The following is a 110,113-nucleotide window of genomic DNA, read 5'->3' as shown; positions in this document are numbered from 1 at the left end:
TGGCCGTGCTCGGCGTACTGGTGGGCGCGAGCCGGGCCCTGGGCGTGCGCGGGTTGCGGGTGGAGATCGGCGCGCCCGAAGCCGCAGGCCAACACGTGAACCTGCGGATGGAAGCCCCAGCCACCACCCCGGCCGAACTGCACGCCCAACTGGCACCGCTGGCCGGGCAAAGGTTGCTGGGCCATTGGACCTTGCACTGGGAACCTCACGACAGCAAGGCGCCCACAACCCCCACCTTGCAGCCCCAACCCGCCACCCACCTGTGCGACGCCCTGCCCTGGCCGCCCCTGGCGCACCAGCTGGCGCGCCATGTGCTGCACGACCCGGCAGCGCAGCACACGGTGAGCGCCCTGGCCCAACACACGGGCCTGGCCCGCCGCAGCCTGCAGCGGGCACTGACCGACAGTGGCCTGAGCTGCCGCCACATCGTGACCGAGGCTCGCGCGCGCGTGGCGGCGCAATGGCTGCTGGAGAGCCCGCATGGCCTCGCAGAAATCGGGTTTGCCTGCGGTTTTTCAGACCAGTCCCACTTCACGCGCGAGTTTGCGCGCCATGTGGGCCTGACCCCGGCGCGCTACCGGCAGGCGTTTGCAGCTGAAGGCATGTCGGGGTCGCAACAACTATCAATTTAATAGCAAAAAGTCGCTACCCATCGCGCGGAAACCGCTATTTTTATTCAATATTTTCGGCTTTGGACGGCAGCCCGGCCACGGGTGCGCGCCTGCGCGTGGCGCCGCCGCTCTGGGGCATTGCCACGGTGGGCAGCAGGCCACGTGCGGCCGCCCCACCCGCAGCGGCCGGGGCCATCAGGTCGGCCAGCGTCACGCTGTCCAGCACCGCCAGATAGGCCTGCATGGCCTGCCACAACACGCCCTTGAGGCGACAGTGGCTGCTCAGGCGGCACTGGTTGGTGCCGGGGTCAAAACACTCCACCAGGTTGAAGTCGGTCTCGGTAGCGCGCACCACGGCGCCGATGTTGATGGCCGACGCAGGCACCCTCAGCCGCATACCACCGCCACGGCCGCGCGTGGTCTCCAGCAGCCCCTGGGCGGCCAGCTGCTGCACGATTTTCATCAGGTGGCTGCGCGAGATGCCGTAGCCCTCGGCCACCTCGGTGATGGTCGCCGGCTGCTCGCGGCCTTCGGTGGCTGCACAGTACATGAGCACGCGCAGCGTGTAGTCGGTCCATTGGGTCAGGCGCATGGGTTTTGCCGCAGGTCAATTCAAAGAGGTATGCAGGACGAATTTTATTGAATAAAATATTCACATCATATGAATCTTTAAAAGGACCCACCATGAACGCCCGAGTTGACCATCTGGATGCAGCCCCCGCCCACCCCGCCCCACTCAGTGCCGACCAGCAGATCGGCCAGATCGCGGTGCAACTGCCCGGCGCCACGGCGGTGTTCCGGCGACTCAAGCTCGACTTTTGCTGCGGCGGGCAGGTGAGCCTGGCCAAGGCGGCAGCCGACAAGGGGCTGGACGCCAACGCCGTGCTGGCAGAACTGGCGGCCCTGCAGCGCAACGACTCCGTGCCCGAGGCCGCGTCGCCCAGTGCGCTCATCGACCACATCCTGGTGCGCTACCACGAGGTGCACCGCCAGCAGTTGCCCGAATTGATCCGCATGGCCCGCCGCGTGGAAGCCGTGCACCGCGACAACCCCCATGTGCCAGTCGGACTGGCCGACCACCTCGAAACCATGCACGAAGAGCTGCTGTCGCACATGCTCAAGGAAGAGCAAGTGCTGTTCCCCATGCTCAAAAACGGCGGCAACCCGTTTGTAGGCCAACCCATCGGCATGATGCGCGCCGAGCATGTGGACCATGGCGAGGCGCTGGACAAGCTCAACGCCCTGACCAACGACGCCACGCCCCCGCAAGGCGCCTGCAACACCTGGCGTGCGCTGTATGCAGGCATTGCCCAGCTGGGCGATGACCTCATCAATCACATCCATCTGGAAAACAACGTGCTGTTTCCTCAGTTCGAGGCCAGCGCCGCACCAGCGTCGCAGGGTTGCGGTCCATCAGGCTGCGCCTGCAGCGGCGGAGGCACACTGCAGGCATGACCCTGCCAACCACCTCAATCGAGGGACCCGGAGCCGACACACCTCCCAGCGTGGAAAGCATCACGCTGCTGGTGCACGGTTTTTATGGAGATGTGCGCCGCGACCCGCTGCTGGGTCCGGTGTTTGAAAAGGCCCTGCACGGGCAGTGGGACGCCCACCTGCAACGGCTGGTGGACTTCTGGAGCACGGTGGCCCTGGGCACGCGCAGCTTCAAGGGGGATGTGTTTGGCAAACACATGGCGCTGGAGGGCGTCACGCCCGCCCACTTTGCGGCCTGGGTGGGGCTGTGGCAGCAACACACCAACCGCCTGTTTGCCCCCGATGTAGCGCATGACCTCCAGGTGGCGGCACATGGCATTGCGCGCAACCTGTTCCGGGGTTACTTCAGCAAAGACCCGGCGTTTGCACAGCCCCGCGAGGAACACGATGGACACGGCCCCCAACACCACGGAGGCGGAGAGACCCAGCAGGGCTGACAAGGGACGACGCGGTCGCCAGTGCCGCCTGCCCCTGGCTTATTTGCCCTTGTTACCCGGCGTGAAGAACAGCGCCACGCCCACCGCGATCAGTGCCACCGGCCACCACACCCGCAACAGCTCGCGCAAGCTGATGCTGATCAATCCCAGGTTGGTCAGCAGAAAAAACACGCCCAACACGACCAGAACGATCGCAGCGATATTGCCCTTCATGTACATTCCCTCGGTGTGGTTGTGGGTCTAGGTGACCGTTGACGAGCTCGCAAAAGTTCGCGAGGGAGATCGTCAACACGGTCTACAAGCGTTCATTATGGTGGACGCTCGCAGGAAGTTAAGGCACTCACCCGGCCTCCGGCACACCCTGGTCAGCGCCCACGCAAGGGCATGAGCAGGTCAGACAGCCCGTTGTGGTCAATCTCGTGCATCAGCGCAAGCAGCTTGCCCAATTCGCCTTTGGGAAACCCCTCGCGTGCGAACCAGTTCAGGTAGTTGCCAGGCAGATCGGCCAACAACGTACCCTTGTATTTGCCGTACGGCATCTCGGTGGTGACCAAGCGCTGCAGTTTCTCTGTGTCCATTGCCCTAGCCTCCTCAGCCGCCAGCGCGCTTGACCTTGTGGCCCAGCTTTTGTAGCGCGACCATCACGCGGTCCACATGGTCGCCCTGCACTTCGATCACACCATCCTTCACCGTGCCGCCGCTGCCGCAGGCGGCCTTGAGCTGCTTGCCCAGCTGCTCCAGTGCGGTTTCGTCCACTAACACGCCCTTGACCAGGGTGACGGCCTTGCCGCCGCGCCCTTTGGTCTCGCGCGACACGCGCACGATGCCGTCGCCCGTGGGCACAGGCTTGTTCTGCTTGCACACGCATTGCGCCACCGGCTGCCGACAGACCGGGCACATGCGGCCCGCCTCGGTGGAATACACCAGACCGCCCAGGTCAGCCAACGATTTCATGGCTTCTTCCCCTCGACCTCTTGCTGCAGCATGTGAAAGTCAAGCAACCGCGTGGCCAGCATCGTCTCGGTCAAAAAACACACCAACGCCAGCAAAAAGCACGCGACTCCCGCGAGAAACCCCGCCACCGCCAACCGGCTGGACTGGAAATCGGTGGTCTCGCCCAAGAACAGCAGGATGATGGTCGTGCCAATCAGGAACGCACAGAACGTGAGCAGCGCGATGCAGCCGTTGGCCAGCCGCCCGCGCAGGCGCAAGTCGGCCAGCTCGTTGTAGGCGCGGGCCAGAAATTCGGGTTCGGCATCGACGCGCGCACGGTCTTCCACCACGCGAGCCCGGTCGATGATGCGGGCCAGCCGCCCCGCCACGGCGCCGATCATGCCGGACACAGCGGTGAGCAAAAACACGGGCGCCACCGCCAGCTGGATGCCGTGGGTGATGGCAGAGGTATCGAGGGGCAAAGCCATGGGGAGCAGGTCCGAAAACAGTCAACAAAACAGAGCGGCCTGATTATCGGTTGCCACACGCTGGTATGGGGCGCTCGCATTCCCTGCAGCACGGGGGACGCGCAAGGCGCAGGTTGCGGGCCCCAGCGGATGCACCGGACAAGAGTGAATCTGACAACTGCGGCGACAATGCACACCATTACCGATCCATCCGCGCTGCCTTGCGTGTCCCCTTCAACGCCTCCTCAGCGCCCTTCCATGCCTTTTGTTTCCCTCGGTCTGTCTCCCGCCCTCGTTCACGCCGCCGACAAAGCGGGCTTTGTGACGCCCACGCCCATTCAGGCGGGCGCCATTCCGGCCATCCTGCAAGGGGCAGACCTGCTGGGCGCGGCGCAAACGGGGTCGGGCAAGACCGCAGCCTTTGCCCTGCCCTTGCTGCAACAACTGCAGCTCAGTGCTACCGGTGGACCGCGCCGGGTGCGCGCCCTGGTGCTGGTGCCCACCCGCGAACTGGCTGCACAGGTGGGCGAAGTGCTGCGCAGCCTGGCCCAGCACCTGCAGCAGCCACTCAAGATAGCCATTGTGTTTGGGGGCGTGTCGATCAACCCGCAGATGCTGGGTTTGCGCGGCGGCGCCGACATTGTGGTGGCCACGCCAGGGCGCCTGCTGGACCTGGTAGACCACAACGCCCTGCGCCTGTCGGCCGTGGCGCACCTGGTGCTGGACGAAGCCGACCGCCTGCTGGACCTGGGCTTTGCCGAAGAACTGCAGCGTGTGCTGGCGCTGTTGCCCGCCCGGCGGCAGAACCTGTTCTTCTCGGCCACCTTCCCCGCAGCAGTGCAGGCGCTGGCCGATGGCCTGCTAAACCAACCGGTGCGCGTGGAGGTGCCCCACACGCCAGGCAACGAACCCGCCATCGAACAACGCGCCATTGCGGTGGACGCCAGCCGCCGCACCCAGCTGCTGCGCCACCTGGTCAAGGAGCACAACTGGTCACGTGTGCTGGTGTTTGTGGCGACGCAATATGCCGCCGAGCATGTCGCCGAAAAGCTCTACAAGGCCGGCATCTATGCGACTCCCTTTCACGGAGGCCTGAGCCAGGGTGCACGCAACCAGGTGCTGCAGGAATTCAAGGACGAACGCTGGCAGGTGGTAGTCACCACCGACCTGGCTGCGCGCGGCATCGACATTGCCCAGTTGCCTGCCGTGGTGAACTACGACCTGCCCCGATCGGCCGTGGACTATGTGCACCGCATCGGTCGCACTGGCCGCGCTGGCGAGAGCGGCATGGCAGTGAGCTTTGTGACGGCCGATGCCGAGGCGCATTTCCGGCTGATCGAAAAACGCCAGCACCTCACCATTCCGCGCGAGCAGATCGCGGGCTTTGAGCCCACAGACGCCCCGGCACCCGCATCACCCACCGACCCCCAGGGCACCGGCGGCATCAAGGGCAAACGCCCCAGTAAAAAGGACAAGCTGCGCGCGGCGGCATCCGCAGTACAGGTAGCTCAAGCCCCGACCGCCCACAAAAAAGGCCCCTGAAAGGGGCCTGCAGCAGTGTTTGCCTGAACGGCAGGCCTGGGTGGCAGCCACCCAAAACCCAAGGTTCAAGCGCCTTCTTCGTCGTCCTCATCCAAACCATCCGCCTCGTTGCGCGGTGCCTCGCCAGCGGGCCGAGGGGCGCGCTTGCCGGGTTTGGCCAGAATTTCGACATAAAACTGGGCGCCGCCCTCGGCAGCCACGCCGTTGATCAGCCCAGTCAAGGCCGACAGATGCGCCACGACGGCGTCTTCTTTGGTGCGCCCAAACTGGCAGTCAAAGTCCCAGAAATCAGCGCCTTCGGGCAGGTCGCGGCGCCGCTCGCGCTTGATGTATTTGCGGATTTCGTGCTTGACGGCATCCAGAACGCGGTCGCGGTTCTTGCCTTCAACGTGGAGTTGGAAAGTTTTTCTCATGGGCGATAGTACCGCCTGTGACAGGTGCCGTTTCACACCTCCGCGTCCAGGTGCCACAATGGTGTATTACTTTTGGTTACCACCAAGCCCATGAACCCAGACCTGCGCCTGCTGCAACTGCTGCCAGCGGCCGTGCTTGTCACACAACAGGGTGCCATCCGCTTTGCCAACACGGCCAGCATGGAGTTGCTGGAGGCGCCCAGTATCGACAGCCTGATCGGGCGGCTGTCCGGCGACTTTGTGCACCCCCTGGACCAGGTGCGCTCCACCAACCGCATCCAGCAAGTGGCGGTACCCGAACAAGCCGGGCGGCCCAACAAGTCGTCCGAGTTCCGCATCCGCACCGAGCGTGGCAACCTGCGCATGGTGTTGATCAGCAGCGTGGCCATTGAATGGGACGGCGCACCGGCCGTTCTGATGTGCGGCATAGACATGACGCACCAGAGCGAAATCGAGGCCCAGTTGCGCGAGAGCGAGCAGAACTTCCGGCGCCTGTTCGAGAACATGCAGGACGTGTACTACCGCACCGATGCGCAGGGCATCGTGCAGCATGTGGGCCCCGGCGTGCGCCGGGTGCTGGGCTACGAGCCCCATGAGATCGAGGGACGCACGGCAGAGTCGTATTACCCCCAAAGCTCCGATCGAGACGCCTTCAAGGCCGCCATCATGGAGCACGGCGAGGTATCGGACTTTCCGGGCCAGATGGTGCGGCGCGACGGCACCGTGATCGACATCTCCATCAGCAGCCATTTGCTGTACGACCATGCGGGCCAATTCGCGGGTATCGAAGGCATCTACCGTGACGTGACGCAGCGCAAGAACCTGGAGCGCGAACTGCAGCGCCTGGCCACCACCGACATGCTGACGGGCATCGCCAACCGCCGCGCATTTTTGGAGTGCGCCGAGTCGGCCTATACCCATTCGCGCAGCAACGGCGAGCCGCTGACCTTGCTGATGCTGGACCTGGACCACTTCAAGACCATCAACGACCGTTTTGGCCACCTGGAGGGCGACCGTGCGCTGATGGCGTTTGCTCAGGCCATCAAGGGCCAGCTGCGCGCCAGCGATGCCGTGGGGCGCCTGGGCGGCGAAGAGTTTGGCGTGCTGTTGCCGCTGACCACACTGGCCGAGGGCCTGGAGGTGGCCACGCGCATGCTGCATGGCATCCGTGAGCTACAGCTCACTGACGATGCGGGCCACAGCTACCGCATCACCACCAGCCTGGGCGTGGGCACCTTCCGCCAAAGCGACCGCAGCCTGCGCGACATGCTCGACCGCGCCGACCAGGCGCTGTACCTGGCAAAACACCGAGGGCGCGACCAAGTGGCTTCACTCGAAACGATGGGCGAGTGACCGCTGCTGCCGCCCCGATCAGCGCCGTATCGGGGTGCTGAGGGCGAAGCACCTGTTCTAAAGCCGCATCCGCTCCTGCTGCAAATTCCACAGGCAGGCCGCGATGCGCAGCAGCATCTCCATCACCTGCTCCGAGCCGCTGCTGGACAGCTCCAAATCGTCAATGATCATGGCCAGTTGGGAGATGGCGTCTTCCGGCGCGGCAGCGCCGCCGCTGCGAGCGACCTCGGCAATCGCGATCAACACGTCGGTGCGGTTCATGGCACGGGGCTTGGCGTGGTCTGTGGCGAGGGCAACGGCGGGTTAAGCAACCCTATGCGGACCACGCAGCAGCGGGCTAGCGGGCCGAGATGGCCCATTGCGCCCGGCTGCCCGTCCTACTATCCAGAGCAACCGCCGGGGGCACGCTTGTCACCGACAGCAAAGGAGTGTCTGCTGAGGGCAACTGTGCGTCGGGCGTCAGGCGGAATTGGTGAATCACCTCCAGCAGGCGCCGCACCTGGTTCTTCATGCCGGTCGAGGCCGACGAACTGTCATCCACCAGCGCGGCGTTCTGCTGCGTGGCCGCGTCCAGCTGGCGCACGGCTTCGCCGATCTGGGCAATGCCCCGGGCCTGCTCTTGCCCCGCGTCCTTGATGGCCGTGATGAGCGACACCACCTGGTTCACGTGGTGCACGGTGTTGGCCACACGCTCGCCCGCCTGGCCCACCAGGGCGGACCCACGCTCCACGCCCTGCACGCTGGCCGAGATCAGCCCGCGAATCTCGCGCGCCGCCATGCTGCTGCGCTGCGACAGCCCCCGCACCTCGCCCGCCACCACAGCAAAGCCCCGGCCCTGTTCACCGGCACGGGCGGCCTCCACCGCGGCATTCAGCGCCAGCAGGTTGGTCTGGAACGCGATGTCGTCGATCACCTTGATGATGTCCGTGACCTTCTGCGACTGGGTCTTGATCTCCTGCATGGTGGCAATCACGTCCCGCATCACACTGCCGCCTTCGTTGGCCACGTTGCTCGCCTCCTGCGCCAGAGCGGTGGCGCGCTGGGCGTTGTCGGTGTTGTGCTGCACCGTGATGGTCAATTGCTCCATCGACGCCGCCGTCTCCTGCAGATTGGACGCCTGCACCTCAGTGCGGCGCGCCAGATCTTCGGTGCCACCCGCCATCACCACGGCCTCTTGGGCGACGGTTTCGGTGCTGGCGCGCACCTCGGTGATCACACGCACCAACTGGTGGTTCATTTCGCGCAGGGCACCCAGCAGCTCGGCGGTCTCGTCGTTGCCACGCACATCGATCTGTGCGGTCAGATCCCCCCCCGCCACGGTGCGCGCCAGCACCACGGCCTGGCGCAGCGGCCGCGAGATGGACCGGGTGATGACCCAGGCCATCGCAGCGCCCGCCAGCAGTGCCAGGGCGGTGGCGGCCAGCATCCACCAGTGGATGGTGTCGCTCATGGCACGGGCCCCGGCAAACTCTTCTGCCGCCACGTTGATCTGCAGCGCCACCAGGCGTTCGATGGCGTCCTGCACCTTGAGCGCGTTGGGACGGATCTGGGTGATGTACAGCTCCGAGCCATCGTCGTACTTGCCCGCCACCAATGCGGCAGACGCCGGAATCAGGCCTTTGTCCAGGTAGGTGGCATTGGCGTCGGCAAAAGCCTGCGCCAAGGCCTGCTCCTCGGTACCCAGTGGCTTGGCGGCATAGTCCGTCCACAAGGTCTGGATGCGCTCGACATTGGTGGTCAAGGCCGCGTGGCTGGCCTCCAGGTTGCTGGTGCCAGGGTCCATCAACATGTCCATCACCAGCACACGGTTGCGCTGCGTCAGGTGGCTGATCTCGGCCAGCACGCCCATGGGCACGGTGCGGTCGCCATACAGGGCGGCACTGCGCTCGGTCAACCGCTTTGCGCCGCTGATGCCGCCCGCTGCCAAGGCAGAGATCAGCAGCAACAGCACGGCAAATGCCAGGGCCAGGCGGGTACCAATTTTCATTTTTTGAAGCATCTGAATCTTTCGTAAAGGTCCACCAGGGTGTCGCCACCTTGTGGGGGCAAACGCGTGTTGCCGCAGGGGAAAGCCCACCGCCCCACCGTGCGCCCACCCCCGACGGGATGCAAAAGATACTAATTGTTTCAAATGACAAATTAATGACGAAAGGAGAAACCTTACCCATTCCAGACCTTGAGTAAAATCGGCGTCATTTTGTTAGCATCGGCACAAAAGCGCTCGATCCGCTCAATGGTCGTGCATAAATTTCAATCACACCAGAAATCGGCTCGGCATATCTTTATTCATAAAAACCATTACACAAAAAACATGAAATATATTTACTTTGTCTTGCTGATGACCATGGCCCTGTTGCAGGCAGTGCCCGCCAGCGCGCAAACCGTGACGGGCGCTGGCTCATCGGCGGCTGCGCCCATTTACCGCAGCTGGGCCAAGGCCTATGCCAAGGCCACTGGAAGCGCGGTGGACTACGACCCGGTGGGTTCCAGCGCGGGCATGAAGAAAATCCAGCAGCAGGCCGTCGGCTTTGGCGCGACAGACGTGTACCCTGCGGAGAAGGACCTGATGGAGCATGGCCTGCTGGCGCTGCCCGTGGCCATCACCGGCATCAGCCCCATCGTCAACCTGCCCAAGGTGCAAAACACCCAGCTGCGCCTGACGGGCGATGTCCTCAGCCGCATCTTCATGGGTGAAATTGCCCGCTGGAACGCAGCAGAGATCACCGCCCTGAACCCCGACGTGCCCCTGCCCGACCTGCCGATCAAGGTGGTAGTGCGCGCCGACGGCTCAGGCACCACCTACAACTTTGCGGACTACCTGGGCAAGGTGAGCCCGAAATGGAAAACCTCGTACGGCGCCAAGACCAGCATCGCCTGGCCCACAGGGGTGCTGGCCTTCAAGGGCAGCGACGGCGTGGCCAAGGGTGTGCGCGACACGGTGGGTGCCATTGGGTATGTGGACCACGGCTATGTGGCTGAATACGGGCTGACCGCCGTGCAGATGAAAAATGCCGATGGCAGTTATGTCAAACCCTCCATCGATGCCTTCAAGGCGGCGCTGGCCAACAGCGATTGGTCTGCCACCGGGGTTTTCAACAGCACATTGACACAGCGGCCCGGTAAATCGGTGTGGCCCATCACCATGGGCACCTTTGTGGTGTTCCCCAAGGTCACGCAGAACCCCGACCAGACGGCCCAGGCGCTCCGGTTCATTCTCTGGTCGTTTCTCAATGGCGACACCCTGGTGCAAGAGAATAATTTTGTCCGCCTGCCAGACCGGGTTCAAGCCTCGGCATTCAAAATCATCACCTCCATTCGTGATAACCAGGGCAAGCCACTGGGCATGAGTTTGATATCTTCATTCAATCATTCACCGCAATAAACCAGCCTTTCACCAAATAATTGATTTTCTATTATTTCTGGATGACTGCTGCCTACCCTTAATCCGGCACGGCCTTGCGGCGGGGATACCACGGGATAATGCCGTCCACCATGGAAATCGAATTCAAGTTCTGTATCCCGCCCGAACGCCTGGCCGCTGTGCAGGCGGCCGTGCGCCGGGGCCGGTGTGTGGCCATCCGCATGGAGGCACGCTACTTCGACACGCCCGATGGCGCGCTGGCCTCCCGAGGCATTGCGTTTCGCCTGCGGCGTGAGGGCGACCAGTGGGTGCAAACCGTCAAGGCGCTGGGCGATGGCCCGCTGGACAGGCAAGAGCACAACGTCGCACGCGGGCCTGCCACTCCAGGCGCCGCACCTGATCCCCTGCCCCAGTTGCACACCGGCACCCGGGCAGGCACGCAGCTGCTGCAGGCCCTGCAAGCCGCCAGCGGCCCGCTGGCCGAAACCTACGGCACCGAGATGGACCGACTCACCCGTGACGTCACCCGGCAAGGAGCGGTGGTCGAGCTGGCACTGGACACCGGGCGGGTGGTGGCCCACCGGGGCACGCCCCAGCAGGCAGAGGCTCCCATTTGCGAGCTGGAGCTGGAACTCAAGTCCGGGCCGGTAGTAGGCCTCGCCGCGCTCGCCAAGCAATGGGCCACGCGCCACGGGCTGTTTCTGAGCACGGTGTCCAAGGCCGAGCGGGGCGAGCGCCTGCTGGCCGCGCTGGACAGCCGCTCGCCCCGCAAGGTCAGAGCCCTTTCCGCCATTTACCAACAACTGCCCACCGGGCATGCACTGCAGCGCGCCGTGGTGGCGCATTGTCTGCAACAGATCCTGGGCCCTGCTAGCGACATGGCCGAGGGTGCCAACGACGAGGAGCAACTGCACCAGTTGCGCATCGGCATCCGCCGCCTGCGCACCGCCCTGCGCGAACTGGCACCGCTGGCCCCGGGCAACTTTGACCCCGCCTGGGAGCCTGCCCTGGTCGATGTATTCCAGCAACTCGGCCACCTGCGCGACCGCAGCCAGGTGATGCAACACATCGGTGCCGAGCTGCGCGCTGCCGGAGGGCCGCCCATACCATCGCACAGGGACGACGACGCCGGGCTGGGCGCAGCCGCCCACATCGTGCGCCATGCAGCCTTCCAGGTCGCGCTGGTGGGCCTGATGGCCTTTACCACCCAGGGCCTGGATGACACTGGGTGCGACCTTGCAGGCCTGGATGCCCGGACCACGCGCCGCCTGCTGCAGCAGCGCCTGCGTGCACTGCATGCTCAGGTGCAAAAAGGCGCGCGGGGCTTTGCCACCCGCTCGCCGCAGGCGCAACACCGCCTGCGCAAACGCCTCAAACGCTTGCGCTACCTCACAGAGTTCGTGGCGCCAGCACTGGATACACACAGCACCCGGTTTCTGGACAGTCTGCAGCCCGCGCTATCGGCACTGGGCCGCCTCAACGACGAGCGTGTGGCCGCTGCGCTGTACCGCGAGGTTGCCGAGTCGGGCGAACCCAACGCCTGGTTTGGCGTGGGCTGGCTGGCAGGGCGCGAGGCGCTTGCCGTGGCAGCTTGTGAGCAGGCCTTGGCGCACATAGAGAAAGCCCCGCGCCTGCGCAAAACCGGCAAACGCTGACTGCAGCAAAGGCTGCTGCGGTATCACACGGCGCCAAGGCGAACATGCGGGTCCACCCGCACGGCACAATGGCCCGCATGACGGCCTCTCCTCCCTCCCGGCGCCAGCCACCTGCCACACCCCACCCACCGTCTGCGCGCACCGCACAACACCCCACGCCAGACAAAGACCAGATCGCCCTGCTGGAGCCCTTTGAGCGCCTGGGCACGGACCGCATCGCGCTGGTCTCCACGCCCGCACAGGCCGACCAGGCTTGCAACGCATTGGCCAGCGCAAGCGCCTGGGGGTTTGACACCGAGTCCAAGCCCACGTTTGTGCGCGATGAGCGGTCGGACGGCCCGCACATCGTGCAGCTGGCCACGCTGGAGCGGGCCTGGGTGTTCCAGCTGCACGACCCCGGCTGCCGCGCCCGCGTGGCCGAGCTGCTGGCCCTGCAGGGTGTGACCAAGGCAGGCTTTGGCCTGGGGGACGACACCAAACGCATCCAGCACAAGCTGGGCGTGCAACCGGCCGATGTGCTGGAGCTGAACACCGTGTTCCGCCAGCGTGGTTACCGCAAGGACATGGGCGTGAAAGGCGCGGTGGCGGTGCTGTTCAACAAGCGCTTCATCAAGTCCAAAAAGGCCGCCACGTCTAACTGGGCCAACGCCCGGTTGACCGAAGCCCAACTGGTCTACGCAGCCAACGATGCGTGGGCTGCGCTGCGGGTATTCAACGCCTTGAGCCTGCCCGACTGAGTGACTGTACGGACATTGCCGCAGTGCCCGAACACCACAGCGATCACAGCGCGACCACTATCAAAAAAATAGCTACTCAGGCATATTCCTCTAGCGCCACCGGCCAAAAAGACCTCAACAACACGCCTTTCAGGGCCTGTGGGCCCTGAAAGGCGATACGCGCACCAACCTACAGCCGGGCCGCCAGCCGCGCCGCCTGATCAATGGCGCGCTTGGCGTCCAGTTCGCCCGCCTCCAGCGCACCACCGATCAAGTGGGGCTTGCGGCCCTGGGCCTCCAAGTCCTGTGCCAGGCTGCGCAACGGCACCTGGCCCGCGCACAGCACCACGGTGTCGCAGGGAATCCAGGTCGGGTCTTCGCGCTTCTCCCCGTACGACACCAGCAGCCCTTCGTCTGCAATGCGCTCGTAGTTCACGCCGCCCACCATCTCCACCGCTTTCATCTTGAGTACGGTGCGGTGAATCCAGCCCGTGGTCTTGCCCAGGCCGCCGCCCAGCTTGCCCTTCTTGCGCTGCAGCAACGTGACCTGCCGTGCGGCGGCCGTCACGCGCGGGCCGCTAGCGGCCAGGCCACCGCGCGCCTCGGCGGGATCGGTGATGCCCCACTCGGCCTTCCAGGCGGGCAAATCGAGCGTGGTGGAAGGGTGGTCGCCGTGCGTCAAAAATTCGGCCACATCAAAGCCAATGCCACCCGCGCCGATGATGGCCACGCGCTCGCCCACTGGCTTGCCGTGGCGCAGCACGTCGATGTAGCTCAGCACCTTGGGGTGGTCCTGGCCGGGGATCTTGGGGTCGCGTGGCTCCACGCCAGTCGCGACGATGACCTCGTCGTAACCCGCCAGGTCGGCGGCCAACACGCGCTGGTTCAGGTGCAATTGCACGCCCGTGTCCTCTACCCGTGTGGCCAGGTAGCGCAGCATTTCGTGGAACTCCTCCTTGCCCGGCACCACCTTGGCCATGTTGAGCTGGCCGCCGATGGCCGGGGCGGCGTCGAACAGGTGCACCTCGTGCCCGCGCTCGGCGGCCACGGTGGCGGCCGTCAGGCCTGCGGGCCCGGCGCCGACCACGGCCACACGCTTGCGCGACGACACCGGGCGGTACACCAGCTCGGTCTCATGGCAGGCGCGGGGGTTGACCAGGCAACTGCTGGTCTTGTTCTGGAACACATGGTCCAGGCAGGCCTGGTTGCAGGCGATGCAGGTGTTGATGCGGTCGGCCCGGCCTTGCGCAGCCTTCTTCACAAACGCGGCATCGGCCAGCAGCGGACGCGCCATTGACACCATGTCGGCGCAGCCATCGGCCAGCACCTGCTCGGCCACCTCGGGCGTGTTGATGCGGTTGGAGGTGACCAAGGGCGTGGCAATGCCCGCCGCCGCAAACTCGCCCTTCATCTTCTGCGTGACCCAGGCGAACGCTGCGCGCGGCACGCTGGTGGCAATGGTGGGCACCCGCGCCTCGTGCCAGCCAATGCCGGTGTTGACGATGTTGGCGCCGCCTGTGGCGACGGCCTTGCCCAGGGTGACGATCTCGTCCCAGGCGCTGCCGCCGGGCACCAGGTCGATCATCGACAGGCGGTAGATGATGATGAAGTCCGGCCCCACGGCCTCGCGCATGCGGGCCAGGATCTCCACCGGCAGGCGCATGCGGTGGCTGTAGTCGCCGCCCCAGGCATCGCGCCGCAGGTTGGTGGCTTGCGAGAGGAACTGGTTGATGAAATAGCCCTCCGAGCCCATCACCTCCACGCCGTCGTAACCGGCCTCGCGCGCCTTCACTGCACAGCGCACGAAGGCGCGGATCTGTCGCTCCACCCCGCTCGCCGACAGCGCGAACGGCGTGAACGGTGAAATCGGCGACTGCAGCCGCGACGGCGCAACGGCCAGCGGGTGGTAGGCATAGCGGCCGGTGTGCAGGATCTGCAGCGCGATCTTGCCGCCCGCGCCGTGCACCGCGTCGGTCACCACCCGGTGGCGCCTGGCCGCGCCCGAGGTCGCCAGCGTGCCCGCAAACGGCTTGGCCCAGCCCGCGATGTTGGGCGCAAAGCCGCCCGTCACGATCAGGCCCACATCTCCCTCGGCCCGCTCGCGGAAGTACGCCGCCATGCGTGTGAGGTCGCGCCCGTCCTCCAGCCCTGTGTGCATGGAGCCCATCAGCACGCGGTTCTTGATCGTGGTGAAACCCAGGTCGAGCGGCGCGAGCAGGTGCGGATACAGGGCGGCGCCGGGTGCGGGCGGTGTGGAGCCAGAAGGTGCGGCGGCGGTATTGGCAGAGGAATACATAGCGTTGCGTGGGGAGTAGAAAGTTTTTCTAGAACTTTATTCTAGAATCTACTTCTATGGCAAGCCGAATCCCCACCAGCCCTTCCACAGCCCCTGTCGAGGCCACCACCGACCGCCGCCAGGACATCCTGAACGCCGCCCTCGCCTGCGCAGCCGAAGGCGGCGTGGATGCGGTCACCATCGACGGTGTGCGCGCCCGCTGCGGGGCCAGCGTGGGCAGCATCTACCACCACTTTGGCAACCGCGACGGCATTGTGGCGGCGTTGTTTTTCGAGATCTTTCACGACCAGTCGCGCAGCGTGCAGGCGCAACTGGATGCCGCCCAGGGCGTGGAGACGGGCGTGTTGGCCCTGGTCACGGGCTACCTGGATTGGGTGGTGGCGCATCCCGAGCGGGCGCGGTTCATGTTCCAGGCGCGCAGCGCAGTAGCAGCGGGCCCGCGCACGCCCGACCTCGCCGAGGCCGCACGGCGCCGCAACCAGGCGCTGGTGGCCTGGTTTGAGCCGCATCGCCGGTCCGGCGCGCTGCGCGACCTGCCGTGCGAGCTGATGCCATCGCTGGTGATGGGGCCGGTGCAGAGCTATTGCAGGGCCTGGCTGTCGGGCAACGCTGCCCAGGGCGGCCTGCCCTCGCCCACCACCTACCGCGCAGAGCTGGCGGACGCGGCCTGGCGGGCTGTGAAGGCCTAGATCGGAAAATCAGGTCAGTAATGCGGCGGCAGCTCGTCCCGCAGATTGCGCGGGCCGTTGGAGCCGCCTTCCGGCGCCTGTTGGCGCAACTGGATGACCTCGTGCGTCAACCGGTCGATCAGTTGCTGCTGCTGGTAGATGGTCATGTTCAGCTGGTCCAGCAGGTCTTCGGTAAAGCTGGCCTTGATCTCCAGGCTTTCGAGGCGCTGGAGAACGTTGGCGAGATCGTTGGCGTCCGACATCGACGCTTCAGATCGCCTGGCCCAGGCGCGCCACGCCTTCGCGGATCTTGTCCACATCGGCCGTGGCGAACGACAGGCGGAAGGTCGCGTGGTCCGGGTTGGCGCAGAAGAACGGCGTGCCGGGCACGAAGGCCACGCCCTTTTCGATGGCGCGCTTTGCCAGCACGTTGCCGTCCACCACCTTGCCGCCCGCGCCGGTCAGGCGCGCCCACACAAACAGGCCACCCTGGGGCTGCACGAACTCGATGGCGTCGCCCAGCTCCTTGCGCAGCGCGTCACCCATGGCCTGGGCACGTTCGGCATACACCTTGCGCACGTTGGCCAGCGTAGCGGGCATGCGGCCAGCCTTGAGGTACTGCGCGGCCGTGGCTTGTGCGAAGGTGCTGGTGTGTGCGTCGCTGAACTGCTTGCACATGGTGGCCTTGCCCAGCAGCTCGGCCGGGGCAATCATCCAGCCCACGCGCAGGCCGGGCGACAGCACCTTGCTCAAGCTGCCGCAGTGCACCAGCAGCTCGCGGCTGCCGGGCACAGTGGCCGACAGGTTGAGCAGGCTGGGGGGGGGCGCGTCGCCAAAGTACAGGTCGCCGTAAGGGTCGTCCTCGACGATCAGCGTGTTGTGCTTTACCGCCATCTCCAGCACGGCCTTGCGGCGCTCCAGGCTCAGCATGGCGCCGCTGGGGTTACCGAAGGTGGGGATCAGGTAGACGAACTTGGGCTTGTGTTCGGCGATGAGCTTTTCCAGCTCATCCGTCTTCACGCCGTTGCCATCAATGGGGGCGCTGATGAGTTCGGCGCCATACAGGCGAAAACACTGGATGGTGGCCAGGAAGGTCGGGCCCTCCACGATGACCTTGTCGCCGGGGCTGATGAGCGTCTTGCCCAGCAGGTCCAGCGCCTGCTGGCTGCCGGTGGTCACGATGAGGTTGTCGGCCGCCACATCCTTGGCGCCCTTGCTCGTCATGAAGGCGGCCAGTTGCTCGCGCAGCGGGTTGTAGCCTTCGGTGGCGCCGTACTGCAGCGCCGCGCCGGGTTCTTCGGCCAGGGCAGCATTGCTGGCGGCCCGGATGCCTTCCACGTCGAACATCGCGCTGTCCGGGAAGCCGCCCGCAAAGCTGATGATGCCGGGCTTGCCCAGCAGCTTGAAAAGCTCACGGATGGCGGAGGTTTCTACGTTGTTCAGGCGGTCGGCGAATTGCATGGCGTGGACAGAAGTGGTTGGCAACAAATCGTGCATTGTCGTCAATTGCGACGCAGGATTCATGCGGTGTCATTAAACTGGACTAGCCGCCCACCACAAGCCCCCACACACCATGCCACTGACCATCCGCACCCTGCCCCGCATGCGCCTTGCCTCCATGCGCCACACCGGCGCCTACGGCCATCCCGGTCTGACTGAGCTGTGGGAGCGCTTTGGCGCCTGGTGCGCGGCCAACCGGCTGAACGAGCCAAGCCCCAAGTTCTACGGCTTCAGCCATGATGACCCGGCCTGCACGCCGCCTGAACAATGCCGCTATGACGCCTGCGTGCAGATCGGCGTAGGCCTGCGCACCGGGCCCGATGTGCAGGTGATGGACTATGAAGGCGGCGACTACGCCTGCATGCATTTCGTGGGTACAGGGCCCGAGATCGCCGCCGCCTGGGCGCAGCTGAAGGCGCCGGGCCAGATCCCCGAAGGCTGGGAATGGGAGCCCCGCGCCGCGCTGGAGATTTACGACGAGGACTTTGTGGTGGACCCGGCCACGGGGCGGTTTCCGTGCTGGCTGTGTATTCCAGTCAAGCGGTCTCGCTGAAAACTGTCTGGCGGCGCTGACAGGCTGAACAGCCAGGGTCCAGCGCCGACCATCAGTCCACCCGGATATCCGCCCGCGCCGCCACGGCACGCATCAGCGGCAGCTCGCGCTCGATGCGGGCCCGCAGCGCGTCGCCGTTGCCCCAGGCCGGGGTCATGCCGATGTCCACCAGCTTCTTCTTGAATTCGGCGGACGCCATGGTGTCGGCCAGAGCCTTTTCCAGCTTTTTCTGCACCGGTGCGGGCAGGCCCGCGGGCCCCACAAAAGCAAACCACGAACCCATGTCGAAGCCGGGGTAGCCGCTTTCGGCCACCGTGGGCACGTTGGGCAACAACGCCAGGCGCTGCGGGCTCAGCACGGCGATGGGCTTGATCTTGCCAGCCTTGATGAGCGGGGTGGAGGCCACCACCGTGTCCACCGCCAGCTGCACCTGCCCGCCCATCAGCGCAGTCAGGTTGGGCGAGCTGCCGTTGAAGGGCACGTGCAGCATCGGAAAGCCCGCGGTGGCCTTGAGCATCTCGGCGCCGAAGTGCACCGACGAGCCCGTGCCGTAGGACCCGTACGAGAACTTGTCCGGCGCGGCCTTGGCCTGCGCCACGATGTCCCTGAGCGTACCGCCCTGCACATCGTTGTGGGCCACCAGCAGCAGCCCCATGTCGGCCACCATGCCGATGGGCGTGAAGCTGCGCACCGGGTCATACGGCAGGTTGGCGCGGATGGCGGGGTTCATGGTGAGCGTGGTGTTGGCGCCCAGCAGCAGGGTGTAGCCGTCGGCCGGGGCCTTGGCCACCAGCGATGCTGCCACTACCGTGCCCGCGCCCGGCCTGTTTTCAACCACCATCGGCTGGCCCAGCCGCTCGCCCATCGCCGTGGCCAGCAGGCGCCCCAGGATGTCCGTGGCGCCGCCGGGCGCAAACGGGATGACCAGTTTCACAGGCCGGTCGGGATAGGTCTGCTGCGCCCACGACACGGCGGGCGCTGCCAGCACGAATGCGCTGGCCAGGAGACACGATACGAAGCGGGAGCGCGGCAGGGACATGGGGAGTTCTCCAGTCAAAAAAAGCGGAAAAGGCGGTAAGGGCGGGATGGCAAAACGATGGGGAAAACAGCGCGCATCAACCCAGCAACGGGCTCGGCACACGGGCATAGCCGCTGGCCTGGTCGTAGGCGTGGCCTATCTGCAGCACGGCGGCATCAGACTGCGCCGGGCCGATGATCTGCAGCCCCGCAGGCAGGCCGCCGGACCCAAAGCCCGCAGGCGCAGCCAGTGCAGGCAGGCCGGCCATGGTGGCGGGCACAACGGTCTCCATCCAGCGGTGGTAGGTATCCATGGTGCGGCCACCGACCTCGTGGGGCCAGTCCAGCCCGGCATCGAACGGGAAGACCTGTGCAGCGGGCAGCACCAGAAAGTCGAACTGCTCGAACAGGCCCCGCAACACCTGGTACCACGCGCTGCGCACACGGGCCGCGTCGTACACCTGCAGGGCCGTCAGGCGCATGCCACGCTCGATCTCCCACACGGCTTCGGACTTGAGCAGCGCATGCGTGGCGGGGTTGCGATACAAGGCCGCGTTGGCCCCCGCCACGCTGAAGCTGCGCAGGTCGATCCAGGCGTTCCACAGCTGCGCCATGTCGAACGCGGGCACCACGGGCTCCACCGTGCAGCCCACCGTGCGAAAGTGCGCAAGAGCCTGTTCGCAGGTCGCCAGCACACCGGGCTCGGTGGGCAGATGACCGCCCAGGTCGCCCAGCCAGCCAATGCGTGCACCGCGCCAGTCGCGCTCCAGCGGCTGGCCCAGCAGGGCCACGTCCTCGTGCCGGCGCGTGAGCGGCAGGCGTGCATCAAAGCCTGCCTGCACCGACAGCAGCAGCGCTAGGTCCGGGATGTTGCGAGCCATAGGCCCCGCCACGCTGAACTGCTGAAAGAACACTTCTTCTGTCGGCCCGTGTGGCACCAGGCCGAACGAGGTGCGCAGGCCGTACACGTTGTTGAAGGCCGCTGGCGTGCGCAGCGATCCCATCATGTCCGAGCCATCGGCCACAGGCAGCATGTGCAGGGCCACCGCCACCGCAGCCCCGCCGCTGCTGCCGCCCGCCGACACGGCCGGGTTGTGGGCATTGCGCGTGGTGCCGTACACCGGGTTGTAGGTGTGGCCGCCCAGGCCAAACTCGGGCGAATTGCTGCGGCCGATGAACAGCGCGCCGCCTGCGCGCATGCGCTCGAACACCACGGCGTCGGTGGCCGAGACCTGGCCCGCAAAGATGGGCGAGCCGCGTGTGGTGACCATGCCCGCTGCGGGCATGATGTCCTTGGGCGTCTGCGGAAACCCATGCAGCGGACCCAGGCTCTCGCCGCGCGCCAGTAGCGCATCGCGCTCTGACGCCTGCGCGCGCAGGGTGTTGCGGTCCACCATCGCCACCAGGGCATTCACCACGGGGTTGAGTCGATCCACCTGGGCCAGATAGGCATCCAGCACCTCGGCGCACGAGACCTCACGCGCATGGATGGCGCGCGACAGGCCGGTGGCCGTGTGGTCCACGATGCGGCTGGGGGTGTCGCTGAGGGCGATGTTGGCGGTGGAAGACATGGATGTTGGGGCCGGTGAATATGTCATTTGCAAGTCAGCATAAGCAGCCTGCTGCGTTTCGACAATCAACGTTTTCTGAGGTTATCTTTGCGTTTTCCGCAATTCATACCCCCGAAAGGCCTCCGATGCTTTCCAGCCGCTTGCAGGACACCGCTCTGCGCTACTTTCTGGAGGTGGTGCGCAGCGGCTCCGTCAGCGAGGCCGCCACGCGCCTCAATGTGTCGCCCTCGGCCGTGAGCCGCCAAGTGGCTGCGCTCGAAGACCTGCTGGGCGTGCCGCTGTTTGACCGGCGCCCACGGGGCATGGCGCCCAGCGCGGCGGGCGAGCTGCTGGCCGCCCATGCGCGGCGTGGTGCGCTGGAAGCCGACCGCGTGGTCTCCGACATCCAGGCGCTACAGGGCCTGCGCACGGGGCTGGTGCGCATCTGCAGCTCTGCGGGCTTTGCCATCGAGTTCCTGCCGCGTGTGATGGCGCAGTTCCGCCTGCAGTACCCCGGCATCCAGTTCCACCTGCGCGTGGCCAGCCCGGCAGCCGTGACCGTGGCCGTGCTCAACGGCGATGCAGACATTGGCGTGACCTACAGCCGCTCCGCGGAGCGGGATATCACGGTGCAGCACCGCCAGGCCGCCCCCGTCATCGCCATCATGCGGCCCGACCATGCGCTGGCGCGCTCCCACTCCATCACCCTGGCGCAAATGCACGCCCATCCCATCGCGCTGCCCGAGCGCGACAACACAGTGCGCCAGCTGTTCGACATTGGCTGCAGCCAGCGCGGCCTGGTGTTCGAGCCCGTGCTGGTGTGTAACCACTTCGAGACACTGATGCACTTTGTGCTGCATGGCGGCGGCCTGTCCATCTCGGGCGAAGTGACGGTGCGCGACCGGGTGCAGCGCGGCGAGCTGCATGCCGCCCAGATCCGCGAGCCCGGCATGAGCGCCCGCGCCGCCGAACTGCAGACCCTGAGTGGCCGCACCCTGCCCGCTGCCGTGCGCATGTTCCTTCAACTCCTGCAGGCGCAGCTGCGGGACAATGCGGCACCGCCCGTGCCACCCCGAAGAACCAAGGCGCCCACAGCACCCCACCCATGACCATGAAAACCGCCCAGATCGAGCCCTTCTTCGCCACCCTGAAGACGGCCAACCCCATGCCCAATACGGAGCTGGAATACACCACTCCGTTCGAGCTGCTGGCCGCCGTGCTGCTGTCGGCCCAGGCCACCGATGTGGGCGTGAACAAGGCCACACGCAAGCTGTTCCCAGTGGCAGGCACGCCCCAGGCCATCCTGGACCTAGGCCTGGAGGGGCTGGAGAGCTACATCAAGACCATCGGCCTGTACCGCACCAAGGCCAAGAACCTAATGGAGACCTGCCGCATCCTGGTGGAGCAGCACGGCAGCCAGGTGCCCCGCACCCGCGAAGCGCTGGAGGCCCTGCCCGGCGTGGGCCGCAAGACCGCCAATGTGGTACTGAACGTGGCCTTTGGCCAGCCCACCATGGCGGTGGACACGCACATCTTTCGCGTGAGCAACCGCACCGGCCTCGCGCCGGGCAAGAACCCGCTGGCGGTGGAGCTGCAGCTGATGAAGCGCGTGCCTGCCGCCTACGCGGTGGACTCACACCACTGGCTCATCTTGCTGGGCCGCTATGTGTGCCAGGCGCGCAAGCCGCGCTGCTGGGAATGTGTGGTGAGCGAATATTGCGACTACCAGCCGAAGACTCTGGCGCCCTGAATCAGCAGGCGCGGTACAAAGCTATCATTTTTATAGCTTACAGCGCTTACTGGATAGGCGGTAGGGCCCAAAAAAGCTTCAAATTTCACTCAACGGACTACGGCGTGCTCCCGCAGCCAGGCGGCAAACGCCTCTTCGGAGATATCGCCTGCGGCGACGGCGAACATAGTCAATGTGGCGCCTGTCTGGGTGGCCTGTAAACGCAAGCCATTGAGGTACAGGAACAAGCCCACGGCCAAAAAGGCAGCCCGCTTGTTCCCGTCCACGAAGGGATGGTTCTTGGCGAGGCCCACCCCATAGCTCGCGGCCAGGGCCGCTGCATCCGGGGGATTGTCGGCATCCGCATAAGCAACGATGTTCTGCGGCCGCATCAGGGCAGAGTCCAGCAAACCCTCATCGCGCATGCCTTCGCGCCCGCCGTGTCTGGCAAGGCTTTCACCGTGGAGCAGAACCAGCGCCTGCTTGCTCACCCAGCGCCAGCTCATTTGGCCAACTGGTGAAAGGTGTCACGAAAGTCGTGCATGAACTCACGGCCAGCCTTGATCTCTTCCTCAAGGGTGGGGTCGTACGGTGTCAGCGCATAGCCATCGGGCGTTTCCGTGAGGAAGATGGATTCGCCTTTGCCTAGCTTCAAACGCGCCAGGGCTTCTTTCGGCAGAACAACACCAACAGAATTTCCGATCTGGGTCAGCTTGAGCATGTGCATGGGAAAAGCTCCAAGTAATTACAAACGTAATACTAAACTTCCCCTTGGGTGCAGTCAAACCACCCCTGCCAGCCCCAAAGTCGCCATCTCTCTCGACACCCCCGCCCACGCCACATCAAACCCCGCCACCTTGCGCTCCGGCAGCACGGGGTGCGCACGCAGCGCCCAGGTGGCGCCGGCCACCACGCTGTCAATCACGGGCACCGACACTTGAGGCTGCACGGCGGCAGCCATACCGGCCAGCCCGGCGCCGCCCAGGATGACGGCCTGCACGCCCATCTGGCGCACCACATCGCGGCAGGCCTGGGCCAGCAATGCGCGGGCCGCTTCCGGATCGGCCGCCAGTTGCGCGCCGGTGGGGGCCACAGTGTGGATGCCTGCCAGTGCGTGGGCGTGGCCCAGCGCCTGGGCCAGGCGCTGCAGCATGGGGCCCCAGCGCTCGCCGCCCGTCACGATGGCAAAGCGGCCGTGGCGCGCGGCCTCGATGAATGACGCCTCGGCCAGGCCCGTGACGGGGGCTGGGCTGCTCTCGCGCAGGGCCATCAGGCCGGGGTCGCCAAAGCAGCCGATCAGCACCGCGTCGGGCGGGTTCTGAGGCTGCGCGATCTCATGCGCCCACACATCAAGCGCTGCGTGGGCCGCCACGGCATAGCTGGCCTCGCAGGCGATGTAGGGGGCGCCAAAACGTGCCGTGGCCGTGCGCACCGCCACATGCGAGCCTGCGGTTGCCTGCACATGCCGCTGCAGCAAGGCGCTGACGCTGGCCGAGGTGTTGGGATTGAGGACGAGCAGTTGGCGCATGGCAAGGTGTCGGGATTCAGGCGCCCAGCAGTTGCGCAAGGTCGGGCACATCGCTGGCTGGCGGAGTGAACTCCAGCTGCGTTTCGATGCGTGCCAGGTGCGTCAACATGAGGCGCGCGGCCTCGCGCGCGTCGCGCAGGCGGATGGCATCAATCAACGCCCGGTGCTCGCGGCAACCACAGGCCGTGGCCTCCTCGCGCTCGCGCGCATGGCTGGGGCTGTAGGTCATCAGGATGAGCGAGGTGCGCGAGACCAGCTCGCGCAGGATGCGGCCCAGCGTCTGGTGCCCTGCGGCCTGCGCGATGTGCAAATGGAAATCGCCCGACAGGCGGATGGCGCGGCGCATGTCGCCGCTGGCGCGGGCGGCCTCTTCGTCGTCGATGCAGGTGCGCAGCGCGGCAATGTCGGCATCGGTGGCGTTGGCAATGAACAGCGCCACCAGGCGCGGCTCCAGCAGGCGGCGGGCCTCGAACACCTCCAGCGCCTCTTGTGGCGTGGGCTGGGCGATGGATGCGCCCCGGTTGGGTGTGAGCGTGACGACCTGCTCGTTGGCCAGCCGCACCAGCACAGGCCGCACGCGTGTGCGCGACACGCCGAAGGCCGCCGCCAGCTTGTCCTCCACCAGTTTGGTGCCGGGGGGCAGGCGGTGGTCGAGGATGGCCGAGACCATGCGGTCGTACATATCGTTGTCGCTGAGCTGGCCTGGGACCTCGGGCTGAGCGTGCGGTTCGGTGGCTGCAGCGCGTGCGCGCCGGGGCCTGGGAATAGTGGTCGTCATAAGGGTGCCGTTTTTAACCCGCGCGGCCCTGGCCACGGCGCCCTAAGGCCCACACCAGCGCCAGCGTGATGCCCATGACCACGAAAGACACCACCGTGGTCAGCGTGCCCAGCGCGTAGATCGACGGCGTAGTCACCGTGCTGGTCAGGCCCTGCAGTTCCAAGGGCAGCGTGTTCACATCGCCAATGGCCTGCGAGGTGCGGGCGATCTCGTCCCAACTGAGCGTGAAGCCGAACATGCCAATGCCCACGACCGACGGCGCGATCAGCGGCAGCACCACATGCGCAAAGCCCTGCCAGGGCGTGGCGCCCAGGTCGCGTGCGGCTTCTTCATACGCGGGGTTGAAGCGGTTGAACACCGCGAACATGATGAGCAGGCCAAACGGCAGCGTCCACGTCAGGTGCGCACCCAGGGCCGAGGTGAACAGGCCGAGCGACGTGCCGTAGCCCTCCAGCGCGCTCTCCATGCCCAGCCACTCCAGCGCCGCCTTGATGCCGTTGTCGATGAGCCTGAACTCCAGTCCGATGCCCAGCGAGACGATGATGGACGGCATGATGAGGCTGGCCACCACGATGAAGAACAGCGTGTTGCCGCCCGCCAGCCGCTTGCGAAACGCCAGGCCCGCCAGCACCGACAGCACCACCGTGCACAGCATCACCGCCACCCCCAGGCCCAGCGAGCGCCACAGCGCCGCACCAATGTCCACCACGCCCAGCCCTTCGGTCAGCTTGTAAAACCAATGCAGCGACACACCGCGCATCGGAAAGGTGAGCCCCCCTTCCGGCCCCTGAAAGCTCAGGATGAAGATGACGAACATGGGCCCGTACATGAACAGCACGAACAGCGCAAAAAAGATGGCCAGGAGCCAGAAGCTGGCGGGGCGAGATTCACGGACTTTCATCTCACAGCTCCTTGCGGATATCGACGAGGCGCGTGAGGCCCCAGATGACCATCAGCACCACGGCCAGCAAAATCACGGCATTGGCCGCCGCCAGCGGGAACTGCAGGTACGACGTCTGCACCTGGATGATCTTGCCCACGGACGCAATCTGCTGCCCGCCCATCACGCCAATCGTCACGAAGTCACCCATGACGATGGTGATGACAAAAATCGAGCCAATGATGATGCCGGTGCGCGAGAGCGGAACAATCACGTTCCACAGCGTCTGCCAACCACTCGCGCCACTGTCGCTGGCCGCCTCAATGAGGCTGCGGTCGATGCGCATCATGCTGTTGAAGATGGGCACGATCATGAACATGGTGTAGAGGTGCACGAAGGCCAGCACCACCGAGAAGTCCGAGAACAACAGCCACTCAATGGGCGTCTCGATGAGGTTCATACCCACCAAGGTTTGGTTCACCAAACCGTTGCGCCCCAACAGCGGCACCCACGAGATCATGCGGATGACGTTCGACGTCCAGAACGGAATGGTGCACAGCACGAACAGCAGCGTCTGTATGCCCGAAGAGCGCACATGAAAGGCCAAAAAATAGGCCACGGTGAAGCCGATCACCAGCGTGATCAGCCACACCAAAAAACTAAACTTGAGCGTGGAGTAGTAGGTCTTGAGCGTGACGCACAACCCCTCTGACGCATCACCACAGCCCGCGAAGATCGACACGTAGTTCTTGAGCGTGAAGCCCGGCAACAGCTCGTACTCGTTGAAGTCCCAGAAGCTGACCATCACGATCAGCGCCAGCGGAATCAGGAAAAACAGCGCGAACACCAGCGTGAACGGCGCAGCCTGCCACCAGGCGGCAATGCTGCGGCCGGGGACGGCAGCAGCAGGCAAGGTCGGTGTGTGGGTTGTACTCATGGTGTTTGCAAACAATCGGTATCAGATATCCGCAGCTCGGCGTTTCGTCTCAATCCTTGAAACTGGCGCGGCCAAAGGCCAGTGCCCCCGTGCAAGGGCCGCCCCGCCGCACCGGGAGCGTCCCCCTCCCGAACCGCGCAGCGGTTTGAGAGAGGGGTGAAGGCGCGCAGCGCCTCAGGGGGTGCACTCCTTACGCCGCCACGAATTCATTCCATTTTTGGACCATGTAGTTGTTCTCGTCCATCAACGCGTTCCAGCAGGCAATACCGCCCATGCGCGACTCATAACTGCCGCCATCGCGCACTGCACCGGCCTTGGCCAGCACGTCGCCATTGGGGCTCTTGATGTCTTGCGTGGCGGGCTTGCCTTCCATCCAGTAGGCCCACTCGTAGGCTTCCATCTTTGACTTGGCGGTCTCCAGCACGGCGCTGTAGTAGCCCTGGCGGTTGAGGTAAGCACCGGCCCAGCCATCCAGGAACCAGTTGATGAACTCGTACGCGCCATCGAGCTTGCGGCCGCTCAGCGTGGCGGGCAGGCCAAAGCCCGCAGCCCAGGCACGGTAGCCTTCCTTGAGCGGCTGGAAGTTGCAGGCGATGCCCTTGGTGCGCACGGCCGTCACAGCCGGGCTCCACATCGACTGGATCACCACCTCGCCCGATGCCATCAGGTTCACCGACTCGTTGAAGTCCTTCCACAGCGCGCGAAACTGGCCCTGCTTCTTGGCCTCGATCAGGGTCTTGATCGTGAGATCAATCTCCTTCTTGGTCATGTTGCCCTTGTCGGGGTACTTGTAGATGCCCATGGCCTCGACCACCATGGCGGCGTCCATGATGCCGATGCTGGGGATGTTCAGGATCGCGGTCTTGCCCTTGAACTCGGGGTTGAGCAGCTCGGCCCAGGAGTTGATGGGGCGCTTGATCAAATCGGGGCGGATGCCCAGCGTGTCGGCGTTGTACACGGTGGGGATCAGGCTCATGAACTGCGTGGGTGCGGTCGCGAACTTCTTGGACTTCTCGCCCTCCAGGTAGATCACCTTCTTGGGCGCCGTGCCCTGGTCGCCCACGGCCTTGCCAGCGACCATACCGGTGGTGAACAGCGTGGTGATCTTGTCGGCGTTCTTGATCTTCTTGGTATCGATGCCCTTGAGGTTGCCGGTGGGCACGATCTTCTTGAGCGAGAAGTATTCGGTGTCGATCAAATCGAAGCTGTTGGGCGCGGTGACGGCGCGCTTGGTCACGTCGTCCGTGGTCACGGCCACGTACTGGATCTCGATGCCGGTGTCGGCCTTGAACTTCTCGGCAATGGCCTTGTCCTGGTTCACCGCCGTGCCCAGGTAGCGCAGCACGATCTTTTCCTGCGAGTGCACGGCCGGGAACATGCCAGCGGCCAGGATGCCCGCCGTGCCCTTGAGCAGCGAGCGGCGAGCCACACCAGTGGCTTCACGGACAACGCCAGTGGCATCGGAGACAACAACAGGGGAATCAGCACGGGAAGCATCGGACATGGGAAAACTCCTTGGGTTGCGGAAGGGGATGGGTGAAAAAGAGAAGGCGTAGCGAAGTGATCAGGCGGCTTGAGCCATGGCAGGAGCAGGCACAGAGAGCGGATGCGCCTGGTCGGGCGTCCAGTGCAGTTGCACGCCCTGCCCCACTTGGTAGGGCAGCGCGGCAAACGCGGCCTCAGACACCATCACCGAATAGGCCGCCGTGGCGTTGGCCGACAGGGCCACGCCCTGCTTTTGCAGGCCCAGCAGCACGTAGGTGCCCTGGTACTCCACATCGGTCACCACGGCCTGCATGCGCTGGGCGCCCCAGGGCAGCTCGGCGTGGGCGGGGGCGATCTGCAGGTGATCGGTGCGCACACCCACCTTGCCTTCGGGCGTGTCGATCACGTTGTGGCCACCCATAAAGCGGGCCACGAATTCGCTGGCGGGCCGGTTGTAGACCTCGTGGGGCGAGCCCACCTGCTCGATCACGCCGTGGTTCATCACCACCATGGTGTCGGCCAGGGCCATGGCTTCTTCCTGGCTGTGGGTCACATGGATGAACGTCAGGCCCAGTTCCTTCTGCCAGCGGCGCAGCTCGGCGCGCATCTGGATGCGAAGGAAAGGGTCCAGCGCCGACAAGGGTTCATCCAGCAGCAGCACGCGCGGCTGAGTGATGAGCGCGCGCGCCAGCGCCACACGCTGCTGCTGCCCGCCCGAGAGTTCTGCGGGCTTGCGCTCAGCCAGGTGGCCCAGGGCCACACGCTCCAGCAGATCACGCGCCTTGGCCTGCCGCTCGGCCTTGGCCACGCCCTTCATCTTCAGGCTGAAGGCCACATTGTCCAGCGCCGACAGGTGCGGAAACAGCGCAAAGCTCTGGAACATCATGGCCGTGCCGCGTGCGGCAGCGGGCAGGTCGGTGATGTTGCGGTTCTCCAGCAGGATGTCGCCGCTGGTGACTGACTCGTGCCCCGCAATCATGCGCAAGGTGGTGCTCTTGCCGCAGCCCGAGGGGCCCAGCAGGCAGCAGTAACTACCGCTGGCGATGCGCAGGTTGATGGCATCGACCGCCGGTTTGCCCTGGGCGTAGCGTTTGGTCAACGCCACGATTTCAATGGCGGCAGGGGTGGGCGCTGAGAGGGGGCTTTGCATGGGGTATGCCCTACGCAAGGCCTATGCCAACTTTGTACACAATGTTTTATGCACTTTGCATACAAAGTGCACCAACACGGCGCGTACCCCCGCCCCAACCCGGCGAGTGCCTGCGCGGCTCCTGGCTCCACCTCGGGCGCAACACGCACCGAAACAGCGCAAACGCTGCAATGCGATGCAGGGCCTGGCTATACTGGCCTACGCTGCTGAAACAATTTTTTACGCAAGCGCTGCCCCTCCCTCTTGCCCTCCGAATGACGAACCTCGACCCGCGCTCCATGATTGCCCTCGCGGGCTTCATGTCCGCCGTGATGGCCATGGTGCTGCTGTTCATGCGGCGGCATTACCCGGCCAGCATCCGGGGCGTGGGTGGCTGGGCAGCGGCGCCGCTACTCTGGCTCGTCTCCACCGTGTTGTTTGGCGCACGCGGCGTCATCCCCGACTGGCTTGGCCTGGTGCTGGCCAACCAGCTGCTGGTGCTGGGCTCGGTCACCTATTACATGGGCACCCGGCAGTTCATGGGCCAGCCCGCCACGTGGCGCACCTGGAACTGGGTGATGGTTGGCACCACGGTCGTGTTTATCTGGCTGACCTACTGGTGGCCCAACTACGCCATGCGGGTGGGTTTCTTCACCATGGTGATGGGGGTGCTGTACGCCATACAACTGCACTTCATGCTGCGCCACGGTGGCCGCAATTTTCCGGTGCGGCTGGTGGAGGTGGTGCTGGGGCTGCACATGCTGGTGCTGGCCATGCGCCTGGGCTCCATCCCGTCCGGGCACGCGGGCAGCGACCTGATGGAGGCATCGCTGCTCCAGACCCTGTACATCGGCGCCTACGTACTCACTGTGTTGATGCTGTCGATTGGCGCGGTGCTGATGGCCACGGACCGCTTGCGCACCGAGCTGGAACACCTGGCCACCTATGACTCGCTGACCCAGACCCTCAACCGCCGCGCGTTGCTGCAGCGCTGCGAAGACGAACTGGAGCGCGCACAGCGCTACGGCAACGGGCCGTCCATCATGATGGTGGACCTGGACAACTTCAAGGCGGTGAACGACACACGCGGCCACCAGCATGGCGATGCGGTGCTGGTGCACTTTGCCGAGCGCACCCGTCAGGTGCTGCGCCGCGCAGATCGCCTGGGCCGCTACGGGGGCGAGGAGTTTCTGGTGCTGCTACCCGGCGCCGATGCGCAAGCCGCCCAGGTCGTGGCCCAGCGCATCCACGCCACGCTGGCCGCAGGCCACCCGCTCGACTGCGAGGTGAGCATCGGGCTGACCAGCTGGTCCGGGTCGCACGAGACACTGGACGCCATGCTGTCCCGCGCCGACGCCGCGCTGTACCGAGCCAAGGCAGAAGGCCGCAACCGGACCATGGTGGGCTGAGAGCCAAAGACCTGCAGTTCAGGCCGTCTGAGTGGCCACACCGGCCGATTCAAAACTCGCCATCTCTGCCAGCACCAAGCAGGCGGACTGCAGCAACGGCCAAGCCAGCGCCGCGCCCGACCCCTCGCCCAAGCGCAGGCCCAGGTCCAGCAGGGGTTCGGCCTGCATCTGCGCCAGCATCAGGCTGTGGCCCCGTTCGCCCGAACGGTGGGCGAACACGCAGCGCTGCAGCACATGCGGTGCAATGCGGCTGGCCACCAGCACGGCAGCGCTGGTGATGAAGCCATCCACCACAATCACGCGCCGCTCGGCCGCTGCCTGCAGCACCGCCCCCACCAGGGTGGCGACCTCGTAGCCGCCCAAGGCAGCCAGAGCATCCAGCGGGTTGGTGGCACTGGCGTTGGCATCCAGCGCCTGCTGCAGCACGGCGCGTTTGCGCTCGATGCCCGCAGCATCCAGCCCCGTGCCCGCGCCCGTCACCTCGGCCAGCGGCAGGCCCGCCAGGCGCGCCAGCAGCAGCGATGCCACCGAGGTGTTGGCAATCCCCATCTCGCCCAGCAAAAGCGCGTTGCCCGGCAGCCCACGCACCACCTCTACACCGTTGGCCAGCGCCTGTGCACATTGCTCCACACTCATCGCCGGGCCGACCGACGCATCCTGCGTGCCAGGCGCCACCTTGCGCAGCAACAGGCGTGGCTGACCGGGCGCGGCGTCGCGCGCCGCGATGGGCTTGGCCACACCGCAGTCCACCACCGTGAGGCCCAGGCCATGCTGGCGCGCGAGCACACTCACGGCTGCGCCGCCGGCCAGAAAGTTCTCTACCATCTGCCAGGTCACATCACTCGGAAACGCCGAGACACCCCGCGCGGCCAGGCCATGGTCTCCCGCACACACCAGCATCTGGGGGGCGTTCAGCACGGGGGCTTCTGTGCCCAGGATCACACCCAGGCGCAGCGCCAGGCGCTCCAACAGGCCCAGCGAACCCAGGGGCTTGGTCTTGTGGTCAATGATGTGCTGCAGGCGGCTGGCCAACGCGGCATCATGCAGGTCAGCAACGGATGGAAGTACGAAAGGTGATGTCATGGTGATGGAGAACACAAAGAACGCCGTGCACAAAGCGGCACAGCAGGGTTTTGAAAAAGAAGCACAGGCCTATGCGCGCGGCAGGCCGGACTACCCGGCGGCGCTGTCGGCCTGGCTGGCGCAGACCTTGGGCCTGGGCCTCGGCCGCCAGGTGGCGGATGTGGGCGCGGGCACCGGCAAGTTCACCGCGCTGCTGGCAACCACCGGGGCCACGGTGGTGGGCGTGGAGCCCGTGGACGCCATGCGCGCCAAGATCGAAGCGTTGCAACTGCCCACGGTGCGTGCCGTGGCGGGCACGGCGCAGGCCATCCCGCTGCCGCCCGGCACACTCGATGCCGTGGTCTGTGCGCAGGCCTTCCACTGGTTTGCCACCAACGAGGCGCTGGACGAGTTCCACCGCGTGCTGCGCCCGGGTGGCAAGCTGGGCCTGGTGTGGAACGTGCGCGATGAATCGGTGGACTGGGTGGCCGAGCTCACGGCCATCATCACACCCTATGAAGGCGATGCCCCGCGCTTCTACAAAGGCGACTGGCGCAAGCCCTTTCCGCACCCCGGCTTCAGTCCATTGGCCGAGACCCGGCTGCCGCACGAACATGTGGGGCCGCCACAGCAGGTCATCGTGGACCGCTTCATGTCGGTGAGCTTTATCGCCGCCCTGCCCGATGCCGAACGGGCCCAGGTGCGCGCGCAAATCGAGGCTTTGATAGCCCGGCACCCCGCGCTGCGCGGACAAGACACCGTGCGCTTTCCGTACACCACCCTCGCCTGCCACTGCGAACGGGTGTGAGGGTCTGCGGCGTACCACGGTAGCCGGTTTCCTACCGCGCCACCAGCGCATCCAGCACGCCTGGTGTGAAGCTGGTGCCCAGAAAACCCGCCAGGCCGTCAAACACGCTGTCCAGCGTAGGCACCTGGGCCCCAAACAGCGCGTGCAGCACGGCGGCATCCTCGAACAGACCGTGCAGGTACACGCCCAACACGTTGCCCGCCGGGTTCTGCCACGCAATGCCCGGGATAACCTCGCGCGCCACATCGCCCTTGGCGGCCATGGCCGGGTGCTGGGCCGTCTGGCCGTGGTGGATTTCGTAGCCCGTAGCCGGTACACCAGCCAGCGTAGCCCAGGCGCCCAACACCGCGCCAAACTGCGTCTGTGTGCGTTGCACGGTTTTGGCAACATCGAAGGTGGTGACCAAAGGCAACAGGCCCAGGCCCGGAGCATTGCCATCGATGCCCGCCGTGTCGATCAGCGCCTCGCCCAGCATCTGCAACCCGCCGCACACGCCCAGCACGGTGCCACCCTGCCCAGCGTGGTGAGCAATGGCCTGGTCCAGCCCTTGCGCGCGCAGCCAGGCCAGGTCGGCGGCGGTGGACTTGGAGCCGGGCAGCACCACCCAGTCGGTGGGCTTAAGGCCTGCCAGGTCGGCCGGACTGCGCGCCCACAGCAGGCGCACGCCGGGCACGTTCTTGAGCGGCTGGAACTCGTCCAGGTTGCTGATGCGCGGGTAGGCCACCACGGCCACCGTGGTGTGCACGGCACCTGCGGACAAGGTGCGGTCATCGAACACACCATCTTCTTCGGGCAGACCGTGGCGCCATTGCATGGGGATCGTGGCCACGGTGGGAACGCCGGTCTGCTGATGCAGCATCTGCGGCGCAGGCGCCAGCAGGCTGGCGTCGCCGCGAAACTTGTTGAGCACAAAGCCGTGGATCAGCGCGCGCTCGTCCTCGGGTAGCAGCGCCCAGGTGCCGTACAGGTGGGCAAAGGCACCGCCCCGGTCAATGTCCGTCACCAGCAGGCAACGTGCATCGGCATGGCGGGCTACGCGCATGTTGACGATGTCGCTGGCGTGCAGGTTGATCTCGGCGGGCGAGCCCGCGCCTTCGATGACGACCACGTCATTCTCGGCGCGCAGTGTGTCAAGCGCCGCCGCTATCTGTGGCCACACCTTTTCGCTGCGGCCGCGCCAGGGCATGGCCGTCAGCTCTGCACTCACCTGGCCCATCAGCACCACCTGGCTGTGCGTGTCGGCCTCGGGCTTGAGCAGCAGGGGGTTCATGCGCACCTCGGGCTTGGCGCGGGCCGCGAGGGCCTGGAAATACTGGGCTGAACCGATCTCTCCCAGGCAGCCATCAGGACCAGAAACAACGCGGGCGTTGTTGCTCATGTTCTGCGCCTTGAACGGCGCCACCTTGAGGCCCTGGTTGCTGTAGTAGCGGCACAGCGCGGTCGTGAGCCAGCTTTTGCCCGCGCCACTGGTGGTGCCCAGCACCATCACGCAGCGGGCCAATTGGGAAGAGGGGGTGGAAGTCAAGGCAGTGGGCGGACCATGCGGCCCATGATGTGTTCGAGTGCTGCCGCCGCATCGATGCAGCGGCCGGTGTGCACGGGCGAGGTCTGGATGATGGCGCTGCGCCGGGCGGTGAGCCAGTGAAAGCGTTGGCGGTACGGCAGGCGCGCAATCGGCCCACAGCCTTCTTCGCCCGCACAGATGGCCACGATGGCGGCCAAGTGGCGGCGCACGGTGTCGATGTCGGCCTGCGGGTCCATAGCCAGCAGGCGTGTTTCGTCGAGCGCGATGGCCGCCTGCAGAAAGCCGGTGCGCTGGCACGACAGGATCACGCCCGCGTTGATGAATTCCTCGCGCTCCACGCGAGGCACCACGCGCACGATCGCGTAGTCGTACACCTCAGGTGCGTGCATCGACCGCCTCCTTCAACGCATTCACCCAGGTGGCGCGTGCGGCCAGGCGCTCGCAGAAATAGTCCACATACGCCTGGCGGTGGGTGGTGGTGGCGGTCAGCGGGCCTTCTTCGTGGTCTGCACCGGCCAGTTGCAAAAACTCATCGGGCACCTCGGCCAGAATGCCGCCCACCACATCGGGCGTGAGACGTGCGGCCAGCTCGGCATCCACCTGCACCAGCGCCGTGGCCTGGGCCAGCAGCACATGGTCGGCAATCGGCGCAAAGGGCTTGTCAGGCTGGGCCACAACACCGTTCCAGGCATGGTGAAACGTCAGCGCCGCACCATGGTCGATGAGCCAGGGCTGGCGGTGCCACATGAGCAGATTGGTGTTGCGCGCCGTGCGGTCCACATTGCCCACCAGGGCATCGAACCACACCAGGCGCGAGGCGAAGTCATCGGACACTCGATCCACCGCCGGGTCGAAATTGAGCGCGCCCGACAGGTAGTCCAGCCCCACGTTCAGGCCGCCACTGGCGCGCACCAGGTCCTGGATCTCGGGGTCGGGCTCGGTTTGCGCCAGCGCGGGGTCGAGCTGGGCCAGCACGATCTCGGGCACGGGCAGACCCAGCGCGCGGGCGATGCCACCTGCGATCATCTCGGCCAGCAGCGCGCGCACGCCCTGCCCTGCGCCACGGAACTTGAGCACGTAAGTGCCCAGGTCGTCGCCCTCGACGATGGCGGGCATGGAGCCACCTTCACGCAGCGGCGTGACGTAGCGATTGATGGTGATGGTTCTCACAAGGTCTCCCCTGAACCGGTTGAAACTCTGTGCGGGATGGTACGGCCCGGCAGCGCCTGCCATGCGGCCTGCAGCGCATCTTGTGCAGCGGGCGCCAGCACACCCAGGCGCACGGTGCCGGGGAGGCCGAACGATGTCGCATCGCGCAGCTTGATGCCGCTGGCACGCAACGCTGCCAGATCGCTTTGCAGTGTGGCTGTGGCGGGCCGCGCGCAGAAATAGTTGGCCAGGCTGCCTGCGTGCACGGCCCAGCCCAGGTCGGTGCACAAAGCCAGCTGGCGCGCCTTCCAGTCGCGCAGGGTGTGCAGGCTGTGCAACAGCCATTGCTGCACGGTGGCTTGCGTCCACGCCTGCAGCAAGGCCACGCCGTGGGCGCCCACGGGCCAGGAAGGTGCCAGGGCTGTCAGCGCCTGCGCCTGCACATCGCAACCCTCCGGTGAAATTGCATACGCCGCGCGCACACCCGTGAGCCCCAGGGCCTTGTTGGGGGTCCAGAGCTGCCAGCAGGCCGATGGCAGGCGCGGCGACGGTGCACCCGTCCACGCGGACTCGGCATCGAGCCTCAAGGGCACATACGCGCAGTCGATCACCCGCAAGGCACCGGCAGCGTCGCCCTCTTCGCCTTTTCGCCACCCGCGCACGGAGGGATCTTCCACACCCAAAGGGCTGGATGGCTCACACGCCCATTGCAAACCCACCGCAGTGCCCCCCCTGCGCAGCACATCCAGACCACGCACTTGTGCAGCCTGGGCGTAGTCGCCATAGCTGTGCGGCGGCACGGCCGCCTGCACCACGCCCTGCTGCGCGGCCAGCGCGGTGATGCGGTGGATGAACTCGCTGGCACTGGCCGCCAGCACGATGCGCCCTGGCGATACGCTATGGAAGGCGCCCAGGGCCTCGCGCAGGGCTGTGTAGGCCGGGTCGGGGTAGCGCGTGGCGTCGGCCGCCTGCACGGCGTGCAGCGCCTCGGGGCATGGCCCGCAGGCATTGCTGTTGGTCGAAAAATCAAACAACGGAATGCCCGCAGCGTCTGGCCCCCCGTGCAGAGATGCAGGCAAGGAAAAAGAGCCTGGAGATGTCATGCGTGTACCCAGGCAAAGGCCACCAGCACGCCTAGCTGCAGGGCGGCGGCTACCGGCGCCATGGCCAGCACCACCTGCGTGCCCAGGCGCGCGGCACGCCGCGTATCGAGCGGCCCGGCCCGGCGGCCCTTGCTGTGCAGCGTGTACACACCGGGCTTGGCCAGCCGCACGTTCAACGCCAGCGCCATGGCCGCCATGGGCCAGCCGCTGTTGGGCGACGGCGTCTTGCGCGCCTGTCGTGCCAGCGTGGACAACGGCAAGCCCTTGGCCACCACAACCATCAACAAGGCGGTGATGCGCGCGGGCACCCAAGACAGCACATCGTCGGCCCGCGCCGCCCATTTGCCCGCCCATTGCCAGTAGCGCCCGCCGCGCATTCCGGGGTAGCCCCACATGGCATCGGCCGTGTTAGCAAAGCGGTACAGCGCCGCCCCAGGCAGGCCCAGCAGTGCAAACCAGAACAGCGGCGCCACCACCGAGTCGTTGAGGTTTTCGGCCAGCGATTCGATGGCGGACTCGCGCACCTGCACGACGGTGAGCGCGCTCACATCACGACTCACCAGCCGCGACAACTGCGCACGCCCGGCGGGCAGCGACTGGCCCAGCGCCACCTCCACCGCCAGCACCTCGTCGTGCAACATGCGCCAGGCCAGCAGGGGCTTGAGCAGCAGTGCCAGCAACGCCGCCGCCACAAAGCCGTGCAGCATCAGTACCAGCTGCTGCGCCGCCCACCCCACTATAAAAACAATAGCTGCCAGCACACACCACACAAGCGCCGCAAGCCAAAAAAGCTTCAAATCCCTGGCGACAGGGACCGCTGGCGCCAAGCGCTCACCCCACCACTGCAGCGCCCGCCCCATCCAGACCACCGGGTGCCAGGCAGCGGGCGGCTCGCCCAGCCACCAGTCCACCGCCAGCGCCAGCAGCGGCACGCCGATCCACACCGCCACCATGGGCCAGCCCCCGGCGGGTGTGAGCAACAAAAGCCAGTGGTCGGACACGGCAGCCTGACTAGTCTTCGATGCCGCGCTGCGCGGGAATGCCCGCCTTGAACGCGTGCTTGATCAGCTGCATCTCGGTCACTGTGTCTGCCAGCTCGATGATCTCGGGCGGGCAGCGGCGGCCCGTCAGGCACACATGCACCTCCTTCGGCCGCTCGCGCAGGGTCTGCAACACGCCGTCGAGCGGCAGCCAGCCATAGATCAGCGGGTAAGTGATCTCGTCCAACACCACCAGAAAATGCTCGCCCGACAGGATGGCGGCGCGCGCCTTTTCCCAGCCGTCGCGCGCGAGCTGGGCCGAGTGCTCCAGGTCCTTGCTCTTCCAGCTGAAGCCATCGCCCAGACCCTCGATGGGCAGGCCGATCTGCTCGAACATGCGGTGCTCGCCAAAGCGCGCGGTGGGCACTTTCATGAACTGGAAAATCTTCACGGCCTTGCCCCGGCCATGCGCGCGCAGCGCCAGGCCAAAAGCGGCCGTGCTCTTGCCCTTGCCATCGCCGGTGTTGACGATGACAAGGCCACGGCGTTCGCCCTCGGGCTTTTCGTAGCGTTTTTCGGTGGGCGGGGTTTCGATCTGCATGGTGTCGATTCTTTCAGAGAGGCCGGTCATCACAGGCCGGCCGGTTGCAACGGGGAAGACAGCGAGGACGGACGGCGCGCCTGCCACGCGGCGCCCGCCATCGCCACCAGGGCCATGACCAGCAGGGCCACGATGCCCACCATGCGCTCCACGGGGCTGGATTCTTTGGCGGTGTCGAGGGCTTCGCGCTCGGGCTGCCGCTCCAGCAACACGCCCATGGTAGGCACGGCGGGCGCAGAGGGTGGTGCTTCTGCCTGGGCGGGCGGCGCGGGCAGGTCAGCGGCGGGGGGCGCAAGCTGTGGCGCTGCAAGGGCTGGCGACTGCGGCGCGGCAATGGCCATGCCTGCAGGCGGGGTCTGCTCTACGGACTCACCACGAGCCGCCCGCTCCACCCAGCGGCGCACGCTGGGCAGCTCGGCGGCCAGCGGGGCCGCGCGCGTCAGCTCCTGGTACATCTGCGCGAGTTGCTTTTGCGTGTCGGCATCGGCCTGCCAATAGCCCTGGCGCTGTGCCTGCACCAGGCGCTCCAGCGACTGGGCATAGGCCTGCGGGTGTTCCTTGAGCCAATCGGGCAGGCCCAGCTGGTGCTTGTCGCGCACCAGCACGTCATAAAAGCTTTGCCAATGGTCGCTGCGCACCGTGTCGGGCGCGACGGCCTGCCAGCCCCAGGCAAACTGCACGGCCTTGAGCACCTGCAGCGTGCCCGAGTAGCCCTCGGCCTTCTGCGCCTGTAGCCAGCCGGGGTGCAGGTAGCGCGACTGCATCTCCAGCGCAATGGCGCGCTGCGCGGTTTCGGTGGTGGGCTCGCTAGCGTCCTGCAGCTGGGCCACATGCAACTCCAGCCCCTGCGGGCGCCCGGCCACACGGGCTGCGGCCGACAGGCCGCCCAGGTACTGGAACGGGTCGTCCGAGCTGACCATGGCATACAGGTGCGAGCTGCGCGACAGGATGGCGGCATCGGTGCGGCGCAGGTGCGCTCCCAGCGCCTTCGCCGCCGTGCCGCCCGCAACCCCCGTCACCGGCTCGCCATCCAGATAAGGCTGGCTCATGCGTTCTAGGAACATCTGGCCCAGGCGCGCATCGTTGGTTTGCAGGCCGTCGCTCTGCACCGCGTCCGACAGGCCGGTGCCATAGTCGCCCACCGCATTGCCGAACGAGCGCACGCGCGCCAGTTGCTCGGCCTGCGCGCGGGGCACGCCTTGCTTGCGCAGCTCCTGGCCGATCTGCTCGGTATTGCGCGCGATCACATTGCCGGGCTCTGCCGTGGCGGCCTGGGCCACCGCGCGGTCCAGCAGTGCCATCAGCGCGGGGAACTGGTCGCGGTACGAGCCGGTGATGCTCATGAGCACATCGACGCGCGGGCGTTTCAGCTCATCGGCGGCAATGGTTTCGACGCGCACCGGGCGGCCCGAGTCATCCCACACCGGGCGCATGCCCAGCGCCACCAGGGCCTGGGCTTCCATGATGCCCTGGTGGCGCAATGTTTCACCCGCCCACAGCGACAGCGCCATGCGCTCTGGCGCCTGGCCGCCATGGCGCGCCTGGTAGTCCTTGAACCAGTCGTTGAACAGCGTCTGCGCCACGGCATAGGCCTGGCGTGTGGGCAGGCGGCTCGGGTCCAGCCCCGTAAGGTTGCGGCCCGTGGGCAGGCTCTCGGGGTTGCGGATGGGGTCGCCCCCGTAGGCAGCAGGCAGGTAGCGCCCTTCCAGCGCAGCCAGCAGGCCGGGCAGCTCGCCCTCGGTGGCGAGCAGGCGCTCCAGCTCTTGCGCTCGTTGTGCGAGCTGCAGCAGCGCGGGCGTGTCGATGGGCTTGCGTGCGGCGCGGTTGGGCACATGGTCTTCGGCGCGCACCACATCGGATGCACCCGTCGCACCCGGTGTTGCAGCTTGCGCTGGCAGCACGGGGCGCAGGTCCAGCACGCTGGCGGCCTGCGCATCCTTCAATGCCACTTCCAGCCAGCGCGCAGGGCGCGCGGCCAGCACCGCGTCGTGTTTGATGAGGAAGGCTTCGTCGATGTCTTCGCCCAGCGCCTCGATCAGCGGCTTGCGCAGCGCCTGCAGGATGGTCTCGCGCCGCTGCTCCGGCGCAGGCACGCGGCCGAACACGGCCAAGCCCTTGGGCTGCGAGCTTTGCGCGAGCTGGTCCAGGTAGGGGTGCAGGATTTCGAGGAAGCCGCTAAAGTCGGCCGCGATGCGGTCAGCGCTCCAGCCCAGGTCACGGTGTAGCTGGTGCTCCACAAACTGCGCGACCAATTGCTTTTCGAGCGCGCGGCGCGTGGGGCCTTCGTCCACAGTTTCCCACTCGTGCATCACCTCGTGCATGTGGGCCATGCGTGCCTCGAAGCCCGCCGGGGCGAACACGGGCGTGCGGTGGCTCACCAGCACGGCGCGGCCCCGGCGCTTGGCCGTGAGGGCCTCGCCCAGGTTGTCCACGATGTAGGGGTAGACCACCGGCAGGTCGCCCAGCGGCAGCAGCGCGTCGTCGTGCACATCGAGCGCACGCGCCTTGCCACCGGCCCATTCCTGCGTGCCATGGGTGCCGAAGTGGATGAGCGCGTCGGCCTCCAGCTGCGCCCACAGGTACACGGCCAGGTAATGGTGCGACAGCGGCGCCTTGGACTTGTGCATGAACGGGTTCTGGCCCAGGCGCAGGGTTTCCTCGCGCGGGGGCTGGGGCAGCACGGACAAATTGCCCACCTGCAGGCGCGGGATGGCGAACACTTTTTCGCCCTGCCACTCGACCACGTAGCGGCTCTTTTCGGGAGTGCCCCAGTGCGCGTTCATGCGCTCGCGCACGGCCTTGGGCAGCGTGGCCAGGTGCTGCTCGTAGCGCGCCAGCGGCAGCGCGGCGGCCTGCCCGCTTTGCAGCAGCGCGCGCACATCGGCGCCGGGGTAGTAGGCGGCCAGCAGCGGCTTGAGCCCGTCGATCCAGCCCTGCTCGGGCACCTGCTGCGTGCGGTAGCCCGCCTGCGCCAGGCCGCCGGACACCTGCTCCAGGCTGCGCGGCACGTTGAGGAACGAGGCGCCGAAATTGGTGCCGCCCGGCGGGTAGTTGTAGACCATGGCCACCAGGCGCTTGTCGGCGGCGGGTTTGGTTTGCAGTGTGATCAGCCGCCGCGCCTTGGCCGCCACGGCCTGGGCCTGGCGCTCGATGAGGCGAAAGTCCTTGCCCTCCGCACCGTGGGCGGCCACCAGCACCGGGTCGATGGCGCCAGCGGCTTCGGGCTGCGCCAGATAGAACGGCACGTCGGACAGCGACAACCCCGTGTCGCTGGCCTCCCAGGCGACCGCATCACCGGCGCGGTAAGGCTGTGTGCCCAGCAGCGGCACGCCCCAGCGGACCAGCAGCGGCTGCAGCGCAGCGGCCTGGGGCACGAGCTGGTGCAGCACGAGAGCAGAGGCATGCAGGCGGCCGGGGCCGGTGCCGCTCTCGGGCGGCAGCTCCAGCACCTCGGCCAGCGTTTGCGCCGTGACCTGCTGGCCAAAGGCCGCATAGGCGAACAGGCCTTGCTGGCGGAAGGTGCGCAGCCAGGCATCGAGCCATTCGGTGCTGCCATCGACAAAATGGTGGCGGTGCACCAGCACGGCCACGGCGGGCAGGCCCCGCAGCGCGGGCTGGCCTTGGCGCCAGGCCTCCAGCGCTGCGGCGTGGGGCAGCAGGCGGGGCGCGTCGGGGTGGTAGATGCCCCGGGGGGGCAGGATGTCGGGCGCGGGCAAGTCGGGCATGGCCGTGCCTCGTACCGTGGCCTGTGCCAGGGCAATGGCGCTCTTCAGGTTGCGCGGGCCACCGGCTTGCAGATAGGCCACCATGCGGGCAGGGACATCCAGCGCCGCGATATTTTTAGACCCATCGGCCACCGGGGCGCCCGCAGGCACCCACACCACGCGGCCGGGTACACGTGTCGCGCGGGCATCAAGCTGCGCCCCCGCCATGCGGCGCAAACGCGCCTCTACGCTGGCATGCGGCGCATCCACCCACACCAGCGCAGCGCCCGCCAGCGCGCGCTCCAGCTTCTGAGCCTGCGCTGCGTCGAGCACCGCTGGGCCCGCGAGCGGGTAGTCGATGTGCGCAAAGCCCAGGCCCGCCTCGGTGGCCAGGCGCTGCACCATGGCCGTGCGTGGGGCCGTGGTGATGTCGGAGGTGAGCCACAGCAGCACGGGCGCGGTCTTGTTGGAACCCTCTGCGCCCTGGGCCTTGCCCGCCTGTACGGCATGCACCAGCGGCGCAGCCAGCAGCAGGCAGCACAGCGCCGCGCGCAGGATCAGCGCCTTCATGGCTTGATGGGTACCGGCGTGACGGTGCCACCCGCGCCACCAGCCGAGGCACTGGCAGGGGCCGCGCCCGTTTCAGGGATGTAGACGATGTTGCCGTCTTCGAGCTTGTAGGCCACGCCCGCGCGCACGCCCTGCCCTTGCGCGGCACTGCCAGCACCCTTGAAGCGCACTTCCTTGCCCTGCTCGCGCACGACCACTTCCATGTCGGGCTGGCCGGGGTTGCGGATGATGGTGACGCTCTCGTTGGCGCTGGTCTGGGTCTGCACGGCCACGGCCGTGAGCAGCGCCACCACGAGCACCAGGAACACGTCCACCAGGTTCACGGCCGACAGCATCGGGTCGTCGTCGTCCTCGGCCAGCACATTCAGGTGCTTCAAAGTCATTGCGCCACCCCGCGCTCCTTGCGCACCACCAGCAGTTCGGCCAGCAGCCAGCGGCGGCGCACCGAGTACACCACCAGCCCCACCGACGCAGCCGCCAGCGCCAGCACCACGCCCGCAAAGGCGCCGCTGAACACCGCCAGCGCCTGCTGGCCGTTGCCCGCCGCCACGCTTTGCAGCGCGGGACCCAGCGGAATCATCGTGGCGATCAGCCCCAGCATGGGCGACAGGCGGCTGAGCAGGCGCACGGGCTCCACCTGGCGCACCAGTTGCAGCTCCAGCTCTTCCATCGACAAACCCGGAGCCACGCGCAGCGAGCGGTACTGCGGCTGGCGCCAGCGCTGCCAGGCTTCCATGAGCGTGGCACCGCCAGTCCACAGCGCGTAGACAAACGCCAGCCCCACCAGCACCAGCACGGGCCAGAGCAACGACTGCGCGACCTGCGAAAAACCCGATTCGATGTTCATGCTTCTACTCCCTAAGTTCATTGGTTTTTCTTGCGTTGCAGAGAGGGCAGCGCCATCCACATGCCATCCAGGTGCCGCACATGGATGCGGTGGTCAAACACCTGCTCCAGCGCGGCATGGGTGGCGGGCGCATCGCAGGCGCCCTGGTGCAGCACGCGGCCACCGGCCATCACCACCATGTCATCGGCCTGCAGCGCCAGCGACACCTCGTGCAGCACGCTAACCACCGTGCCTCCCGCATCGATCAGCGCGCGCATGGTGTGCAGCCAATCGGTCTGGTGCGGTGGGTCGAGGTTGGCCAGGGGTTCATCCATCAGCAGCACCTGCGCCTGCACCGCCAGGGCGCGGGCCAGCAGCACTCGCTGGCGTTCGCCACCCGACAGTTGCGACAGCGGGCGGTGGCGCCAGTCCCAGGCCTGCGTGGTGCGCAGCGCCTGCTCCACGGCCGCGTGGTCGGCCGCGCCCGGCGGGGCCAGCCAGGCCTGGTGCGGCAGGCGGCCCAGCATGGCCACGTCGTAGCTCGTCAGGTCGTCGGCCGAGCCTTCGTTCTGGCCCAGCCAGGCGAGTTGCCGGGCACGTTCGCGTGCGGGGATTTGCGCGAGCGGGCGGCCCAGCAGCAACACTTCGCCCTGCACCGTAGCGCGCGGCAACAGGCCCGCCAGCACCTTGAGCAGGGTGGACTTGCCCGCGCCGTTGGGGCCGACGATGCTGGTCCAGCGCCCGGTGGGCAATTGCAGGTCAATGCCCTGCAATATCAAGCGATTTCCGATGCTGGCGCTTATTCCATTTGCGCTGATAGCTATTGATTTCATAGTGCGCCCCCTTGCGAGGTGCGCCGGTGCATGAGCCATAGCAGATAGGTGCCGCCCAGCGCCGCCGTGAGCACGCCCACGGGCAGCTCCTGCGGCGCCAGCACCCAGCGCGCCATGATGTCAGCCGCCATAAGCAGCACCGCGCCCATCAGGCTGGAGAGCACGATGTGCCGCTCGTGCGTCACGCGCACGATGGAGCGCACCAAGTGCGGCGCGGCCAGCCCCACAAAGGCGATGAGCCCCGTCTGCGCCACCGCCGTGCCCGTGGCCAGCGCCATGGCGGCCACCAGCCCTGCGCGCATGGGCATCAGCGGCAGACCCAGGCTGGCGGCCGTGGCCTCGCCCAGCGTGAGGCCGTCGAGCGCGCGCGCCAGCATCCAGGCGACCACAGAGCACAGCGCCCAGGCCACAGCCATCAGCACGCAGGCCATCCAGCCCACAAAGGCCGTGCTGCCCAGGATGAAGGCCTGCATGGCCTGCAGGATGTCGGGCGAGGCCAGCTCCACCAGGTCGCGCATCGCGCCCAGCACCACGCCCACAATCACCCCCGCCAGCAACAGGCGCAGCGTGTGCTGCACCCCCTGGGCCAACAGCAGGGTGAGCACCACCGCCCCCGCCGCGCCCAAAAACGCCATGCCCGTGATGCCGATGCGCGCCAGCCACTGCGCCGCTACCGGTGACACACCGAACATCGCCATCGCCACGGCCCCGCCCAACGCCGCGCCCGAGGCGCTGCCCAGCAGGTATGGGTCAGCCAGCGGGTTACGAAACAACCCCTGCGCCACAGCGCCCGACAGGCCCAGCAGCGCACCCGCCAGCCACGCACCCAGCGTGCGCGGCAGGCGGATATCCCACACGATCTGCCAGGCCACGGGGTCGCCGTGCATGCGCAGCACGCTGTCAAAACCGGTGCTGCCCACGCTGGCACCGCACAGGGCCAGCACGGCGCTGGCCAGCAGCAGCCAGGCGGCGCACCATGCGGCGCGGCGGCTGGCGGAGCCGGTGGGCAAATCAACAGCCACGCTGGTCATGGAGCTTTCTCCACCAGACAGCGCGCCATGATGCGGGCGGCCTCGGCCATGCGCGGGCCGGGGCGCACCACCACGTCGGAGTCGCCGGGGCCGAACACACACAGCCGGTTCTCGCGGATAGCGCGCATGGTGGCCCAGCCGGGGTACGGCACCATGGCCTGCATGCTGCGGTTGCCGATCATGATGATGTCTGGGTTGGCGCGCACCACGAACTCGGGGTTCAGGCGCGGAAAAGGCCCCAGCGACGCTGGCACCACGTTGCGCACGCCCAGGCGGGTGAGCGACTCGCCAATGAACGACGATTCGCCCGCCGCATAGGGCCCCCGGCTCACCTCGAAGTACACGCGCGCATTTTTGGCCTGGGGCGGCAGGGACTGTGCAGCCGCCAGCACGCCCGCGTCGATCACGCGCCAGAGGCGGTCGGCGCCCTGCGCACGGGGCACGCCCAGCAGGTCGCTCACGGTGCCCAGCACGCGGCGCACATCGGCATGGGTCTTGGGCTCCAGCTGCACCACGGTAACGCCCAGCGCCTCCAGCCGGTCGCTGGCACGCGAGCTGACGGACATCAGCACCACGTCGGGCTTGAGTGCCACGATGGCCTCGATGCTCGGGTCCAGCCCGCCGCCCACCTTGGGCAGCTTGCCGACCACGGCTTCGGGCCAGTTGGAATAGCGGTCCACCCCCACGAGCCGGTGGCATTGCTCCAGCTCGCACACGCTTTCGGTCAGCGAGGGCAGCAGGCTCACGATGCGCTCGGGCGGGCGGGGCAACGCGATCTTGCGGCCCTTGTCGTCGGTGATCTGCACAGGCTGCGCCCGCGCCAGCCCGGCCATGAGCAGGCCCAGCAACAACAGGATGGCGATCACCCACAGGATGCGGCGCACGGGGGTGGGTTTCATCAGCGAGGTTCTTTCAAAGTGAGGGGCAGCCCGGCGGCCATCAGCGTGACGCGGGGGCACGCCTGGGCCACCTGCTGGTTCAGTGTGCCCAGCGCATCCACGAAGGCGCGCACCTCGCGCCCCATCGGGATGACCCCCAGGCCAATTTCGTTGCCCACCAGAACAACGGGCCCAGGGGATTTCCGAACCGCTACCCAAAACATAGCTGCCTGCGCTTTCCAATCAAGCGCTAGAGCCTGTTTTTGTTCAAAATTCATGGTTTCCACACCCAGGGGCATGGTCCAGTGGGTGAGCCAGAGCGTGAGGCAGTCCACCACCAGCAGGGTCTGCGGCGCGCTGTGCAACGCCAGGGCAGCGGCCACATCGTGCGGCTCTTCCACCGTCTGCAGACCCGGCACCCGTTCGGCGCGGTCGCGCTGGTGGCGGGCGATGCGCTCGCGCATCTCTTCGTCCCAGGCTTGCCCCGTGGCGATCAGCACGGCACGGTGGTCGCCGGATTGCGCCAGCCAGTCGCGCGCCAGCAGCTCGGCGCGGCGCGACTTGCCGCTTTTCTGGCCACCCAGGATGAGTTCGGTGGTGATGGGGTGCAAGGCGGGTGTCATGCCGGGACGCCTCCAAGGAGATGCGCCACGGCCTCGGGGCTGGACGGGAACCACGCATGGAAGTAGCTGGCGTGGATGCTGCCCTGCTGGTACAGCGCTTCACCCGCATCCGGCGCAACGGCCTCGTTCGGGCGGGCCGTGCGGGCCACCACGGGGGCGCTGCTGTCGCTGGTCGAATAATGGAAGGTGTGGCCGCGCAGGGTGTGCCCCGCCACGGTCAGTTGCTGCGGCCCGAGTGCGGCCAGGCGCTTTTGCATGGTCACACGGCCGGGCAGCAGGCCCCACAGCGGGGCCGTGCTGCCGTCTGCCAGGGTGATGGATTCGAACAGCGCCATCATGCCGCCGCACTCAGCCCACAGAGCTTTGCCTGCGGCCACATGGGCGCGCAGGCTGGCTTGCATGCCGGCGTTGGCAGCGATCTGCGCAGTGTGCAGCTCAGGGTACCCACCCGGCAGCCACACTGCGTCGCAAGCGGGCAGCGCGGCATCGTGCAGGGGTGAAAAGAACACCACACGTGCGCCCATCTGCTCCAAGCATTGCAGGTTGGCAGCGTAGGTGAAACAGAACGCCGCGTCGCGCCCCACGGCCACGGTGCGTCCCGCCAGCAGCGCAGGCATGGCGACTTTTGAGGCGGGCTCTGGAAAGTCCACCGCCCAGCGCTGCAGGTCCTCCAGCGTCATCTGGCCCAGGGGTGTAGCCGACAGCGCGTCGGCCGCAGCGTCTAGCCGCTGTAGGCTGTCGTCCAGCTCATGCGCGGCCACCAGGCCCAGGTGGCGTTCGGGTAACAGCGCCGCACCGGCCTTGCCTGCAGCGGGAGCCGCACCGGACTGCACTCGCATCAGCGCACCCATCCAGTCATCCGCATCGTGCAAGCCCCCCTGCAGCATGTCGGCGTGGCGTGCGCTGCCCACACGGTTGGCCAGCACACCGGCCCAGGGCAAGCCCGGACGATAGTGGCGCAGGCCAAACGCCAGCGCGCCAAACGTGCCCGCCATGGCAGAAGCATCGACCACCGCCAGCACCGGCACACTAAAGTGCCGTGCCAGGTCAGCCGCGCTGGGGCTACCGTCAAACAGCCCCATCACACCTTCGATGAGGACCAGGTCCGACTCGCGCGCAGCGTCGTACAGGCGCTGCGCGCAGTCCGCCTCGCCATTCATCCACAGGTCAAGCTGGTGCACCGGCGCGCCGCTGGCCAACTGGTGCCAGTGCGGGTCCAGAAAGTCCGGCCCGCACTTGAACACCCGCACCCGCCGACCCTGGCGCGCATGCAGGCGCGCCAGGGCGGCAGTAACGGTGGTCTTGCCCTGCCCGGAGGCCGGGGCTGCAATCAGCAGCGCCGGGCAGCGGGCGGCGGCGGCAGTCGCCAGGGTCACTGCGGTGCCCACTTCACACCAAGGTACACCGTGCGACCGGCCGTGGCGTAGGTACGCGCCAGCTGGTAGTCCTTGTCGGCCAGGTTGTCGATGCGGGCCAGCAGCGTGTAGTCGCGCGCAATGCGGGTGCTGGCGTACAGGTTGACCAGCGTGTAGCCACCCAGCACGTTGGTGTTGGCCACGGTGTCGAAACGGCGGCCTGATGCCTGCACTTCGGCGCCCACGGTCCAACCCGCCAGACGGGTGTCCGCGCCGAAGGTGGCGTGCTGCTTGGCGCGGCGTGCCAACTGCTTGCCGGTGTCCAGGTCACGCGGGCGCTGCAGGTCGATGGAGCCATGCAGCTGCACATCGCCCATGCGATGCGAGCCAGCAAACGTCACGCCCTTGTATTCGGCCCGGGCCGTGTTGGCGTAGCAGCCAAAGTCCGACAGGCAGGTGCCGGGGCCGGAGAACGAGATCAGGTTGCTCACGCGGTTGCGAAACAGCGTGGCCGAGAAGGTGCTGTTGCCCTGGGCGTAGCGCAGCGCCACTTCGGCATTGCGGCTGCTTTCGGGGCGCAGCGTGGCCACGCCGTATTCGCTGAAGCGGTGGTACAGCGTGGGCGCACGGAAGGCCGTGCCCACCGACGCCGTGGCACGCCACTGCGGGGTGATGGCATAGCCATAAGCGACGCTGCCGGTACTCTTGCCGCCAAACTCGCTGTCGGAATCGTGGCGCAGATTGAGCTGCACAGTGTGGCCTGCGGCGTTGTAGCCATAGCCCAGCGCCAGCGCGTCTTGCGAGCGTTTGGCGTCGATGGGTGCGTTTTCCAGGCGGTCTTCGCGGCGCTCCAACGCGGCCGTGACCAGGTGCGCACCCTGGCGCCATTCGTTCTGGAAGTAGTAGCCGCGCAGGCGCGTGTCGCTCAGATAAGGCGAGGGGCGCGTTTCATATTCGTCGCGCGAGTCGGTGATGGACAGGCGTGTCTTGTAGGCGCTGCTCCACTGGGCGATCCAGTTAAGGCCCAGGGCATGCATGGTGTGCAGGTTGCGGTCGTCCTTGCCCAGCCCGCTGTCATAGCCACTGTTGGAATCATTGACCATGAGCGTGCCTTCCAGCCGGTGCGCTGCATCGACCTGCAAGCCCACGCGGGCATGGCCTGCCGTGGTGCGGTAGCCGTCACGGTCGGGGTTTTGGGTGGCCAGCGTGCGGGCGTTGAAGCCTTTGCTGTCATCGCGTGCAAAACCCAGCGCGTAGTCCACCGTGCCGCTGGCACCACTGATGCCGGCTTCTACCTTGGTGGTGTTGTGGTTGCCAACGCCTACGCCCACATAGGGTGCCGTGCCGTTCTCACCGCGCTTGGTGAAGATCTGCACAACGCCCCCCATGGCATCCGATCCATACACGGCGCCAGCCGGGCCGCGCAGCACTTCGATGCGGTCGATGAGGCCCAGCGGAATGCTTTCCCAGGGAGCGCCACCGGTGGATTGCGAGTCGATGCGCACCCCATCGATGTACACCGCCGTGAAGCGCGACTCGGCGCCCCGCAGGAACACGCCGGTGGTGGTGCCTGGGCCGCCATTGCGCGAGAACTCCACGCCGGGCAGACGGGCCAGCAGGTCGGCCAGGCCGGTGGCGCCACTGCCTTCGATGGTTTCGCGGTCCACGATGGAAATGTCGGCCACCAGGTCGGCCAGGGGCTGCGGGGTGCGCGTGGCGGCCACCACGGTTTCAGACAACGACGGCGCGCGCAGGTTTTGCGCCAGCAGCTCGCCGGAGGCTGGGGCGGTCTGGGCGAAAGCGCCGCAGGCACTGCCAGCCAGCAATGACAGCAGTGCCAGGCGTGGGGCGGGCAGGCGCAACGACGCAACAGGGCGCGCACGAAGGGTACGGATTTTCATGGGGATCAAGGTCAACAAACAACCCGGGCCGGCCTCCCGCCAGCATGTGGGTGATACAGCCGCGCAGCACCACAAAAGCGGGCGCACGCAGCCACCGTGTTGGCCGGTATCCGGGCTGGCAGAACACCCCCCCAATGCCTTCCCAGACGCTTGTTCAAGGCGCCCAGTGGCTTATGGATGGAGAGAGAATCAGTTGATTCGTCCGCTGACCGTTGCGGGGGCAGCGCAGGCTGGGCGTGTACCGGTGGTACGGCGCCTCCCTGCTTCCCGTTGAACTGCGGCATGTGAACCACACCGCGAGCACCAACAGCGGGATTTTACGACCGTTTACAAGCTGCCCCCAGTGCGCCAGACCACGCGATCGGATCAGCATGGCCCCCGCGTGGCCAAGCACCGCAGGCAGCGCCCCGGCGTATGTTGCACATTGCGCAACACAGCGGCCTGCTGCCAGGGCCCGGCCCGTGTCACACAGCCTACAATCCGAGGCTGTATGGCAATACCGTCCCCCACCGACCAGATCGCCGAGCGCGTGGAGCGCCTGCTGCTGCGACATGCGGAGCTGCAGCGCACCAATGCCCTGCTCGCTGATCAAGTTGCGGCACTGACGCAGGAGCGCGATTCGCTCAAATCCCGCTTGAGCGCAGCACGCGCCCGGGTGGATGCCCTGCTCGAACGTCTGCCCGCTGCCGCGCCGCTCACGAAAGAAGCCGAATGAAGCAAATCGAGGTGCAGATCCTGCAGCAAAGCTATCTGCTGACCTGCCCCGAGGGCCACGAAAGCCGCCTGCTGGATGCTGTGGAGCGCGTGGACACCGCCATGACGCGCATCCGCGATGCGGGCAAGGTCCGGGCGCGGGAACGCATCGCCGTGCTGGCCGCCCTGAACCTGGCCTTCGAGATCGCCGACCGCGAAGCGGCAGACCTTGCGGCCGCAGCCCAACCAGTGGCAAGCCCATCTGCCAGTGCCAGCGCACCGGCGGCGGGGCACCAGGAAAGCCTGCTGCCCGATACCGACCAGCAGCGCCTGCAAAGCCTGGTCCAGCGCCTGGACAGTGCTTTGGGTGACGACGGGCGCCTGCTTTAGTCCTTGGCGTGCTGTGGCACACCGTTCTCTTACCCGTCCGTCACAGCTGCTTGCGGGCTTTACATGACCCCGAGTGCGCAGCGCCCGCTGGCAGCACCTACAATTGACGGGTCTGCGAAGCTGTCGGGCTTTATATTTCCTTGAACCAATGCTCATTGAGCTCGGGCTTGGTACATCGTCCGGTGAGCGTGATCATCTCGCGTCAGATGAACCCAACGCCAGGCTGCCCTCGCCCACCTGAACCCCCGGTTCAGGATGAGAGTTCGGTGGCATTCGCAGACACCCTCTTCCCCATGCCCTGTCATTGCAAGCACCTGCTGCTGCGTCCGTGACAGGGCATTTTTCGCGGCTCTCCGCGCGCTCTGTTGTCCTTTGTTGCCTGATATCCCGCCATGCTCGATCCCTTGCTGATTGTTGAACTCGGTGTGCTCGGCTTGGCCACTGGTTTTCTGGCGGGTCTGCTGGGCATTGGTGGCGGCATGCTGCTGGTGCCGTTCCTGACCTACATCCTGGGCGCGCGGCAGGTGGGGCCCGACCTGGCGGTGAAGATGGCGATTGCCACGTCGATGGCCACCATCATGTTCACCTCCATCTCCAGCGTGCGAGCCCATCACCGGCGCGGCGCCGTGCGGTGGGACATCGTCAAGCGCCTGGCGCCCGGCATTGTGCTGGGTGGGTTTATCGCCAGTCTGGGTGTGTTTGCGCTGCTCAAGGGCTCGTTCCTGGCGATCTTCTTCGCGCTGTTCGTGAGTTTCTCGGCCACGCAGATGTTCCTGGACAAGAAGCCTGCGCCCACGCGCCAGATGCCGGGCGGCGCAGGCCAGGTGGCGGCAGGCGGCGCGATCGGCTTTCTGTCCGGCCTGGTTGGTGCGGGCGGCGGTTTTGTCAGCGTGCCCTTCATGACCTGGTGCAATGTGCCTATCCACAATGCAGTGGCCACCAGTGCCGCGTTGGGGTTTCCCATTGCGCTAGCGAACGTAATTGGCTACGCCATTGGCGGGCAGAACGTGAGCGGCTTGCCGTCAGCGTCTCTGGGCTACATCTGGCTGCCGGCACTGGGGGTGATAGCCAGTTGCAGCGTGCTGACAGCGCCGCTGGGCGCCAAGGCGGCACACAACCTTCCCGTCAAGCAGCTCAAGCGCGTGTTTGCATCGCTGCTGTTTGGCCTTGCGGCCTATATGCTGTGGAAAGGCATTTCGGCCGCATAAGGCCGACACGAGGGCGGGCTGGTCGGCCCGGCACCGGCCGCAATCCTTGATCCCTGCGCGCCGGTCCTTCAGGTGCTCAGGGGTCGATGACGCCCTTGGGCCTTCAGCGGCAGCGGTTTGCTCAGCATGGCGCGAAACTGGTCCGCAGGCAACCCGGGCGCGCACAGAAAACCCTGATAGTGCTCACACTGCATTTGCTGCAGCACGGCCTGCTGGGTTTCGGTTTCCACGCCTTCGGCCACCACTTCAATGTGCATGGCGCGGCCCATGCTGATGATGGCGCTGACGATGGCCCGGTCGCCGTCATCGTCGGGCAAGCCACGCACAAAAGATTGGTCAATCTTGAGCTTGTGAATGGGAAGTTTCTTGAGATAGGCCAGGCTCGAATAGCCTGTGCCGAAATCGTCGATCGCCAGGCCAATGCCCAGATCAGCCAGCTCCCGCAAACGCTGCTCCATCTCCTGCGCGTCCTGCAGCAAGATGGTTTCCGTCAGCTCAAGCTCCAGCAAGGTGGGGGGCAACTGGTGCACCGCCAGCAGGCGCGTGATGCGATCCACAAAGTCGGGCTGGCGAAACTCCAGCGCCGACACGTTCACTGAAATCATGATGGGCGTGCCGCTGTGCATCCACAGCGCGGCCTCTCGCACCGCCTGCTCCATCACCCAGGCGCCCAGGGTCACGATGTAACCCGATTCTTCGGCCAGGGGAATAAACACGGCGGGCGACACCGCGCCAAACTCCGCATCCGTCCAGCGCAACAGCGCTTCGGCACCGGTGATGCGCCCGGTCGCCATGTTGACCTGGGGCTGGTAGTACACCGCCATGCGCTGCAAGCCCAGCGCCTGGCGCATGGCGTGCTCCATCTGCATGCGTGCGAGCAGGTTGGCGTTCATCTGTGGCTGATAGAAGCCATAACTGCCGCGCCCACGCTCCTTGACCCGGTACATCGCGGTATCAGACTGCTTGATGAGGTCGTCCAGCGTAGTGCCATCTTGCGGGTACAGCGCAATGCCGATACTGCACTGGATCGAAAAGCCCATGCTGTCGAGCATGAAGGGCTTGAGCATGTCGTCCAGAATCCGGCGCGCCACGCTTTCGGCCACCGAAGCATCGCCGCCGTGCAGGTAGATGACAAATTCATCTCCTCCCAAACGGCACAGCATGTCGGTCTGCCGCAAACAGGTCTGCAGCCGCTCGGCCACGAGCTGCAGCACCCGGTCCCCAAAGGGATGCCCCAGGGAATCATTGATGATCTTGAAGCGGTCCATGTCAAGGAACAGGATCGCAAAGCCGGTATCGCTCTGGCGTGCCCCTTGAATGGCGGTGTCCACGCGCTGCGAAAGCAGCAAGCGGTTGGGCAGACCGGTGAGGGCGTCGCTGTAGGCCAGTTCTTCGATCCGCTTTTGTGCGGCATGCTGCAGTGTGAGGTCGCGCATGAAGCCGATGCTCTGCACCAACCGTCCTTCGTCATCACGCAAGGCCACCCACGACAACTGGACCGCACAGTACGCACCGTTATCACGGGGCAACCACAACTCGCCTTCCCAAAAGCCATCCTGGGCCCAGCCTCGCAGCACCTGCTCCATGAACGAAGCATCCGAGCCACCGCCAAAGAGCGAGGCAGCCACACAGCCTTCAAAACCCTTGGCGGCGGGCCCCACCAGGCGCTCACACCCGGGGTTCATACGCATGATGCGGTGTTGACTGTCTGCGATAAAAATCGCATCCAGGCTGGACTCGAACACGCGCGCCGCCAAGCGCAGGCTCGCCTGGGTCTCCGTCTGGCGGGTGATGTCTCGGAACGAATACACCCGTCCCACCGCGCGGCCCTGACTGAACTGCGGCACCGTACGCATCTCTAGCACCACGCCGTTGCGCAGTTCGACGATATCGGTGCTCTCCTGCATGGGCTCGCGGTCGATAGCGGCCAAGCGCTCTGCATACAAGCGGGCGTCTGCCACCTGGCCCGCCATGAAGGCGTAAACCACCGCATCGTCACGCTCCAGCAGCAGTTGGCGCGGCAGGCTCCACAGTTGCGCTAGACGCTGGTTGAAAGCACGCACCCTGCGGTCCAGCCCACACACCAGCATGCCATCGGCAGCAGAATCCAGGGTAGCTCGCAGCTCAGAAAGCAGCGTCTCCAGCTCGCGTTCAGTCGCCTCTTGACTGCTGCGGTCCAACATGGTCAGCAGCAGCGCACTGCCACCATCATCCCCCCAGGGTACGCGCCTGACACAACGCTGCACCGGCACCAAGGTGCCATCGGCACGCAGCAAGCTGGTGTGGGCGGGAACCCCCTGGGCAATCACATCGGCCGGCTCAGACCAAAAGGCCAGTTCTTGGGGCGTATTGGCCAGATCAAGTACAGACTGCCCCCGCATGGCGGCAGCCGGACGTTCTGTGAGTCGCTCTGCGCCTGCATTGGCTTGCAAAATGCGCTGACTCGCTTCATCCAGCACCCACACGGCCTCCTGCAGGCCATCCAGCCATCCGAGCGATTGCAGATCGTTCACGCCGCAGCCTCGTCAGGGCCGGGACTGACCGCTCGCTCAAAAAAGTAACAGATCCGCTGCCGGGGCGACAAATAGTCCAGCGCGTCACGCGGCAACTGAGCGGGCTTGAGGCTGCGCCGTATGCCCAGTTCCGGCACGGTTTCCAGATCCAGAATCGGTGCCTCGTCCTTAGGAACGCGCGGGTCGTGCACGATGACCTTGGGCCGCAGAGGCCGTGACGAATTGACAGACGCCACGATGGCATACCGGTCGTTGACCAACTGCACGATGGAGCCGGGCGGGTACACACCCATCATACGAATGAAAGCCCCCAGAACCACCGAGTCAAACCGCGCCTTGAGCTGAGCAAAGATCACGGAGAGCGCTTCATGCGGCGTGAGCGCCGTCACTCCCATGGCCGGGTTGCACATCCGGTCGTACTGGTTGACCAGGGCCAGGACCTGGCTCATGCGCCCCAGATCAGGCCCCTTCAGGCGCTGGGGGAAACCGCTGCCGTCACACATCTCGTGGTGCCGGGCCACCGCAGTCAGTACCGCGTCGGGGAACCCCATGCGTTTGGCCAAGGCCACGGACTCCGCCACGTGGGTCTCGTAACGCGTACGCTCCATGGGGATCATGGAAGGAGTGGGCTGGCGCAAGTTGGGCGGTAGCTTGAGCTTGCCAATATCGTGAATCAGCGCAGCCACGCCCAGGTCGTGCAGCTCCTCGCTCTTCATGCCCAGGGAACGCCCCAGCAACAACGAGATCACCATCACGTTGATGGGGTGCAAACCGTTACGCTCACCCACACCTTCGGACAGCAGCCGGATGACGGAGTCACCGTTTTCCAGCAGTTCAGTGACACACCCGGAGACTAGCGCCTCGCCCTTTTCCCTGGCTTGGTCCGGGTGCTCGGACACCGTGCGCTCCATGGCCTGGTATTGCCGGGTTGCCTCTGAAAACCGCTGATTGCAAGCGGCCAAGGCTCGGTTTTGCGCCTCCAGCAGTTCGCGGCGCCTCTGCGCTTCCAGGTCCACGACAACGCCACTCCCCGGTCTGGGTGAATCAAGACCATTGGGGGGAAGGTCTGTCATCTCGGGCACGCTCCAGGCAGCTGGCACCAGCTCCTGTAGTTCAGGATCGCTCTTTTTGGGGACGTAACGCACCTCGGTCAGCCCCAACTCTCGCAGAGTGGCGATCTGCTCTGCCGACGCCACCCTGAAACTGCTGGTCGGGAACGGATGGTGCATCCAGCCCACATCGAGCTGGATGTACATGCCGACACGCAATTGGCTGATGTCGATGAGGATGGATGAGTTCACTTCAGGCGCACGATACATGGCGACATCAATGCCACCAATAGTTACGCAGATTATCACCAGTTCCAGCAGCACGGCGAAGAACCAACGGGCCGCGCGGCGATCCGGCAACACTCCGGCAACATTTCGTCGTAGCCGGGCCCACACTGGCGGCTTAGGCAGTCCCCAGAAAGGATGCCGCCTCGCCTCAGTCGGCCTCGCCGAAAAAAGGAACCACTCGAACCTAAAACTGCGGGCTCAACGTGCCGATCAACGGCACCAGAGCGACGGCTTGTAAATCAGATCCATCCACAGCGCCCAGGCGGCTACCGCACACAGCATGCCTCCCGCAACTCGGGTGCCCCACTGCGCCCGCGCCAGGTTCAGACGGCTGCGAAGCCTGCTCCATGCCCAGGGGCCGCTCACCAGCCACACACCACTGCCCACGGCAAACAATGCCATGGTCAGAGCCCCCTCAAGCGCTCCGCCACTGAGCGCCGCCACCAACAAGGCCGAATACAACAGTCCACAAGGCATCAGCGCCCACAAGACTCCAGCTGCCATCACCCCGCCTGGGGCGCCCACCAACGGACGAACACGAGCCCACACCGAACGGCCAGCCTGCTCGACCCAGACAGGCTGGCGCGACTGCACCATCATCATGAGCCCCCAGGCCATCACCGCCACATGCATGAGTGTCCAGACGGGTCGCAGCGCGGTGGTCTGCTGGGTCAGCCATGCGAGACTGTCCATAGCCAAGGCAGCCATCGCTCCAGCGCTCGCATATCCCACCAAGCGCCCAATGTGGAAGGCCACCGTCCGCTGTACCACACCACCACGCGGCGTCCAATGCACTACCTGCTCAGTACCTTCCGCCCGCTGGTCAGCACCCGGGCTGCCACCACCCTGCCCCACCAGTGCACCACAGGGCGCGGAGCACATGGCCAAGCAGTGGGACCCGCCAGCAAGCCCCATGAGCAAAGCAGTCCAGCCAACCGTTGCGAGCATAGGTGTCAGATGATGCGCGAAAACCGGGCGCGGTTGCGGTCTGCCTGCAGATACCGGTCAAAGACCATGGCGATACCGCGTACGAAGAACCATCCGGTGGCGGTCACTTCAATGCCCTCCGGCCCCACCTGTACCAACCCCTGCTCCTGCATGCCTTCCAGCTGAGCCAACTCGGCCGCGAAATACTGGCGAAAATCGATCAGCCACGCCTGCTCCATCGGCTCGAACAGCAACTCACCCTGGCACATCAGGGCCATGATGGCCGCACGGCGCACCAGGTCGTCCCGCGTCAGGGCCAGCCCGCGCACCACGGGCAGTCGCCCCTGGTCGAGGAAGTCGTAGTATTCGTCCAGCGTCTTGGAGTTCTGGCTGTAAGTGGCCCCCACCCGACCGATGGCCGACACGCCCAGGCCAATCAGGTCGCAATCTGGCTGCGTGCTGTAGCCCTGGAAGTTGCGGTGCAAGCGCCCCTGGCGCTTGGCCACCGCCAGTGCGTCGCTAGGCAGCGCAAAGTGGTCCATGCCCACGTAGACATACCCTGCGTTCATGAACGCATCGAGAGAGCGCGACAACATGGACAACTTGCTGGCGCCCGTGGGCAGTTCGGCCGAGATGATGCGACGCTGGGGCTTGAAGCGCTCTGGCAAGTGGGCATAGGCATATAGGGCAATGCGGTCTGGCCGCAACTGGGCCACTTGTGCCAGCGTGCGATCAAAAGACTCTGGCGTCTGGCGCGGCAAGCCGTAGATCAGATCCACATTCACCGAATCAAAGCCCAGCGAGCGGGCGGACTCCACCAGCGCAAAGACCTGTTCGGCCGGCTGGATGCGGTGCACAGCCTTCTGCACCTCGGCATCAAAGTCCTGCACACCAAAACTCAAGCGGTTAAAGCCCAGTTCCGCCAGCAGCGCCAAGCGCTCGGGATTGACCGTACGCGGATCCACTTCGATCGAGTATTCACCCCCAGGCGCCAGCGTGAAGCTGCGCTTGAGCATGGCCATCAGTTCTCGCAAACCAGCGTCCGAGAGAAAGGTCGGCGTACCGCCCCCCAGGTGCAGCTGACTCACTACCTGCCCCACGCCACAGTGGGCAGTATGCAGGTCGATCTCCCGACTCAGGTAGCGCAAGTAGACCTCAGCGCGGTCGTGGTGCTTGGTGATAATCTTGTTGCAGGCGCAGTAGTAGCACAGCGACTCGCAAAACGGAATGTGCACGTACAAGGACAACGGCATGGCCTTGGCCACCGTACCGGAACGGCGTTGCTGGAGCGCCAGCACATAGTCTTCCTGACCAAACGCCTCCACAAAGCGGTCGGCCGTTGGATACGAGGTATAACGGGGGCCTGGCACGTCAAAGCGGCGCAGAAGGTCTGGCGAAACAGCAGTCATGGGGAAATTTCCTTGCGTACACCTTGACTGTGCCGTAGGCTCTGGAACACGTCCTTGACCTGCATCAAGTGAACCCACAAGCGATACGGCGACAATTTGATGAAGGTCAGCCGCTCGCCCGCACAGTGCTTTCAGGTTCATGCGCGGCAAGCGCGATATGCTCGGCCACCAACCCAAGTCCAAGTGTCTATGAATCCGCTCTCCATCAAAGTCGCCTGCTCCAACTGCAATCTTCGGGAGTTGTGCATGCCCGTGGGCTTGAACGAAGAGCAATTACAGCGCATCGACGAGGTGGTTGCCGTCCGTCGCAAGATCAAGCGCGGCGGCACGCTGTTTCGCAATGGCGAGTCCTTCACCTCGCTCTATGCGATCCGCACCGGATTCTTCAAGACTTGCGTGGCCACCGAAGACGGTCGCGATCAGGTCACCGGGTTTCAGATGGCGGGCGAGATCATCGGGCTCGATGGCATCGTCAATGACCACCATACCTGCGATGCGGTGGCCCTTGAGGACGCGGAGGTCTGCGTCATGCCGTTTGACCGTATCGAAGAGCTGTCACGCGAAGTCACAGCCTTGCAGCACCATGTGCACAAGATCATGAGCCGTGAGATCGTGCGCGAGCATGGTGTGATGCTTCTGCTGGGCAGCATGCGCGCCGAAGAGCGTCTGGCAGCCTTCTTGCTCAACTTGGTACAGCGCCTGCATGCACGGGGCTTCTCTCAGTCAGAACTGGTGCTGCGGATGACGCGTGAAGAAATTGGTAGCTACCTGGGCCTCAAACTCGAAACGGTCAGCCGCACGTTTTCCAAGTTTGTGGAGGAAGGTATCGTGGAGGTCAAGCAGCGCCACGTTCGCATCCTCGATACCGATGCGTTGCGGCGGATTGTGAACAGCCAGCAGACCTGCCACTGAGCACTGAACACGGAGCCCCCACGTCAAGAGAAGGGGCGACGTCAGGTTCGCGCCACCCCACAGGGCATGCAGCGCGCGCCCTGAATTAGTGAAAAAACTCAGGGGCAGGACGATGTCTTGCGGCAATCGTCGGGCCGTTCTCCATCGGGCACCGGACACCGGTTGACCTCAAACGGCGACATGGACAGCAGCGTCGTCAACGCGCTGGTGGCCATCGTGATAACCCAGAACACAAAAAATGCGAGGGTGTACACGCCCTGTCGCGACAACGCCAGAGGTTGCCCAAACCAATGCAGGTCTTGGGGGTCCACCATGGCAAAAACCAGCATCTCCAGCACGCCTGCCATCAAGAAGGCGGGCCATGCAATCCACATCAGACGTTGCGTCCACATATCAGTTTTGTCTCCTGGTGCTGCCTGGGGTCGATCACGGGTGCGACCGCAAGATTGTCAGCGTGGTTGATCTTGCACAGGGGTCGCGGCATGGTTGCGGGCCTTGAGGGCCGGTGCCAGGCTTTTTTCCGGCGCAACCAGGGTCTTGTTGATCTCGATACCCTGGCGGTAGTAATCCTCGGCCACCACCGGGTCGGGCCGCGAAATCGCCAGCCACAGCGTCACAAAGCCAGCCACGATCACGATCGCAGGACCGGCAATCACCAGCCACACATGGCCGAACTTCCACCAAGGTGCGGAAGCTGCCGGTGCAGCGATGGCAGGGTTTAAAGACATGGCGCTCAACTCCTCAACAATATCGATCAAAGTGCAGCCCTGACAGACCACACCGGGATGCCGCTCAACGCGGCACAAGGAACACGGATTTTTCCGTTACGTGGGCAGCGGCCCCCACGGCCTGCACGTCAAACTGAACCGCATGCGAGCCCGGCGTGGCGGAGCCGTACGGAACTTGCAAACGCACGGCCACCCAGCGCGACTCTGCGGCGCCAATATCCACTTCAGCCTCAGAGGCCACTTCCAGCCCCTCCAGACCACGCGCACTGATGCGGTAGCGCTGCCCGCCCTCGGTGGCATTCATGATCTGCAGTCGGTAAATGTTCTCCAGCTTGCCGCCCGCCACAATGCGCGAGAGCGCAGCGCGATCACGCACCACGTCCACCTTCAGCGGCGTACGCACCACCAGACTGGCCAGCATGGCCACGCACAGACCCACCAACACAGCGCTGTAGATCAGCACCCGGGGACGCAACACACGGCGCAACATCTGAGACTGCGTCCAGCGCTTGGCCACGCCGTTCTGGGTGGAATAGCGGATCAGCCCGCGCGGATACTGCATCTTGTCCATCACCGTGTTGCACGCATCCACGCACAGACCACAACCGATGCATTCGTACTGCAGCCCCTTGCGAATATCGATACCCACCGGACAGACCTGCACGCACAGCGAGCAGTCAATGCAGTCGCCCAACCCCTGGGCCTTGTAGTCGATGTTCTTCTTGCGCGGGCCGCGCTGCTCGCCCCGTTCGGGGTCGTAGGTGACGATCAGCGTGTCCTTGTCAAACATCGCACTCTGAAAGCGCGCATAGGGGCACATGTACTTGCAGACCTGCTCACGCATGAAGCCTGCGTTGCCATAAGTGGCGAAACCGTAGAACAGCACCCAGAAAATCTGCCAGCCGCCCTGGAACGCCAGCAACTCACTACCCAGCTCGCGGATGGGCACGAAGTAGCCCACAAAGGTGAACCCGGTCCACAGGGCCACCACAATCCATACCACCTGCTTGAAAAACTTCTTGCGAATCTTCTCAAACGTCCAGGGACCATTGTCCAGACGAAGGCGGGCACTGCGATCCCCTTCGATCTTGTGCTCGATCCACATGAACATTTCGGTGTATACCGTTTGCGGGCAGGCAAAGCCGCACCACAAGCGCCCCGCCACAGCGGTGAACAGGAACAGCGACAGCGCCGAAATGATCAAGAGACCGGTGAGGTAGATGAAATCCTGCGGGTACAGCACCAGACCGAAGATGTAGAACCTGCGGGCGCCCAGGTCAAACAGCACCATCTGGCGCTGCCCCCACTCAAACCATGGCAATCCATAAAACACCAGTTGGGTAAGAAACACCATGCCCCAACGCCAGCGCGCAAACAGACCGCTGATGGAGCGCGGATAGATCTTCTTTTGCGCTTCGTACAACGAGATGATTTCCCCCGATGAAGATGCATCAGAGGCGACTGGCGTGATCGGGATGACCTTGCGAGCGGGCTCGCTGGGTGTACTCATGGTGTCGCTTTATGGATGTAGACGTAGGATGTGCCGCTCAGAACCAAACCGGAAGGTACGTCAGGCACCTTCCGGCAGCCAGGTCAGCGTGCTGCCACCGGCTTGTTCGACAAACCCCACACATAGGCAGAGAGTACGCCGATCTGTGCTTCGGTCAACTTTTCTGCCTGCGCAGGCATCTGGTTGACCTTGCCATTGTTGATCATGGCAGTGATAGCCGCTTCGCCCCAGCCATGCAGCCAGATGTCATCGGTCAGATTGGGCGCCCCCAGCGCCTGGTTGCCCTTGCCGTCCATGCCGTGGCAGGCGGCGCAAGCTGCAAACTTGGACTTGCCCAGCGAAGCACGCAGAGAGTCGTGGGGGCTGCCCGACAGGCTCAGCACGTAGTGCGACAGATTGCGCACATCCTCGGGGGTGCCCACGGCGGCTGCCATGGGAGGCATATTGCCAATGCGCCCCTTCTCCAGCGTCTCGCGAATCTTCTCGGGTGCGCCGCCATGCAGCCAGTCGTTGTCCGCCAGGTTCGGGAAGCCCTTGCTGCCGCGTGCATCCGAGCCGTGGCACTGCGCGCAGTTGTTCATGAACAAGCGCTCGCCAATGGCATGGGCCTGCGGGTCCTTCGCCACGTCTTCGGGCTTCATGGATGCAAAGCGGGCGTACAGCGGCTCCAGTTCCGTCTTGGCCTTGGCCATTTCGGCTTCGTACTCGCCCTTTTGCGTCCAATTGAGTTTGCCGGTGAAGGTACCCAGACCAGGGTACGCAGCCAGGTAGCCCAAGCCAAAGACGATGGTGATGACAAACAGCCACACCCACCAGCGCGGCAGGGGGTTGTTCATCTCGACCAGGTCCTCGTCCCAGACGTGGCCGGTGGTGTTGTCGGAGGTGGCTGCGACCTTCTTGCGGCCGGCCATCCAAAGCAGGATGGCGCAGGCGATGATGCCGACCAAGGTCAGCGTGGTCACAAAGACCGACCAGAAATTGCTGGTGAAGTCACTCATGGGGTGTTCTCGTTCTGGTGAAGGTCAATCTGTCTCGAAGGGCAGCTGGGCTGCCTCGTCGAACCGGGCCTTGTTGCGGCCCCTGTAGGCCCAGACCCAGATGCCAATGAAGCAGGCCATCGACGCCAGGGTGGCGACGATGCGCATGGTGGTGATGTCCATGGGATATCTCCTTCGCTTACTTGAGCGCACGGCCCATGATTTGCAGGTAGGCGATCAGGGCATCCTGCTCGGTCTTGCCCTTGACATCGGCGGCGGCGGCAGCGATTTGCTCGTCGGTATAGGGCACGCCGACGGTGCGCAGTGCCTTCATGTGAGGCGCCATCGCACTGGCGTCCACCTGGTTCTTTTCGAGCCAGGGGTAGGCAGGCATGTTGGACTCCGGCACCACATCGCGTGGGTTGTTCAGGTGGATGCGATGCCATTCGTCGCTGTACTTGCCGCCCACGCGGTGCAGGTCAGGGCCCGTGCGCTTGCTACCCCATTGGAAGGGGTGGTCATACACAAACTCACCTGCCACCGAGTAGTGGCCATACCGCAGCGTCTCGGCGCGGAAGGGGCGGATCATCTGTGAGTGGCAGTTGTAGCAGCCTTCGCGGATGTAGATGTCGCGGCCAGCGAGTTGCAGAGCGTTGTAGGGCTCCACACCCTTGACAGCCTCGGTGGTGGACTTCTGGAAGAACAGCGGCACGATCTCCACGATGCCGCCAATGGCAATCACCAGAAGGATCAGCACGATCATCAGGAAGTTGTTGGTTTCTACCTTTTCATGGGAGAAACCGGTCGAAGCAGATGTGTTGTTGTTGGACATGAATAATCTCCTTCGGACTCAAGCGTGGGCCGCGTTCACTGCAGGAATGGCCACCTTGACCGAGCGACCCGAGATAGCAGTCAGCCACACGTTCCAGGCCATGACCACCATGCCGCCCAGGTACAGCAAGCCACCCGCCACACGGATCACATAGAAGGGATAGGTGGCCTTCACGCTTTCCACAAAGGTGTAGGTGAGCGTGCCGTCGGGGTTGATCGCGCGCCACATCAGGCCCTGCATCACACCGGCAATCCACATTGCGGCGATGTACAGCACGATGCCGATAGTGGCCATCCAGAAGTGCAGTTCAATGGCCTTGATGGAGTGCATCTTTTCACGGCCAAACAGGCGGGGCACCAGGTAGTACAGCGAACCCATGGAGATCAGGCCCACCCAGCCCAGGGCACCAGAGTGCACGTGGCCCACGGTCCAGTCGGTGTAGTGGCTCAACGCGTTGACGGTCTTGATGGACATCATCGGACCTTCGAACGTGGACATGCCATAGAACGACAGCGACACGATCAGGAAGCGCAGGATGGGGTCGTCACGCAGCTTGTGCCATGCGCCCGACAGGGTCATGATGCCGTTGATCATGCCACCCCAGCTGGGAGCCAGCAGGATGAGCGAGAACACCATACCCACCGATTGCGTCCAGTCAGGCAGCGCCGTGTAGTGCAGGTGGTGTGGGCCTGCCCACATGTAGGTGAAGATCAGCGCCCAGAAGTGGACGATGGACAGGCGATAGCTGTACACCGGACGGCCAGCCTGCTTGGGGATGAAGTAATACATCATGCCCAGAAAGCCCGCCGTCAGGAAGAAGCCCACGGCATTGTGGCCGTACCACCATTGCACCATGGCATCCTGCACACCGGCATAGGCCGAGTAGCTCTTCATCATGCCCGCAGGGATGGCGGCACTGTTCACCAGGTGCAGCAGAGCCACGGCCAGAATGAAGGCACCAAAGAACCAGTTGGCCACATAGATGTGCTTGACCTTGCGGATCCCAATGGTTCCGAAGAACACGATGGCGTAGGACACCCAGACCAGCGTGATCAGGATGTCGATAGGCCATTCGAGTTCAGCGTATTCCTTGCCTTGGGTATAGCCCATGGGCAGGCTGACCACCGCTGCCGCGATGACCAGCACCCAGCCCCAGAAGGTAAAGGCAGCCAAGGGACCGGCAAAAAGCCGGACCTGGCAGGTGCGCTGCACCACGTAGTAGCTGGTGGCAAACAGCGCGCTGCCGCCAAAACCAAAGATCACCGCATTGGTGTGCAAAGGTCGCAAGCGGCCATAACTGAGCCAGGGAATGCCAAAGTTGAGTTCTGGCCAGGCCAACTGGGCGGCGATGATGACGCCTACCAGCATGCCGACCACCCCCACCACCACGGCCAGGATAGAGAACTGCCGCACTACCGTATCGTTGTAGTGCGCAGCATTTGTTTTTGGAAAATCCATCGGGCACCTCTTTATATTGCAGTAAGAGTTTGTTGCAGTCGCGGCTATCGGGCATTGACACAAGTCAACCGTCTCGGAGAATGCGCTCCCCCTCTTGTTCGACGCTCTCGAATTGGCCGCGGTACACCGCCCACCACAAGCCTCCGAGAATCAAGAGCACCAGCATCACGGACAGCGGAATCAACAAATATAGGATGTCCATCAGACGGGCTCCAGGGTTGTCTTTGAAAGATGCAGGGGCGGCTGCGTTGCGCTGCCAACCACCGAGTCCAGGTGCGCAGGCGCAGCGCCTTCCTCAGGGTGCGACCCCTGCAAGGAAGGCAGGTCGCGCGCCAGGCGCGCGGCATTGAGCACCACCAGCAGCGAACTGAGCGCCATGCCCAATCCGGCCAGCCAGGCGGGCATCCAGCCCGCTACCGCCAGCGGCACGCACAGCGCGTTGTAGGCTGCAGCCCACCACAGATTTTGACGCACCACGCGCAAGGTGCGCCGTGCCAACAGCACCGTCTGCGGCACCAGCGCCAAGCTGCCCCCCAGCACCACAAAGTCTGCCCGCGACTGCGCCAACGGCACCGCGCGGCCAAACGCAAACGATACATGGGCCCCCGCCAGCACCGGGCCGTCATTGAGGCCATCGCCCACCATGGCCACATGGTGCCCCTCCAACTGCAGCGCCTGCAGGGCCGCCAGCTTGCCCTGCGGGTCGCACTCACCCTGGGCGCGGGCAATGCCCGCCTGCGCGGCCACCCGCTGCACAGCCCCCCGGCGGTCACCTGACAACAATTGCACGGCCACACCGTCCTGCTGCAACGCATGGACCACGGCCGAGGCCTCGGACCGCAGGTCTTCCACCAGATCGAAGCGGGCCAGTTCGTGCAGGGCGCCATCCGTCGTTTGTTCAGAAAGCACCACCTGCAGTGCAGCACTGCTGTCGCCAGTAGCAACACCCGCGTGGCTGGCAGAGCCGAGGCGGATCGTCCGAGGAGCCTGTCCTCCAGTGGCATCCTCCACGGTGGCGGTCAGCCCCAGACCCGCGTCTTCTTGCAGGCCAGTCACCTGCCAGCGCTCCAGCGGCACCTGCTGCGCAGCCGCCGCAGCCAATGCACGCGAAGCCGGGTGCATCGACTGGCGCGCCAAAGCGGCCGCCAAGGCCAGGGCATCGTCAGCGCGGCAGTCGCCCACCGTGTGAACAGCCTGCAGCGCCATACCGTCGCGGGTCAGCGTGCCCGTTTTGTCAAACACCATGGTGTCCACCTGGGCCAGTGCTTCCAACCCCTGCAGGTTGCGCACCAGCACGCCGTGGCGCGCCAGCGTACCTGCGGCGGTGAGCATGGCCACCGGGGTGGCCAGTGACAACGCGCACGGGCAGGTGACGATGAGTACCGCCACCGCCACCATCAGCGCATGCCCAGGGTCCGACGGCCACCAGTAGGCAGCAGCCAGGCCCGCCGCCAGCAACACCGCTACCAGGAAAGGCCGCGCAATGCGGTCAGCCAACTGGGCCAGGCGGGGTTTTTGCAGCGAGGCGCTTTCCATCAGCGCCACAATTTGCGCAAAACGAGTCTGCCCGCCCGTGCCTTCCACCAGCACCTCGACCGGCGACTGCAGGTTGTAGCTACCCGCCGTGACGGCACTGCCCACCGGGCGTGCCACGGGCGTGGACTCCCCCGTCAGCAAGGCCTCATCCGCGTATGTGTTGCCCACCGTGATGCGGCCATCGGCCGGAAACGCTTCGCCCGGCAGTACACGGATGGTGTCCCCCACCCCAATGCGCCGCGTGGCCACGCGGGTGAAGCCGCCATCCACCGCGCGCCGCTCCACACTGTCGGGCAAGCGGTTCATCACCGCCTCCAGCGCGCCCGCTGTGCGATCACGCAGGCGCAACTCCAGCCAACGGCCGGTGAGCAGGAAGAACACGAACATGGTCAGGGAGTCGTAGTACACCTCCTTGCCGAAGGTGCCTGCCGGGTCAAAGGTACCAGCCGTGCTGACCACAAAGGTGATCGCCATGCCCAGCGCCACAGGCAGGTCCATGCTGACCCGACGCAGGCGGATATCGCGCAGCGCGCTGGTAAAAAAAGGCCCGCAAGAAAAAACCACCACGGGCAGCGTGATGACCCATGAAGCCCAGCGCAGCAGTTGCTCCATCTCACCCGACAGGTCGCCCGGCTGCGCCACGTAGGCGGGCCACGCATACATCATCACCTGCATCATGCAAAAGCCCGCCACCAGCCAACGCCACAGCGCACGGCGGCTCTCGCGCAGGCGCTGGTCACGCGCAAACGCATCCATTGCGGGCATGGTACGGTAACCCGCGCGGTGCACTGCCTCCATCCATTGCGACGGCAAAACCCGGCCAGGTTGCCAAACCACGCGGGCCCGACGGGTGGCGGCGCTCACATCGGCCTGCACCACGCCCGGCACGGCTCGCAGGGCATCTTCAATCGTGAGGGCACAGGCAGCGCAGTGCATGCCCTCCAGCACCACATGGGAGTCCCACGCGGTGGATTCTGGGTCGACTGTGGCGCTATCGGCTGCGCCGCTGGGCAAAGGGTTGCCCGCAGGCGTGCAGGGGCGACCAAATGCCAGCCACTCCTGGGGGTCGTCCAGCAGTTCCACCCGCTGCGGCAGCAACGGGCTTGTCACGCTGTCAGGATGGGGCGCCGGAGCTGAAACCGGCGCACCGGGTTGAAACATGGACATGGGTCAAGCCTATCTGCGGGACATCGTCATTACATTGACCTGTATCAAGCCCTGGAACATGATTCATCCTAAGCTTGTTCCATCACTTTGAGGAGCCCTTTTATGTACAAACGCATCCTGATCGCTACAGACGGATCCCCCCTGTCGGACAAAGCAGTGGAACATGGCCTGTCGCTGGCCGCACTGACGGGCGCCACAGTGGTAGCCCTCAAGGTGGTGCCCCGTTACCCCCGCAGCTACTTTGAAGGTGGCATGCCGGTGGACATGAACGACGTCAAGCGCATCGAAGCCCAGTGGGGCGATACCGCACAGGCCATGGTCGATGGCGTAAAGGCCCAGGGCGGTGCGCAAGGCGTGACGGTAAAGGCCGTGATCGCCAAGTCCGACCTGGTCGCCGAGGCCGTGATTGCCGCCGCCAAGAAGCACAAGTGCGACCTGATTGTCATGGCATCGCACGGCCGCAAGGGCCTCAAGCGCCTGCTGCTGGGCAGCGAAACGCAGCATGTGCTGACGCATTCGCACATCCCTGTGCTGGTGCTGCGTTAAGCATAAAAACATGCTCTAGCGCTTATAAATAAAGCGCTAACAGCTATTAAATAAATAGCAAAACACCGAGAAGGCAAAGCGCCTGCTCGGTGTTTTGCATTTCCGGCTGAATCGCAGGCGACTCAGTGGTTGCCCAGGTAAAGCTGCGCCATGCGCTCATCGGCAAGCAGCCCCTGCGCTGGGCCCTGCAACACGCACCGCCCCTGGTCCAGGATGTAGCCCTGCTGGCTGATCTGCAGCGCCTGGCGCGCGCGCTGCTCCACCATCAGCACCGCCACGCCTGCGGCGGGCAGCTTCTGCACCATGTCAAACACCTTGCCGACGAGTGACGGCGCCAGCGCTGCCGTCGGTTCGTCCAGCACCATGATGCGCGGCGACGGCATGAGAGCCCGCGCGAAGGCGAGCTGCTGGCGCTCGCCGCCCGAGAGGTTGCTGGCGGGCTGAGGCAATCGTTCCACCAGCGCCGGAAAGTCGGCCAGCACCTCGTCCATGCGGCGCTTGATGTTTGCCACGCCGCGCACCACCAGCAGGTTCTCGCGCACGGTGAGGGACGGGAACACATTGGCCACCTGCGGCACATAGGCCAGCCCGGCGTCAAACCGGTCTTCGGCCGACAGGGCCGTGATGTCGCGCCCACCCAGGTGGATGGTGCCCGCCACGCGCGGCAGCAGGCCCAGCAACGCCTTCACCAGGGTGGACTTGCCTGCGCCATTGGTGCCCGCAATGGTCACGATCTCGCCCGGCGCCACGGCCAGGTCGATGCCGTGGATGATGTCCACCTCGGAATACCCGCCGCGCAATTGCGCGATCCGCAGCAAGTTGTCTGCACCGCTCATACCACCCCTCCCATATAGGCTTCCTGCACGCGCGGGTCGTCCAGCACGGTGTGCGGGTCGCCTTCGGCCAGGATGGAGCCCCGGTCCATCACGATCATTCGGTTCGACAACGACTTGAGCGCCTGCAGGTGGTGCTCGATCACGATGAACGCGATGCCCTGCCCGTTCAGCTCGCGCACGCGGTCACAAATCTCTTCGATCAGCACCGGGTTGACCCCGGCAAACGGCTCGTCCAGCAAAATGCAGCGCGGGTCCAGCATCAGCACGCGGCCCAGCTCCACCAGCTTCTTCTGGCCGCCCGACAAGCCACCCGCCTTCACGTCGCGCACCCGCGCCAGGTTCAAAAACTGCAGGATGCGGTCGGCCTTGACGGAGAGCTGCGCCTCGTGCTCGCGCAGGCTGCGCGTCTGGAAGAAGGCGTTCAGCAACCGCTCCCCTTGCGGGTTGGCGGCAGCCGCCATCAGGTTCTCGTGCACCGTGAGGCTCTTGAACTCGCGCGGAATCTGGAACGTGCGCACCAGCCCCAGCCGCGCCCGGCGGTACGGAGGCATGCGGGTGATGTCTTGACCTTCAAAATGAATCTGCCCCGCGTCCGCTGGCTGCTGCCCGGCAATGGCGGCAAACAGCGTGCTTTTGCCTGCACCGTTGGTGCCTGCAATGCCCAATATCTCGCCCGCCCCCAGTTGCAGCGACACCCCATCCACCGCCTTGAAGCCCCCAAACTGCCGCGTGACGGCGTCCACTTTCAGCATCGTTGTTGCGGTCATTGGGTTTTGCCTCCAAACAGGCCATTGGGCTTGTACAAGGTGACCAGGATCAGCGCCAGGCCCACCGCCGCCAGGCGCAGGCTGGCCATGCCGACTTCTGACACGCCCGGCACCCAGTCTTTGGCAAAGCGCGAGCCTTCCAGAAACACCATGAGCAGCAGCGATCCAAACACCGCACCGCGCACCGTGCCCGAGCCGCCCATCACCAGCCCCATCCACACGTAAAACGTGATGAGTGGGATGAACTGCTCTGGCGTGATGAAGGTAATGAAGTGCGCGTAAAACGCACCCGCCAGCCCGGCCAACGCCGCCCCCAGCATGAACACCTGCACCTTGAACCAGGCGGGGTCCTTGCCCAGGGCCGACAACGCGGGCTCATCGTCGCCAATGGCCTTGAGCAGCCGCCCAAACGGGCTGGCCGCCAGGCGCACCGTGCCCCAGGCCACCACAGCGACCATGGCCAGCAGCGTGGCAAAAATCGCCATGTCCGACACGCCACTGCCCCAGGACGCAAACAGCTTGGGCAAGCCGGGCAAGCCCTGCACGCCTTTGGTCAACCAGCTTTCTTGCTGGATGGAGATGCGCACCGCCTCCGAAAAGCCCAGCGTCACGATGGCCAGGTAGTCATCCCGCAGGCGCAGCGACAGCAGGCCAATGGGCAGCGCGAGCAAACCCGAGAGCACAGCCGCCGCCACAAAACACAGCACCAGCGGCACGCCTTGCAGCGCCAGCAGGCCGGATGTGTAGGCGCCCACAGCAAAGAACGCCACCACGCCAAAGTTGACCAGCCGGGTCAGGCCGAACTGCAGGTTCAGGCCCAGCGCCAGCAGGCAGTAGATAAGGGCAACGATGCCAATGGCACACAGGTAAGCAATCATGAATCGAACTCCTTACCGCACCAGTTGCACGCGGCCCATGATGCCGGCCGGGCGCACCAGCAGCACCAGCGCCAACACCACAAACGACAGCACCAGCTTGTACGACGGCCCCAACAACGGCACCGCCAGCTCTTGCGCCACACACAGCAGCAGCGCACCCAGCACCGCGCCCACCGGGCTACCGATGCCGCCCAGCACCATGGCGGCAAAGGCGGGGATCAAACTCTCCCACCCCATCTCGGGGCTGACCACGGCCTTCATGCCCAGCAGCACGCCGCCCAGCGATGACAAGGCCCCCACCAGCAGCCACAAACTAAGCATCAGCCCATTGGCGCGGATGCCGCTCGCGCGTGCCAGATCGGCACTGTCGGCCACGGCGCGCAGTTGGCGGCCAAAGCTGGTGCGGTAGATCAGCACAAACACCACCACCAGGCATGCAGCGGCCACCGCTGCAATCACCAGGTCAGTGGGCAGGATGCGGATGCCGCCAAAGTTCCAGGCGCGCACCAGGGGCAGGTCAAACGTCCGCTGGTCATGCCCCGCAAAAAAGCCAATCAGGCTGCGCAGCAAAAAGCCCAGGCCGATGGCCGCGAGCATGGACGACACCATGGGCCGCCCGGCCAGCTTGCGAAAGATCAGCGTGTACGAGCCCGCCGACACCACTGCCGTGACCACCATGCTGATGAGCGCCGCCGCCCACAGCGGCCAGCCGCCCAACAACTGCACCGCCACGGCAGCGTAGGCGCCGGTGGTCAGCATGTCGCCGGTGGCTGCATTGGGAAAGCGGTTGACGCCCATCACCAGGGTCATGGCCAGCGCGGGCAGCGCCACCACCAGGCCTTCGATCAATCCGTTGATCAGCAGGTTTACAAAATCGATCCAGGTCATTGGGTCATTCCATGCACATCTCGCTGTGCGCAGTCCTATTGAATCCGCATCTTTGAACTTGAACCATCCGTTCGGGCTGAGCCTGTCGAAGCTCTGCGCTGCGCTTCGACAGGCTCAGCGTGAAGGGTTTAAGTGGGTTGATGCCGACTCCATAACAAAACATAAGCCCGGGTCCTGCACTCAGCAGACACACCGGGCCTGGCACATCACGCAGCGATGGACACCACGTCGCGGCGCACCAGCTGGCCCTTTTCGATGATGAAGACACCGAAGTCGGGCGTGGCATCGCCGAACTTGTCAAAGTCCAGCTTGCTGGACGCGCCTTCGTAGTTCACCTTGGCCTTCTTGCCCAACTGCGCCTTGCCATCGGCAAACGAGTACACGGCGGTGCCGGGGGCGTTGGACACCTCGCGCAGCTTGGCGTTGATCTGCTCCACCGTGGCCTTGGGGCCTGCGGCCTCCATGGCCAGGGCCAGAGAGATCACCATGTCGTAGGCCATGGCGGCATAGATGTTGGTGGACGCAGCCTTGCCCGTGGCCTTGGTGAACGCCGCATCGAATTGCGCATACGACGTGCTCTTTTCGTTGGAAACCGTCTCCACCGAAATGATGCCTTCGCACACTTCCGCGCCCAGGGCCTTCACCAGGTCGGGATTGGCCGCCCAGCCGGGGATGACCCACTTGTTGTCGGCGCCCGACTGGAACCACTCGCGCAGGATGATGGTGGTGTCGGGCAGGTACGAGCCCATCACGATCACATCGGGTTTGGCCGCCAGAATCTTCTGCAGTTCGCTGCGGTAGCTGGGGCGGTTGGGTTCGTAGGTAACGTGCGCCGCCACCTTGCCACCGCGCTTTTCCCACACCTTGGTGAAGCCTTCCACATTGCCCAGACCCGATGCGTTGTTGAACGCCATGGTGGCCGGGCGCTTGAAGCCGCGCTTGGTGCAGATCTCTGCAAACGCAGCGCCAAAGCGGTCGTTGGTGGCCTGAAAGCGCCACACCAGGTCCTTGGTGTCCAGCGTAGAGATGGCGGGTGCGCCCGACACGTTCATCTGGATGATGCCTGCCGCATCCGTCAGCGGCATCACGGCCAGCGTCACGCCCGAGGCCCAGGTGCCCAGCACCGCCTGCACCTTGTTCACCTCGATCAGCTTCTTGGCGGCCAGCACGGCGGCGTCGGGCTTGGTCTGGTCGTCTTCGGTAAAGAGTTCGAGCTTGCGGCCACCGGCACCGCCAGCGGCATTGACCTCGTCTACCGCCAGGCGGATGGCTTGCTGCATGCCCGGGCCGTAGGGGCTGCCTGCGCCCGTGATGGGCGTGAGCGAGCCAATGCGAAACACATCCCCTTGCTGGCTAAAGCCGATGGAGGGAAGGCACTGCAGGGCAGCAGCTGCGCCGCCGAGCTTGACGAAATTTCTACGTTGCATGGTGTTCTCCGGTGGGTGTCAAAGGGGAAATCAAAGGGTGTTCTTGACCCACACGCCGTCCTTGGCAATGGCGCGGATGCGCTCGCCCTGGTTCAGCAGGCAGGTGATGTCGGCAAGCGGGTCGCCATCGACCAGCAACAGGTCGGCCACGGCACCCGCCGTGATCTCGCCCAGTTGGCCTTGCTGGCCCAGGATCTCGGCGCCGATCAGCGTGGCCTGCTGCAGCACCGGGCCATTGCCCAGCACGTCGGCGCGCAGGCGCAACTCGTCAGACTGCAGGTAATGTGTTTCGGCCAGCAGGTCGCTGCCCAGGCCCATCTTCACGCCCGCCTTGGCCAGGATCTCAATGGCCTGCTTGCCCTGGCCGCGCACCGAATCGATCTTGGCGATCGACACCGCAGGCAAACCGTAGCGCTCGCCCTCGTTGGCCAGGCCCTCATACGTGATGAGCGTGGGCACCATGAAAGCGCCCATCTCTGCCATCAACTCGGCCGTGGGTGCATCCACCAAATTACCGTGCTCAATGGTGCGCACACCGCAGCGCACGGCGCGGGCGATGGCACGGGGCGTGTAGGCGTGTGCCATGACATAGGTGTTGGCATTGGAGGCCTCTTCCACAATGGCGCGCAGCTCGGCCTCGGAATAGCCCAGGTTGCCAATCGGGTCGTTGGGCGACGCCACGCCGCCCGATGCCATCACCTTGATCTGCGTGGCGCCCTTCAAGATTTCTTCGCGCACCGCCAGGCGGCAGGCATCCACCCCATCGACCACGCGGCCGATGTTGCCCAACTTGTAGGCGCACGAACACACATCCAGGTCATCGTTGCGCTGGCGGAAATCCGCATGCCCCCCAGTTTGCGACAGCGCCTTGCCCGCAGGGAAGATGCGCGGCCCCTGCACCAGCCCCGTGCGCACCGCTTCAGCCAGCGACCAGTCGGCGCCGCCCGCATCACGCACGGTGGTAAAGCCCCGCTCCAGCATGCCCTTCATGATGGGCAGCGAGCGCAGCATGGTGAACACATTGGGCATCTTGGCCACGGCGCCTAGGTTGAACGAAGACGCCACCACATGCACGTGGCAATCAATCAGGCCGGGCATCAGGGTCATGCCCTTGGCGTCCAGCGTGGTGACCCCTTCTGGCACCTGCAGGTTGGTGCCTACCGCCGCAATGCGGCCGTCCTGCACCAGAACGGACAAGCCGGTGCGCAATGTGAGGGCATGCACATCCAGCACACGGCTGTTTTCAATCAACAAAGAGGTCATGAGATTCGTCAAAGTGGGCGCGATGGCTTCAAAATTACTCATAGCCTGCTTTTTCAGGGGGCCATGAAGACCATCAAGCATCCATCTGGTGCATTGCAGCATCTACAGAGTGTGGCGCTTGACACGTTGCTGTCACAGGACGCATTTATCGGGCCAATTGACCTTATCCGCAACGCCTAAAATCTCACCATCCCATGAGCCCTACTCATACCCCCTAGGCATACATCTATGCGCCGCCTGTGCCCCACCATCTCTGAGCTGAACGCTTTTCACTCTGCCGCCAAGCACCAGGCCTTCACCATGGCCGCGCGCGAGCTGTGCGTGACGCAAAGCGCCATCAGCCGCCACATTGCCGCGCTGGAGGACTACCTGGGCCAGAAGCTGTTCATCCGCAAGGCCACGGGGCTGGAGCTGACCGAGGCGGGCGCGACCTACCTCAACGCCACCCGCCCTGCCATGGCCGCGCTGGAATCGGCCACGGCACAGCTCATGTCGTACGGGGGCGATGGCGGCTCGCTCAACCTGTCCGTGCCACCCACGTTTGCAGCGCAGTGGCTGTTTCCGCGCCTGGGGCACTTCAAGCGCACGCTGCCGCAGGTGTCGCTGAACTTTGTGCGCTACCAGCACGCGCACGACTTTGCGACCCCGCACGAGTTCGACGCAGCCATCCAGTACGGCTACGGCAACTGGCCCAGCGCCAATGCGCGCTACCTGATTGGCAAGGAAACCAGCATTGTCTGCAGCCCGCAACTGCAAGCCGCCCTGCCCCTGCGCACGCCGCAAGACCTGATGCGCGCCACACTGCTGCAGCACATTGAGGTGCCCCTGGCCTGGCAAGACTGGATGGAAGCCAACGGTCTGGACACCAGCGCCAGCCGGTTCGGGCCGGGCTTCAACCTGTACTCGCTGATCATCCGTGCCGCAGTTTCAGGCTTTGGCGTGGGCATCGTGCCCACCTGCCTGGTGGAGGACGAACTGCAGGCAGGCTCGCTGGTGGAGCCCCTGAAAGACCGCTTTGACAGCCCGCTGGGCTATTACCTGTGCGCGCCCACGGCACGCACCAACCTGTCGGTGTACCGGCTGGTGGCGGGGTGGCTGGAGCATTGCTGCAACCATGCCGATGGCGCCGCAGCGCCAGCCGCCGCCACGCCCTGTATTTTCTGCAGCCCCCAAGCCTCAACGGCTGGTTAGCCGACGGGGTGAGTGAAACCGCGCAGCCGACGCAGCCCACCCCCCCTCGGGCCCGTGTCAGGCAAACAAGCCCTTGTGCTGCTCGCGCAGCAGGTTCTTTTGCACCTTGCCCATGGTGTTGCGGGGCAGCTCGGGCACCACAAAACATTTCTTGGGGATCTTGAAGTTGGCGAGTTGCGACTTGAGCCCCGCCACGATGGCCTCGGGGTTGAGCTGCGCGCCGGGCTTGGCGATCACCACGGCCACGCCCACTTCGCCAAAGTCGGGGTGGGGCACGCCCACCAGCGCGCTTTCGGCCACGCCGGGCATCTCGTTGATGTAGCCCTCGATCTCTGCGGGGTACACGTTGTAGCCGCCGCTGATGATGAGGTCCTTGCTCCGGCCCACGATGCTCACGTAATCACGCTCGTCCACCTTGCCCACATCGCCGGTCTTGAACCAGCCGTCTTTCGTGAACTCTTCGGCCGTCTTCTCGGGCATGCGCCAGTAGCCCTTGAACACATTGGGGCCCTGGACCTGGATGTTGCCGATTTCGCCCACGGGCAGGGGCCTGTTTGCGTCGTCCACCACACGCAGGCCCACGCCGGGCAGCGGGAAGCCCACCGTGGCACCACGGCGCTCGCTCTGGCCGTTGTGGCGGGCGTCGGCCGCATAGGGGTTGGAAGTGAGCATGATGGTTTCGCTCATGCCGTAGCGCTCCAGGATGGTGTGGCCGGTGCGTTGCTGCCATTCGGTAAAGGTCTCGATCAGCAGCGGCGCGGAGCCGGCGATGAACAAGCGCATATCCTTCGTAGCCTCCTTGTTCAAACCCGGCTCGGCCAGCAGGCGCACGTACAGCGTGGGCACGCCCATGAAGACCGTAGCGCGCGGCATGGCAGCCAGCACCGCCTTGGGGTCGAACTTGGCCATCCAGATCATCTTGCTGCCGTTGATGAGCGCGCCGTGGATGGCCACGAACAGGCCGTGCACGTGAAAGATGGGCAGTGCGTGGATCAACACATCGCCCTTCTTCCAGCCCCAGTAGTCCTTGAGCACCTGTGCGTTGCTGAGCAGGTTGCCGTGCGTGAGCATCGCCCCCTTGCTGCGGCCCGTGGTGCCGCTGGTGTAGAGGATGGCGGCCAGGTCATCGGCCTTGCGCGGCACGGGCGTATGGCTGTCGCCATGGTGCGCAGCGCGCTCCAGCAGGCTGCCGCTGCGGTCATCGCCCAGCGTGAACACATGCTGCGTGCCCAGCGTGAAGGCAATCTTGCTCACCCAGCCAAAGTTGCCGGGCGTGCACACCACCACTGCAGGCTCGGCGTTGCCGATGAAGTATTCGATCTCGGCGCTCTGGTAGGCCGTATTGAGCGGCAGGAAGACGTAGCCAGCACGCAGCGTGGCCAGGTACAGCACCATGGCCTCCACCGACTTTTCGACCTGCACGGCCACGCGGCTGCCCTCGGGCAGCTTCAGGGACGTGAGCAGGTTGGCCATGCGCGCACTGGCGCGGTCCAGATCGGCCCAGGTGTAGAACAACGGCTTGCCGTCGGGTGCCGTGGTCTCCACGGCCGTGCTGGCCAGGTCGGCAGGAAAGGCGGCGCGCAATGCGCTGAAGAGGTTGTGTTGGCTCATGGCAGTTGGGCGGTTTTCAAAGGGTCGGATCAACAAAGCGGGCAAGGCCCGTCAAAACAAGGGAGCGCGTTTTTCAAGGAACGCGGTGATGCCTTCGCGGTGCTCTGCGCTGTCCGCGTAGGCATAGGGGTCAGGCACCCCGTTTACTATATTTTTTATAGCTACTTGCGCTTTACTATCATGCGCTAGAGGCATTTTTAATGCTCGAAACGTCTGTTTGTTCATGCGGGTGGCCTGGGGCGCCAGCGCGGCGATGCGCTGCGCACTGCCCAGGGCTTCGGTGGCCACCATGTCGTCGGGCACCACGCGGCTCAGAAAGCCGCGCGCCAGCATGTCGGGGGCACTGAAAGTGGCTGCCTCCAGCAGCATCTGGCGTGCGGTCACGTCACCCACCGCACCCGCCACCAGTTGTGCCTCGCGCGGGGCCATCGGAAAACCCAGCTTGGCAATCGGCGCGCCAAAACGGGCACCATTACCCGCAACGCGAATGTCGCAGCAGCTGGCAATCTCCACACCAGCCCCCATGCAGGCGCCGCTGATCTGGGCCACGATGGGCACATCGCACTGGAGCATGGCGTTCAGCCCGCCCCACACGTCGTTCTCATGAAAATCGCGCAGGGCCGCCGCGTCAAAACGGAAGCCGGGGTATTCCGAAATATCTCCACCCGCACAAAACGCCCCGCCCTCGCCCGCAATGAGCACGCAGCGCGCATCAGCGCGGCGCTGCACGTCTTCAAACACCACACGCAACTGCCGCCACATGGGCCGCGACATGGCGTTCAGCCGCTCGGTGTGGCGCAGGGTGACATGCACCACACCACCCTCACCGGCATTCATCAAAACTTCACCCGACATCTTCACAACCCATCAAGTTACGCAAATTACTCAGCCCAAGAGCCCGCGCAGCCCCATCACCAGCGCCACCGTGGAACTGGCTCCGCCAGGCCACGGGTGGCGTCCCCCTTGGGGGATGGCGCGAAGCGCCTCAGGGGGTTAATCCAATTTAGCACCAGACGCCTTCACCACCGCCGCCCAGCGCTTGACCTCGCTGCTGACGAAAGCGCCAAATTGCTGCTGGGTCATGCCGCCGTAGTCCGCGCCATTGCTGGCCCACACGGCCTTGAGTTCATCGGCGGTGCCCAAGTGCTTGATTTCGTCCACGATGCGCGCCTGCACATCGGCCGGTGTGCCTTTGGGCGCCCACAGGCCGTACCAGGTGGTCACGGTGTAATCGGGCAGACCCACTTCGGAGGCGCAGGGTACGTCAGGGAACGCGGGGTTGCGCTTGGGGCCGGACACCATCAGCGCCTTGATGCGGCCACTCTTGATGTGGTTGGCCGATGAGCCCAGGCCATCGAACATCATGTCCACGTTGCCCCCCATCAGGTCCTGCAGCGCGGGGCCAGCGCCACGGTAGGGGATGTGGGTGATGAACGTGCCCGTCTGCTGCTTGAACAGCTCGCCCGCCAGATGGTGCGAGGTGCCAGCCCCGGCCGAACCGTAGTTGAGCTTGGCGGGGTTGCGCTTGATGTGGTCCAGGAACTGCTTGAAATTGGTGGACGGCGTCTTGGGGTTGACCACCAGTACCTGCGGCACATTGGCCAACAGCGCCAGGGGAATGAAGTCCTTTTCGATGTCGTAGTCGAGCTTGGGGTACATCGACGGGGCGATGGCATGGTGCACCGCGCCCATGAACAGCGTGTAGCCATCGGGCGCTGCCTTGGACGCAATGCTGGCGCCCAGCGTGCCACCAGCGCCGCCCCGGTTGTCGATCACCAGCGTCTTGCCCGTGCTCTTGGAAAACTGCGCAGCCAGCGGCCGGGCAAACGCATCGGTGCCGCCCCCGGCGGGGAACGGCACCACCACCGTCACGGGCTTGCTGGGCCAGGCGCTCTGGGCCCAGCTGCTGCCGCTGGCCAGGCCCAGGCCTGCAGCCGCCGCACCGAGCAATACATCCCGGCGTTGGATTCGCGATTCAGTCATTCCTTGTCTCCTGTCGTTGTAAAAATACGCTGTCACTGGTCCACCCGGCATCCTGCCGGGCGCCACGGTCAATCGCGGCAAAGGCTGTCGATGTCCCCCGACACTGGCACCTTGCCCTGCGCAAGCAAGCTGCGGTGCTTGTCGATGCGCTTCAAGTCGTACAGGTAGTTCACCATGAGCCCGTACGATTGTTTCTGCCCCTTGTTGGACGGGTCACCCGCCCAGTTCAGGCGCTCTACCCGCGCGCCATTGCCCAAGTGGAATCGGGCCACCGGGTCCACCGGCTTGCCCTCTTGCAGCTCGCGGCCCAGATAGTACGCGGCGCATTCGAGCAGCATCTGGCGCACGGGGGACTTGGCATCCAGCTCCAGCGCCTTGTCCAATGCCCCGAGGAAATGCGTGGCCTGCGGTGGCTCGAAGCCCACCGCACGGCCCAGCTCGCTGCGGCGCTTGTCGTCCAGGCGATCCAGCATCGCGCCCGCATGTTTGCCCAGCCAAGAGCGAAAACCCGGGATGGGCGACAGCGTGGCAAAGGTGCGCAGGCGCGGAAACTCGGCCGTGAGCGTCTCCACCACATGTTTAATGAGCGAGTCGCCAAAGCTCACGCCGCGCAGGCCCGTTTGCGTGTTGCTGATGGAATAGAAGATGGCCGTGGTGGCCCGTGCGATGTCCACGGGCGCGGCGGCTTCGTCCAGCAGCGGGGTGATGCTGGCAGAGATCTTGTCCAGCAGCGCGACCTCCACAAAAATCAGCGGCTCGTTGGGCAAGCGGGGGTGGAAGAAACCGTAGCAGCGGCGGTCGCTGTCCAGGCGGTTCTTCAGGTCAGCCCAGCTGCGGATGTCGTGCACGGCCTCGTACTTGATGAGCTTTTCGAGCAGCGACGCGGGCGAGTCCCACGACAGACGGCGCAACTCCAGAAAGGCCACGTCGAACCAGGTCGAGAACAGGTGCTCCAGCTCGGCATCGAGCGGCAGCAGGCGCTTGTCGGCCTTGAGCAGCGGCAGGATCTCGGCGCGCATGTCCACCAAAAAACGCATGCCCTCGGAGAACGCCGAAAACCGCTGCAGCAGCCGCGTGCGCGGCGACACCAGTGCACGGCGCAGGCTGATCTCGGCCTGCCCCTCCTCGGCCGTGCCCGCTGCGGCTTCGTAGCGTTGGCGGGCCGACTTGAAGCGCGTGGCGTCGGGCGCGAACTGCTCGCACATGAGCAGCCACATGTCGCGCCGCTCTTCGGGCTCGGCCTTGGCATACCACTCGGCCACGGTCTGGGCGCGGCGGCCGCCTTCGATCTCGCTCACCTGCGGGGCCACCACCTCCTGCAGGTCGGCCAGCAGACGGCGCAATGCGCGGGGTGACAAGGCCTCCTGCCCACGGCGCAGCGTGGCCTGCAGGCGCTCATGGGTAGAACGCGGCACCGCGACCTTGGCGACCACGTCGGTCACGGTTTTGTCGAGTGCCGCCTTGACCGACTTGTCAGCGGTTTTATCAGCGGTCTTGTCCGTAGTCTTGTCCGCTGTTTTATCCGTCGCCTTGTCGGCAGCGGGCGCGGCCGTGCGCAGGCGCGACACGCTGCGGGTGATCCATTCGGGGGTGTTGTTCATCATGGTGTCAACCTCGATTGCTGGTTGCGGGCTACGTCGCGCAGCGCATCGCGCTGGCGCAACAGGTGGGTGCGCATGGCCTCCTCGGCTGCGTCGCAGTCATGGGCCTTGAGCGCGGCAAACACGGCCAGGTGCTCGGCCAGGCTTTGCTGCATGCGCCCGGGGGCATGCAGCGTCTTGTGGCGTGCCAGCCGCAGGATCTTGCGCAGGTCGCCAATCACCTGGGCCAGCCAGCGGTTGTCTGCCAGCGTGATGAAGGCCTCGTGGATGGCGTAGTTGGCTTCGTAGTAGTCGGTCATGCGCCCGTCGGCTGCGCACTGCTGCAGGCGCTCGTGCAGCAGCTCCAGCGCGGCGATGTCGGCCGCCACGGCCTTGCGCGTAGCCTCGTGTGCTGCACGGCCTTCCAGCAACGCGATGACGGGGAAGATGTTGTCCAGGTCGCTCTCGGTGACCTCGGCCACAAAACAGCCCCGGCGCGGCTCATGGCGCAGCAGCCCCTCGGCCACCAGCACCTTGAGCGCTTCGCGCAGCGGGGTGCGCGAGATCTCCAGCCGCTCGCACAAGGCGGCCTCGTCCAGAAAGCTGCCGGGCGGCAAAGCGCCCGCAAAAATCTGCTCCCGCAGCCGAGAGGCGACTTCGTCGTGCAGTGAATTCGGGACAGGACGCATGTAAAACAAGGCTCCAGGGCACCAACCCGCGAGGCATTGGCTATTAACGGTAGGTAGCTCACGCAGACTGAATGACTGCAACACACCCTTAACAGCCGACAACAGAGGCGATTGCCTCGCCATGTGTGTAATTTCTCATAATTATGAAAAATGACAAAGTGAAAACCCTGATTTGCAGGCTTTGGTTACACAAAAGACCGCCGCTGCTGTGGCTGAGCAACGCCGCGGACGAACGCGGGGCGTGAGTGGAGCTCTTTTCTACGGGTTTTCAGGCCGCGCAATTGCGCTGGCGGCCCGGCTCCAAGACAACCTCTTGCACAGAGGCCACAGCGCGCCGCAGGACTCTCTCACCCGGCATCCACCACGGCATTCATCTGGCATTTGGCATTCGCCTGGCCTCACTCCACGCCTGCAAACCCTTCCACCAGGTGGTCGATCCACACGCGCAGTTTGGCTGGCAGAAACCGGTGTGACGGGTACAGCACCCAGGCCGTGCCCGCGTACGAGGTCTTGTGCTCCCAGTCCGGCAGCACGGTCACCAGCTCGCCCCGCGCCAGGGCTGCACGCGCCGCAAAACCAGGCAGGCTGGCAATACCCAGGTGGCTCAGCGCGGCCTCCAGCCGCACCTCGCTGTGGTTGGCCACGTAGCGCCCACGCACAGCCACCGTGGCGGATTCGCCCGCCCGCTCAAAGCGCCAGTGCCGGTCGCGCTCGTCCTCGCCCAGGGTGATGCAGGCGTGCTGCTCCAGGTCGCGCGGGTGCAGCGGGTGGCCGCGCTCGGCCAGGTAACGCGGGCTGGCGCAGGCCAGGTGGCACAAGGTGGCCAGCGGCCGCCCCGCCAGGCCCGGGGGTGGCGTGTCGGTCACACGCAGGGCCAGGTCGATGGATTCCTCGAACAGGTCCACCGTGCGGTCGGTGATCAGCAATTGCACATCGACCTCGGGGTATTTCTGCAAGAACGGCAGCACCAGGGGGTGTACCAGCTGGCGCCCCACGGCCTTGGGCATGCTCATGCGCACCATGCCCGATGGCGCGGCAGAGTGCGTATCGCTCAGCGCCCACACCTCGCGTGCTGCAGACACCATGGCTTGGCAGCGGCTGTAGACCGCAGCCCCGGCGTCGGTCAGCCGCAGCTTGCGGGTGGTGCGCTCCAGCAGGCGCACGCGCAGCGCCCCTTCCAGCCGCGCCACCTGGCGGCTGACCGCCGACGGGGTGATGCCCAGTTGCCGGGCGGCGGCAGAGAAGCTGCCCGCATCCACCACACGCGCAAACGCCGCCATGTCGGGGAGGCTATCCAGGGGCTGATTGATGCTCATGAGGAATAAGTGCAGTGCTTTGTCAGCGATTATCAATCCAGTGACGCAAATTGATAATTCCCAAACACCCAGCCGCTGCCGTGCGCAGCGTCCTTCTGCTCCGACGCCATCCCACACTCCATGCCACACGCCCTGCCCCTGTCCGCCCCTTCCCCGCTGGCCCCGCGCCTGTCCGACCTGGCCTTGCTGCTGGTGGCCGTGGTGTGGGGCACGAGCTATGGCGTGGCCAAGGGGGCCCTGGTGTTCTACCCGGTGCTGGGCTTTTTGGCTGTGCGTTTCATCCTGACCTTTTCCGTGTTGCTCCCCGCCCTGCTGCGCGCCAGTGCGCCCGAGCGACGCGATGCCTTGCTGGCCGGTTTGCCGCTGGGTGTGCTGATGCTGGGCATCTTTCTGTGCGAGACCTTTGGTCTGGCGCTCACGCAGGCCAGCAACGCAGCGTTTTTGATCAGCCTGTGCGTGGTGTTCACCCCTTTTGCCGAGTGGTGGCTGCTGCGCCAGCGGCCCGAGCGCGCGATGTTTGGTTTTGCCGCCGTCTCGCTGCTCGGCGCGGCCCTGCTCAGCGGGGGTTACACGGGCCAGTGGGGCTGGGGCGACGCGCTGATGCTGGCGGCCGCCGTGCTGCGCGCCATCACCGTGTGCCAGACCACCCGGCTCACCCGCCGTCGCAACGCACCGGTGCTGGCCCTCACGGCAGTGCAGTCGGGCGTGATCGGTGTCGGTTGCCTGCTGCTGGCACTGGCCTTGCCGGGCGAGCTGCCGCCGCTGCCGTCGCTCACACACGCCAGCGCCTTCTGGTGGGCCTGCATTTACCTGGTGGCGGGCTGCACCGTGTTTGCGTTTGTGGCCCAGAACTGGGCACTGCGCCACAGCTCGCCCACGCGCGTGGGCCTGCTAACGAGCAGCGAGCCCGCCTTTGGCGCGCTGTTCGCGGTGTTCTGGCTGGGGGAGCAGCTCAGCACCACGGGCTGGGTGGGCGGCGCGCTCATCGTGGGTGCTGCCCTGTGGACGATGGCACGGCGGGGTGATGCGCAGCATTGACCACCTGCTACCCGCCATTTGCTCCAATCACTACTATTTTGATAGCTGCCTAGGCATATAACACCGGCGCTACCGCCCGTTTTATCTCGAAACCAACGCCCCTACCGGCTGGCGCTGCGCCCACAGCCACATCGCCGCACCACCCAGGATCATGGGCACGCACAGCCACTGCCCCATGCTCATGCCCAGCGACAGGATGCCCAGGAAGGCATCGGGCTCGCGGAAGTATTCGGCAATGAAGCGGAACACGCCATAGCCCAACAAAAAGGCCGCCGCCACCTGGCCTGGGCGGCGCTCCTTGCGCGCATACAGCCACAGCAGCACGAACAGCAGCAGCCCTTCCATCAAGAACTGGTACACCTGCGAAGGGTGGCGGGGCTGCATGGAGCCGCTGTGCGCAAACACCATGCCCCAAGGCAAGTCGGGGCTGGCAAAGCGGCCCCACAGTTCCCCGTTGATGAAGTTGCCCACACGCCCCGCAGCCAGCCCGGTGGGCACGCAGGGGGCCACAAAGTCGGCCACCTGCAGCCAGGGCCGCTTGCGCGAATGGGCAAACCACAACATGGCCACCACCACGCCCAGCAGCCCGCCATGGAAGGCCATGCCCCCCTGCCACACGGCAAAAATCTCCAGGGGGTGGCTCAGGTAGTAGCCCGGCTTGTAGAACAGGCAATAGCCCAACCGCCCGCCGATGACCACCCCCGCCACCCCCAGGAACAGGATGTCTTCCACATCCTTGCGCGTCCAGGCGCCGGGCCCCGTGATGGAGGCAAAGGGTGGATGCCGCAGGCGCCGGATGCCCAGCAACATGAACAGGCCAAAGGCCGCGAGATAAGTGAGGCCGTACCAGTGCACAGCCAGCGGGCCGATCTGCAGGGCAACGGGGTCGATGTGGGGGTAGGTCAGCATGGTGGGCGGTATTGTGCCCTCGCCCCGGAGGGCCTGGGCACAACCCGCCCAATCCACCCAATCCGCTCGCGCAATGCGAACGCCTCTGATCCCCGTGCGCATGCAGAGCACGGGTACGGGGGCATTGGTTACAGATGCCCCTGCCCGCGCGATACTCGCCAGTCAAAAATCCAAGGACAACAACATGCAGGGCCATCCACAAGTCATCGACTATTTCAAGGAACTGCTGCGCGGCGAGCTGGCCGCTCGCGACCAGTATTTCGTGCACTCGCGCACCTATGAGGATCTGGGCTTGATCAAGCTCTACACACGCCTCGACCACGAGATGCAGGAAGAAACCCAGCATGCCGACGCACTGCTGCGCCGCATTCTCCTCCTGGGTGGCCGCCCCGACATGCGGCCCAATCCCTTCACTCCCGGCGAAACCGTGCCCGAGATGCTGAAGAAGGACCTGGCCACCGAATACGAGGTGCGCGCTGCCCTGCAAAAAGGCATGGCCCTGTGCGAAAGCGTGGGCGACTACGTGAGCCGCGACCTGCTGCTGGTTCAGTTGCGCGACACCGAGGAAGACCACGCCTACTGGCTCGAAAAGCAGCTGGGCCTGATCGACAAGGTTGGCCTGCCGAATTATTTGCAGTCGCAGATGGACAGCAGCACCTCCGCGTAAAAACAGGTAAAAATCGACTCAATCGCTTATCCACAAAGCGTAAGCAGCTATCAAAACATAAGCATTCAGCCATTAAAAAAGCCGCACCCTCCGGGTGCGGCTTTTTTGCGGCTGGGGCGCAATCCCGCCCTGGCCCCGATGGCTCAGTCGTCCAGCAGCGACAGGTCGCGCACGGCGCCCTTGTCGGCCGACATCACCAGCTTGGCATAGGCCTTGAGCGCAGCCGATACCTTGCGGGGGCGCGGCAGAGCGGGCTTCCAGCCCTTGGCGTTCTGCTCTTCGCGGCGCTTGGCCAGCTCCTCATCGCTCACCAACACATTGATGCTGCGATTGGGAATGTCGATGCGAATGCGGTCGCCATTGCGCACCAGGCCAATCGCGCCACCCGCCGCCGCTTCGGGCGAGCAGTGGCCGATCGACAGGCCCGAGGTGCCACCCGAGAAGCGCCCGTCGGTCAACAGCGCGCAGGCCTTGCCCAGGCCCTTGGACTTGATGTAGCTGGTGGGGTACAGCATCTCCTGCATGCCGGGGCCGCCCTTGGGGCCTTCGTAGCGCACGATGACGATGTCGCCCGCCTTGACCTTGTCGGCCAGGATGTTGGCCACGGCCTCGTCCTGCGATTCAGTGACGTGCGCCGTGCCCTCGAACACCAAAATGCTCTCGTCCACACCGGCCGACTTGACCACGCAGCCGTCCACGGCAATGTTGCCCGTCAGCACGGCCAGGCCGCCTTCCTTGCTGAAGGCGTGGTCGTACGAGCGGATGCAGCCTTCGGCGCGATCCAGGTCCAGGCTGGGCCAGCGGGTGGACTGGCTGAACGCCACCTGCGTCGGGATACCGGCGGGGCCCGCCATGTAGAAAGTGCGCACGGCATCGTCCTGCGTGCGCACGATGTCCCACTGGTCCAGCGCGTCTTTCAGCGTGGGTGCGTACACGGTAGGCACGTCGGTGTGCAGCTTGCCCGCACGGTCCAGCTCGCCCAGGATGGCCATGATGCCCCCCGCACGGTGCACGTCTTCGATGTGGTACTTGTTGGTGTTGGGCGCCACCTTGCACAGCTGCGGCACGGCGCGCGAAAGGCGGTCGATGTCGGCCATGGTGAAGGGGATCTCCGCCTCTTTCGCAATCGCCAGCAGGTGCAGGATGGTGTTGGTGGAGCCGCCCATGGCAATGTCCAGCGTCATGGCGTTTTCAAACGCCTTGAAGCCCATCGAACGCGGCAGCACGCGCTCGTCGTCCTGCTCGTAGTGCTGCTTGGCGATTTCCACAATGCGGCGGCCGGCGCGCTTGAAGAGCTGCTCACGGTCGGCGTGGGTGGCCACCACCGTGCCATTGCCAGGCAACGACAGGCCCAGCGCCTCGGTCAGGCAGTTCATCGAGTTGGCGGTGAACATGCCCGAGCATGAACCACAGGTGGGGCAGGCCGAACGCTCGACTTCGGCCACATCGGCGTCAGAGTAGTTGGTGTCGGCGGCGATCACCATCGCGTCCACCAGGTCGAGCTTCTTGAACTCCATGACCTTCGTAACAGGGTTAGCCAGGCGGGTCTTGCCAGCCTCCATGGGGCCCCCAGAGACAAAGATCACCGGGATGTTCAAACGCATCGCGGCCATCAGCATGCCGGGCGTGATCTTGTCGCAGTTGGAGATGCACACCATGGCGTCGGCGCAGTGCGCGTTGACCATGTATTCCACCGAGTCCGCAATGATGTCGCGGCTGGGCAGCGAATACAGCATGCCGTCGTGGCCCATGGCGATGCCGTCGTCCACGGCAATGGTGTTGAACTCCTTGGCCACGCCGCCAGCGGCTTCGATCTCGCGGGCCACCAGCTGGCCCAGGTCCTTCAGGTGCACGTGGCCGGGCACGAACTGGGTGAACGAATTGACCACCGCGATGATCGGCTTGCTGAAGTCATCGTCTTTCATGCCTGTGGCGCGCCACAGGGAGCGCGCGCCTGCCATGTTGCGACCGGCGGTGGAGGTTTTGGAACGGTAGATGGGCATCGTGCTGGCTTCTGAAAATTCGCTGGAAAGGAGGCGGGCCGCCGGAATATGAGCCCCTCGCGCACCCATGCAACCAACCTCTTGAGCCGTGCCGGGGGCAAACCTGTCAATTATCGCCCAGCCCCATGGGCCCGCCCCGGAGCACTGGCGTTGAGGATTGCGTGGGCAGACCACACGCGCGGCGACGGCACTGGCAGAATGATCCATTCCGCTCCAGCCCCCAACCCGGACACCAGGACGCCCCACGATGACCGACTCCAGCCACCCCTCCACCCCCATCAACCGCCGCAGCGCCAACATCACCCAGGGCAAGTCGCGCGCACCCAACCGGTCCATGTACTACGCCATGGGTTACGAAGAAGGCGACTTTGTGAAACCCATGGTGGGCGTGGCCAACGGTCACAGCACCATCACGCCCTGCAACAGCGGCCTGCAAAAGCTGGCCGACGCGGCCATCGCGGGCATCGAGGAAGCCGGTGGCAACGCCCAGGTGTTCGGCACGCCCACCATCAGCGACGGCATGGCCATGGGCACCGAAGGCATGAAGTACAGCCTGGTGAGCCGCGAGGTGATCAGCGACTGCATCGAGACCTGCGTGGGCGGCCAGTGGATGGACGGCGTGCTGGTCGTAGGTGGCTGCGACAAGAACATGCCCGGCGGCCTGATGGGCATGCTGCGCGCCAATGTGCCCGCCATCTATGTGTACGGCGGCACCATCCTGCCCGGCCACTACCAGGGCAAGGACCTGAACATCGTGAGCGTGTTCGAGGCCGTGGGCGAGAACGCCGCCGGCAAGATGAGCGACTTTGACCTCAAGGAAATCGAAAAGCGCGCCATCCCTGGCACTGGTTCGTGCGGCGGCATGTACACCGCCAACACCATGAGCAGCGCGTTCGAGGCACTGGGCATCAGCCTGCCGTACTCGTCCACCATGGCCAACCCACACGACGAGAAGATGAACTCGGCCAAGGAGTCCGCCAAGGTGCTGATCGAGGCCATCAAGAAGGACTTGAAGCCCCGCGACATCGTGACCAAGAAGTCCATCGAAAACGCCGTGGCCGTGATCATGGCCACGGGCGGCTCGACCAACGCGGTGCTGCACTTCCTGGCGATTGCGCATGCAGCGGGCGTGGAATGGACCATCGACGACTTCGAGCGTGTGCGCGTGAAGACCCCGGTGCTGTGCGACCTCAAGCCCAGCGGCAAGTACCTGGCCGTGGACCTGCACCGCGCTGGCGGCATCCCGCAGGTCATGAAGATTTTGCTGAATGCCGGCCTGCTGCATGGCGACTGCATCACCATTGAAGGCAAGACGATTGCCGAAGTGCTCAAGGGCGTGCCGGACGAGCCGCGCGCCGACCAGGATGTGATCCGCCCAATCAGCAAGCCCATGTACGCCCAAGGCCACCTGGCCATACTCAAGGGCAACCTGAGCCCCGAGGGCGCCGTGGCCAAGATCACCGGCCTGAAGAACCCCGTCATCACCGGCCCGGCCCGTGTGTTCGACGATGAGCAGTCCGCGCTGGAAGCCATCTTGGCAGGCAAGATCGTCGCTGGCGACGTGATGGTGCTGCGCTACCTGGGCCCCAAGGGCGGCCCCGGCATGCCCGAAATGCTGGCCCCCACCGGCGCGCTCATCGGCGCCGGACTGGGCGAAAGCGTGGGCCTGATCACCGACGGCCGCTTCTCCGGCGGCACCTGGGGCATGGTGGTCGGCCACGTGGCGCCCGAAGCAGCGGCCGGCGGCACGATTGCGTTCGTCAACGAAGGCGACAGCATCACCATCGACGCACGACAGCTGCTGCTGGAGCTGAACGTGAGCGAAGAAGAAATCGCCAAGCGCCGCGCTGGCTGGACGGCCCCAGCCCCACGCTACACGCGCGGTGTACAGGCCAAGTTTGCGTTCAACGCATCAAGCGCGAGCAAGGGAGCGGTGCTGGACGCGTATTGACTGCGGCCCTGCATGGGCCGAAGGCGATGGCGAGAAGGCCGCTCAAGCTGAGCAGCCTTCTCGCACCAGCCTCTCTACGCACAAAAAAGCCCGCAGCACACGGTGTGCTGCGGGCTTTTTTGTTAAGAAATAGTCGAAGCCGGAAACCCGGCCAAAGCATCAATATGCACTGCTCTGCGAGGCCAGCGCCCCGCGTCAGCGCGGCTTGCGCGGCCGAATACCCAAGGCTTCCTTGTTCTTGTTGATGCGGTCCTTCTTGCGCTGGTCCATCTTCTCCATGGCCTTGCGCTTGGTGTAGCCGGTGGAATCGGCCCAGGCCCACCACAAGGCAGTGACCGCGAAGGGTGCCAACACCCACCACCAGGACCAGGTGGCCACGGGGCCGATCTCAAAATATTTCAGTGCCAGCATGAGAAGGGACAGACCCAGCAGATACATCGCTCTCTCCAAATATGGCCGCGAAAAGCGGCATTGACCAGGGACAACAGCGTGTCAACCCAAGTCACTACAATTACATTAAAAGCACTGTAACTCAACCACAGGAAATCCCACCATGAAGCGTTCCCTGATCACTCTCGCCTTGACGCTGTCGGTTGCGGCACCCGCCATGGCCGACCTGGCCTTGGCCACCTCCAAGAACTGCATGGCCTGCCATGCCGTAGACAAAAAATTGGTGGGGCCTGCCTACAAGGAAGTCGCTGCCAAGTACGCTGGCCAAAAGGATGCCGTGGACAAGCTGGCGGCCAAAATCATCAAGGGCGGCTCCGGCGTGTGGGGCCCCGTCCCTATGCCCGCCAACGCGCAAGTGAATGACGCCGAAGCCAAGAAGCTGGCTGCCTGGGTACTGACGCAAAAGTAAGCTGCAGCCCTTGAGGTGACTCGGGGTGCAAACACTCCGAGCCCCTGCAAAAAAAGCCGCGCACAACCAGTGACGCGGCTTTTTTTATGTTTGCGTGCAACGCCCATTGGCCGCACGGATGCGGGGTACCCGGGCCAGCCCGGACAGCGCCCGCAGGGCTCTACAGCCCAGGGGTCACCAACGAATTGCCGGAGCGTAGTTGTTGCTCCAACTGCCCCACATAAGCCGCCGTCGTGTTGTCTGACTCATCGGCCCGGGCTGCAAGGCGGGCTTCCAGGTGGTCCAGCCGCGCCAAGACAGCCGCGTGGGCCTGGCTGTGCTGTGCATCCAAGAAAGTGCGCAACTCAGTGAAACGGGATGCCTCTGCCTTGTCGGCCAACTCGCGCTGGGCCTGCAACTCTTTGGTGTGGCGGCGGGTTTCGAGCAGCACAGAGCCCTGCAGCGACAACACATAGGCCACGAAGAAAATGCCCAACAAGGCGGTGAGGGCCAGCATCAGCAGCCCGAGCGGCGCTTCAAACGACACCACCCCCAGCGAGACCAGGGAAGGGGCCGCCAGCGCAGGCCAGTTCAAGGCGGCCAGTGCGGCAATCACCAGCACCGTCAACAGCAGAACGATGGAACGCAAGTGCATGTGAAATCTCCGGTCAGCAGCGCCCGGCCAGGATGACCGGTCACGCAGTGCTGCCGTTGTAACGCATACATGGCGCATCACCTGCCGCATCGGGGTGATTTCAGGCCACGTCCTACAGGAGGCGTCGTCCAGGCCCCTGCAGGCTCACCACCTCATGAGGCCCCTGGCCCTTCAGCCATCAGCCACGAGCCACACAAGGTGGCCGCACGTGGCCCGCAGCGCGCGCAAGCCCCAGGCGCACCACACTGTCCAGGATCAGTTGGTCTGGGCCAATTGATCCAGGATGGCCGGGTTCTCCAGCGTGCTGGTGTCCTGCGTGATGGCCTCGCCCTTGGCAATGCTACGCAGCAGGCGGCGCATGATTTTGCCGCTGCGGGTCTTGGGCAGGTTGTCGCCAAAGCGGATGTCCTTGGGCTTGGCAATCGGCCCGATTTCCTTGGCCACCCAGTTGCGCAGTTCGTTGGCAATCTGCTTGGCTTCTTCGCCCGTGGGTCGGGAACGCTTGAGCACCACGAAGGCGCAGATGGCCTCGCCGGTCACATCGTCAGGGCGGCCCACCACGGCGGCCTCGGCGACGAGGTCGGTCTTGGAGACCAGGGCCGATTCGATCTCCATCGTGCCCATGCGGTGGCCCGACACATTCAGCACGTCATCAATGCGGCCGGTGATGCGGAAGTAGCCGCGGTCAGCACTGCGCACAGCGCCGTCGCCCGCCAGATAGTAGCCCTTGAGTTCTTCTGGGAAGTAGCTCTTCTTGAAGCGCTCAGGGTCGTTCCAGATCGTGCGGATCATGCTGGGCCAGGGGCGCTTGATGACCAGGATGCCACCGGCACCATTGGGCACGTCGTTGCCCATTTCGTCCACGATGGCGGCGGTAATACCGGGCAGAGGCAGCGTGCAGCTGCCGGGCACCAGCGGTGTGGCACCGGGCAATGGGGTGATGACGTGGCCACCGGTTTCGGTCTGCCAGAAGGTGTCAACGATGGGACAACGCTCGCCACCCACGTTCTTGTGGTACCACATCCAGGCTTCGGGGTTGATGGGCTCGCCCACGCTGCCCAGGATGCGCAGACTCGACAAATCGGAGCGCGCAGGGTGCACAGTCTCGTCGGCCTCGGCCGCCTTGATGAGCGAGCGAATGGCCGTGGGTGCCGTGTAGAAGATCGTGCACTTGTGGCGCTCGATCATCTGCCAGAAGCGGCCTGCGTTCGGGAAGGTGGGGATGCCTTCAAAGATGATCTGTGTGGCGCCTGCAGCCAGCGGGCCGTAGGCGACGTAGGTGTGGCCCGTGATCCAGCCGATGTCGGCCGTGCACCAGAACACGTCGTCCGAGCGCAGGTCGAACGTCCAGTCCATGGTCATCTTGGCCCACAGCAGGTAGCCGCCGGTGCTGTGCTGCACGCCCTTGGGTTTGCCGGTAGAGCCGCTGGTGTAGAGGATGAACAGCGGGTGCTCGGCGCCCACCGCCACGGGGGCGCATTCGGTGCTTTGTCCTGCCAGTGCTTCGGCAAAGGTTTTGTCGCGCCCTGCCACCATGTTGCAGGCCGTGGCCGTGCGCTGGTAGACGAACACATTGCGAATGGTGTCGCAGCCGCCCATGGCCAGGGCTTCGTCGATGATGGCCTTGAGGGGCAGCTCTTTGCCGCCACGCATCTGGTAGTTGGCGGTGAGCACGGCCACGGCACCGGCGTCGATGATGCGCTCGTGCACGGCCTTGGCACTGAAACCGCCAAACACCACGCTGTGCGTGGCGCCAATGCGGGCGCAGGCCTGCATGGCGATCACGCCCTCGATGGTCATGGGCATGTAGATCAGCACGCGGTCGCCCTTGGCCACGCCGTGGGCCTTGAGCGCATTGGCAAACTGGCTCACGCGGGCCAGCAGCTCTTTGTAGGTGATCTTGGTGACGGTGCCATCGTCGGCTTCAAAGATGATGGCCGTCTTGTTCTCGGTGGCGGTGCCGATGTGGCGGTCCAGGCAGTTGGCCGATGCGTTGAGTTCGCCATCGGCAAACCATTGGAAGAACGGTGCATTGGACTCGTCCAGCGTGCGCGTGAAAGGCTTGGTCCACTGCAGGTTACCCTGCGCCTGGCGTGCCCAGAAGCCCTCGAAATCCTTCTCGGCCTCGGCACACAGCGCCTCATACCCGGCCATGCCGGACACGCGAGCGGCTTTGACGATGGCGTCCGAAGGCGGGAACACACGGTTCTCAACCAGCACGGACTCGATGGCGGATGTGGGCGCACTCATGGTGTTGTCTCCTGGATCTAATGGAATTGGAATTGGGCGGTACTGTCGGGCGCGGCACTTACAGGCCACTGACTGGCGCGAAGCTTACAGAGTACGCCATCGCCGCTCGCCTGTCGCAGGTGGCCCGGTCCCACCCTGCGAGTGGGCAGTTCGTCCAGGGCAAAGGGCGCGGGCCCAGGATGCGCAGACCCACCTGCCACCGCAGGGACATACTGGCCCCCTAAAATCGCGCCTCCTGCAACCCTTTGCGAGCGCCATGTCCTCTCCCCAACACAAGCCCCCTGCGCCAATGCGCCCCCTGCCTTCGATGATCTTCGCCAGCCGGTGGCTGCAATTGCCGCTGTACCTGGGCCTGATCCTGGCGCAGGCGGTGTATGTGTTCCATTTCTGGGTAGAGCTGGTGCACCTGATTGAGGCGGCCTTTGGCAACACGGCGGCCCTGCAAAGTCTGGTGTCCAGCATTGGCTACAAGAGTGATTTCCAGGTCACCGCGCTCAACGAGACCATCATCATGCTGGTGGTGCTGGCGCTGATCGACGTGGTGATGATCTCCAACCTGCTGATCATGGTGATCGTGGGCGGCTACGAGACCTTTGTCTCGCGCCTGCACCTCGAAGACCACCCTGACCAGCCCGAGTGGCTGAGCCATGTGAATGCCTCGGTGCTCAAGGTCAAGCTGGCCACCGCCATCATCGGCATCAGCTCCATCCACCTGCTCAAGACCTTCATCAACGCCGCCAACTATGACCTCAAGGTGCTGATGTGGCAGACCATCATCCATGTGGTGTTCCTGCTCAGCGCCCTGGCGATTGCGCTGACCGACCGGCTGATGTCGCACTCGTCCAACGGACACTGAGCACGGCACTGGCTCCCAGGCCCCCCAGCACCGCTGCGGGAGCCTGGGCACCAAAATTTCAGTCAAAAGTGCCGATAGCGCCCACTGCATAAGCGCCAGCAGCTATCAAATTTGAACCAATCACGTTACCGACACGCAGCGTCCAGAGGGCGCCCAGGGCGCTCCCAGATTTCTCCTCAATCGGTAGGCACAGTGCGGTGCAGACCCACCCGAAGGAGAAATCCATGCCCCATCTGCCCTCTCTCTCCCCGACCGCAGCAACGGCACCTGCACCCGCTGCAGCAGCCTCCCCGTCCACACACACCGCCACCAGCCGCCGCCTGGCACTCAGCGCCCTGGGCTCCCTGAGCGTCGCCACCCTATGGGGCTGCGGCGGTGGCAGCGACAGCACCAGCACCGACTCCGGCAGCAGCACGGACTCGGGGTCTGGCACCGGGAGCAGCACCGGATCAGGCACGGGAACCGGCACCGGCACAACCACCAGCTGCTCCGTCGTGCCCGAGGAGACCGCCGGCCCCTACCCCGCCGACGGCTCCACCGCCAGCAACAACACCTACAACGTGCTCGCGCTCAGCGGCATCGTGCGTTCGGACATCCGCAGCTCTGTGGGCTCGTCCACCCAGGTCAGCGGCGTGCCGCTGTCCATCACCATCACACTGACCAACACCAAAGCCAGTTGCGCGCCACTGGCGGGATACGCCATCTACCTGTGGCACTGCACGCAAGACGGCAACTACTCGGTCTACACCTCCAACAACATCGCCGACAACCACCTGCGCGGCGTGCAGGCCACGGACGCCAACGGCACCGTGACCTTCACCACCATCGTGCCCGGCTGCTATTCGGGCCGCATGCCGCACATGCACCTGGAGATCTACCCCACGCTGGCATCGGCCACCAAGGCTGCCAACAAGATCAAGACCACGCAGCTGGCCTTCCCCACCACCCTGCTCAGCAGCATCTACAGCAGCAATTCGGGCTACAGCGCCAGCGTGCGCAACCTGGCCTCCATTACCTTTGCCACCGACAACGTATTCAGCGACGGCACGGAGCTGGAGATGACCACCATGCAAGCCAACACGGGCGGTGGCTATTCCGCCAGCATCACGATCTCGATCGCCGCCTGAGCCCTTCCTTTCTTCCGTTCACCCTGTTTTTTCGATCACCAGAAAGACACCCGATGTTCAAGATCCACACCCTTTTCGCTGCATTGGCCCTGGCATCCATCGCCGCAGCATTCCCCAGCCACGCCCAGCCAGCCCGTGGCACGCCGCCCGCCCCACCACCTGAGGCCTACGCCGCCTGCAAGGGCAAGACCGAAGGCGCCTCGGTCACGCTGACCATGCCGGACGGCAAAACCCTGGCAGGCACTTGCCGCACAATGGACGGCACCCTGGTGGCCATGCCTGCCGGTGGGCCTGGTGGCCCCGGCGCAGGTGGCCCGCCCCCCGCCCGCTGACCTCCATGCCACCACTGCGCGCCCTCGTCCCTTTGCCCCATCTGACGCTGCACCGCAAAGCCTTCATTGCCCTGGCCGCTCTGCTGCTGGCGCTGTTGCTGATTTTTGTGGGGTTCTCGCGCCTCGGTCTGCAGCGGGGCCTGGGGCCGTACGTGGCCGAGATCGAGCTGGCCCGCATGGACTGGCTGGCCGCGCGCCTGCAGGCCCACCACATCCAGACAGGTGGCTGGGACAGCCTGCGCGGGCAGTCGGCCCTGTGGGGACGGCTGACCCACCCGGGCGGCGGCCCGCGCGGGCTGGACAACACTCGCCCCCCAAGCGGACTCCCCCCCGACCGCGCGGACCCCTTTGCTAAGCCCCCCGCTCCTCCCGGCCTCCCCTCAGAGCCCCCTGACACGGCCAACGCCCCTCCTGCCAACGGCAGTGACAGTGGCGGAGGCAGTAGCGCCGACCTTGGCAACAGCCCTCCCCCACGCCCACCCGGCGACCTGCGCCCCCTGGACCGGGGCTTCGCGCCACCCCAGCGCCACCCGGATGACATCTACCCCCGCCTGGGCCTGCTCGATGCACAAGACCAGTGGGTCGCTGGCACGCCGCCCCAGCCGGGGGGGGCGCGCCTGGCGCTGCATGGCACAGGCGGCCAGACCATCGGGCACCTGGTGCTGGCGCCCCCGCAGGGCATGCGCAGCGAGGCAGACCAGGCCTTTCTGGCCCAGCACCTGGGCTTTGTGGCGTGGACGGGCTTGGCCGGGCTGGCGCTAGCGCTGGTGCTGTCGGGCTGGCTGGCGCGGCGCTGGCTGGCCCCGGTAGAGGCCCTGGCCACCGGCGCACGCGGCATTGCGCAGGGCCACCTGCACACCCGCGTGCCCGTGCACGGCAACGACGAACTGGCCCAACTGGCCCGCACCTTCAACACCATGGCCGAACAACTGGGCAGCATCGAGGCCAGCCGCCGCCAATGGCTGGGCGACGTGGCCCACGAGCTGCGCACCCCCCTGGCCGCCATGCGCGCCGAGATCGAGGCCGTGCAGGACGGCATCCGCCCCTTTGACGACAAGACCGCGCTGCGCCTGCACCGGCAGGTGATGCGCCTGATCCAGCTGGTGGGCGACTTGCGCGCCAGCCTGGATGCGGTGGGCACCAGCGCGCCGTCGGCCCAGGTGCCCGTGCACCCGCTGTCGCTGCTGAACGAAGCGCTGGCCTCCATGCGCCCCCGCCTGGCCCAGGCGGGCATTGATGTGGACACCAGCGGCCTGGACGCCCTGGCCGCACAAGGCGCCGCCCAGCCCGCGCCCCTGGTGCGCGGCGACGCGCAGCAACTGCACCAGGTGTTTTTGAACCTGCTGGAGAACAGCCTGCGCTACACCGACGCAGGCGGCCTGCTGCGCATTGCGGCGCGCCTGCTGCCACCGGCCGATGCCGCCGCCCAGCTGCAGGTGCAGTTGGACGACAGCGCGCCCGGCGTACCCAAGCACGAGCTACCCCGCATCTTTGACCGCCTGTACCGCGCAGAAACCTCGCGCAACCGCGACCATGGCGGCTCGGGCCTGGGCCTGGCGATCTGCCGGGCCATCGTGCTCGCACACGGCGGCACGCTGACTGCCGACACCTCGCCCCTGGGCGGGCTGCGCATCACGCTGACCCTGCCCCTTCTGGACAACACGGCACCATGAGCCCACGCATCCTTGTCGTCGAAGACGAACCCGATATCGCCGCCATCGTGGTGGACTACCTGCGCCACGCTGGTTACACCGTAGAGCACCAGGCCGAAGGCCGTGCAGCCCTGGCCAGCCTTATCACCACACCGCCCGACCTCACGCTGCTGGACATCATGCTGCCCGGCATCGACGGCCTGGAGATATTGCGCCAGGCGCGGCGCCACACGCAGCACCCCATCATCATGCTGACCGCCCGCGTCGAAGAGGTAGACCGCCTCATCGGCCTGGAGCTGGGCGCGGACGACTACATCTGCAAGCCGTTTTCGCCGCGCGAGGTGGTGGCCCGCGTCAAGGCCGTGTTGCGCCGCACCGCCGCTTCACAGGCGCCATCCGCCGCCAGCGCATCGCTGGCCGCACTGATGCTGGACGAATCGCACTGGCAGGCCACGCTGCATGGCACGCCACTGGGCCTCACGCGGCGCGAGTTCAAGCTGCTGCAGGTGCTGGCACGCCAGAAGGGGCGCATCTTCTCGCGGGCCCAGCTGCTGGACCAGGCCTATGACGACACGCTGGATGTGAACGAACGCGCCATCGACAGCCACATCAAGAACCTGCGCAAAAAGCTCAAGGCCGCCAGCACGGATGGCAGCGACTGGATCCGCTCGGTGTATGGCGTGGGGTTTGCGCTAGACCCAAACCATGAGGGTCCGTCAGCAGCCTGATGGGCGCAGTCCCCAAAACCCCCAGGGCCAATTACTATTGTTTTGATAGCTGCTCAGGCATATTCCAAAAGCGCCATCTGCACATTTCATTCAAATTTTTGTCAAGATTTGTGCAAAAGGAACGCACACCGCCTCAACGCCCCACCATCTGCGCAGGCACCACCCACTGGTCAAACTGCTCACCCGTCACATGGCCCGAGGCCACAGCCGCTTCGCGCAGACTGGTGCCTTCCTTGTGCGCCTTCTTGGCAATGAAGGCGGCCTTGTCATAGCCGATGTGGGGGTTGAGCGCCGTCACCAACATCAGCGACCGGTCCAGCAGTTCGTCGATGCGCGCCTGGTTAGGCTCGATGCCCACGGCGCAGTGTTCGTTGAAGCTGGCCATCCCATCGGCCAGCAAGCGCACGCTCTGCAAGAAGTTGTGGATCACCATGGGCCGGAACACGTTCAGCTCGAAGTTGCCCGAGGCCCCGCCGATGTTGATGGCCACGTCGTTGCCCATCACCTGCGCACACAGCATGGTCAGCGCCTCGCACTGTGTGGGGTTGACCTTGCCCGGCATGATGGACGAGCCCGGCTCGTTCTCGGGGATGGTGATTTCGCCCAGCCCGCTGCGCGGGCCGCTGGCCAGCCAGCGCACGTCGTTGGCAATCTTCATCAGGCTGGCCGCCAGGGTCTTGAGCGCGCCATGGGCATGCACCAGCGCATCGCAGCTAGCCAGGGCCTCGAACTTGTTGGGCGCCGTCACCAGCGGCAGGCCCGTCAGGTCGGCCAGCTCTTTGGCCACGGCCTGCGCATAACCGGCCGGTGCATTGAGCCCGGTGCCCACGGCCGTGCCGCCCAGTGCCAGCTCGCCCAAATGGGGCAGCGCGGCACGCACATGCTGTTCGCCGTGCTGCAGCTGCGCCACCCAGCCCGAGATCTCCTGGCCCAGCGTGAGCGGAGTGGCGTCCTGCAAATGCGTGCGGCCAATCTTCACGATGTCGTCAAACGACTGGGCCTTGGCCGCCAGCGTGGTGCGCAGGCCGTGCAGCGCGGGCAGCAAGCGATGCATCAGTGCGTCCACCGCCGCCACGTGCATGGCGGTCGGGAACACGTCGTTGCTCGACTGGCTCTTGTTCACCTCGTCGTTGGGATGCACCAGGCGCGCTTCGCCGCGCGGGCCACCCAGCAGCTCGCTCGCCCGGTTGGCCAGCACCTCGTTCATGTTCATGTTGGTCTGCGTGCCCGATCCGGTCTGCCACACCACCAGCGGAAACTCCTGCAGGTGACCGCCTTCGATCACCTCGTCTGCCGCCGCCACGATGGCCGTGGTCTTGGCCGCATCGAGCAGGCCCAGCGCGTTGTTCACATAGGCGCTGGCCCGCTTGACCTGGGCCAGCGCTCGGATCAGCTCCGGCGCCATGCGCTCGCCAGAAATGGCGAAGTGGTGCAGCGAGCGCTGCGTCTGTGCCCCCCACAGGCGCTGGGCAGGCACATCGATGGGGCCGAAGGTGTCTTTTTCGGTGCGGTATGCGGTCGCGTCAGGGGTAGAGGTCTTCACGATGGGGCCTTGCGCGCTCGGTGAGCGGATGGGAATGAATGAAACACCAGCCCGCAGCATACCCACCGAAGGCCATGGTGCGCTACCACCCCCATCGCCCCTGACAGGCCCGCGCAAGCCCGCCGGGAGATAATTCGGGGTTCGCGTTTTCCCTAAAACCCCCACCGCCATGACCACGACGACCATTCGCCAAGAAGACCTGATCGAATCCATTGCCGGCGCACTGCAGTACATCAGCTACTACCACCCCACCGACTACATCGCCCACCTGGCCCGCGCCTACGAGCGCGAAAAGAGCCCAGCCGCCAAGGACGCGATTGCGCAGATCCTGACCAACAGCAAGATGAGCGCCACCGGCCAGCGCCCCATCTGCCAGGACACCGGCATCGTCAACGTGTTCCTGAAAGTGGGGATGGACGTGCGCTGGGAAGGCTTCAGCGGCAGCCTGGACGACGCCATCAACGAAGGCGTGCGCCGTGGCTACAACCACCCCGACAACACGCTGCGCGCCTCGGTCGTGGCCGACCCGCAGTTCGCCCGCAAGAACACCAAGGACAACACCCCTGCCGTGATCTTCACCGAGATCGTGCCAGGCAACACCGTGGACATCACCGTGGCGGCCAAGGGCGGCGGCTCGGAGAACAAGTCCAAGATGTACATGCTCAACCCCGGCGACAACGTGGTGGACTGGGTGCTCAAGACCGTGCCCACCATGGGCGCTGGCTGGTGCCCGCCCGGCATGCTGGGCATCGGCATTGGCGGTACGGCGGAAAAAGCCGTGCTCATGGCCAAGGAAAGCCTGATGGACGACCTGGACATGTATGAACTGCAGGCCAAGGCCGAAGCCGCCAAGACCGGCGGCCCCGCGCTCGACAAGGTCGAGGAGCTGCGCCTGGAGCTGTTTGAAAAGGTCAACGCGCTGGGCATTGGCGCCCAAGGCCTGGGCGGCCTGACCACGGTGCTGGACGTCAAGATCAAGATGTACCCCACACACGCGGCCAGCAAGCCCATCGCAATGATCCCGAACTGCGCCGCCACACGCCACGCGCACTTTGTGATGGACGGCTCGGGCCCCGTGTATCTCACGCCCCCCAGCCTGGACCTGTGGCCCAACGTGAACTGGGCACCCGACTACAACAAGAGCAAGAAAGTCAACCTCGACACGCTGACCAAGGAAGAAGTGGCCAGCTGGAAGCCTGGCGACACTTTGCTGCTCAACGGCAAGATGCTGACCGGCCGCGATGCCGCACACAAGCGCATCCAGGACATGCTGGCCAAGGGCGAGAAGCTGCCCGTGGACTTCACCAACCGCATCATTTACTACGTGGGCCCTGTGGACCCCGTGAAGGGCGAAGCCGTGGGCCCCGCAGGCCCCACCACCGCCACGCGCATGGACGGCTTCACCGAGATGATGCTGGCCCAGACCGGCCTGATCGCCATGGTGGGCAAGGCCGAGCGCGGCCCGGTCGCCATCGAGGCCATCAAGAAGCACCAGAGCGCCTACCTCATGGCCGTGGGCGGCGCCGCCTACCTGGTCAGCAAGGCCATCAAGACCGCCAAGGTCGTGGGCTTTGCCGACCTGGGCATGGAAGCCATCTACGAATTCGACGTGGTGGATATGCCCGTGACCGTGGCCGTGGACGCCGGTGGCACCAGCGCCCACATCACGGGCCCAGCCGAGTGGCAAAAGCGCATCGCCTCGGGCGAGTTCAAGGGCATTGAAGTAGCCGCCGCCTGATGCTTGGGGTCACCGGGGCACGACTGTACTGCGAGCCCTGAGAACGCCCCCACAAAACCGCCTTCGGGCGGTTTTTTCACATCCCTTCGACGGACTCGTGGACTGAAAGCGGCGCACCAGCGCAGCAGCCCCGTCTTTCCTACAATCCACGGCTTGTCCAACTGCTAGAGCTTGATTCCACGATGCCGCAGTCCTCTTCCCCCATCGGTGTATTTGACAGCGGCGTCGGCGGGCTGAGCGTGCTGCACATGCTGTTGGCAGCCATGCCCAACGAGCGATTCGTGTACCTGGCCGACAGCGCCAACGCCCCCTACGGCGAGCGCGGTGACGCCTTTGTGGCCGCCCGTACTCATGCCATCACCCAGTATCTGTGTGAGCAGCACCACATCAAGGCCCTGGTGGTGGCCTGCAACACGGCCACGGCGGCGGCCATTCATGAGGTGCGCAGCAGCCACCCGGAGTTGCCCCTGGTGGGCCTGGAGCCCGCCATCAAGCCCGCGCTTGCAGTCACCAAAACAGGGCATGTGGGTGTCATCGGCACCCGGGGCACACTGACCAGCGCCAAGTTCGGCAAGCTCATGACCTCGCTGGCCGATCAGGCCCATTTTGTGGTGCAGCCTTGTGATGGCCTGGCGCACGCCATTGAGCGCAGCGTGGCACTGCCAGCCATTGCCCCTGGCAGTCCCGTCCCTGCCACGGAAACTGGGGCTCTGTGCCAACGTTATCTGCAAGCCATGGGTGGTTTTGGTACTGGCCCAGGGCAGATGGACACCCTGGTGCTGGGCTGCACGCACTACATCTTTGTGGCCCACGAGTTGCGGGCGCTGGTGGGCCCCGACGTTCAGTTCATTGAAACCGGAGAACCCGTGGCGCGCCAGACGCGGCGGCTGCTGGAGGCTGCGGGCCTGCTTACTTTGCCGTCGCTTTCGCACCCAAGCGACCAGCCCGCATCCCGCGAGGGCCAGCCGTCCGTACAACTGCTCACCACGGGCCCCGTAGCCATGATGGAAGCTGCAGCCGAGCGCTGGCTGAATCTGCCTCCCAGCCTCTGCCGAAGCGTTTCAGTACCTTGATTCAGCCCCAAAACTGCTCCTAGCGCCCGATTCATAAGCGCTAGCCGCTATTATTTTTGCATCTGTCGGACGTTGCGCATCTGAGCCTTCAGGAACCGTCCCCGCCCCATAGCCGAGTACCTGCCTGTTCCACATGGATGAGGTACAGGCGCAGGTCGAATTCGTACTGGTGGTACTGCGGCTCCATGTGGGTACACAACTGGTAGAAGGCCTTGTCGTGATCCTTCTCGCGCAGGTGGGCCAGCTCGTGGACGACGATCATGCGCAGGAATTCTTCTGGCGCCTGTTTGAACATCGCGGCAATGCGAATCTCATGTTTGGCCGCCAGCCGGTTGCCCTGCACGCGCGACACGGCCGTGTGCAAACCCAGCGCGTGGCGCACCACATGGATCTTGTTGTCGAACAACACCTTGTTGATGGTGCCTGCATTGCGCAGGTAGCGCGCCTTGAGCTCCTGCGCATAGTCGTAGAGCGCCTTGTCACTGCGCACGGCATGCGCCTGCGGGTACTTGCGCTGCAGCACTGCTCCGAGCTTGCCCTGTGCCAGCAGATCGCGCGCCTGATCCTGCAACGAAGCAGGGTAGGAACGCAGATACGGAAGATCAGTGCTCATGGAGGACAAGGCAGCGACGGGAAAGGCGTGGTGCGACGCGATAGCACAGGGGCGCCGAAGTGCTCCGAGAATTTACCCAACGCCCGGGAGATATCTGGGGGAGAAGCGCAGCACTGCACGCGCCAAAGCGCTGCGTAACACGCCCACGCGGATCAGTGCAAGTGGCGCGGACGACGGCCACCACCACTGCCGCCGCCGTGACCAGCACCCGCGCCGCCAGGGCCACGCGGGGGCTTGCCGATCTCCAGCGAGTTCACCAGGGCATCAAAACGCTGGCTGAACAGTTTATCGATCTCAGCAACCACACCGCCCAACTCGGCGCCATCAAAGTGGCGCTCCATCATGTTCACAACGTCCTGCACCAGCAGATCGCGCTGCACCTGCATGATGGCAGCGGGCGTGGGGCCGACGAAGAGCATCACGAAGTCGTCGCGCGACTCGGCGCCCTGCTCTTCTTCGTCTTCATCAAAGTCGGTGTCGTAGAAGGTGACCTCAATGGCAGCACCCTGCTCAGCCAGTTCATTGAGGCTCATGCACATCTCGTCGAGCGACTGACGGAAATCCTCGTCACCGCGCACCGTCCAGCACATCTGCAGCAAGTGTTCCTGCGCGTCGTATTTGATGCCGGGCTCTTCCTCATAGGCGCTGGCAGCGCCATCGGCCAGCGAGCGGGCTCCAGCGTACTTCCACAGGGGTTTGAGCGCCTCCTGGAGCTGGTCAAAACTGGCATCAGCACGCAAAGGGACCTGTCCGTGGACGTGGATTTCGAAGGGAGCGTTGTAACTTGACATGATTGAATCGTAGTGGTGCCCCGAGCCGGGGTCGAACCGGCACGCCCCTTTTCAGGAAAGCGGCGGATTTTAAGCCGAAGAATCGGTACTGCACCGAGGCCCTCCGGGCTTGGATCGAGCCCCCTGGGACAGGTTTTCACAGGGACATCTTATCTTGATGATACCCGGGTGCTTGATGCAAATCGACCCGGTTCCCTTTCGCTTGGCTCCTGCCTAGCTCCTGGAAATCGGGCAATTCCAAGGAGCAATCATGGCCAAGATCAAACTGACGAAAACGGCGGTCGATGCGGCACAGCCTCAATCCACTGACGTGGAACTGCGCGACACACTGGTTCCGGGCTTCCTGTGCAAGGTGACCCCCACAGGCCGGAAGGTGTTCATGGTGCAGTATCGCACCAACGCTGGCGAGCGCCGCAAGCCGTCGCTTGGGCTGTTCGGAGAACTAACCGTCGAGCAAGCCCGCACGCTCGCACAAGACTGGCTGGCCGAGGTCCGTCGTGGTGGCGACCCCGGCGGTCGGAAGGCGGAGGCGCGCAAGGCGCCGACCGTTGCCGAACTGTGCACCCGCTTCATGGAGGACTACTCCAAGACCCGCAACAAACCGAGCACCCAACGTTCGTACCAGCATCAGATCGACCGCTCGATCATTCCGGCCTTCGGCCACATGAAGGTGGCGGACGTCACCCGCCTGGATGTGACGGCGCTGATGAAGCGCAAGGAAAAGTCGCCCATCCAGGCCAATCGAGTGCTCGGCTGCATTCGCAAGATGTTCAACCTCGCCGAACTGTGGGGCTACCGGCCCGATGGCTCCAATCCCTGCCGGCACGTTCCGAAGTACCCCGAGAAAGGCAAGACGCGCCTGATCACTGACGCGCAGATGGCGCAGTTGTTCGCCTATCTCGAAAAGGCCGATGCCGAAGGGCTGGAACATCCGACGCTGACTCTGGCAATTCGCCTGCAGTTCGAGTTCGCCGCCCGGATGTCGGAGATCCTGCTGCTGGAGTGGGACTGGATCGACCTGCCCAACAAGCGCGTGGTCTGGCCGGATAGCAAGACTGGCGACATGTCCAAGCCCATGAGCGAGGAAGCGCATCGACTCCTATCCAATGCGGCGCGCTACGAGAATTCTCCCTATGTCTGCCCGTCGATCTTCAATCACAAGAAATCGCTGACCGCCAACTCCTACTACCAAGCATGGCGGCGCGTCCTCAATCGCGCTGGCGTTCCACATGTCGGAACGCACGGCATCCGCCACCGCGCGGCGACGGACATCGCCAACTCAGGCGTCCCCGTGAAAGTCGGCATGGCGCTGACGGCGCACAAGACGGTCACGATGTTCATGCGGTACGTTCACACCGAAGACGATCCCATTCGCGCAGCTGCCGAACTGGTTGCGAGCCGGCGCAAGATCGTGATCGAAGCGCGGCCGTCGCCAGCCATCGACGTTCCGCCCCCGGCTTCAGTGATCCAGGAGCCAAAGAGTCCGGTCGCTGGCTACAAGCCGTTTCGGCATCGCAAGGACGGCAATCGCGCAGTCCCGCCCGGTAGCAAGCGCGCAACCGACATGCCGGCTGAGCTTGCGCCATGAAGGTGGCCCTTGATGTTTGTGATCTATAAGTTACAATGGAGACCGAGCCATGATTGAAATCCGGCGATACCAACGTGTGGATGGTGCGGTGCCGCTGACCGACTGGTTGGCCGATCTGCGGGATGCACGGGCTCGGGCCAAGCTGGAAATCCGTTTCCGGCGGGTGTCTCTGGGCATCTTTGGCGACATCAAGCCGGTCGGCGAAGGTGTCCTGGAGCTGCGCGAGGATATCGGTCCCGGCTATCGCGTGTACGTCGGCCGACACGGCGCAGCGCTGGTTATTTTGCTGTGTGGCGGCGACAAGCGCTCGCAGGATGCGGACATCAAGCGGGCCAAGGAATACTGGTTGGACTGGAAACGGAGAAATACATGAGCAATCGCAAACATGCCGCTTCGGTCTCCCATAGCGAGGCCACCATTGCCGAACTGCGTGCCGATCGAGGCTTTGCGGTCGAGTACCTGAAATCCGCGCTGGAAGAACTGGACAACCCAGAGCATCGCGCGGTAGGCCTGCTCGCGCTGCGTGACGTGGCCGAGGCCTACGGCGGACTGGCGATGGTCGCCCAGGAGGCGGGAATCACCCGTGAAGCACTCTATCGGGCGCTGTCGCCGACAGGCAACCCGACGCTCAAGACCTTGCTGGCCGTGCTGCATGCGGTGGGTATGCGGCTGTCTGTCGCGCCTGCCGAACCCGTCGTGTCGCACGCCTGAACCACTGGCTTGCCGGCTCAATCGACATGGCCGCAGCCCGTTCAAACACTACGCATCGCGCCGAGCCAGCGCTCCATCACGAAAATCACAATGGTGTGCGAAGCATGAACCGCCAAGCGCGCCTCTGACACCACGATTTTAGGCGGCTCGATGCCGCGTCCATGTGCCGACCCAATGTGGGTTCGGTAAGCGCCTATGCCATCGACGATGGACGCAAGGCCCTGCAAGATTCTCTTTTGGTCATCTTGGAGGGTGCGATCAATGTTCAGGCCAAGATGCTGTTGCACCACCCTCCAAAGCGGGCCGATGGTTTGCATGGTTGGCATGTCCAGTTGGCGCGTTTCGATGTAGGTCTTGCACAGCGCTTCAATGATGGCACTGGATGCCGTGATCGCTGCGTGCGGATCGCGATCAACTTGCGAGATAGCACGTTCGAACTCTGCCTCGATAGACGAAAAGTCGCCCGCCTTGAAAAAATCTGCGAGTGACTTTGCAGCCGGGCTCGCTCCTGCCAGAGTGATGAACCCGTTCATCTGATAGGTCAACTGGTTCTTCGCCAAACTGGCTCGGATGCGCTCTTGTCCGGGGCCAATCTTCTGATTCCAGTCATCGGGCTCTAAGTCCATGAACTTCTGGATGACCTGGCCGAGCACTTGCATGGGATCAACGGTGGAGTCATCGTTGCAGCGCCGAAGCCAACTGCTGCACTTCGTTTCGCAGTTTCCTTCGGGCACGCCTCCCGGCGCACCACTTTCCATGAACAGAGAGTTCAGTGTCGAATGGCTGTAGTAGTGCTCGGCGAGAACAGAAGAAACAGCACCAATGACGGAGTTCGGAATCTTGTTGGTCATGCTGCTTCTTCCCTACTTCTGGTCACGACGATGACCGTGGCAGCAAAGGCCAATCTTCCGGTACCAGCGCTGGCGGCTTGGTCCATGGCTGCTCAACCAAAGCGTCCTGGAACCATTGATCTCGAAGGTTCGCGTGTTCGGTCACGATGAGCTGGAAACCCGGAACATCGTCCTGCGTGAACTTCAGCAACAGTTCGAATAACCGACGCACCGCAGCCAGATCGGCGTCCGCCTCCGTTTTCTGGACAGATCCATCCGCCTCCTGATAGACCTTCTCCGAGGGGAAATAAACCTGCGTTGGCTGGTCGATGAGAAGAAATTGAGGAATCGGGCAGTTGTTATTCGCGGCGAAGAGATGCAGAGCCAACAATGCTGAGAGGTGGTACGCCAGATGATTCTCGCCGCCGCCAGTTCGACTCATCGGTACTGGACGATCCGGACGATCGAAGACGATCGTGAGCTGGCTGAGATCAAGCCTCGCAGGGTAGGCACTGAACTCCGCCTCGAAGGTCTGGATGTACCGTGACACTTGCGCTGAAATGTTGTTCAGGATGGAAATCAGTCGCTCGTGGCTGTCGTCGGCACCAACCTTCTTCTCCAGTTCCTCGACCTTGAATTTCAGACGGCGGTGCTCTGCCTCGCGCGAGGCCAGTTCCGCATTGGGGACAAGATTCTCCAGGAACAAGCTGACGCGGCCCACAACCCGAGCCGCTGCATTGTTGCGCGTCCCCATTTGCGCAATAACTTCATTCGCGGCGATCGCAGCAGAAAGCTCCGCGTCCTTGTTCTTGATCGCGTCTACGACTTCTCGCACCTTGTCATCCTGTTCGGTCAGGTATGCCTCCAGCTTGGGGCGTTGACCGGCCACAATGCTCATTTCCTCGTCAAGTGTTGCCAGTTCGTTGAGGAGCACTTTCGCTATAGGCGACTCCAGGGCCAGATTCGCTTCGCAGAATGGCCATTGCCATTCCCCCGTCTCAGGATTCTTGGGAAGAGCCTTGATGGACGCGAGCCGATCTTTCTGCTCCAGCGCCTCGTTTTCAAAACCACCGGCCTGCTTCGAGAACTGGCGGGCAGCATCAATCCTGGACTGGACCTCGCGCCGGTCCTTGCGTAGCTGGCCGATCTCTTCTTCGAGCCGGGATATCCGGTGACCGTCATCCTCGGGAACCGAGGCGGGCTTCCATTCCAAGGCAGTGCGCAAGGCGTCGATCACGCCATCAGCCCCAACCTGTTGGTTCTCCGGTCCAATGATGCCTACCGTCTTGGCCTCTGAGAAAAGACCGATGCCCTTCTGCTGGGACGTGTCAATGGCGTCGCGGGCTTGCTCCAGGAGCTTGGCGTTGAGCCTCAGCTCCCGCTGTGCAGCGCGCAGCTTGACTTCCAGTTCGTAGCGATCGCTGGAGGAAATGCCAAGCAGTATCGGCAGCGTGTCGCGGATCGCCTGCGGCTGAAACCCTTCATTCTGACGATAGAAGAGTTGGTCCTTGTTGGCGACAATGCCTTGTTTCTGGAACAGGTAGTAGTACGTGTGCTTGACGTTCGCGTCATAGCTCTCTCGGCTGTGCTCGATCGCGACATCGGTTCGGTTTTCCGGGATGCCGAGCAACCGCGACAGCAGTGCTACCACTGCATCGTCATCGGTATTGACCACCAGATCCTTGAAGTCAGGGACTGCCAGCTGACTTCCCCGTCGCTGCATGGCGGTACTGCAGCTCGTCCCGCCAGCAGTTGGCGTGGGCTTCGCGATCAACACCTGTTCTTTGGGAAACTGATAGATCACAGCGAACCACGCCACTTTGTCGCGAATGATGCCTTCCGGGACATTGAAGGTCGATCGACCCATGCAATATTCAATAATCTCGGAGAGTGCTGATTTTCCGGTGGAGGAGCGACCCGTGATGACATTCAGGCCATCGACCTTGAACTGAAGATCCCGGCGCTGGCCGTCGTGACTGTAGATATGAATCGACTTGATCTTCATGGGCGTATTCCAAAGGTCGTGTACACCGTCACGCGGTCTGCGATGCGGGCAAATTCTTTTCCAACGATGCGTGCCACACGCTGACAGGAGACCGATTCGTCAGTCCCTGTCACCGACTTTCGAACTCGGCCCGGCACGGTCTTCAACCGGCCATCCTGCGACACGACAAAACACCCCCGTTCTATCAGCACACCGAAAGCCTCAAGCGCAAATGGCAGCATGTCGCTGGCGCGGTCGGCGAAACCGACCAGTAGCTGAGGATTCTTCTCGACGATCTTCAGCAGATAGCTGCGAGAGTTTCCCGCGATCACTTGACGAGCGTCTTTCTGCAGACACAGCGGCAGCACCAGCAGCGCCAGAGAAAACGGCATGCCATTCGGGTTCTCTTCCTCATAGCCCAGCAATGCCCTGAAGAGCACAAGGCCACAGAAGGCGGGATTGAAAAGATTTCTGACTTCGAACGGTCGTTGATCCCATCGCTTCATGCCGTTGCCCCCAACACCTGACCAACACGATCAAGGAAGCGAGGGTGCCAATAAACCCTTGGCAGCGGCCGGCTGTTGGCGAGGATATGAAATCCGCCACGCACCACGTAGGGTTCGGTCACACGCTCCCTGATGCGAAGCGTGCTGCTATTGCCACTCTCCAGGTCCACCCAGCGATACAGCGCTTTGCCTGCTTCCAGCAGAACCGCGTCAGCGCTTTGCTCATCGAGCTCTTCGAAAATCACGTCTCGGTAGCGGCTCCATTCATCGACAAGACGGTCTTCGTACTCTTCCATTTCCCCCGAGACCAAGAGGCTCTCGCGAGCCCAGGAAGACCGCTGCTCGAAAGCACGGTAGTAATCCAGGATGGCGTTGCGGATGCGGTTGGAAGCAATACCAATTTCTCGCAGTTGCGCAACGAAAAGTCGCGGATCGTTGTCTGCGTCGATTTCTCCAGCGGGCACCCTCCCTCTGAATGTAATAGGGAGGTTGTCTGACTTGTACTCTTCGGCAAATGCGGAAAGCTTGTCGGATATCTCGTAGCCGAAGATTGGGTCGGTGCGCTTTCCGACCAACAGATTGACGATGGTGTCATTCCACCAGCCTTCGAGACGCTCAAAGATGGCGTCTCGGTTGTCTCGCCGGATGCTGCGCATGTGCTGGTCTTTGATGATCGACGGCACATCCTCGATGCGAGGTCCGCTATCAAATATCACGATGCGTGAGAGGAAATCCTCTTTTTCGTCGTCGTTGAGTTTATGGAACTCTTCGGCAATTGAACCGATGAGTTTCGACTCGGTCTTGGCAAGGACATAGGACGCGATCTGTGACAGCGACATAACCTCGCCGTCTTCCGCAGGCGATTCCAGCAGGAAGCGCCGCAAGAAGGACGTGCTTGAAACAGTGCCCGTCGAGAACAGAAAAAAACGAAGGCTAGCTTCGCTGCGCCCGTCTCGGTTGTAGCGTGCCAGCCAGATTCGGACCGACTTCCAGAAGTCTGTGGATAGGTCCGTCAGGCGATCGCCGATCCCCTTGTGTTTGAGGGAAGCCAGGGTCTTGACACCGTCCTTGTCAATGAAGTCAAGGTCATCGTCCTTTTCAATCAGGATCGACGTACTCTCCGGCAACTGCAAAAGCTTCAGCAGACCGAAGCGAGGCTGATAGATGTATCCCAAGCCTTGCTCGCCTGCGGCGTATTGATCGGCGGAAGCCTCTGCCATGCTCAAGTCCCCATGTCCATTTTTCTGTCAATTGAACTGCCGGAGGCGCTCGCCCAAAAGGGCAAGCCAGCTATCACAGCTCATCAACGATCCGCGACGTTTCATCGCTGTTCCCCGTACCCTCGTCCTCCAAGCCCCGAATACCTATTGAAGTGCTTCTCACAATAGTAACAAAAAGATTCTTCTATCCTATGCGCGTCAACACAGTACCGACGTATAAACCAAGGGTGCCGAACTGTGCGTCCGGTGCAATGCACCGCCGGGCTCGCGGGCGTTGCCCCGCACCTCGTTCCGAGTTGCGGCCTTTCGGCTTTGATCCCTGACGCCTCCGGCCCTTGAGGGCCTGCGTGCTGCGCATGCCTATCCGTGCCCTTGTTAGAGGTGGGTAGGCGGTCTTGCTGTTCCCTTCACCGTATCACGGCGTCGGGTAGCAGCGGCGCATTGCTGCGCCGCCGCCCCCTAAGAACCGGACGTGCGAGTCACCCCGCATCCGGCTCAAGCCATTCTTCAGCACCATGGGGTGGCACCGAACAATCTGACGGAACGTT

At 64.8% G+C, this 110,113-nt stretch carries 108 protein-coding genes and 1 riboswitch (1 of these 109 cut by a window edge); of the genes, 34 read left to right on the top strand and 74 right to left on the bottom strand.

The features are described 5' to 3' along the window. On the top strand, positions 1 to 632 hold the 3' portion of the coding sequence (locus OIN59_RS19610) for a helix-turn-helix transcriptional regulator (RefSeq protein ID WP_274112991.1). Its footprint begins 403 nt before the window's first position; 632 of the gene's 1,035 nt are visible here — the last part of the coding sequence; its start codon lies beyond the left edge, outside the window; it ends in the stop codon at positions 630 to 632. A gap of 40 nt (positions 633 to 672) precedes the next feature. On the opposite strand, the gene OIN59_RS19605 is transcribed toward OIN59_RS19610, so the two are convergent. Next, entirely contained in the window at positions 673 to 1,203 is a 531-nt protein-coding gene (locus OIN59_RS19605) for an RrF2 family transcriptional regulator (RefSeq protein ID WP_274112989.1), read from the bottom strand. Between the two features lie 92 nt (positions 1,204 to 1,295). Between OIN59_RS19605 and ytfE the strand changes: the two genes are divergently transcribed. Then, on the top strand, positions 1,296 to 2,066 hold the full coding sequence (gene ytfE / locus OIN59_RS19600) for an iron-sulfur cluster repair protein YtfE (RefSeq protein WP_274112987.1): 771 nt from the start codon (positions 1,296 to 1,298) through the stop codon (positions 2,064 to 2,066). After that, the gene (locus tag OIN59_RS19595; RefSeq protein ID WP_274112985.1) at positions 2,063 to 2,542 is read left to right on the top strand and encodes a group III truncated hemoglobin; all 480 of its coding nucleotides are present in this window, start codon (positions 2,063 to 2,065) and stop codon (positions 2,540 to 2,542) included. The genes ytfE and OIN59_RS19595 overlap by 4 nt, the downstream gene beginning before the upstream one ends. Before the next feature lie 39 nt (positions 2,543 to 2,581). On the opposite strand, the gene OIN59_RS19590 is transcribed toward OIN59_RS19595, so the two are convergent. The 4 genes from OIN59_RS19590 to OIN59_RS19575 all read right to left on the bottom strand — a co-directional run bounded on the left by OIN59_RS19590 (position 2,582) and on the right by OIN59_RS19575 (position 3,963). Continuing rightward, positions 2,582 to 2,755: a LiaI-LiaF-like domain-containing protein gene (locus OIN59_RS19590; protein ID WP_199226324.1), complete on the bottom strand. Its 174-nt coding sequence runs from the start codon at positions 2,753 to 2,755 to the stop codon at positions 2,582 to 2,584. Positions 2,756 to 2,907: 152 nt separating this feature from the next. Beyond that, positions 2,908 to 3,120 carry a DUF3820 family protein gene (locus OIN59_RS19585; RefSeq protein ID WP_274112982.1) on the bottom strand — a complete coding sequence of 71 codons (213 nt, stop codon included), beginning with the start codon at positions 3,118 to 3,120 and terminating at the stop codon, positions 2,908 to 2,910. Positions 3,121 to 3,133: 13 nt separating this feature from the next. Then, positions 3,134 to 3,496, bottom strand: a complete 363-nt coding sequence (locus OIN59_RS19580) for a translation initiation factor Sui1 (RefSeq protein WP_274112980.1) — start codon at positions 3,494 to 3,496, stop codon at positions 3,134 to 3,136. Continuing rightward, a complete protein-coding gene (locus OIN59_RS19575) occupies positions 3,493 to 3,963 on the bottom strand; it encodes a DUF2721 domain-containing protein (RefSeq protein ID WP_274112978.1) in 471 nt (156 codons plus the stop codon). The genes OIN59_RS19580 and OIN59_RS19575 overlap by 4 nt, the downstream gene beginning before the upstream one ends. Positions 3,964 to 4,200: 237 nt before the next feature. Here OIN59_RS19575 and OIN59_RS19570 point away from each other — a divergent pair, with 237 nt between their 5' ends. Next, positions 4,201 to 5,484 carry a DEAD/DEAH box helicase gene (locus OIN59_RS19570; protein ID WP_274112975.1) on the top strand — a complete coding sequence of 428 codons (1,284 nt, stop codon included), beginning with the start codon at positions 4,201 to 4,203 and terminating at the stop codon, positions 5,482 to 5,484. A 65-nt stretch (positions 5,485 to 5,549) separates the two neighbouring features. Here the strand turns inward: OIN59_RS19570 and OIN59_RS19565 are convergent, their stop codons facing one another. Further along, a complete protein-coding gene (locus OIN59_RS19565; RefSeq protein ID WP_274112973.1) occupies positions 5,550 to 5,897 on the bottom strand; it encodes a DUF6172 family protein in 348 nt (115 codons plus the stop codon). A gap of 90 nt (positions 5,898 to 5,987) precedes the next feature. On the opposite strand from OIN59_RS19565, the gene OIN59_RS19560 reads away from it, so the two are divergent. Further along, positions 5,988 to 7,250: a sensor domain-containing diguanylate cyclase gene (locus OIN59_RS19560; RefSeq protein ID WP_274112971.1), complete on the top strand. Its 1,263-nt coding sequence runs from the start codon at positions 5,988 to 5,990 to the stop codon at positions 7,248 to 7,250. A gap of 57 nt (positions 7,251 to 7,307) precedes the next feature. Here OIN59_RS19560 and OIN59_RS19555 read toward each other — a convergent pair whose 3' ends face one another. Next, positions 7,308 to 7,511: a hypothetical protein gene (locus OIN59_RS19555; RefSeq protein WP_274112968.1), complete on the bottom strand. Its 204-nt coding sequence runs from the start codon at positions 7,509 to 7,511 to the stop codon at positions 7,308 to 7,310. A 76-nt stretch (positions 7,512 to 7,587) separates the two neighbouring features. After that, positions 7,588 to 9,237: a methyl-accepting chemotaxis protein gene (locus OIN59_RS19550; protein ID WP_274112966.1), complete on the bottom strand. Its 1,650-nt coding sequence runs from the start codon at positions 9,235 to 9,237 to the stop codon at positions 7,588 to 7,590. A gap of 324 nt (positions 9,238 to 9,561) precedes the next feature. Here OIN59_RS19550 and pstS point away from each other — a divergent pair, with 324 nt between their 5' ends. The 3 genes from pstS (at position 9,562) to OIN59_RS19535 (ending at position 13,003) form a co-directional block, all read left to right on the top strand. Beyond that, positions 9,562 to 10,632 (top strand): phosphate ABC transporter substrate-binding protein PstS, encoded by a 1,071-nt coding sequence (gene pstS, locus OIN59_RS19545; RefSeq protein ID WP_274112964.1) that lies wholly within the window; start codon positions 9,562 to 9,564, stop codon positions 10,630 to 10,632. Positions 10,633 to 10,742: 110 nt separating this feature from the next. Continuing rightward, positions 10,743 to 12,266 carry a CYTH and CHAD domain-containing protein gene (locus OIN59_RS19540; protein WP_274112962.1) on the top strand — a complete coding sequence of 508 codons (1,524 nt, stop codon included), beginning with the start codon at positions 10,743 to 10,745 and terminating at the stop codon, positions 12,264 to 12,266. Between the two features lie 68 nt (positions 12,267 to 12,334). Next, positions 12,335 to 13,003 carry a 3'-5' exonuclease gene (locus OIN59_RS19535; protein ID WP_407655122.1) on the top strand — a complete coding sequence of 223 codons (669 nt, stop codon included), beginning with the start codon at positions 12,335 to 12,337 and terminating at the stop codon, positions 13,001 to 13,003. Positions 13,004 to 13,172: 169 nt separating this feature from the next. Here the strand turns inward: OIN59_RS19535 and OIN59_RS19530 are convergent, their stop codons facing one another. Continuing rightward, positions 13,173 to 15,278 carry an NADPH-dependent 2,4-dienoyl-CoA reductase gene (locus OIN59_RS19530; RefSeq protein WP_274112957.1) on the bottom strand — a complete coding sequence of 702 codons (2,106 nt, stop codon included), beginning with the start codon at positions 15,276 to 15,278 and terminating at the stop codon, positions 13,173 to 13,175. A 56-nt stretch (positions 15,279 to 15,334) separates the two neighbouring features. Between OIN59_RS19530 and OIN59_RS19525 the strand changes: the two genes are divergently transcribed. Beyond that, positions 15,335 to 15,967, top strand: coding sequence for a TetR/AcrR family transcriptional regulator (locus tag OIN59_RS19525; protein ID WP_274112955.1), 633 nt, complete (start codon positions 15,335 to 15,337; stop codon positions 15,965 to 15,967). A gap of 14 nt (positions 15,968 to 15,981) precedes the next feature. Here OIN59_RS19525 and OIN59_RS19520 read toward each other — a convergent pair whose 3' ends face one another. Both OIN59_RS19520 and OIN59_RS19515 read right to left on the bottom strand, forming a co-directional pair. Beyond that, positions 15,982 to 16,209, bottom strand: coding sequence for a SlyX family protein (locus tag OIN59_RS19520; protein WP_015014770.1), 228 nt, complete (start codon positions 16,207 to 16,209; stop codon positions 15,982 to 15,984). A 7-nt stretch (positions 16,210 to 16,216) separates the two neighbouring features. After that, positions 16,217 to 17,407 (bottom strand): aminotransferase-like domain-containing protein, encoded by a 1,191-nt coding sequence (locus OIN59_RS19515; RefSeq protein ID WP_274112951.1) that lies wholly within the window; start codon positions 17,405 to 17,407, stop codon positions 16,217 to 16,219. A gap of 112 nt (positions 17,408 to 17,519) precedes the next feature. On the opposite strand from OIN59_RS19515, the gene OIN59_RS19510 reads away from it, so the two are divergent. Then, complete coding sequence (locus OIN59_RS19510; RefSeq protein ID WP_274112949.1) at positions 17,520 to 17,999, top strand: AraC family transcriptional regulator; 480 nt, start codon at positions 17,520 to 17,522, stop codon at positions 17,997 to 17,999. A 52-nt stretch (positions 18,000 to 18,051) separates the two neighbouring features. On the opposite strand, the gene OIN59_RS19505 is transcribed toward OIN59_RS19510, so the two are convergent. Together OIN59_RS19505 and OIN59_RS19500 are read right to left on the bottom strand one after the other, a co-directional pair. Then, positions 18,052 to 19,038, bottom strand: coding sequence for a Bug family tripartite tricarboxylate transporter substrate binding protein (locus OIN59_RS19505; RefSeq protein ID WP_274112947.1), 987 nt, complete (start codon positions 19,036 to 19,038; stop codon positions 18,052 to 18,054). A gap of 76 nt (positions 19,039 to 19,114) precedes the next feature. Further along, entirely contained in the window at positions 19,115 to 20,587 is a 1,473-nt protein-coding gene (locus tag OIN59_RS19500; protein WP_274112945.1) for an amidase, read from the bottom strand. 125 nt (positions 20,588 to 20,712) lie between these two features. Between OIN59_RS19500 and OIN59_RS19495 the strand changes: the two genes are divergently transcribed. Beyond that, positions 20,713 to 21,675 (top strand): LysR family transcriptional regulator, encoded by a 963-nt coding sequence (locus tag OIN59_RS19495; protein WP_274112943.1) that lies wholly within the window; start codon positions 20,713 to 20,715, stop codon positions 21,673 to 21,675. 2 nt (positions 21,676 to 21,677) lie between these two features. Then, a complete protein-coding gene (nth, locus tag OIN59_RS19490) occupies positions 21,678 to 22,316 on the top strand; it encodes an endonuclease III (RefSeq protein WP_274113025.1) in 639 nt (212 codons plus the stop codon). Between the two features lie 89 nt (positions 22,317 to 22,405). On the opposite strand, the gene OIN59_RS19485 is transcribed toward nth, so the two are convergent. The 8 genes from OIN59_RS19485 to OIN59_RS19450 all read right to left on the bottom strand — a co-directional run bounded on the left by OIN59_RS19485 (position 22,406) and on the right by OIN59_RS19450 (position 29,053). After that, a complete protein-coding gene (locus OIN59_RS19485; RefSeq protein WP_274112941.1) occupies positions 22,406 to 22,801 on the bottom strand; it encodes a type II toxin-antitoxin system death-on-curing family toxin in 396 nt (131 codons plus the stop codon). Beyond that, positions 22,798 to 23,022 (bottom strand): AbrB/MazE/SpoVT family DNA-binding domain-containing protein, encoded by a 225-nt coding sequence (locus OIN59_RS19480; RefSeq protein ID WP_063461858.1) that lies wholly within the window; start codon positions 23,020 to 23,022, stop codon positions 22,798 to 22,800. The genes OIN59_RS19485 and OIN59_RS19480 overlap by 4 nt, the downstream gene beginning before the upstream one ends. 54 nt (positions 23,023 to 23,076) lie before the next feature. Next, positions 23,077 to 23,823, bottom strand: a complete 747-nt coding sequence (locus OIN59_RS19475) for an aspartate/glutamate racemase family protein (RefSeq protein ID WP_274112937.1) — start codon at positions 23,821 to 23,823, stop codon at positions 23,077 to 23,079. Positions 23,824 to 23,839: 16 nt separating this feature from the next. Further along, positions 23,840 to 24,601: a GntR family transcriptional regulator gene (locus tag OIN59_RS19470; RefSeq protein ID WP_274112936.1), complete on the bottom strand. Its 762-nt coding sequence runs from the start codon at positions 24,599 to 24,601 to the stop codon at positions 23,840 to 23,842. 13 nt (positions 24,602 to 24,614) lie between these two features. Next, entirely contained in the window at positions 24,615 to 25,502 is an 888-nt protein-coding gene (locus tag OIN59_RS19465; RefSeq protein WP_274112934.1) for an ABC transporter permease, read from the bottom strand. Between the two features lies 1 nt (position 25,503). Continuing rightward, positions 25,504 to 26,418, bottom strand: a complete 915-nt coding sequence (locus OIN59_RS19460; RefSeq protein WP_274112932.1) for an ABC transporter permease — start codon at positions 26,416 to 26,418, stop codon at positions 25,504 to 25,506. 190 nt (positions 26,419 to 26,608) lie between these two features. Continuing rightward, entirely contained in the window at positions 26,609 to 27,922 is a 1,314-nt protein-coding gene (locus tag OIN59_RS19455; protein ID WP_274112930.1) for an ABC transporter substrate-binding protein, read from the bottom strand. Positions 27,923 to 27,982: 60 nt separating this feature from the next. After that, positions 27,983 to 29,053, bottom strand: coding sequence for an ABC transporter ATP-binding protein (locus OIN59_RS19450; RefSeq protein WP_274112928.1), 1,071 nt, complete (start codon positions 29,051 to 29,053; stop codon positions 27,983 to 27,985). Between the two features lie 254 nt (positions 29,054 to 29,307). On the opposite strand from OIN59_RS19450, the gene OIN59_RS19445 reads away from it, so the two are divergent. After that, the gene (locus tag OIN59_RS19445; RefSeq protein WP_274112926.1) at positions 29,308 to 30,441 is read left to right on the top strand and encodes a GGDEF domain-containing protein; all 1,134 of its coding nucleotides are present in this window, start codon (positions 29,308 to 29,310) and stop codon (positions 30,439 to 30,441) included. An 18-nt stretch (positions 30,442 to 30,459) separates the two neighbouring features. Here the strand turns inward: OIN59_RS19445 and cobT are convergent, their stop codons facing one another. Then, positions 30,460 to 31,524, bottom strand: coding sequence for a nicotinate-nucleotide--dimethylbenzimidazole phosphoribosyltransferase (gene cobT, locus OIN59_RS19440; RefSeq protein ID WP_274112924.1), 1,065 nt, complete (start codon positions 31,522 to 31,524; stop codon positions 30,460 to 30,462). Here cobT and OIN59_RS19435 point away from each other — a divergent pair. After that, positions 31,523 to 32,311, top strand: coding sequence for a class I SAM-dependent methyltransferase (locus tag OIN59_RS19435; RefSeq protein ID WP_274112922.1), 789 nt, complete (start codon positions 31,523 to 31,525; stop codon positions 32,309 to 32,311). The two genes, cobT and OIN59_RS19435, sit on opposite strands and share 2 nt — an antisense overlap. Before the next feature lie 31 nt (positions 32,312 to 32,342). Here OIN59_RS19435 and OIN59_RS19430 read toward each other — a convergent pair whose 3' ends face one another. From OIN59_RS19430 to OIN59_RS19360, 15 genes are read right to left on the bottom strand one after another with little or no spacing between them, the layout of a single operon-like run. After that, positions 32,343 to 33,797, bottom strand: a complete 1,455-nt coding sequence (locus tag OIN59_RS19430; RefSeq protein WP_274113023.1) for a cobyric acid synthase — start codon at positions 33,795 to 33,797, stop codon at positions 32,343 to 32,345. A gap of 35 nt (positions 33,798 to 33,832) precedes the next feature. Continuing rightward, positions 33,833 to 34,225, bottom strand: coding sequence for a DUF3037 domain-containing protein (locus OIN59_RS19425; protein WP_274112921.1), 393 nt, complete (start codon positions 34,223 to 34,225; stop codon positions 33,833 to 33,835). Then, positions 34,212 to 35,006 carry a HipA family kinase gene (locus tag OIN59_RS19420; protein WP_274112919.1) on the bottom strand — a complete coding sequence of 265 codons (795 nt, stop codon included), beginning with the start codon at positions 35,004 to 35,006 and terminating at the stop codon, positions 34,212 to 34,214. Before OIN59_RS19420 ends, OIN59_RS19425 begins: the two co-directional genes overlap by 14 nt. Beyond that, positions 35,003 to 36,088, bottom strand: coding sequence for an aminotransferase class I/II-fold pyridoxal phosphate-dependent enzyme (locus OIN59_RS19415; protein ID WP_274112917.1), 1,086 nt, complete (start codon positions 36,086 to 36,088; stop codon positions 35,003 to 35,005). The genes OIN59_RS19420 and OIN59_RS19415 overlap by 4 nt, the downstream gene beginning before the upstream one ends. Beyond that, positions 36,085 to 37,041, bottom strand: a complete 957-nt coding sequence (gene cbiB / locus OIN59_RS19410) for an adenosylcobinamide-phosphate synthase CbiB (protein ID WP_274113021.1) — start codon at positions 37,039 to 37,041, stop codon at positions 36,085 to 36,087. The genes OIN59_RS19415 and cbiB overlap by 4 nt, the downstream gene beginning before the upstream one ends. Before the next feature lie 58 nt (positions 37,042 to 37,099). Continuing rightward, entirely contained in the window at positions 37,100 to 37,669 is a 570-nt protein-coding gene (gene cobO, locus OIN59_RS19405; RefSeq protein ID WP_274112915.1) for a cob(I)yrinic acid a,c-diamide adenosyltransferase, read from the bottom strand. Positions 37,670 to 37,698: 29 nt separating this feature from the next. Next, the gene (cobN, locus tag OIN59_RS19400) at positions 37,699 to 41,943 is read right to left on the bottom strand and encodes a cobaltochelatase subunit CobN (protein ID WP_274112913.1); all 4,245 of its coding nucleotides are present in this window, start codon (positions 41,941 to 41,943) and stop codon (positions 37,699 to 37,701) included. Further along, positions 41,940 to 42,326: a DUF2149 domain-containing protein gene (locus OIN59_RS19395; RefSeq protein WP_274112911.1), complete on the bottom strand. Its 387-nt coding sequence runs from the start codon at positions 42,324 to 42,326 to the stop codon at positions 41,940 to 41,942. Before OIN59_RS19395 ends, cobN begins: the two co-directional genes overlap by 4 nt. Continuing rightward, on the bottom strand, positions 42,323 to 42,790 hold the full coding sequence (locus OIN59_RS19390; RefSeq protein WP_274112909.1) for a hypothetical protein: 468 nt from the start codon (positions 42,788 to 42,790) through the stop codon (positions 42,323 to 42,325). The genes OIN59_RS19395 and OIN59_RS19390 overlap by 4 nt, the downstream gene beginning before the upstream one ends. Before the next feature lie 17 nt (positions 42,791 to 42,807). Next, positions 42,808 to 43,602: an ABC transporter ATP-binding protein gene (locus OIN59_RS19385; protein ID WP_274112907.1), complete on the bottom strand. Its 795-nt coding sequence runs from the start codon at positions 43,600 to 43,602 to the stop codon at positions 42,808 to 42,810. Continuing rightward, positions 43,599 to 44,633, bottom strand: coding sequence for a FecCD family ABC transporter permease (locus OIN59_RS19380; RefSeq protein ID WP_274112904.1), 1,035 nt, complete (start codon positions 44,631 to 44,633; stop codon positions 43,599 to 43,601). Before OIN59_RS19380 ends, OIN59_RS19385 begins: the two co-directional genes overlap by 4 nt. Continuing rightward, the gene (locus OIN59_RS19375) at positions 44,630 to 45,532 is read right to left on the bottom strand and encodes an ABC transporter substrate-binding protein (protein ID WP_274112902.1); all 903 of its coding nucleotides are present in this window, start codon (positions 45,530 to 45,532) and stop codon (positions 44,630 to 44,632) included. Before OIN59_RS19375 ends, OIN59_RS19380 begins: the two co-directional genes overlap by 4 nt. Continuing rightward, positions 45,532 to 46,134 (bottom strand): bifunctional adenosylcobinamide kinase/adenosylcobinamide-phosphate guanylyltransferase, encoded by a 603-nt coding sequence (locus tag OIN59_RS19370; RefSeq protein ID WP_274112900.1) that lies wholly within the window; start codon positions 46,132 to 46,134, stop codon positions 45,532 to 45,534. Before OIN59_RS19370 ends, OIN59_RS19375 begins: the two co-directional genes overlap by 1 nt. Beyond that, positions 46,131 to 47,510, bottom strand: a complete 1,380-nt coding sequence (locus OIN59_RS19365; RefSeq protein WP_274112899.1) for a cobyrinate a,c-diamide synthase — start codon at positions 47,508 to 47,510, stop codon at positions 46,131 to 46,133. Before OIN59_RS19365 ends, OIN59_RS19370 begins: the two co-directional genes overlap by 4 nt. Next, entirely contained in the window at positions 47,507 to 49,390 is a 1,884-nt protein-coding gene (locus OIN59_RS19360) for a TonB-dependent receptor domain-containing protein (RefSeq protein WP_274112895.1), read from the bottom strand. Before OIN59_RS19360 ends, OIN59_RS19365 begins: the two co-directional genes overlap by 4 nt. An 84-nt stretch (positions 49,391 to 49,474) precedes the next feature. Next, positions 49,475 to 49,713, bottom strand: a riboswitch (cobalamin riboswitch). A 167-nt stretch (positions 49,714 to 49,880) separates the two neighbouring features. Between OIN59_RS19360 and OIN59_RS19355 the strand changes: the two genes are divergently transcribed. From OIN59_RS19355 to OIN59_RS19345, 3 genes are all read left to right on the top strand, one after another. Next, entirely contained in the window at positions 49,881 to 50,105 is a 225-nt protein-coding gene (locus OIN59_RS19355) for a hypothetical protein (protein ID WP_015014799.1), read from the top strand. Beyond that, on the top strand, positions 50,102 to 50,473 hold the full coding sequence (locus OIN59_RS19350; RefSeq protein WP_274112892.1) for a cell division protein ZapA: 372 nt from the start codon (positions 50,102 to 50,104) through the stop codon (positions 50,471 to 50,473). The genes OIN59_RS19355 and OIN59_RS19350 overlap by 4 nt, the downstream gene beginning before the upstream one ends. Before the next feature lie 392 nt (positions 50,474 to 50,865). Beyond that, the gene (locus OIN59_RS19345; RefSeq protein ID WP_274112890.1) at positions 50,866 to 51,681 is read left to right on the top strand and encodes a sulfite exporter TauE/SafE family protein; all 816 of its coding nucleotides are present in this window, start codon (positions 50,866 to 50,868) and stop codon (positions 51,679 to 51,681) included. Between the two features lie 68 nt (positions 51,682 to 51,749). Here the strand turns inward: OIN59_RS19345 and OIN59_RS19340 are convergent, their stop codons facing one another. From OIN59_RS19340 to hemN, 4 genes are all read right to left on the bottom strand, one after another. Further along, on the bottom strand, positions 51,750 to 54,194 hold the full coding sequence (locus OIN59_RS19340) for a sensor domain-containing protein (RefSeq protein WP_274112888.1): 2,445 nt from the start codon (positions 54,192 to 54,194) through the stop codon (positions 51,750 to 51,752). Further along, positions 54,191 to 55,495: an HD-GYP domain-containing protein gene (locus OIN59_RS19335; RefSeq protein ID WP_274112887.1), complete on the bottom strand. Its 1,305-nt coding sequence runs from the start codon at positions 55,493 to 55,495 to the stop codon at positions 54,191 to 54,193. Before OIN59_RS19335 ends, OIN59_RS19340 begins: the two co-directional genes overlap by 4 nt. Positions 55,496 to 55,741: 246 nt before the next feature. Beyond that, positions 55,742 to 56,479 carry a sulfite exporter TauE/SafE family protein gene (locus OIN59_RS19330; RefSeq protein WP_274112885.1) on the bottom strand — a complete coding sequence of 246 codons (738 nt, stop codon included), beginning with the start codon at positions 56,477 to 56,479 and terminating at the stop codon, positions 55,742 to 55,744. A gap of 5 nt (positions 56,480 to 56,484) precedes the next feature. Then, a complete protein-coding gene (hemN, locus tag OIN59_RS19325; RefSeq protein WP_274112883.1) occupies positions 56,485 to 57,867 on the bottom strand; it encodes an oxygen-independent coproporphyrinogen III oxidase in 1,383 nt (460 codons plus the stop codon). A gap of 189 nt (positions 57,868 to 58,056) precedes the next feature. On the opposite strand from hemN, the gene fnr reads away from it, so the two are divergent. After that, positions 58,057 to 58,779: a fumarate/nitrate reduction transcriptional regulator Fnr gene (gene fnr, locus OIN59_RS19320; RefSeq protein WP_274112881.1), complete on the top strand. Its 723-nt coding sequence runs from the start codon at positions 58,057 to 58,059 to the stop codon at positions 58,777 to 58,779. A 98-nt stretch (positions 58,780 to 58,877) separates the two neighbouring features. On the opposite strand, the gene OIN59_RS19315 is transcribed toward fnr, so the two are convergent. From OIN59_RS19315 to OIN59_RS19275, 9 genes are all read right to left on the bottom strand, one after another. Beyond that, positions 58,878 to 59,171, bottom strand: a complete 294-nt coding sequence (locus OIN59_RS19315; RefSeq protein WP_274112879.1) for a hypothetical protein — start codon at positions 59,169 to 59,171, stop codon at positions 58,878 to 58,880. A gap of 57 nt (positions 59,172 to 59,228) precedes the next feature. Then, positions 59,229 to 59,507 (bottom strand): FixH family protein, encoded by a 279-nt coding sequence (locus OIN59_RS19310; RefSeq protein WP_274112877.1) that lies wholly within the window; start codon positions 59,505 to 59,507, stop codon positions 59,229 to 59,231. A 64-nt stretch (positions 59,508 to 59,571) separates the two neighbouring features. After that, complete coding sequence (ccoG, locus tag OIN59_RS19305; RefSeq protein ID WP_274112875.1) at positions 59,572 to 61,017, bottom strand: cytochrome c oxidase accessory protein CcoG; 1,446 nt, start codon at positions 61,015 to 61,017, stop codon at positions 59,572 to 59,574. A gap of 83 nt (positions 61,018 to 61,100) precedes the next feature. After that, a complete protein-coding gene (gene ccoP / locus OIN59_RS19300) occupies positions 61,101 to 62,015 on the bottom strand; it encodes a cytochrome-c oxidase, cbb3-type subunit III (protein WP_274112873.1) in 915 nt (304 codons plus the stop codon). 24 nt (positions 62,016 to 62,039) lie between these two features. Then, a complete protein-coding gene (locus OIN59_RS19295) occupies positions 62,040 to 62,177 on the bottom strand; it encodes a CcoQ/FixQ family Cbb3-type cytochrome c oxidase assembly chaperone (protein WP_015014811.1) in 138 nt (45 codons plus the stop codon). Positions 62,178 to 62,193: 16 nt separating this feature from the next. Further along, on the bottom strand, positions 62,194 to 62,826 hold the full coding sequence (gene ccoO, locus OIN59_RS19290; RefSeq protein ID WP_274112871.1) for a cytochrome-c oxidase, cbb3-type subunit II: 633 nt from the start codon (positions 62,824 to 62,826) through the stop codon (positions 62,194 to 62,196). 18 nt (positions 62,827 to 62,844) lie between these two features. After that, positions 62,845 to 64,284: a cytochrome-c oxidase, cbb3-type subunit I gene (ccoN, locus tag OIN59_RS19285; RefSeq protein WP_274112869.1), complete on the bottom strand. Its 1,440-nt coding sequence runs from the start codon at positions 64,282 to 64,284 to the stop codon at positions 62,845 to 62,847. A gap of 64 nt (positions 64,285 to 64,348) precedes the next feature. Then, positions 64,349 to 64,486: a cbb3-type cytochrome oxidase assembly protein CcoS gene (gene ccoS, locus OIN59_RS19280; protein ID WP_274112867.1), complete on the bottom strand. Its 138-nt coding sequence runs from the start codon at positions 64,484 to 64,486 to the stop codon at positions 64,349 to 64,351. Beyond that, positions 64,486 to 66,981 carry a heavy metal translocating P-type ATPase gene (locus tag OIN59_RS19275; protein ID WP_274113019.1) on the bottom strand — a complete coding sequence of 832 codons (2,496 nt, stop codon included), beginning with the start codon at positions 66,979 to 66,981 and terminating at the stop codon, positions 64,486 to 64,488. Before OIN59_RS19275 ends, ccoS begins: the two co-directional genes overlap by 1 nt. A gap of 108 nt (positions 66,982 to 67,089) precedes the next feature. Between OIN59_RS19275 and OIN59_RS19270 the strand changes: the two genes are divergently transcribed. After that, entirely contained in the window at positions 67,090 to 67,533 is a 444-nt protein-coding gene (locus OIN59_RS19270; protein WP_274112865.1) for a universal stress protein, read from the top strand. A gap of 122 nt (positions 67,534 to 67,655) precedes the next feature. Here the strand turns inward: OIN59_RS19270 and OIN59_RS19265 are convergent, their stop codons facing one another. The 6 genes from OIN59_RS19265 to OIN59_RS19240 form a co-directional block, all read right to left on the bottom strand. Continuing rightward, entirely contained in the window at positions 67,656 to 68,369 is a 714-nt protein-coding gene (locus OIN59_RS19265) for an ABC transporter ATP-binding protein (RefSeq protein WP_274112863.1), read from the bottom strand. Beyond that, positions 68,366 to 69,136, bottom strand: a complete 771-nt coding sequence (locus OIN59_RS19260; RefSeq protein WP_274112861.1) for an ABC transporter ATP-binding protein — start codon at positions 69,134 to 69,136, stop codon at positions 68,366 to 68,368. The genes OIN59_RS19265 and OIN59_RS19260 overlap by 4 nt, the downstream gene beginning before the upstream one ends. Further along, the gene (locus tag OIN59_RS19255) at positions 69,133 to 70,014 is read right to left on the bottom strand and encodes a branched-chain amino acid ABC transporter permease (RefSeq protein ID WP_274112859.1); all 882 of its coding nucleotides are present in this window, start codon (positions 70,012 to 70,014) and stop codon (positions 69,133 to 69,135) included. The genes OIN59_RS19260 and OIN59_RS19255 overlap by 4 nt, the downstream gene beginning before the upstream one ends. Before the next feature lie 12 nt (positions 70,015 to 70,026). After that, the gene (locus OIN59_RS19250) at positions 70,027 to 70,902 is read right to left on the bottom strand and encodes a branched-chain amino acid ABC transporter permease (RefSeq protein ID WP_274112857.1); all 876 of its coding nucleotides are present in this window, start codon (positions 70,900 to 70,902) and stop codon (positions 70,027 to 70,029) included. Between the two features lie 206 nt (positions 70,903 to 71,108). Next, positions 71,109 to 72,329: an ABC transporter substrate-binding protein gene (locus tag OIN59_RS19245; protein ID WP_274112855.1), complete on the bottom strand. Its 1,221-nt coding sequence runs from the start codon at positions 72,327 to 72,329 to the stop codon at positions 71,109 to 71,111. Positions 72,330 to 72,359: 30 nt separating this feature from the next. Further along, on the bottom strand, positions 72,360 to 73,592 hold the full coding sequence (locus OIN59_RS19240; RefSeq protein WP_274112853.1) for a metal-dependent hydrolase family protein: 1,233 nt from the start codon (positions 73,590 to 73,592) through the stop codon (positions 72,360 to 72,362). A 228-nt stretch (positions 73,593 to 73,820) separates the two neighbouring features. On the opposite strand from OIN59_RS19240, the gene OIN59_RS19235 reads away from it, so the two are divergent. Then, positions 73,821 to 74,783, top strand: a complete 963-nt coding sequence (locus tag OIN59_RS19235; RefSeq protein ID WP_274112851.1) for a LysR substrate-binding domain-containing protein — start codon at positions 73,821 to 73,823, stop codon at positions 74,781 to 74,783. 57 nt (positions 74,784 to 74,840) lie between these two features. Here the strand turns inward: OIN59_RS19235 and OIN59_RS19230 are convergent, their stop codons facing one another. The 6 genes from OIN59_RS19230 to OIN59_RS19205 all read right to left on the bottom strand — a co-directional run bounded on the left by OIN59_RS19230 (position 74,841) and on the right by OIN59_RS19205 (position 81,962). Beyond that, positions 74,841 to 76,394, bottom strand: a complete 1,554-nt coding sequence (locus OIN59_RS19230) for a malonate--CoA ligase (protein ID WP_274112849.1) — start codon at positions 76,392 to 76,394, stop codon at positions 74,841 to 74,843. Between the two features lie 51 nt (positions 76,395 to 76,445). Continuing rightward, positions 76,446 to 77,249, bottom strand: coding sequence for an enoyl-CoA hydratase/isomerase family protein (locus OIN59_RS19225; RefSeq protein WP_274112847.1), 804 nt, complete (start codon positions 77,247 to 77,249; stop codon positions 76,446 to 76,448). 138 nt (positions 77,250 to 77,387) lie between these two features. Continuing rightward, positions 77,388 to 78,377 carry a Bug family tripartite tricarboxylate transporter substrate binding protein gene (locus OIN59_RS19220; RefSeq protein WP_274112844.1) on the bottom strand — a complete coding sequence of 330 codons (990 nt, stop codon included), beginning with the start codon at positions 78,375 to 78,377 and terminating at the stop codon, positions 77,388 to 77,390. A 68-nt stretch (positions 78,378 to 78,445) separates the two neighbouring features. Then, positions 78,446 to 79,978, bottom strand: a complete 1,533-nt coding sequence (locus OIN59_RS19215; protein WP_274113017.1) for a malonyl-CoA decarboxylase — start codon at positions 79,976 to 79,978, stop codon at positions 78,446 to 78,448. After that, complete coding sequence (locus OIN59_RS19210; RefSeq protein ID WP_274112843.1) at positions 79,978 to 80,646, bottom strand: GntR family transcriptional regulator; 669 nt, start codon at positions 80,644 to 80,646, stop codon at positions 79,978 to 79,980. The genes OIN59_RS19215 and OIN59_RS19210 overlap by 1 nt, the downstream gene beginning before the upstream one ends. Positions 80,647 to 81,044: 398 nt before the next feature. Next, the gene (locus OIN59_RS19205; protein ID WP_274112841.1) at positions 81,045 to 81,962 is read right to left on the bottom strand and encodes a LysR family transcriptional regulator; all 918 of its coding nucleotides are present in this window, start codon (positions 81,960 to 81,962) and stop codon (positions 81,045 to 81,047) included. Between the two features lie 120 nt (positions 81,963 to 82,082). On the opposite strand from OIN59_RS19205, the gene OIN59_RS19200 reads away from it, so the two are divergent. After that, a complete protein-coding gene (locus OIN59_RS19200) occupies positions 82,083 to 83,000 on the top strand; it encodes a DMT family transporter (RefSeq protein ID WP_274112839.1) in 918 nt (305 codons plus the stop codon). An 81-nt stretch (positions 83,001 to 83,081) separates the two neighbouring features. On the opposite strand, the gene lgt is transcribed toward OIN59_RS19200, so the two are convergent. Next, complete coding sequence (gene lgt / locus OIN59_RS19195; RefSeq protein WP_274112837.1) at positions 83,082 to 83,909, bottom strand: prolipoprotein diacylglyceryl transferase; 828 nt, start codon at positions 83,907 to 83,909, stop codon at positions 83,082 to 83,084. 184 nt (positions 83,910 to 84,093) lie between these two features. On the opposite strand from lgt, the gene bfr reads away from it, so the two are divergent. Then, positions 84,094 to 84,576, top strand: a complete 483-nt coding sequence (gene bfr / locus OIN59_RS19190; protein WP_274113015.1) for a bacterioferritin — start codon at positions 84,094 to 84,096, stop codon at positions 84,574 to 84,576. Between the two features lie 143 nt (positions 84,577 to 84,719). Here bfr and ilvD (OIN59_RS19185) read toward each other — a convergent pair whose 3' ends face one another. After that, positions 84,720 to 86,579: a dihydroxy-acid dehydratase gene (gene ilvD / locus OIN59_RS19185; protein ID WP_274112835.1), complete on the bottom strand. Its 1,860-nt coding sequence runs from the start codon at positions 86,577 to 86,579 to the stop codon at positions 84,720 to 84,722. 247 nt (positions 86,580 to 86,826) lie between these two features. On the opposite strand from ilvD (OIN59_RS19185), the gene ilvD (OIN59_RS19180) reads away from it, so the two are divergent. Further along, positions 86,827 to 88,530, top strand: coding sequence for a dihydroxy-acid dehydratase (ilvD, locus tag OIN59_RS19180; RefSeq protein ID WP_274112833.1), 1,704 nt, complete (start codon positions 86,827 to 86,829; stop codon positions 88,528 to 88,530). A gap of 195 nt (positions 88,531 to 88,725) precedes the next feature. Here the strand turns inward: ilvD (OIN59_RS19180) and OIN59_RS19175 are convergent, their stop codons facing one another. Then, a complete protein-coding gene (locus tag OIN59_RS19175; protein WP_274112831.1) occupies positions 88,726 to 88,968 on the bottom strand; it encodes a TIGR04438 family Trp-rich protein in 243 nt (80 codons plus the stop codon). Positions 88,969 to 89,083: 115 nt separating this feature from the next. Between OIN59_RS19175 and OIN59_RS19170 the strand changes: the two genes are divergently transcribed. Next, the gene (locus OIN59_RS19170; RefSeq protein ID WP_274112829.1) at positions 89,084 to 89,389 is read left to right on the top strand and encodes a c-type cytochrome; all 306 of its coding nucleotides are present in this window, start codon (positions 89,084 to 89,086) and stop codon (positions 89,387 to 89,389) included. 160 nt (positions 89,390 to 89,549) lie between these two features. Here OIN59_RS19170 and OIN59_RS19165 read toward each other — a convergent pair whose 3' ends face one another. Beyond that, the gene (locus OIN59_RS19165; RefSeq protein ID WP_274112827.1) at positions 89,550 to 90,023 is read right to left on the bottom strand and encodes a LapA family protein; all 474 of its coding nucleotides are present in this window, start codon (positions 90,021 to 90,023) and stop codon (positions 89,550 to 89,552) included. A 255-nt stretch (positions 90,024 to 90,278) separates the two neighbouring features. Continuing rightward, positions 90,279 to 92,273, bottom strand: a complete 1,995-nt coding sequence (acs, locus tag OIN59_RS19160; protein ID WP_274112825.1) for an acetate--CoA ligase — start codon at positions 92,271 to 92,273, stop codon at positions 90,279 to 90,281. A gap of 256 nt (positions 92,274 to 92,529) precedes the next feature. On the opposite strand from acs, the gene OIN59_RS19155 reads away from it, so the two are divergent. The 5 genes from OIN59_RS19155 (at position 92,530) to OIN59_RS19135 (ending at position 96,968) form a co-directional block, all read left to right on the top strand. After that, positions 92,530 to 93,129, top strand: a complete 600-nt coding sequence (locus OIN59_RS19155; RefSeq protein WP_274112823.1) for a TIGR00645 family protein — start codon at positions 92,530 to 92,532, stop codon at positions 93,127 to 93,129. Between the two features lie 224 nt (positions 93,130 to 93,353). After that, positions 93,354 to 94,256, top strand: coding sequence for a dioxygenase family protein (locus tag OIN59_RS19150; RefSeq protein WP_274112821.1), 903 nt, complete (start codon positions 93,354 to 93,356; stop codon positions 94,254 to 94,256). Positions 94,257 to 94,309: 53 nt separating this feature from the next. Continuing rightward, a complete protein-coding gene (locus tag OIN59_RS19145) occupies positions 94,310 to 94,588 on the top strand; it encodes a hypothetical protein (RefSeq protein WP_274112819.1) in 279 nt (92 codons plus the stop codon). A 5-nt stretch (positions 94,589 to 94,593) separates the two neighbouring features. Continuing rightward, a complete protein-coding gene (locus OIN59_RS19140) occupies positions 94,594 to 96,261 on the top strand; it encodes an ATP-binding protein (protein ID WP_274112817.1) in 1,668 nt (555 codons plus the stop codon). Further along, positions 96,258 to 96,968, top strand: a complete 711-nt coding sequence (locus tag OIN59_RS19135) for a response regulator (RefSeq protein WP_274112815.1) — start codon at positions 96,258 to 96,260, stop codon at positions 96,966 to 96,968. The genes OIN59_RS19140 and OIN59_RS19135 overlap by 4 nt, the downstream gene beginning before the upstream one ends. 133 nt (positions 96,969 to 97,101) lie before the next feature. Here the strand turns inward: OIN59_RS19135 and fumC are convergent, their stop codons facing one another. Continuing rightward, a complete protein-coding gene (fumC, locus tag OIN59_RS19130; RefSeq protein ID WP_274112813.1) occupies positions 97,102 to 98,511 on the bottom strand; it encodes a class II fumarate hydratase in 1,410 nt (469 codons plus the stop codon). A gap of 169 nt (positions 98,512 to 98,680) precedes the next feature. Here fumC and OIN59_RS19125 point away from each other — a divergent pair, with 169 nt between their 5' ends. Continuing rightward, complete coding sequence (locus OIN59_RS19125; protein WP_274112811.1) at positions 98,681 to 100,249, top strand: fumarate hydratase; 1,569 nt, start codon at positions 98,681 to 98,683, stop codon at positions 100,247 to 100,249. Positions 100,250 to 100,431: 182 nt separating this feature from the next. Next, positions 100,432 to 101,322 (top strand): glutamate racemase, encoded by an 891-nt coding sequence (gene murI, locus OIN59_RS19120; protein ID WP_274112809.1) that lies wholly within the window; start codon positions 100,432 to 100,434, stop codon positions 101,320 to 101,322. Positions 101,323 to 101,410: 88 nt separating this feature from the next. Here murI and OIN59_RS19115 read toward each other — a convergent pair whose 3' ends face one another. Further along, on the bottom strand, positions 101,411 to 101,935 hold the full coding sequence (locus OIN59_RS19115) for a M48 metallopeptidase family protein (protein ID WP_274112807.1): 525 nt from the start codon (positions 101,933 to 101,935) through the stop codon (positions 101,411 to 101,413). Between the two features lie 152 nt (positions 101,936 to 102,087). Then, on the bottom strand, positions 102,088 to 102,726 hold the full coding sequence (locus OIN59_RS19110) for a DUF6806 family protein (RefSeq protein ID WP_274112805.1): 639 nt from the start codon (positions 102,724 to 102,726) through the stop codon (positions 102,088 to 102,090). A gap of 250 nt (positions 102,727 to 102,976) precedes the next feature. Here OIN59_RS19110 and OIN59_RS19105 point away from each other — a divergent pair, with 250 nt between their 5' ends. Genes OIN59_RS19105 through OIN59_RS19095 form a run of 3 tightly spaced genes read left to right on the top strand, consistent with a single transcriptional unit; the run spans position 102,977 to position 105,025 of the window. Then, positions 102,977 to 104,314, top strand: coding sequence for a tyrosine-type recombinase/integrase (locus tag OIN59_RS19105; RefSeq protein ID WP_274112803.1), 1,338 nt, complete (start codon positions 102,977 to 102,979; stop codon positions 104,312 to 104,314). A gap of 49 nt (positions 104,315 to 104,363) precedes the next feature. Beyond that, a complete protein-coding gene (locus OIN59_RS19100) occupies positions 104,364 to 104,687 on the top strand; it encodes a type II toxin-antitoxin system RelE/ParE family toxin (RefSeq protein WP_274112801.1) in 324 nt (107 codons plus the stop codon). Then, the gene (locus tag OIN59_RS19095; protein ID WP_274112799.1) at positions 104,684 to 105,025 is read left to right on the top strand and encodes an addiction module antidote protein; all 342 of its coding nucleotides are present in this window, start codon (positions 104,684 to 104,686) and stop codon (positions 105,023 to 105,025) included. Before OIN59_RS19100 ends, OIN59_RS19095 begins: the two co-directional genes overlap by 4 nt. 41 nt (positions 105,026 to 105,066) lie before the next feature. Here OIN59_RS19095 and OIN59_RS19090 read toward each other — a convergent pair whose 3' ends face one another. The 4 genes from OIN59_RS19090 to OIN59_RS19075 are packed head-to-tail and all read right to left on the bottom strand — an operon-like array spanning position 105,067 to position 109,565. Beyond that, positions 105,067 to 105,876 carry an abortive infection family protein gene (locus OIN59_RS19090; protein WP_274112797.1) on the bottom strand — a complete coding sequence of 270 codons (810 nt, stop codon included), beginning with the start codon at positions 105,874 to 105,876 and terminating at the stop codon, positions 105,067 to 105,069. A 22-nt stretch (positions 105,877 to 105,898) separates the two neighbouring features. After that, positions 105,899 to 107,860: a DUF3732 domain-containing protein gene (locus OIN59_RS19085; RefSeq protein WP_274112795.1), complete on the bottom strand. Its 1,962-nt coding sequence runs from the start codon at positions 107,858 to 107,860 to the stop codon at positions 105,899 to 105,901. Then, positions 107,857 to 108,345 carry a three component ABC system middle component gene (locus OIN59_RS19080; RefSeq protein ID WP_274112793.1) on the bottom strand — a complete coding sequence of 163 codons (489 nt, stop codon included), beginning with the start codon at positions 108,343 to 108,345 and terminating at the stop codon, positions 107,857 to 107,859. The genes OIN59_RS19085 and OIN59_RS19080 overlap by 4 nt, the downstream gene beginning before the upstream one ends. After that, positions 108,342 to 109,565: an ABC-three component system protein gene (locus tag OIN59_RS19075; RefSeq protein WP_274112791.1), complete on the bottom strand. Its 1,224-nt coding sequence runs from the start codon at positions 109,563 to 109,565 to the stop codon at positions 108,342 to 108,344. Before OIN59_RS19075 ends, OIN59_RS19080 begins: the two co-directional genes overlap by 4 nt. Between the last annotated feature and the right edge of the window lie 548 nt (positions 109,566 to 110,113).

The organism is Acidovorax benzenivorans, from assembly GCF_028680575.1.
Lineage (GTDB): Bacteria > Pseudomonadota > Gammaproteobacteria > Burkholderiales > Burkholderiaceae_C > Acidovorax > Acidovorax benzenivorans.
The sequence above is the reverse complement of the archived record's forward strand: the minus strand, read 5'-3'. Positions and strand labels throughout refer to the sequence as shown.

What these genes read in the sequence shown, in the direction of transcription:
- OIN59_RS19605 (WP_274112989.1), bottom strand. Translation starts at nt 1,203, where the DNA reads ATGCGCCTGACCCAATGGACCGACTACACGCTGCGCGTGCTCATGTAC.
- ytfE (WP_274112987.1), top strand. Translation starts at nt 1,296, where the DNA reads ATGAACGCCCGAGTTGACCATCTGGATGCAGCCCCCGCCCACCCCGCC.
- OIN59_RS19595 (WP_274112985.1), top strand. Translation starts at nt 2,063, where the DNA reads ATGACCCTGCCAACCACCTCAATCGAGGGACCCGGAGCCGACACACCT.
- OIN59_RS19590 (WP_199226324.1), bottom strand. Translation starts at nt 2,755, where the DNA reads ATGAAGGGCAATATCGCTGCGATCGTTCTGGTCGTGTTGGGCGTGTTT.
- OIN59_RS19585 (WP_274112982.1), bottom strand. Translation starts at nt 3,120, where the DNA reads ATGGACACAGAGAAACTGCAGCGCTTGGTCACCACCGAGATGCCGTAC.
- OIN59_RS19580 (WP_274112980.1), bottom strand. Translation starts at nt 3,496, where the DNA reads ATGAAATCGTTGGCTGACCTGGGCGGTCTGGTGTATTCCACCGAGGCG.
- OIN59_RS19575 (WP_274112978.1), bottom strand. Translation starts at nt 3,963, where the DNA reads ATGGCTTTGCCCCTCGATACCTCTGCCATCACCCACGGCATCCAGCTG.
- OIN59_RS19570 (WP_274112975.1), top strand. Translation starts at nt 4,201, where the DNA reads ATGCCTTTTGTTTCCCTCGGTCTGTCTCCCGCCCTCGTTCACGCCGCC.
- OIN59_RS19565 (WP_274112973.1), bottom strand. Translation starts at nt 5,897, where the DNA reads ATGAGAAAAACTTTCCAACTCCACGTTGAAGGCAAGAACCGCGACCGC.
- OIN59_RS19560 (WP_274112971.1), top strand. Translation starts at nt 5,988, where the DNA reads ATGAACCCAGACCTGCGCCTGCTGCAACTGCTGCCAGCGGCCGTGCTT.
- OIN59_RS19555 (WP_274112968.1), bottom strand. Translation starts at nt 7,511, where the DNA reads ATGAACCGCACCGACGTGTTGATCGCGATTGCCGAGGTCGCTCGCAGC.
- OIN59_RS19550 (WP_274112966.1), bottom strand. Translation starts at nt 9,237, where the DNA reads ATGAAAATTGGTACCCGCCTGGCCCTGGCATTTGCCGTGCTGTTGCTG.
- pstS (WP_274112964.1), top strand. Translation starts at nt 9,562, where the DNA reads ATGAAATATATTTACTTTGTCTTGCTGATGACCATGGCCCTGTTGCAG.
- OIN59_RS19540 (WP_274112962.1), top strand. Translation starts at nt 10,743, where the DNA reads ATGGAAATCGAATTCAAGTTCTGTATCCCGCCCGAACGCCTGGCCGCT.
- OIN59_RS19535 (WP_407655122.1), top strand. Translation starts at nt 12,335, where the DNA reads ATGGCCCGCATGACGGCCTCTCCTCCCTCCCGGCGCCAGCCACCTGCC.
- OIN59_RS19530 (WP_274112957.1), bottom strand. Translation starts at nt 15,278, where the DNA reads ATGTATTCCTCTGCCAATACCGCCGCCGCACCTTCTGGCTCCACACCG.
- OIN59_RS19525 (WP_274112955.1), top strand. Translation starts at nt 15,335, where the DNA reads ATGGCAAGCCGAATCCCCACCAGCCCTTCCACAGCCCCTGTCGAGGCC.
- OIN59_RS19520 (WP_015014770.1), bottom strand. Translation starts at nt 16,209, where the DNA reads ATGTCGGACGCCAACGATCTCGCCAACGTTCTCCAGCGCCTCGAAAGC.
- OIN59_RS19515 (WP_274112951.1), bottom strand. Translation starts at nt 17,407, where the DNA reads ATGCAATTCGCCGACCGCCTGAACAACGTAGAAACCTCCGCCATCCGT.
- OIN59_RS19510 (WP_274112949.1), top strand. Translation starts at nt 17,520, where the DNA reads ATGCCACTGACCATCCGCACCCTGCCCCGCATGCGCCTTGCCTCCATG.
- OIN59_RS19505 (WP_274112947.1), bottom strand. Translation starts at nt 19,038, where the DNA reads ATGTCCCTGCCGCGCTCCCGCTTCGTATCGTGTCTCCTGGCCAGCGCA.
- OIN59_RS19500 (WP_274112945.1), bottom strand. Translation starts at nt 20,587, where the DNA reads ATGTCTTCCACCGCCAACATCGCCCTCAGCGACACCCCCAGCCGCATC.
- OIN59_RS19495 (WP_274112943.1), top strand. Translation starts at nt 20,713, where the DNA reads ATGCTTTCCAGCCGCTTGCAGGACACCGCTCTGCGCTACTTTCTGGAG.
- nth (WP_274113025.1), top strand. Translation starts at nt 21,678, where the DNA reads ATGAAAACCGCCCAGATCGAGCCCTTCTTCGCCACCCTGAAGACGGCC.
- OIN59_RS19485 (WP_274112941.1), bottom strand. Translation starts at nt 22,801, where the DNA reads ATGAGCTGGCGCTGGGTGAGCAAGCAGGCGCTGGTTCTGCTCCACGGT.
- OIN59_RS19480 (WP_063461858.1), bottom strand. Translation starts at nt 23,022, where the DNA reads ATGCACATGCTCAAGCTGACCCAGATCGGAAATTCTGTTGGTGTTGTT.
- OIN59_RS19475 (WP_274112937.1), bottom strand. Translation starts at nt 23,823, where the DNA reads ATGCGCCAACTGCTCGTCCTCAATCCCAACACCTCGGCCAGCGTCAGC.
- OIN59_RS19470 (WP_274112936.1), bottom strand. Translation starts at nt 24,601, where the DNA reads ATGACGACCACTATTCCCAGGCCCCGGCGCGCACGCGCTGCAGCCACC.
- OIN59_RS19465 (WP_274112934.1), bottom strand. Translation starts at nt 25,502, where the DNA reads ATGAAAGTCCGTGAATCTCGCCCCGCCAGCTTCTGGCTCCTGGCCATC.
- OIN59_RS19460 (WP_274112932.1), bottom strand. Translation starts at nt 26,418, where the DNA reads ATGAGTACAACCCACACACCGACCTTGCCTGCTGCTGCCGTCCCCGGC.
- OIN59_RS19455 (WP_274112930.1), bottom strand. Translation starts at nt 27,922, where the DNA reads ATGTCCGATGCTTCCCGTGCTGATTCCCCTGTTGTTGTCTCCGATGCC.
- OIN59_RS19450 (WP_274112928.1), bottom strand. Translation starts at nt 29,053, where the DNA reads ATGCAAAGCCCCCTCTCAGCGCCCACCCCTGCCGCCATTGAAATCGTG.
- OIN59_RS19445 (WP_274112926.1), top strand. Translation starts at nt 29,308, where the DNA reads ATGACGAACCTCGACCCGCGCTCCATGATTGCCCTCGCGGGCTTCATG.
- OIN59_RS19435 (WP_274112922.1), top strand. Translation starts at nt 31,523, where the DNA reads ATGGTGATGGAGAACACAAAGAACGCCGTGCACAAAGCGGCACAGCAG.
- cobT (WP_274112924.1), bottom strand. Translation starts at nt 31,524, where the DNA reads ATGACATCACCTTTCGTACTTCCATCCGTTGCTGACCTGCATGATGCC.
- OIN59_RS19430 (WP_274113023.1), bottom strand. Translation starts at nt 33,797, where the DNA reads ATGGTGCTGGGCACCACCAGTGGCGCGGGCAAAAGCTGGCTCACGACC.
- OIN59_RS19425 (WP_274112921.1), bottom strand. Translation starts at nt 34,225, where the DNA reads ATGCACGCACCTGAGGTGTACGACTACGCGATCGTGCGCGTGGTGCCT.
- OIN59_RS19415 (WP_274112917.1), bottom strand. Translation starts at nt 36,088, where the DNA reads ATGACATCTCCAGGCTCTTTTTCCTTGCCTGCATCTCTGCACGGGGGG.
- cbiB (WP_274113021.1), bottom strand. Translation starts at nt 37,041, where the DNA reads ATGGTGGCGGTGTGGATCGGCGTGCCGCTGCTGGCGCTGGCGGTGGAC.
- cobO (WP_274112915.1), bottom strand. Translation starts at nt 37,669, where the DNA reads ATGCAGATCGAAACCCCGCCCACCGAAAAACGCTACGAAAAGCCCGAG.
- cobN (WP_274112913.1), bottom strand. Translation starts at nt 41,943, where the DNA reads ATGAAGGCGCTGATCCTGCGCGCGGCGCTGTGCTGCCTGCTGCTGGCT.
- OIN59_RS19395 (WP_274112911.1), bottom strand. Translation starts at nt 42,326, where the DNA reads ATGACTTTGAAGCACCTGAATGTGCTGGCCGAGGACGACGACGACCCG.
- OIN59_RS19390 (WP_274112909.1), bottom strand. Translation starts at nt 42,790, where the DNA reads ATGAACATCGAATCGGGTTTTTCGCAGGTCGCGCAGTCGTTGCTCTGG.
- OIN59_RS19385 (WP_274112907.1), bottom strand. Translation starts at nt 43,602, where the DNA reads ATGAAATCAATAGCTATCAGCGCAAATGGAATAAGCGCCAGCATCGGA.
- OIN59_RS19380 (WP_274112904.1), bottom strand. Translation starts at nt 44,633, where the DNA reads ATGACCAGCGTGGCTGTTGATTTGCCCACCGGCTCCGCCAGCCGCCGC.
- OIN59_RS19375 (WP_274112902.1), bottom strand. Translation starts at nt 45,532, where the DNA reads ATGAAACCCACCCCCGTGCGCCGCATCCTGTGGGTGATCGCCATCCTG.
- OIN59_RS19370 (WP_274112900.1), bottom strand. Translation starts at nt 46,134, where the DNA reads ATGACACCCGCCTTGCACCCCATCACCACCGAACTCATCCTGGGTGGC.
- OIN59_RS19360 (WP_274112895.1), bottom strand. Translation starts at nt 49,390, where the DNA reads ATGAAAATCCGTACCCTTCGTGCGCGCCCTGTTGCGTCGTTGCGCCTG.
- OIN59_RS19355 (WP_015014799.1), top strand. Translation starts at nt 49,881, where the DNA reads ATGGCAATACCGTCCCCCACCGACCAGATCGCCGAGCGCGTGGAGCGC.
- OIN59_RS19350 (WP_274112892.1), top strand. Translation starts at nt 50,102, where the DNA reads ATGAAGCAAATCGAGGTGCAGATCCTGCAGCAAAGCTATCTGCTGACC.
- OIN59_RS19345 (WP_274112890.1), top strand. Translation starts at nt 50,866, where the DNA reads ATGCTCGATCCCTTGCTGATTGTTGAACTCGGTGTGCTCGGCTTGGCC.
- OIN59_RS19330 (WP_274112885.1), bottom strand. Translation starts at nt 56,479, where the DNA reads ATGCTCGCAACGGTTGGCTGGACTGCTTTGCTCATGGGGCTTGCTGGC.
- hemN (WP_274112883.1), bottom strand. Translation starts at nt 57,867, where the DNA reads ATGACTGCTGTTTCGCCAGACCTTCTGCGCCGCTTTGACGTGCCAGGC.
- fnr (WP_274112881.1), top strand. Translation starts at nt 58,057, where the DNA reads ATGAATCCGCTCTCCATCAAAGTCGCCTGCTCCAACTGCAATCTTCGG.
- OIN59_RS19315 (WP_274112879.1), bottom strand. Translation starts at nt 59,171, where the DNA reads ATGTGGACGCAACGTCTGATGTGGATTGCATGGCCCGCCTTCTTGATG.
- OIN59_RS19310 (WP_274112877.1), bottom strand. Translation starts at nt 59,507, where the DNA reads ATGTCTTTAAACCCTGCCATCGCTGCACCGGCAGCTTCCGCACCTTGG.
- ccoG (WP_274112875.1), bottom strand. Translation starts at nt 61,017, where the DNA reads ATGAGTACACCCAGCGAGCCCGCTCGCAAGGTCATCCCGATCACGCCA.
- ccoP (WP_274112873.1), bottom strand. Translation starts at nt 62,015, where the DNA reads ATGAGTGACTTCACCAGCAATTTCTGGTCGGTCTTTGTGACCACGCTG.
- OIN59_RS19295 (WP_015014811.1), bottom strand. Translation starts at nt 62,177, where the DNA reads ATGGACATCACCACCATGCGCATCGTCGCCACCCTGGCGTCGATGGCC.
- ccoO (WP_274112871.1), bottom strand. Translation starts at nt 62,826, where the DNA reads ATGTCCAACAACAACACATCTGCTTCGACCGGTTTCTCCCATGAAAAG.
- ccoN (WP_274112869.1), bottom strand. Translation starts at nt 64,284, where the DNA reads ATGGATTTTCCAAAAACAAATGCTGCGCACTACAACGATACGGTAGTG.
- ccoS (WP_274112867.1), bottom strand. Translation starts at nt 64,486, where the DNA reads ATGGACATCCTATATTTGTTGATTCCGCTGTCCGTGATGCTGGTGCTC.
- OIN59_RS19275 (WP_274113019.1), bottom strand. Translation starts at nt 66,981, where the DNA reads ATGTTTCAACCCGGTGCGCCGGTTTCAGCTCCGGCGCCCCATCCTGAC.
- OIN59_RS19270 (WP_274112865.1), top strand. Translation starts at nt 67,090, where the DNA reads ATGTACAAACGCATCCTGATCGCTACAGACGGATCCCCCCTGTCGGAC.
- OIN59_RS19265 (WP_274112863.1), bottom strand. Translation starts at nt 68,369, where the DNA reads ATGAGCGGTGCAGACAACTTGCTGCGGATCGCGCAATTGCGCGGCGGG.
- OIN59_RS19260 (WP_274112861.1), bottom strand. Translation starts at nt 69,136, where the DNA reads ATGACCGCAACAACGATGCTGAAAGTGGACGCCGTCACGCGGCAGTTT.
- OIN59_RS19255 (WP_274112859.1), bottom strand. Translation starts at nt 70,014, where the DNA reads ATGATTGCTTACCTGTGTGCCATTGGCATCGTTGCCCTTATCTACTGC.
- OIN59_RS19250 (WP_274112857.1), bottom strand. Translation starts at nt 70,902, where the DNA reads ATGACCTGGATCGATTTTGTAAACCTGCTGATCAACGGATTGATCGAA.
- OIN59_RS19245 (WP_274112855.1), bottom strand. Translation starts at nt 72,329, where the DNA reads ATGCAACGTAGAAATTTCGTCAAGCTCGGCGGCGCAGCTGCTGCCCTG.
- OIN59_RS19240 (WP_274112853.1), bottom strand. Translation starts at nt 73,592, where the DNA reads ATGACCTCTTTGTTGATTGAAAACAGCCGTGTGCTGGATGTGCATGCC.
- OIN59_RS19235 (WP_274112851.1), top strand. Translation starts at nt 73,821, where the DNA reads ATGCGCCGCCTGTGCCCCACCATCTCTGAGCTGAACGCTTTTCACTCT.
- OIN59_RS19230 (WP_274112849.1), bottom strand. Translation starts at nt 76,394, where the DNA reads ATGAGCCAACACAACCTCTTCAGCGCATTGCGCGCCGCCTTTCCTGCC.
- OIN59_RS19225 (WP_274112847.1), bottom strand. Translation starts at nt 77,249, where the DNA reads ATGTCGGGTGAAGTTTTGATGAATGCCGGTGAGGGTGGTGTGGTGCAT.
- OIN59_RS19220 (WP_274112844.1), bottom strand. Translation starts at nt 78,377, where the DNA reads ATGACTGAATCGCGAATCCAACGCCGGGATGTATTGCTCGGTGCGGCG.
- OIN59_RS19215 (WP_274113017.1), bottom strand. Translation starts at nt 79,978, where the DNA reads ATGAACAACACCCCCGAATGGATCACCCGCAGCGTGTCGCGCCTGCGC.
- OIN59_RS19210 (WP_274112843.1), bottom strand. Translation starts at nt 80,646, where the DNA reads ATGCGTCCTGTCCCGAATTCACTGCACGACGAAGTCGCCTCTCGGCTG.
- OIN59_RS19205 (WP_274112841.1), bottom strand. Translation starts at nt 81,962, where the DNA reads ATGAGCATCAATCAGCCCCTGGATAGCCTCCCCGACATGGCGGCGTTT.
- OIN59_RS19200 (WP_274112839.1), top strand. Translation starts at nt 82,083, where the DNA reads ATGCCACACGCCCTGCCCCTGTCCGCCCCTTCCCCGCTGGCCCCGCGC.
- lgt (WP_274112837.1), bottom strand. Translation starts at nt 83,909, where the DNA reads ATGCTGACCTACCCCCACATCGACCCCGTTGCCCTGCAGATCGGCCCG.
- bfr (WP_274113015.1), top strand. Translation starts at nt 84,094, where the DNA reads ATGCAGGGCCATCCACAAGTCATCGACTATTTCAAGGAACTGCTGCGC.
- ilvD (WP_274112835.1), bottom strand. Translation starts at nt 86,579, where the DNA reads ATGCCCATCTACCGTTCCAAAACCTCCACCGCCGGTCGCAACATGGCA.
- ilvD (WP_274112833.1), top strand. Translation starts at nt 86,827, where the DNA reads ATGACCGACTCCAGCCACCCCTCCACCCCCATCAACCGCCGCAGCGCC.
- OIN59_RS19175 (WP_274112831.1), bottom strand. Translation starts at nt 88,968, where the DNA reads ATGTATCTGCTGGGTCTGTCCCTTCTCATGCTGGCACTGAAATATTTT.
- OIN59_RS19170 (WP_274112829.1), top strand. Translation starts at nt 89,084, where the DNA reads ATGAAGCGTTCCCTGATCACTCTCGCCTTGACGCTGTCGGTTGCGGCA.
- OIN59_RS19165 (WP_274112827.1), bottom strand. Translation starts at nt 90,023, where the DNA reads ATGCACTTGCGTTCCATCGTTCTGCTGTTGACGGTGCTGGTGATTGCC.
- acs (WP_274112825.1), bottom strand. Translation starts at nt 92,273, where the DNA reads ATGAGTGCGCCCACATCCGCCATCGAGTCCGTGCTGGTTGAGAACCGT.
- OIN59_RS19155 (WP_274112823.1), top strand. Translation starts at nt 92,530, where the DNA reads ATGTCCTCTCCCCAACACAAGCCCCCTGCGCCAATGCGCCCCCTGCCT.
- OIN59_RS19150 (WP_274112821.1), top strand. Translation starts at nt 93,354, where the DNA reads ATGCCCCATCTGCCCTCTCTCTCCCCGACCGCAGCAACGGCACCTGCA.
- OIN59_RS19145 (WP_274112819.1), top strand. Translation starts at nt 94,310, where the DNA reads ATGTTCAAGATCCACACCCTTTTCGCTGCATTGGCCCTGGCATCCATC.
- OIN59_RS19140 (WP_274112817.1), top strand. Translation starts at nt 94,594, where the DNA reads ATGCCACCACTGCGCGCCCTCGTCCCTTTGCCCCATCTGACGCTGCAC.
- OIN59_RS19135 (WP_274112815.1), top strand. Translation starts at nt 96,258, where the DNA reads ATGAGCCCACGCATCCTTGTCGTCGAAGACGAACCCGATATCGCCGCC.
- OIN59_RS19125 (WP_274112811.1), top strand. Translation starts at nt 98,681, where the DNA reads ATGACCACGACGACCATTCGCCAAGAAGACCTGATCGAATCCATTGCC.
- murI (WP_274112809.1), top strand. Translation starts at nt 100,432, where the DNA reads ATGCCGCAGTCCTCTTCCCCCATCGGTGTATTTGACAGCGGCGTCGGC.
- OIN59_RS19115 (WP_274112807.1), bottom strand. Translation starts at nt 101,935, where the DNA reads ATGAGCACTGATCTTCCGTATCTGCGTTCCTACCCTGCTTCGTTGCAG.
- OIN59_RS19110 (WP_274112805.1), bottom strand. Translation starts at nt 102,726, where the DNA reads ATGTCAAGTTACAACGCTCCCTTCGAAATCCACGTCCACGGACAGGTC.
- OIN59_RS19105 (WP_274112803.1), top strand. Translation starts at nt 102,977, where the DNA reads ATGGCCAAGATCAAACTGACGAAAACGGCGGTCGATGCGGCACAGCCT.
- OIN59_RS19100 (WP_274112801.1), top strand. Translation starts at nt 104,364, where the DNA reads ATGATTGAAATCCGGCGATACCAACGTGTGGATGGTGCGGTGCCGCTG.
- OIN59_RS19095 (WP_274112799.1), top strand. Translation starts at nt 104,684, where the DNA reads ATGAGCAATCGCAAACATGCCGCTTCGGTCTCCCATAGCGAGGCCACC.
- OIN59_RS19090 (WP_274112797.1), bottom strand. Translation starts at nt 105,876, where the DNA reads ATGACCAACAAGATTCCGAACTCCGTCATTGGTGCTGTTTCTTCTGTT.
- OIN59_RS19085 (WP_274112795.1), bottom strand. Translation starts at nt 107,860, where the DNA reads ATGAAGATCAAGTCGATTCATATCTACAGTCACGACGGCCAGCGCCGG.
- OIN59_RS19080 (WP_274112793.1), bottom strand. Translation starts at nt 108,345, where the DNA reads ATGAAGCGATGGGATCAACGACCGTTCGAAGTCAGAAATCTTTTCAAT.
- OIN59_RS19075 (WP_274112791.1), bottom strand. Translation starts at nt 109,565, where the DNA reads ATGGCAGAGGCTTCCGCCGATCAATACGCCGCAGGCGAGCAAGGCTTG.